The organism is Nostoc sp. GT001, from assembly GCF_030382115.1.
Lineage (GTDB): Bacteria > Cyanobacteriota > Cyanobacteriia > Cyanobacteriales > Nostocaceae > Nostoc.
Genome location: NZ_JAUDRJ010000003.1, coordinates 115343 through 230685, shown reverse-complemented (window position 1 = coordinate 230685; position 115343 = coordinate 115343). Strand labels below are relative to the sequence as shown.

General features: G+C 40.1%; 95 protein-coding genes and 1 pseudogene (2 of these 96 running past the window's edge). 49 read left to right on the top strand and 47 right to left on the bottom strand.

Features of this window, described 5'->3' with window-relative positions; genetic code table 11:
- Positions 1-196: the 3' portion of a polysaccharide biosynthesis/export family protein gene (locus QUD05_RS03605; protein ID WP_289794904.1), read on the top strand. Its footprint begins 1163 nt before the window's first position; 196 of the gene's 1359 nt are visible here — the last part of the coding sequence; the start codon falls outside the window, past its left edge; its stop codon occupies positions 194-196.
- A gap of 252 nt (positions 197-448) precedes the next feature.
- Positions 449-2623 carry a GumC family protein gene (locus tag QUD05_RS03600; RefSeq protein WP_289794903.1) on the top strand — a complete coding sequence of 725 codons (2175 nt, stop codon included), beginning with the start codon at positions 449-451 and terminating at the stop codon, positions 2621-2623.
- Between the two features lie 138 nt (positions 2624-2761).
- Here the strand turns inward: QUD05_RS03600 and QUD05_RS03595 are convergent, their stop codons facing one another.
- Complete coding sequence (locus QUD05_RS03595) at positions 2762-3433, bottom strand: rhomboid family intramembrane serine protease (RefSeq protein ID WP_289799872.1); 672 nt, start codon at positions 3431-3433, stop codon at positions 2762-2764.
- 126 nt (positions 3434-3559) lie between these two features.
- On the bottom strand, positions 3560-4279 hold the full coding sequence (locus QUD05_RS03590; RefSeq protein WP_289794902.1) for a rhomboid family intramembrane serine protease: 720 nt from the start codon (positions 4277-4279) through the stop codon (positions 3560-3562).
- Between the two features lie 251 nt (positions 4280-4530).
- Here QUD05_RS03590 and QUD05_RS03585 point away from each other — a divergent pair, with 251 nt between their 5' ends.
- A complete protein-coding gene (locus QUD05_RS03585) occupies positions 4531-5160 on the top strand; it encodes a tetratricopeptide repeat protein (RefSeq protein ID WP_289794901.1) in 630 nt (209 codons plus the stop codon).
- On the opposite strand, the gene QUD05_RS03580 is transcribed toward QUD05_RS03585, so the two are convergent.
- Positions 5155-5751, bottom strand: coding sequence for a hypothetical protein (locus QUD05_RS03580; protein WP_289794900.1), 597 nt, complete (start codon positions 5749-5751; stop codon positions 5155-5157). The genes QUD05_RS03585 and QUD05_RS03580 overlap by 6 nt on opposite strands.
- A gap of 170 nt (positions 5752-5921) precedes the next feature.
- On the opposite strand from QUD05_RS03580, the gene QUD05_RS03575 reads away from it, so the two are divergent.
- Positions 5922-6170 (top strand): DUF2281 domain-containing protein, encoded by a 249-nt coding sequence (locus tag QUD05_RS03575; protein ID WP_289794899.1) that lies wholly within the window; start codon positions 5922-5924, stop codon positions 6168-6170.
- A complete protein-coding gene (locus tag QUD05_RS03570; RefSeq protein ID WP_289799871.1) occupies positions 6171-6563 on the top strand; it encodes a type II toxin-antitoxin system VapC family toxin in 393 nt (130 codons plus the stop codon).
- Between the two features lie 12 nt (positions 6564-6575).
- On the opposite strand, the gene QUD05_RS03565 is transcribed toward QUD05_RS03570, so the two are convergent.
- The 4 genes from QUD05_RS03565 to QUD05_RS03550 form a co-directional block, all read right to left on the bottom strand.
- Positions 6576-7157, bottom strand: coding sequence for a Uma2 family endonuclease (locus tag QUD05_RS03565; protein WP_289794898.1), 582 nt, complete (start codon positions 7155-7157; stop codon positions 6576-6578).
- Positions 7158-7295: 138 nt separating this feature from the next.
- Positions 7296-9575: a DEAD/DEAH box helicase family protein gene (locus QUD05_RS03560; RefSeq protein ID WP_289794897.1), complete on the bottom strand. Its 2280-nt coding sequence runs from the start codon at positions 9573-9575 to the stop codon at positions 7296-7298.
- A gap of 371 nt (positions 9576-9946) precedes the next feature.
- Positions 9947-10531, bottom strand: a complete 585-nt coding sequence (locus tag QUD05_RS03555; RefSeq protein WP_289794896.1) for a Uma2 family endonuclease — start codon at positions 10529-10531, stop codon at positions 9947-9949.
- A 76-nt stretch (positions 10532-10607) separates the two neighbouring features.
- Positions 10608-10889 carry an ACP S-malonyltransferase gene (locus QUD05_RS03550; protein ID WP_289794895.1) on the bottom strand — a complete coding sequence of 94 codons (282 nt, stop codon included), beginning with the start codon at positions 10887-10889 and terminating at the stop codon, positions 10608-10610.
- A gap of 66 nt (positions 10890-10955) precedes the next feature.
- On the opposite strand from QUD05_RS03550, the gene QUD05_RS03545 reads away from it, so the two are divergent.
- A complete protein-coding gene (locus tag QUD05_RS03545; protein ID WP_289794894.1) occupies positions 10956-11600 on the top strand; it encodes a calcium-binding protein in 645 nt (214 codons plus the stop codon).
- Positions 11601-11974: 374 nt separating this feature from the next.
- On the opposite strand, the gene uvrB is transcribed toward QUD05_RS03545, so the two are convergent.
- Positions 11975-13972 (bottom strand): excinuclease ABC subunit UvrB, encoded by a 1998-nt coding sequence (gene uvrB, locus QUD05_RS03540; protein ID WP_289794893.1) that lies wholly within the window; start codon positions 13970-13972, stop codon positions 11975-11977.
- A 253-nt stretch (positions 13973-14225) separates the two neighbouring features.
- Between uvrB and QUD05_RS03535 the strand changes: the two genes are divergently transcribed.
- The 3 genes from QUD05_RS03535 (at position 14226) to QUD05_RS03525 (ending at position 16318) form a co-directional block, all read left to right on the top strand.
- On the top strand, positions 14226-14690 hold the full coding sequence (locus tag QUD05_RS03535; protein ID WP_289794892.1) for a hypothetical protein: 465 nt from the start codon (positions 14226-14228) through the stop codon (positions 14688-14690).
- Between the two features lie 349 nt (positions 14691-15039).
- Positions 15040-15222 carry a CsbD family protein gene (locus QUD05_RS03530; RefSeq protein ID WP_069070399.1) on the top strand — a complete coding sequence of 61 codons (183 nt, stop codon included), beginning with the start codon at positions 15040-15042 and terminating at the stop codon, positions 15220-15222.
- A gap of 457 nt (positions 15223-15679) precedes the next feature.
- Positions 15680-16318 (top strand): histidine phosphatase family protein, encoded by a 639-nt coding sequence (locus tag QUD05_RS03525; protein ID WP_289794891.1) that lies wholly within the window; start codon positions 15680-15682, stop codon positions 16316-16318.
- 40 nt (positions 16319-16358) lie between these two features.
- On the opposite strand, the gene QUD05_RS03520 is transcribed toward QUD05_RS03525, so the two are convergent.
- Complete coding sequence (locus QUD05_RS03520; RefSeq protein WP_502911425.1) at positions 16359-17444, bottom strand: cytochrome P450; 1086 nt, start codon at positions 17442-17444, stop codon at positions 16359-16361.
- A gap of 553 nt (positions 17445-17997) precedes the next feature.
- Between QUD05_RS03520 and QUD05_RS03515 the strand changes: the two genes are divergently transcribed.
- The gene (locus QUD05_RS03515) at positions 17998-19125 is read left to right on the top strand and encodes a succinylglutamate desuccinylase/aspartoacylase family protein (protein WP_289794889.1); all 1128 of its coding nucleotides are present in this window, start codon (positions 17998-18000) and stop codon (positions 19123-19125) included.
- A gap of 73 nt (positions 19126-19198) precedes the next feature.
- Here QUD05_RS03515 and QUD05_RS03510 read toward each other — a convergent pair whose 3' ends face one another.
- Positions 19199-20281, bottom strand: a complete 1083-nt coding sequence (locus tag QUD05_RS03510) for an ATP-dependent 6-phosphofructokinase (protein WP_289799870.1) — start codon at positions 20279-20281, stop codon at positions 19199-19201.
- 419 nt (positions 20282-20700) lie between these two features.
- Between QUD05_RS03510 and era the strand changes: the two genes are divergently transcribed.
- Together era and QUD05_RS03500 are read left to right on the top strand one after the other, a co-directional pair.
- Positions 20701-21675, top strand: a complete 975-nt coding sequence (era, locus tag QUD05_RS03505; RefSeq protein WP_289794888.1) for a GTPase Era — start codon at positions 20701-20703, stop codon at positions 21673-21675.
- Positions 21676-21935: 260 nt separating this feature from the next.
- Positions 21936-22613 carry a response regulator gene (locus tag QUD05_RS03500; RefSeq protein WP_289794887.1) on the top strand — a complete coding sequence of 226 codons (678 nt, stop codon included), beginning with the start codon at positions 21936-21938 and terminating at the stop codon, positions 22611-22613.
- Between the two features lie 659 nt (positions 22614-23272).
- Here the strand turns inward: QUD05_RS03500 and QUD05_RS03495 are convergent.
- From QUD05_RS03495 to QUD05_RS03475, 5 genes are all read right to left on the bottom strand, one after another.
- The gene (locus QUD05_RS03495) at positions 23273-24013 is read right to left on the bottom strand and encodes a DUF3891 family protein (protein WP_289794886.1); all 741 of its coding nucleotides are present in this window, start codon (positions 24011-24013) and stop codon (positions 23273-23275) included.
- Between the two features lie 477 nt (positions 24014-24490).
- Positions 24491-25183: a manganese catalase family protein gene (locus QUD05_RS03490; RefSeq protein WP_289794885.1), complete on the bottom strand. Its 693-nt coding sequence runs from the start codon at positions 25181-25183 to the stop codon at positions 24491-24493.
- A 165-nt stretch (positions 25184-25348) separates the two neighbouring features.
- Positions 25349-25627, bottom strand: a complete 279-nt coding sequence (locus QUD05_RS03485; protein ID WP_094349864.1) for a GlsB/YeaQ/YmgE family stress response membrane protein — start codon at positions 25625-25627, stop codon at positions 25349-25351.
- An 829-nt stretch (positions 25628-26456) separates the two neighbouring features.
- Entirely contained in the window at positions 26457-27839 is a 1383-nt protein-coding gene (gene hemN / locus QUD05_RS03480) for an oxygen-independent coproporphyrinogen III oxidase (RefSeq protein WP_289794884.1), read from the bottom strand.
- Positions 27840-28060: 221 nt separating this feature from the next.
- Positions 28061-28777, bottom strand: coding sequence for a biliverdin-producing heme oxygenase (locus QUD05_RS03475; protein WP_289794883.1), 717 nt, complete (start codon positions 28775-28777; stop codon positions 28061-28063).
- Positions 28778-29567: 790 nt separating this feature from the next.
- Here QUD05_RS03475 and QUD05_RS03470 point away from each other — a divergent pair.
- A complete protein-coding gene (locus QUD05_RS03470) occupies positions 29568-31832 on the top strand; it encodes a DUF1796 family putative cysteine peptidase (protein WP_289794882.1) in 2265 nt (754 codons plus the stop codon).
- 408 nt (positions 31833-32240) lie between these two features.
- Here the strand turns inward: QUD05_RS03470 and QUD05_RS03465 are convergent, their stop codons facing one another.
- Positions 32241-33719: an amidase gene (locus QUD05_RS03465; protein ID WP_289794881.1), complete on the bottom strand. Its 1479-nt coding sequence runs from the start codon at positions 33717-33719 to the stop codon at positions 32241-32243.
- 725 nt (positions 33720-34444) lie between these two features.
- Between QUD05_RS03465 and QUD05_RS03460 the strand changes: the two genes are divergently transcribed.
- The gene (locus QUD05_RS03460; protein ID WP_289794880.1) at positions 34445-35875 is read left to right on the top strand and encodes an IS110 family RNA-guided transposase; all 1431 of its coding nucleotides are present in this window, start codon (positions 34445-34447) and stop codon (positions 35873-35875) included.
- Between the two features lie 179 nt (positions 35876-36054).
- On the opposite strand, the gene QUD05_RS03455 is transcribed toward QUD05_RS03460, so the two are convergent.
- From QUD05_RS03455 to QUD05_RS03430, 6 genes are all read right to left on the bottom strand, one after another.
- A complete protein-coding gene (locus tag QUD05_RS03455) occupies positions 36055-36735 on the bottom strand; it encodes a hypothetical protein (protein WP_289794879.1) in 681 nt (226 codons plus the stop codon).
- Positions 36736-36938: 203 nt separating this feature from the next.
- Positions 36939-38441, bottom strand: coding sequence for an acyl-CoA synthetase (locus QUD05_RS03450; RefSeq protein ID WP_289794878.1), 1503 nt, complete (start codon positions 38439-38441; stop codon positions 36939-36941).
- Positions 38442-38588: 147 nt separating this feature from the next.
- Positions 38589-39569, bottom strand: coding sequence for a magnesium transporter CorA family protein (locus QUD05_RS03445; protein ID WP_289794877.1), 981 nt, complete (start codon positions 39567-39569; stop codon positions 38589-38591).
- 375 nt (positions 39570-39944) lie between these two features.
- Positions 39945-42005: a tetratricopeptide repeat protein gene (locus tag QUD05_RS03440; RefSeq protein WP_289794876.1), complete on the bottom strand. Its 2061-nt coding sequence runs from the start codon at positions 42003-42005 to the stop codon at positions 39945-39947.
- Positions 42006-42372: 367 nt separating this feature from the next.
- Positions 42373-44214 carry an aspartate kinase gene (locus QUD05_RS03435; RefSeq protein WP_289794875.1) on the bottom strand — a complete coding sequence of 614 codons (1842 nt, stop codon included), beginning with the start codon at positions 44212-44214 and terminating at the stop codon, positions 42373-42375.
- Between the two features lie 119 nt (positions 44215-44333).
- Positions 44334-44903: a Uma2 family endonuclease gene (locus QUD05_RS03430; protein WP_289794874.1), complete on the bottom strand. Its 570-nt coding sequence runs from the start codon at positions 44901-44903 to the stop codon at positions 44334-44336.
- Between the two features lie 110 nt (positions 44904-45013).
- Here QUD05_RS03430 and QUD05_RS03425 point away from each other — a divergent pair, with 110 nt between their 5' ends.
- Entirely contained in the window at positions 45014-45259 is a 246-nt protein-coding gene (locus QUD05_RS03425; protein WP_289794873.1) for an AbrB/MazE/SpoVT family DNA-binding domain-containing protein, read from the top strand.
- Entirely contained in the window at positions 45246-45635 is a 390-nt protein-coding gene (locus tag QUD05_RS03420; protein WP_289794872.1) for a type II toxin-antitoxin system VapC family toxin, read from the top strand. The genes QUD05_RS03425 and QUD05_RS03420 overlap by 14 nt, the downstream gene beginning before the upstream one ends.
- Positions 45636-46107: 472 nt before the next feature.
- Here QUD05_RS03420 and QUD05_RS03415 read toward each other — a convergent pair whose 3' ends face one another.
- The 4 genes from QUD05_RS03415 to QUD05_RS03400 all read right to left on the bottom strand — a co-directional run bounded on the left by QUD05_RS03415 (position 46108) and on the right by QUD05_RS03400 (position 51166).
- A complete protein-coding gene (locus QUD05_RS03415) occupies positions 46108-48480 on the bottom strand; it encodes a tetratricopeptide repeat protein (RefSeq protein WP_289794871.1) in 2373 nt (790 codons plus the stop codon).
- A gap of 4 nt (positions 48481-48484) precedes the next feature.
- Complete coding sequence (locus QUD05_RS03410) at positions 48485-48937, bottom strand: hypothetical protein (RefSeq protein ID WP_289794870.1); 453 nt, start codon at positions 48935-48937, stop codon at positions 48485-48487.
- A gap of 160 nt (positions 48938-49097) precedes the next feature.
- Positions 49098-49487 carry an agenet domain-containing protein gene (locus QUD05_RS03405; RefSeq protein WP_289794869.1) on the bottom strand — a complete coding sequence of 130 codons (390 nt, stop codon included), beginning with the start codon at positions 49485-49487 and terminating at the stop codon, positions 49098-49100.
- Positions 49488-49771: 284 nt separating this feature from the next.
- Positions 49772-51166: an IS4 family transposase gene (locus QUD05_RS03400; protein WP_289794868.1), complete on the bottom strand. Its 1395-nt coding sequence runs from the start codon at positions 51164-51166 to the stop codon at positions 49772-49774.
- A gap of 435 nt (positions 51167-51601) precedes the next feature.
- On the opposite strand from QUD05_RS03400, the gene QUD05_RS03395 reads away from it, so the two are divergent.
- Positions 51602-52930 carry an IS701 family transposase gene (locus QUD05_RS03395; protein ID WP_289794867.1) on the top strand — a complete coding sequence of 443 codons (1329 nt, stop codon included), beginning with the start codon at positions 51602-51604 and terminating at the stop codon, positions 52928-52930.
- Between the two features lie 215 nt (positions 52931-53145).
- Here the strand turns inward: QUD05_RS03395 and QUD05_RS03390 are convergent, their stop codons facing one another.
- Positions 53146-54087, bottom strand: coding sequence for a lysylphosphatidylglycerol synthase domain-containing protein (locus QUD05_RS03390; protein WP_289794866.1), 942 nt, complete (start codon positions 54085-54087; stop codon positions 53146-53148).
- Positions 54088-54229: 142 nt separating this feature from the next.
- On the opposite strand from QUD05_RS03390, the gene QUD05_RS03385 reads away from it, so the two are divergent.
- The 4 genes from QUD05_RS03385 to QUD05_RS03370 all read left to right on the top strand — a co-directional run bounded on the left by QUD05_RS03385 (position 54230) and on the right by QUD05_RS03370 (position 59934).
- Entirely contained in the window at positions 54230-55204 is a 975-nt protein-coding gene (locus tag QUD05_RS03385; protein ID WP_289794865.1) for an alpha/beta hydrolase, read from the top strand.
- 273 nt (positions 55205-55477) lie between these two features.
- Positions 55478-56386, top strand: coding sequence for an alpha/beta hydrolase (locus QUD05_RS03380; protein ID WP_289794864.1), 909 nt, complete (start codon positions 55478-55480; stop codon positions 56384-56386).
- A 58-nt stretch (positions 56387-56444) separates the two neighbouring features.
- Positions 56445-58115, top strand: a complete 1671-nt coding sequence (locus QUD05_RS03375; protein ID WP_289794863.1) for a phosphatidylglycerol lysyltransferase domain-containing protein — start codon at positions 56445-56447, stop codon at positions 58113-58115.
- A 427-nt stretch (positions 58116-58542) separates the two neighbouring features.
- On the top strand, positions 58543-59934 hold the full coding sequence (locus QUD05_RS03370) for a hypothetical protein (protein WP_289794862.1): 1392 nt from the start codon (positions 58543-58545) through the stop codon (positions 59932-59934).
- Between the two features lie 96 nt (positions 59935-60030).
- On the opposite strand, the gene QUD05_RS03365 is transcribed toward QUD05_RS03370, so the two are convergent.
- On the bottom strand, positions 60031-60654 hold the full coding sequence (locus tag QUD05_RS03365) for a site-2 protease family protein (protein ID WP_289799869.1): 624 nt from the start codon (positions 60652-60654) through the stop codon (positions 60031-60033).
- Between the two features lie 799 nt (positions 60655-61453).
- Here QUD05_RS03365 and QUD05_RS03360 point away from each other — a divergent pair.
- Both QUD05_RS03360 and QUD05_RS03355 read left to right on the top strand, forming a co-directional pair.
- Entirely contained in the window at positions 61454-61708 is a 255-nt protein-coding gene (locus QUD05_RS03360) for a DUF4212 domain-containing protein (RefSeq protein ID WP_289794861.1), read from the top strand.
- 9 nt (positions 61709-61717) lie between these two features.
- A complete protein-coding gene (locus tag QUD05_RS03355; protein ID WP_289794860.1) occupies positions 61718-63373 on the top strand; it encodes a sodium:solute symporter family protein in 1656 nt (551 codons plus the stop codon).
- A 130-nt stretch (positions 63374-63503) separates the two neighbouring features.
- Here the strand turns inward: QUD05_RS03355 and QUD05_RS03350 are convergent, their stop codons facing one another.
- Both QUD05_RS03350 and QUD05_RS03345 read right to left on the bottom strand, forming a co-directional pair.
- Complete coding sequence (locus QUD05_RS03350; protein ID WP_289794859.1) at positions 63504-64346, bottom strand: tetratricopeptide repeat protein; 843 nt, start codon at positions 64344-64346, stop codon at positions 63504-63506.
- A 209-nt stretch (positions 64347-64555) separates the two neighbouring features.
- Positions 64556-65476, bottom strand: coding sequence for a ribonuclease D (locus QUD05_RS03345; protein ID WP_289794858.1), 921 nt, complete (start codon positions 65474-65476; stop codon positions 64556-64558).
- Between the two features lie 467 nt (positions 65477-65943).
- On the opposite strand from QUD05_RS03345, the gene QUD05_RS03340 reads away from it, so the two are divergent.
- Positions 65944-66402: a BON domain-containing protein gene (locus tag QUD05_RS03340; RefSeq protein WP_289794857.1), complete on the top strand. Its 459-nt coding sequence runs from the start codon at positions 65944-65946 to the stop codon at positions 66400-66402.
- A 287-nt stretch (positions 66403-66689) separates the two neighbouring features.
- Here the strand turns inward: QUD05_RS03340 and QUD05_RS03335 are convergent, their stop codons facing one another.
- Complete coding sequence (locus QUD05_RS03335) at positions 66690-67511, bottom strand: carbonic anhydrase (protein WP_289794856.1); 822 nt, start codon at positions 67509-67511, stop codon at positions 66690-66692.
- A 528-nt stretch (positions 67512-68039) separates the two neighbouring features.
- Between QUD05_RS03335 and smc the strand changes: the two genes are divergently transcribed.
- Both smc and QUD05_RS03325 read left to right on the top strand, forming a co-directional pair.
- On the top strand, positions 68040-71678 hold the full coding sequence (gene smc / locus QUD05_RS03330) for a chromosome segregation protein SMC (protein WP_289794855.1): 3639 nt from the start codon (positions 68040-68042) through the stop codon (positions 71676-71678).
- 200 nt (positions 71679-71878) lie between these two features.
- Positions 71879-72877 (top strand): PRC-barrel domain-containing protein, encoded by a 999-nt coding sequence (locus tag QUD05_RS03325; RefSeq protein WP_289794854.1) that lies wholly within the window; start codon positions 71879-71881, stop codon positions 72875-72877.
- 191 nt (positions 72878-73068) lie between these two features.
- On the opposite strand, the gene QUD05_RS03320 is transcribed toward QUD05_RS03325, so the two are convergent.
- The gene (locus tag QUD05_RS03320) at positions 73069-73479 is read right to left on the bottom strand and encodes a type II toxin-antitoxin system VapC family toxin (RefSeq protein WP_289794853.1); all 411 of its coding nucleotides are present in this window, start codon (positions 73477-73479) and stop codon (positions 73069-73071) included.
- Positions 73476-73712: a type II toxin-antitoxin system Phd/YefM family antitoxin gene (locus QUD05_RS03315; RefSeq protein ID WP_289794852.1), complete on the bottom strand. Its 237-nt coding sequence runs from the start codon at positions 73710-73712 to the stop codon at positions 73476-73478. The genes QUD05_RS03320 and QUD05_RS03315 overlap by 4 nt, the downstream gene beginning before the upstream one ends.
- 447 nt (positions 73713-74159) lie before the next feature.
- Between QUD05_RS03315 and QUD05_RS03310 the strand changes: the two genes are divergently transcribed.
- The gene (locus QUD05_RS03310; protein WP_289794851.1) at positions 74160-75884 is read left to right on the top strand and encodes an ABC transporter ATP-binding protein; all 1725 of its coding nucleotides are present in this window, start codon (positions 74160-74162) and stop codon (positions 75882-75884) included.
- Between the two features lie 170 nt (positions 75885-76054).
- Here the strand turns inward: QUD05_RS03310 and QUD05_RS03305 are convergent, their stop codons facing one another.
- The 5 genes from QUD05_RS03305 to QUD05_RS03285 form a co-directional block, all read right to left on the bottom strand.
- Positions 76055-77233, bottom strand: a complete 1179-nt coding sequence (locus QUD05_RS03305; protein ID WP_289794850.1) for a toll/interleukin-1 receptor domain-containing protein — start codon at positions 77231-77233, stop codon at positions 76055-76057.
- Positions 77234-77505: 272 nt separating this feature from the next.
- Complete coding sequence (locus tag QUD05_RS03300) at positions 77506-78963, bottom strand: protein adenylyltransferase SelO (RefSeq protein WP_289794849.1); 1458 nt, start codon at positions 78961-78963, stop codon at positions 77506-77508.
- Positions 78964-78974: 11 nt separating this feature from the next.
- Positions 78975-79115, bottom strand: a complete 141-nt coding sequence (locus tag QUD05_RS03295; protein ID WP_289794848.1) for a hypothetical protein — start codon at positions 79113-79115, stop codon at positions 78975-78977.
- Positions 79116-79260: 145 nt separating this feature from the next.
- Complete coding sequence (locus tag QUD05_RS03290) at positions 79261-79716, bottom strand: hypothetical protein (protein ID WP_289794847.1); 456 nt, start codon at positions 79714-79716, stop codon at positions 79261-79263.
- Between the two features lie 197 nt (positions 79717-79913).
- Entirely contained in the window at positions 79914-80486 is a 573-nt protein-coding gene (locus QUD05_RS03285) for a GNAT family N-acetyltransferase (protein WP_289794846.1), read from the bottom strand.
- A gap of 640 nt (positions 80487-81126) precedes the next feature.
- Between QUD05_RS03285 and bioB the strand changes: the two genes are divergently transcribed.
- Positions 81127-82134 (top strand): biotin synthase BioB, encoded by a 1008-nt coding sequence (bioB, locus tag QUD05_RS03280; RefSeq protein WP_289794845.1) that lies wholly within the window; start codon positions 81127-81129, stop codon positions 82132-82134.
- A 201-nt stretch (positions 82135-82335) separates the two neighbouring features.
- Here the strand turns inward: bioB and QUD05_RS03275 are convergent, their stop codons facing one another.
- Positions 82336-83517 (bottom strand): class I SAM-dependent methyltransferase, encoded by a 1182-nt coding sequence (locus QUD05_RS03275; protein ID WP_289794844.1) that lies wholly within the window; start codon positions 83515-83517, stop codon positions 82336-82338.
- 106 nt (positions 83518-83623) lie between these two features.
- Between QUD05_RS03275 and QUD05_RS03270 the strand changes: the two genes are divergently transcribed.
- Positions 83624-83878 carry a tetratricopeptide repeat protein gene (locus QUD05_RS03270; protein ID WP_289794843.1) on the top strand — a complete coding sequence of 85 codons (255 nt, stop codon included), beginning with the start codon at positions 83624-83626 and terminating at the stop codon, positions 83876-83878.
- Positions 83879-83965: 87 nt separating this feature from the next.
- Here the strand turns inward: QUD05_RS03270 and QUD05_RS03265 are convergent, their stop codons facing one another.
- From QUD05_RS03265 to QUD05_RS03255, 3 genes are read right to left on the bottom strand one after another with little or no spacing between them, the layout of a single operon-like run.
- Entirely contained in the window at positions 83966-84160 is a 195-nt protein-coding gene (locus tag QUD05_RS03265; protein ID WP_289794842.1) for a type II toxin-antitoxin system VapC family toxin, read from the bottom strand.
- Positions 84161-84164: 4 nt separating this feature from the next.
- The gene (locus QUD05_RS03260; RefSeq protein WP_289794841.1) at positions 84165-84593 is read right to left on the bottom strand and encodes a type II toxin-antitoxin system VapC family toxin; all 429 of its coding nucleotides are present in this window, start codon (positions 84591-84593) and stop codon (positions 84165-84167) included.
- 5 nt (positions 84594-84598) lie between these two features.
- A complete protein-coding gene (locus QUD05_RS03255; RefSeq protein WP_289794840.1) occupies positions 84599-84940 on the bottom strand; it encodes a type II toxin-antitoxin system HicB family antitoxin in 342 nt (113 codons plus the stop codon).
- Between the two features lie 143 nt (positions 84941-85083).
- Between QUD05_RS03255 and QUD05_RS03250 the strand changes: the two genes are divergently transcribed.
- On the top strand, positions 85084-85866 hold the full coding sequence (locus QUD05_RS03250; RefSeq protein WP_289794839.1) for a 2-phosphosulfolactate phosphatase: 783 nt from the start codon (positions 85084-85086) through the stop codon (positions 85864-85866).
- Between the two features lie 166 nt (positions 85867-86032).
- Here QUD05_RS03250 and galE read toward each other — a convergent pair whose 3' ends face one another.
- Genes galE through QUD05_RS03240 form a run of 3 tightly spaced genes read right to left on the bottom strand, consistent with a single transcriptional unit; the run spans position 86033 to position 88473 of the window.
- The gene (gene galE / locus QUD05_RS03245) at positions 86033-87049 is read right to left on the bottom strand and encodes a UDP-glucose 4-epimerase GalE (RefSeq protein WP_289794838.1); all 1017 of its coding nucleotides are present in this window, start codon (positions 87047-87049) and stop codon (positions 86033-86035) included.
- A gap of 10 nt (positions 87050-87059) precedes the next feature.
- Positions 87060-87563: a sugar transferase gene (locus QUD05_RS33930; RefSeq protein ID WP_354666114.1), complete on the bottom strand. Its 504-nt coding sequence runs from the start codon at positions 87561-87563 to the stop codon at positions 87060-87062.
- A complete protein-coding gene (locus QUD05_RS03240) occupies positions 87544-88473 on the bottom strand; it encodes a nucleoside-diphosphate sugar epimerase/dehydratase (RefSeq protein ID WP_354666113.1) in 930 nt (309 codons plus the stop codon). Before QUD05_RS03240 ends, QUD05_RS33930 begins: the two co-directional genes overlap by 20 nt.
- Before the next feature lie 829 nt (positions 88474-89302).
- On the opposite strand from QUD05_RS03240, the gene QUD05_RS03235 reads away from it, so the two are divergent.
- The 15 genes from QUD05_RS03235 to QUD05_RS03165 all read left to right on the top strand — a co-directional run bounded on the left by QUD05_RS03235 (position 89303) and on the right by QUD05_RS03165 (position 106728).
- A complete protein-coding gene (locus tag QUD05_RS03235; RefSeq protein ID WP_289794837.1) occupies positions 89303-91486 on the top strand; it encodes a GumC family protein in 2184 nt (727 codons plus the stop codon).
- 55 nt (positions 91487-91541) lie between these two features.
- Entirely contained in the window at positions 91542-92384 is an 843-nt protein-coding gene (locus QUD05_RS03230) for an ABC transporter permease (protein ID WP_289799868.1), read from the top strand.
- A gap of 38 nt (positions 92385-92422) precedes the next feature.
- Positions 92423-93748, top strand: coding sequence for an ABC transporter ATP-binding protein (locus QUD05_RS03225; protein ID WP_289794836.1), 1326 nt, complete (start codon positions 92423-92425; stop codon positions 93746-93748).
- A 92-nt stretch (positions 93749-93840) separates the two neighbouring features.
- Positions 93841-95076 (top strand): glycosyltransferase, encoded by a 1236-nt coding sequence (locus QUD05_RS03220; protein WP_289794835.1) that lies wholly within the window; start codon positions 93841-93843, stop codon positions 95074-95076.
- A gap of 92 nt (positions 95077-95168) precedes the next feature.
- Positions 95169-96104, top strand: a complete 936-nt coding sequence (locus QUD05_RS03215; protein WP_289794834.1) for an NAD-dependent epimerase/dehydratase family protein — start codon at positions 95169-95171, stop codon at positions 96102-96104.
- 42 nt (positions 96105-96146) lie between these two features.
- Entirely contained in the window at positions 96147-96875 is a 729-nt protein-coding gene (locus tag QUD05_RS03210) for a methyltransferase domain-containing protein (protein WP_289794833.1), read from the top strand.
- A gap of 4 nt (positions 96876-96879) precedes the next feature.
- Positions 96880-97917, top strand: coding sequence for a polysaccharide deacetylase family protein (locus QUD05_RS03205; protein ID WP_289794832.1), 1038 nt, complete (start codon positions 96880-96882; stop codon positions 97915-97917).
- A complete protein-coding gene (locus QUD05_RS03200; protein ID WP_289794831.1) occupies positions 97910-98848 on the top strand; it encodes a glycosyltransferase family 2 protein in 939 nt (312 codons plus the stop codon). Before QUD05_RS03205 ends, QUD05_RS03200 begins: the two co-directional genes overlap by 8 nt.
- 136 nt (positions 98849-98984) lie before the next feature.
- On the top strand, positions 98985-99998 hold the full coding sequence (locus tag QUD05_RS03195) for a glycosyltransferase family 2 protein (protein ID WP_289794830.1): 1014 nt from the start codon (positions 98985-98987) through the stop codon (positions 99996-99998).
- 382 nt (positions 99999-100380) lie between these two features.
- On the top strand, positions 100381-101073 hold the full coding sequence (locus tag QUD05_RS03190) for a glycosyltransferase family 2 protein (RefSeq protein ID WP_354666112.1): 693 nt from the start codon (positions 100381-100383) through the stop codon (positions 101071-101073).
- 38 nt (positions 101074-101111) lie between these two features.
- Positions 101112-102374 carry a glycosyltransferase family 4 protein gene (locus tag QUD05_RS03185; RefSeq protein ID WP_289794829.1) on the top strand — a complete coding sequence of 421 codons (1263 nt, stop codon included), beginning with the start codon at positions 101112-101114 and terminating at the stop codon, positions 102372-102374.
- A 166-nt stretch (positions 102375-102540) separates the two neighbouring features.
- Positions 102541-103899 (top strand): hypothetical protein, encoded by a 1359-nt coding sequence (locus QUD05_RS03180; RefSeq protein ID WP_289794828.1) that lies wholly within the window; start codon positions 102541-102543, stop codon positions 103897-103899.
- A 25-nt stretch (positions 103900-103924) separates the two neighbouring features.
- Positions 103925-104662 carry a glycosyltransferase family 2 protein gene (locus QUD05_RS03175; protein WP_289794827.1) on the top strand — a complete coding sequence of 246 codons (738 nt, stop codon included), beginning with the start codon at positions 103925-103927 and terminating at the stop codon, positions 104660-104662.
- Positions 104663-104829: 167 nt separating this feature from the next.
- Entirely contained in the window at positions 104830-105810 is a 981-nt protein-coding gene (locus QUD05_RS03170; protein WP_289794826.1) for a glycosyltransferase family protein, read from the top strand.
- A gap of 42 nt (positions 105811-105852) precedes the next feature.
- Positions 105853-106728, top strand: coding sequence for a glycosyltransferase (locus QUD05_RS03165; protein WP_289794825.1), 876 nt, complete (start codon positions 105853-105855; stop codon positions 106726-106728).
- A 495-nt stretch (positions 106729-107223) separates the two neighbouring features.
- On the opposite strand, the gene QUD05_RS03160 is transcribed toward QUD05_RS03165, so the two are convergent.
- Positions 107224-108351, bottom strand: coding sequence for a glycoside hydrolase family 2 TIM barrel-domain containing protein (locus QUD05_RS03160; protein ID WP_289794824.1), 1128 nt, complete (start codon positions 108349-108351; stop codon positions 107224-107226).
- A gap of 1104 nt (positions 108352-109455) precedes the next feature.
- On the opposite strand from QUD05_RS03160, the pseudogene QUD05_RS03155 reads away from it, so the two are divergent.
- The 4 genes and pseudogenes from QUD05_RS03155 to QUD05_RS03140 form a co-directional block, all read left to right on the top strand.
- Positions 109456-112752: pseudogene (locus QUD05_RS03155) on the top strand (phycobilisome rod-core linker polypeptide); the annotation flags it as partial.
- A gap of 398 nt (positions 112753-113150) precedes the next feature.
- A complete protein-coding gene (apcA, locus tag QUD05_RS03150; RefSeq protein ID WP_099100538.1) occupies positions 113151-113639 on the top strand; it encodes an allophycocyanin subunit alpha in 489 nt (162 codons plus the stop codon).
- A 65-nt stretch (positions 113640-113704) separates the two neighbouring features.
- Positions 113705-114193 (top strand): allophycocyanin subunit beta, encoded by a 489-nt coding sequence (apcB, locus tag QUD05_RS03145; protein ID WP_069068902.1) that lies wholly within the window; start codon positions 113705-113707, stop codon positions 114191-114193.
- Positions 114194-114415: 222 nt separating this feature from the next.
- Positions 114416-114622 (top strand): phycobilisome linker polypeptide, encoded by a 207-nt coding sequence (locus QUD05_RS03140; protein ID WP_094349821.1) that lies wholly within the window; start codon positions 114416-114418, stop codon positions 114620-114622.
- Between the two features lie 80 nt (positions 114623-114702).
- Here the strand turns inward: QUD05_RS03140 and QUD05_RS03135 are convergent, their stop codons facing one another.
- Positions 114703-115343, bottom strand: the 3' portion of a protein-coding gene (locus tag QUD05_RS03135; RefSeq protein ID WP_289794822.1) for a hypothetical protein. The gene runs 364 nt beyond the window's last position; the window shows 641 of its 1005 coding nt (coding positions 365-1005); its start codon lies beyond the right edge, outside the window; the stop codon is at positions 114703-114705.

Below are 115343 nucleotides of genomic sequence, written 5' to 3'. Positions count from 1 at the left end.
CCAAAAACTTGATGCTAAAAAAGCTCTAGGCGGTGATGCGTCGCAAAATGTAGCACTTCAAGATAATGATGTTATTGTTGTTGGTCGGAACCTCATTGGTAGAATTACTAATTTCTTGACCACCATTACCCAACCTTTCTTCAATGTTCAATCCTTTCTCCGGTTTTTTGACAATATCGGTGGTGGCTCGAATTAGTAACATTAAAAGAAAGATAAAACCTAGAAATAGTTTGGAGTATAGGAAGCCACATCTCTAACTGATATTTTAATTTATTAATGGAAAAATCTTAAAGATATCAACCGATATATACAGTAGGAAGTTGATAGCATCCTTGTATCAAAGCCACTATCTTTTAGTTTGGTGCTTCCTAAATTTTGAATTTTGTTAGCGCAGCGTTAGCGAGTCTGCGAGCGTCATATTTAAATTTTGAATTGGAGCGAAGCGACCATGACCCCACCAATTGTTAAACGCTATCTTATTGCTTTTGATAAATATAAGTGGATTGGACTAGCTAGTTTTGGTTTAGTTGTTGCCGGATCAACTGTGGTAGCTATGCAACCAGAGCCACCTACTAGCTATATAGCATCTGGGGCACTTACTTATAGTGGACCACCAGTTTCTTTCTCTGCAACTGGTAATGAAATCCAACAGCAAGGGAAGGAACTAAATGAGGAAGTTTTACTATCAAACCAGATAATTGCAAGTGTGGCGGAGAAAGTCGGTGTCAAACCGAAACAACTCGGTGCAAGTCTTGCTCTTGCTCTACCTAAAAAAAATGCTAAGAGTGGAGAATTAGAATCTTCTACCTTTGAACTTAAATATGTAGATAGTGACGCCAAACGAGGCATACAGGTATTGACGGAATTGATGCAAGCAATGATCAAGTTGAGTAGTGACATCAATACTGGGCGATTACAAGCAATTATTCAAAAGATTAACGATCGCACACCACAAGCTAAACGGGAATTGCAAATTGCTGAAAAGAAGTTAGAACAGTACGATCGCGTAGAGCGAACAGCAATCTTAGCAGCAGAGAATGGCAGCTTGTTAAGCGCCATTACTGCCAGCCAAAATCTCCAACGGCAAATTCAATTAACTATTTCAGGGGTTGATGGTCAAGCTCGCAGTTTACAAAATAAGTTAGGCTTAACAGTCGGACAAGCTTATGTTTCTTCTGCTTTGAGTGCCGATCCAATTATTGGGAACTTACGAGCGCAAATTTATCAAAGTGAATCGCAAATCGCTGTACTCAGAAAAGATTTGCGGCCGGAACATCCAACGATGGTGCAGTTAATGCGTCAGAAACAAGCTGCTGAGGAATTACTACAACAACGTGCTGCTGAAGTTTTAGGTGGTGGTGGGACGGCGGCTCCGCTTCAGGGTAGCGTTGCAGGTATTCGCACTCAAAGCAGTTTAGATCCAACACGCCAGCAATTGGCAAACCAAATGGTGTCTTTACAAACCCAACGGGAGACGCTGCAACAACAACTAGCTCAAGAAATCCAACTAGAAGCGCGACTCCGGCGAGAGTATGCTTTGATACCCAATAAGCAATTAGAGCGATCGCGTTTAGAACAGGAGGTTGGACTCAAAAAAGCCATCTATGACCAAATGCAGGTGAAGCTAACCGATGCGAAAACCGCAGAGGCAGAAACTACTAGCAGCCTCAGTATTGCCAGACGCCCCGCAGTCACTGTCGATCCCAAACCTCCGAAGAGTGTGCCTATTACCCTTGCTGTAGGTGGTTTCTTAGGTGTATTGATTGGTGGCGGGGTGATATTTTTGTTGGGAGCGCTGGAAGGGACTTTCAAAACCAGAGAGGATATTCGCGAGAGCCTCAAGCAACGAGAAGTGGCACTGTTGGGAGAATTGCCTTTAATGCCAGTTGATGATTTGGAGCCAGATGCTGTACCAGTAGTATTTTCCCAAGATTCTCCTTATTTAGAATTTTATGAGAAATTCCGTAGTAATATGCGCCGGATTGGTGGTAAAAACTTAAAGGTAGTATTGATTACTAGCACCAGTAGCCTAGAGGGTAAAACAGCAAGTGCTTATAATTTGGGTGTTGCTTCCGCCCGTGCCGGTAAAAGAACCTTAATTATCGAAACAGATTTGCGATCGCCTTCCCGTTGTACATCGTTAAAAGTAATCCCTGACCCGGAAGCCACTATTGAACCCCTACGTTATTACGCTAATTTGAGTGAATGTATTCGTTTAGTTCCTGATATTGAAAATTTATACATTCTTCCCAGCCCTGGACCAGTAAGGCAATCCGCTGCTATTCTTGAATCCAGCGAAATGCGGCGGCTGATAGAAGATGTCCGCGAACGTTTTGATTTAGTCATTTTAGATACTAGTCCCCTCAGCATATCCAATGACCCTTTGTTAATTCAACCCTACAGCGATGGGATCGTACTAGTGGCGCGACCAAACTATACGCAAGAGAATATGCTAGGTGAAGCTATCGATCAATTGGTTGAATCTGAACTGGGGTTATTGGGAGCAATTATTAATGGTGCTGATATCATCGTTTCTGCACGTGAAGAAGTTGCAAAATCATCAACATTTATATCTGAGGTAGAACAGTCAGAAGAAGTTTCAGCGAGTGCCAACAAAAACTAATAGTTTCAAATGTGTAAATTTTAACGCAGACTATCGGATTTGCGTTGGCGTTCGCTTTAGCGTCTCTGAAAAAGAATCGTCTCGCAGAGAATTGAAAGGTAGCAATTTTTTTGCTCAGAGTTTCAGGAAATGCTATATTTAGTCGCGTCGAAACAAGCCAAATAAGGGAGCAAGAATTACCCCAAATACAAAACCACCGATGTGCGCCCAATATGCAACTCCACCAGTTTGCACGGCCATATTAGCGGCTGTTTGAAGGGTAGCAAGACCGGATATCACATTTTGCACGACAAAAATCCCAATGATGACTAGTGCTGGAACTCTGATTGTGGTGATGAAAAACCCCAAAAATATTAAAGTCATGACTTGAGCGTGGGGAAAGCGGATAATGTACGCGCCCAAAATCCCAGAAATTGCACCACTTGCCCCCAAGGAAGGAATCTCAGAATTCATCCCAATAAACCATTGGCACAAGGCAGCTAAAGCACCACACGCCAGATAAAAAATCAGATATTTGGCATGACCCAATCTATCTTCAATATTGTTGCCAAAAACCCAGAGAAACACCATATTTGAGATTAAGTGCCACCAACCACCATGTAAAAATTGCGACGTAAATAACGTTATCCACTCTCCATTTAAATTGGTGGTTAACTGTTGAGGCACTACTGCATACTCACTGAAAAACTGACTCAATTGTGCACGTGACAGGCTCACCTCGTGAATAAAAACTAAAACATTCATGCCAATTAACCCATAGGTGAAATACGGGGTGATTCGCGTCGGATTTTCATCGTAGAGGGGAAACACAGGTGTTTTTCCTAAATTATTGACTAACTGCAATATAGCTTGTCAGGCTAGCAGTTGCGAAGGTTAAACAATTTCACCTATTAAATTAATCAGTATAATTGAGGGTAACAAAGATACTATGAAAAATTACTTATACCAAGATTCTTCCTGGGATTTATCGCTAAATAAACCCAACAGTGGGCCGAGAATTGCCCCGAAGATAAACCCACCAGCATGGGTCCAGTAGGCAATACCACCGCTTTCCATACCGATGTTGGTACGTGCTTCCAAGCTGGTAAGTCCGTAGAAAGCTTGTTCGAGAAACCAGAATCCTAAAAAGAAATATGCGGGGACACGGAAAGTTGGGAAGAAAAAGCCTAAAGGTACGACGCCAAGAACTTCGGCGTTGGGAAAACGGAGAATGTATGCACCCATAACACCTGCGATCGCACCACTCGCACCCAAAGAAGGAATGCTAGAATCTTGAGCGAAGAACCACTGGGTCAAAGATGCCAAAACACCGCAAGATAAATAAAACAGTAAATATTTGGCATGACCTAACTTATCTTCAACATTGTTGCCAAAAATCCAGAGAAACAACATATTGCCGCCTAAGTGCAACAATCCCCCATGCAGAAATTGGGAAGTAATCAAAGTTGCCCATTCTGGAACTGGTTGATGTAAGGAGATACCACCAAAGCTTAAGGTGAGTTCTCGTGGAACTACAGCCGCAAGGTGTAAAAATCCATTTAATGCTTGTGGGGGAAGACTTGCTTCATAAAGAAAAGCGAGGACATTGGCAGCAATCAGTCCATAAGTTACATAAGGCGTGATTTTTGTCGGATTATTATCTCTAATGGGAACCACGAGCGTTTTTTCCTGATTTTAAGACAGCAATTCTACAATACGGAATTTTGTAAGTAGTTTCTTCTACCTCGTGGATGGATCTCAGTTTCATATTTGAGATTTATTGTAAGACTTACCTTTAAGCAGTAAGCATCATGCCATAATTTTCCAGTTAGAGAAGAAAGGAGCTTGACTATAGTGTTATTTTGTTCATCTAAGATGTTCCATAGGATGATATCTGCTAGTTAATTCTCATATAGGCTTGGTTACTCATGTTTTTTTCAAATTCTCTGGAAAATCAACTCCAGCGCTGGAACGAAACCATTCGCAATCAGCCGAAAAATCCCAATGCTTACATTCGCCGAGGCATGGTTAACTTTCAACTAGCCAAGATTGATGAATCTATTCAAGATTTTGATATGGCAGAGCAATTGGATAACCGTATCAAACCGTACCTTTGGCAACGGGGATTATCGTATTATTATGCAGAAAGATTTGCTGAGGGCGCTGAACAATTTGAAATAGATTTGACAGTGAATGCTCAAGATGTAGAAGAAACAGTTTGGCGATATCTCTGCATAGCTCGTTCTTTAGGTGTTGAAGAGGCACGTAATTCTTTACTAACTGTGAAAAATGATCCTCGACGTATTATGCAGCGCGTATATGATTTATATGCGGGTAATTGTACACCAGACGATGTTTTAACTATTGGTCAATCAGAAGGGATAAAGGGAAATTTTTACAGTCATCTTTACTTGGGATTATATTACGAAGCCCACAATAATCTTGATTTGGCTCAGGAGTATATAGTTAAAGCTGCTGATAATTACAAAATTGATGATTATATGTGGTATTTAGCGCAGGTACATAAAAAATTACGAGAGTGGATAGAGTGCTTATAGCGACAGATATGGCCCTCTTCGACGAATCTTTGCTATCCCATGCACAATTCCTAACACTGCACCGATGTAAAGTCCAATATGGATTCCCCAAACCAACATAAACCTGGAAACTTCTGCTGGCTGAACAACTGGCGTAATCTGCTCGGCAAAGAAGGGAAATTGAAAATAATAAAATATGAATCCTGTGATTTGAGCAACTACAATTCCCCAAATAATTGGATACCGTGCCATTTTTAGTAATTGACGATAAGACAAAGGTAACTTTCGTCTCTGATTAACCAAGAGAAATATGCCGTAGCTTAAAAAACCAGCAAAAAACCCTGCCTGAAATCCAACCTCGCTGACTTCCCAGCGAAAACTAGAACCATAAGGAACATTTTTGAAGTAATAAAAGTAAGGGGGTGAGAGAGTACAGGTAATCTGATCGTTAACGATACCAAACCCAGCACCGATTAAACCGGACACGATCAAAAACGAATATTCCCGAAGTTTTGTCGGTTTTGTTGGATTACGCCAGTAGTCTACAGCTACAACCAAACCCATCAGCAAAAACAAAATCAGCAGTCGGTATTGATATGGAATACTTTGCATAAGACAACTGGTTTAATCCAAAATTAGCCTTTCAGGAAGTGTAATTATTTACAATTTCTTCAGAATTTTCACCATTGTATGCGACTTATTTGGGGAGATAGCATCAAATTCAAAAACAGTCGGAAGGTCAGATTGCCAAGATTCTTATAACCTTTATCTGGAATCCTATTATGAACATCGCTGAACAGATTTACGCACTCGTTAAATTCCTTCCCCAAGAGCAAGCTAGGGAGGTCTTGAGTTTTGCTGAATTTATTCGTAATAAGAACCTAAATGATAACCAACCCATCGACATAGCAGACTCAGTTTCTTGGGCAGAACTTGTTTATTCCCTTAGTGGAACTTGGAAAGAAGACTTTCCAAGCCTGGAAGATATTCGGGCTGAAATGGGACAAGACATCATACGGGAAAGTCTTTAGATATACGTTTTAGATACCAACACCCTAATTTACTACTTCAAGGGTCAAGGACAAGTTGCTCATAACTTTGTCAGTATCTCTGCTGAAGAAATTAGTATTCCGACAATCGTTGTTTTTGAGTTACAAGTCGGTATTGAAAAATCCACCTCGCCAGCAAAACGTACCCAGCAACTTCAGCAACTTTTAAGCCGAGTAAACCTGGTTCCCTTCGATTACAATGCTGCTCTTGCTGCTGCTAAAATTCGCACCCAGTTAGACAAGCAAGGAACTCCAATTGTCCCGATGGATATTTTGATTGCAGGAATAGCTATAGCACTTCAAGCGACTCTTGTAACTCACAATGTCAATGAATTTTCTAGAGTTGCGGGACTTGCGATTGTTAACTGGTATTAACTATCTCTGATGTCAATTTTCGGTGGCTTCAGTTTCAAACTGCACTTGTCGATACAAATCAGCGATCGCAATTTCCACATCTACAGATTCCAGTCGCAATCTCTCATCCAAATTATACTCCGACAGCACCCATTTTCCCTGTTCGTTGCGCCGAAACACTTCTACAACTGGTTGAGCTACTTGTACTAAGACATATTCTTGCAAGGTTGGAGATTGGCGATATTTAGCAAACTTTTTCCCCCTATCGGCTGCTTCAGTTGAAGGTGATAGAACTTCGATAATTAAACAGGGAAATTGTACTAATTGTGGATCAGTGTCTCGCTCATCGCAAGTCACCACTACATCTGGATAAAAATACTTTTGCCCCGGTTCTACTTGCACCTTCACATCTACAATGTACACTTCACAGGTGCGATTGGCTAAGGCATCATCTAAGAGCTTAAAGAAATTTCCAGAAACCCGATTATGGTTGCGTGTAGCACCGCTCATCATCACAACTTCGCCATCCCAATACTCGTAACGTTCCTCTTGGGTGGATTCCCAAACCAGATATTCCTCTGCACTCATCAAAATGCGATCGGGTAAAGCAACCATCGGCGCGATCTCTTAATGATTCACTTAATCTAGGATAGCGAAAAAGACGTTCTTTTTATTGCTACCCTGACTAAGCAGTAATATTTCAGGATTTTATATTGCTAATGTTTAATGCGATCGCGCAATTTTGCTGCTTCTTCAAATTCTAGTTTTTAGGTTTTCTAACCGAGTCTTTTCTGTGTGAGCTTTACGAGATAAAACTTGAAGATTATCTAGCGTGGTTAAACCACCTTTTGACATCGGTATGATGTGATCAATTTGGAAATCCCTTCGCATCTGGCTCTTAAACTCACTCATAGCACAGTTAATAAATCCCTTTGTATTTGTATATTTAGCAAACACAGCATCCTTAATATCTCTATACTCGGCTGGATCTCTCTCCCTAATTTCAACGAGTGAGAGACTTTCTAGGGGTACTGTGTCAGGAATTACGATTGGTGGAGTAACTATCACATTAGGGTAAACTCCGAGCAGTTTATTAATTTCGATGTCTACTTGTTTCTTGAAATACACATATTTATATCCAAATAGAACTTGCCAAAAGGATTGAGTGTCATTCCATAGAGAAGTGAGATATTCAGTTACTTGTCTAAGGGTTAAATCATTTTCGTATATATGCCTCGCTACAATTGACAAATCACACTTTCTACGTTCACTAAACGCAATAAATTCTGGCTCCATCTGTTTTTGAGCGTAGAAACGTAGAATGTTCTCAACATCAGCATCTCTATAGCCAAGTAGGAATGAATGATCGGGAAAATAAAGTTTCTTTGTGAGTTGCAGCAGATATTCAAGTTCTTCGTCAGTTAATATCTCTCTGTTTTCGATATCAACGCTCTTAAATACAGCCTCTAAATCATTGACGAAGCTATCATAAGCCTCTTCTGTATCATTATATAGAAGTACATCATAGTTTCTAGATACAGGTTCATCTGATTCAGAAGGTTCAAGAATAGAGAAACAATAAATTCCAACGGGAATTCGTCTCAAAAAATCTAATTTTTCCCAGTCAGTAAGATCGATAGAATCATCCATCATGCGGGTAAATTCTTCAATCTTTTCAATAGAGATAAGTCGAGCAATTCTCTTCATTGTCTCGATATCTTTATCGCCGGGGAATTCTGCCCCCTCTTTTACAATCAACGTCTCAGGATTGACCCAGTTAATCTTGTCTTCCCAATTGTCAATAAAGCTTACAACATAAGCTTTTTCTGTACCACCTGCCTTCTGCCCACGTAAGGCTCTACCTATCATCTGTGTCATTAGAATCGTAGAAGTAGTTGGGCGAGTCAGAAAAACAGTTTGAATATTGGGTAAATCGGTTCCCTCAGTTAACATCTCTACATTAATGAGTACTTCAAGCTCTCCTCTTCTAAATCGCTTGATTTTCTCAGCATTTTCTTTTACAGAAACTGTAGCTCCTGTATTTGCATCTGATATTTTTGACGCTACAAAATCAGAGTTAATCCCTCGTTTCTGAAATAAGCTATTTAATGCGATCGCGTGTTGAATATCAACTGCAAAAACTAATAGTGGTTTATACTTATCTTGATGCTCAACGTAGTGATCAACAATCCGTTTGTTACGGATATTAGACATTGCGATCTTTTCGGCAATTTTTTTGGGAAGCTTGTCAAAATTTTCGATCGCTTTGATGTCTTTATCGGTCAATTCCCGATAAAAATCTAGTTCTGTTTCTAAGTTCTCGAAAATTGGTTCAGCAAGAATTCCTCTAGTAATGAGTGTTCTTAAATGTTCTGAAAAGATAATGTCGTCAGGAAAGACTTTTTTAAGTAGACCTTGTTCACCTTTATCTGTTCTGAATGGAGTCGCTGTCAACCCCAACATTCTAAAACTATCTGCCTTGCCTCTATCTTTAAAGTTTTGCTTGATGTCGTCAATTAGTTTTCGATAAGTTTTTGCTGTTGAGTGGTGTGCTTCATCAACTACCAATAGAACTGCATCAGAATGTTTAACCCAATTGTTTAGGAGGTGGTTTAATCCACTATTTAGACTATCTTTACTAGCAATAATAATATCGTCACTTGGTTGAATATTAACAGGACGATCATGTTTAGGATGACCGGAAATCACACGATATCTAAACTTTTCAACATTATTGAGCAATGAAGGATCGGCACTAAATTTCAACGTCTCAAAGGCTTGGTCAAGTAACTCATGCCGATGAGCAATCCACAAAACTTTTTTTCGCTTATCTATAAAATTACGTAGTAACCAATTAATCGCTATCAAAGTTTTTCCACCACCCGTAGGCAAAACTAGTAAGCCTTCAAATGGAGACTTGTTTTTTTGATCCAGTGCTTTGATTGCCTCGTTCTGGTGAGCGTAAAGTTGTCTAGGATTTTTGCCTGCATTAACTTGGATCTGACCTGAATACTCAACTTCAACTGTTTGCATAGTAGTGGAAACCAAAGATAATTATGGATTTGGGTTTTGTTCAATTGCTCACAACCTTGCAGCACCCTTAATCACAGTGTTCCCGATTTCAAGGCAATCAATAACAATCTCAGTGCAATTGCCCCACGCATAACGTCAAGGTAGATAAATACTTGATACTAATAGATAAGTTTTCGGCTGCGCCGCCTCATCTGGGCACATCTATGCATCTTCATCGCTAGTTCCGGTTTAAAACTGCACTTAGCGGTACAAATCAGCGTAAGGGTAGCCCGTCGTAGACATCGCTATTTCTACATCCACCGAATTGCTACTTTAACCAAGCACTAATGCTCTAGCATTTTATTTCGCAGATGCTTTCTGGCGATCGCCTCCTAGATTTTTCGCAATAATTCCCGAATAGCGATCGCACAATCAGGGAAAGCTAAAGGTGAAATTGTCACGTCCTCTGCAAGTATGCTCTCACTGTGATATCCGTCTGGACTAGGGAGACGATACATATACAACTTGCGTCCATTCACATCTAAAATCCAGTACTCAATAATACCTGAATTAGAGTATGCGATCGCCCTTGGCGTTGGCGAAGCCATCGCTTTCACCTCTCGATCATATTTGAGACTGGAATCAGCTATTTCAATCAGTAAAAACACTTCGGAAGCATTGGGATGGTGATCCTCATAATCTAATGGATTCAGCTTCACCACTGAAATATCTGGTTCTGGTTCCGAATAATCATCAAGTTGCACTGGTGATTGGATTCTTAATAAAACTTTGTCACCCAAACGTTGACCTAATAATCTTTCTGTGCGGGTAATCGCTGATTCGTGAGCAGTACCTTTTGCTGACATTCTGATAATTTGTCCCGCGATTAATTCTAAGCGTTCTTCAGGATGAAAAATACCCATTTCCGCCATTTGGTGATATTCTCGAACACTAATTAGGCGAATATTGGTTAGCATAAGATTCACGTTAACGTCCTAACATTTTATCCCGCAGATGTTTAATGCGATCGCAATGAACGAATAGTTAACCACATTACGGGATGAAGATTCGCCTTGCACCTCGATAACTATCAATATCAAGCACAATTTCAATCAGACTTTCAACACACTGACCTCGATATTCAGAGTCGTTTAGCAGTCGATCGGCATTGCCAATCGTAATTACGGGTAACGATGCTAAGGTATTTTCTTCACGTATGACTTGTTCGAGCGAATCTTTCCCTTTCATGCTGCGATTAGCTGTAAGCAAAATCATCTGATTTTCCTGAGCTAATCGCCAAACAACCCTGTCATCATTGTTGATCGATAAATCCATTTCTGCTAATGTGATAAACTGACTTTTGCCCTGAACATCAATTAGGAAAGTTAGGAAAAAACAAAAATGGCAACTATCTACGGCACCACAGGTTCTGACACAATAAATGGAACTTCGGAAAATGACATATTATATGGATGGGCTAGGGGTGGCAATGCTGATAGCCCGTCTGGTAATGACACCCTGAATGGCAGTTCTGGTGACGATATCTTAAATGGTGGTACTGGTAATGACAGCCTTTTGGGTAGCGCTGGCAATGATAGACTGATTGGCAATAATGGCAACGACGTGCTGACTGGCGGCACCCGTAATGACACCTTAGAAGGTGGGGCGGGTGCTGACAACCTTTTCGGTGGCGCTGGCAATGATAGCCTGATTGGCAATGATGGCAATGACGTGTTACAAGGTAATGTCAGTGATGACGTCCTAGTTGGAGGCTTGGGCAGGGACATACTTACAGGCGGAGACGGTGCCGATAGATTTTACTTTAATTCCCCAGATGAAGGAATTGATACTATCACTGACTTCAGATACTTAACTGATGAGATTTGGATTTCCGCCGAAGGTTTCGGAATAGATATAGACGCTCTCGATGCGATTACGACCAACGTAAGTACAGGCGCACTGTTCGTTGAAGACACTCAGATTGCGACAGTTTCCTCTATTTTCAGCTCATTCGCGGTTTTCAATGGTGCCATCATCATTTTCTAGAAACCGTGTGTGCGGTTATAGCCTGTCACGAATCAGGCGATCGCTAATCAGTCATTTGATTCCTTAGATGAGCTAGAGTCCGTTTTATTTCAACGTTGCAAGCTACTATCTAACGAGCGTGATTTAATTCGTGGTCTAACTTATTACCACTGGTGGTCAGAAACAAATAACAATTTAACGTATCCGCTCAATAAATCGGGGCGAACTACCAGTTCAAGAAAGAGTTTACGCCATTTGAGCCTTGTCACTGAGCGATTTACCCCGGATTATTGAGCGGTTACCTCTTAAAACGTAAATGGCATCTGATCCATTATCGCTTCTTGCTAACAACTTGAACGCTAATTAGGTGAATATTCATGAGCATAAGATTCACGTTAACGTCCTAACATTTTATCCCGCAGATGTTTAATGCGATCGCGCAATTTACCCGCCTCTTCAAATTCCAGTTTCTTCGCCGCTTCTTTCATCTGCGCTTCTAACAGAGTAATCAACCCTGGAATCTGTTCTAATGGCAGTTCATCTAGATGTTCATCTACTACTTTCAAATCAGTTGCATTCAACCGCCGAGATACATCTAAAAAAGCCAAAATCGCATTACTTGATTTTTTCACAATTGGTTGCGGTGTAATTCCATGCAGTCGATTATGTGCCGTTTGAATCCCACGCCGCCTATCTGTTTCATCAATAGCTTTAATCATGCTACCCGTCATATTATCGGCGTACAAAATCGCTTGTCCCTGGACGTGACGCGCAGCTCTACCAATAGTTTGAATTAAAGAACGCTCTGTTCTCAAAAAACCTTCTTTATCTGCATCCATAATTGCCACTAATGAAACTTCGGGTAAATCCAAACCTTCCCGCAGCAAATTCACACCAACCAAAACATCAAATTTACCTTCGCGCAAGTTCTGCAAAATTTCAATGCGCTCAATAGAAGTAATCTCGGAATGTAAATACCGTACCCTGATACCGTGGTCTTGCAAATATTCAGTTAAATCTTCCGCCATCCGTTTAGTTAATGTGGTAATTAACACTCGTTCATGGCGATCGGCTCTATCTTTAATTTCTCCCAATAAATCATCAATTTGTCCTTCTGTAGGACGCACAGAAATTTCTGGATCAACTACCCCAGTTGGTCGAATCACTTGCTCAACTACATGATCTTCAGAAACTTCTATTTCCCAATTTCCGGGAGTTGCGGAAACAAAAATACACTGGTTTACCTTTTGCCAAAATTCTTCAGCTTTCAAAGGACGGTTATCAGCAGCGCTAGGAAGGCGAAATCCATGTTCAATTAAAACTTTTTTTCTCGCTTGATCGCCGTTATACATGCCGCGAATTTGGGGTACAGTAACGTGAGATTCATCGATAATTAATAGCCAATCTTTAGGAAAATAATCAATTAAACATTCTGGTGATTCTCCAGCTTGTCTTCCTGCTAAGTGACGTGAATAGTTCTCGACACCGTTGCAGTAACCTACTTCGCGCAGCATTTCTAGGTCATAGCGTGTACGTTGATCTATGCGTTGGGCTTCTAATAGTTTCCCAGCTTGTTCTAAGTCTAGTTTTTGCTGTTTTAACTCGGCGGCGATGTCGTGACAAGCTCCTTCTAAGCGTTCTTCTGGGGTGACAAAGTGACGTGCAGGGTAAACATTCACCGCTTCCAAACTTTTGAGAATTTCCCCTGTAACTGGGTCAATATAGCGAATCGCGTCTATTTCATCACCAAAAAATTCGACGCGAATAATTCGGTCTTCATAAGCTGGGCCAATTTCTAAAACATCACCTCGGACGCGAAACTTCCCTCGGCCCATTTCTATGTCGTTGCGGCTATATTGAACATTTGCCAAATCCCGTAAAATTTGGCGTTGATTTACTTCCATACCTATCTGAAGAGGGATGGCAGCTTTCAGATATTCTGCTGGCATTCCCAAACCGTAGATGCAACTGATGGAAGCAACGACAATGACATCACGGCGTTCAAAAAGCGATCGCGTCGCTGAATGCCGCAACATATCTATTTCATCATTAATCGCCGCTGTTTTTTCAATATAAGTATCGGTGACGGGAATATACGCTTCTGGCTGATAATAATCGTAGTAGCTGACAAAATACTCGACTGCGTTGTTTGGGAAGAAATCCCGCAACTCGTTACAAAGCTGTGCAGCAAGGGTTTTGTTATGTGCCAGAACTAAAGTCGGCTTGCCAATTTTCTCAATAACTGCTGCTACCGAAAATGTCTTACCAGTTCCAGTGGCTCCTAGTAAAGTTTGGTAACGATTGCCTGATTGGATACTAGCAGAAAGCTTAGCGATCGCTTGTGGTTGATCGCCTGTGGGACTAAAGGGAGCTTGAAGACAAAATTCTGTCATACAGTTTTGCTGTAAATACCCTATCTCATGGTGACGATTCCGCCCTGTATCCATTGTAGCTGGCTTAATAGAACAAATAAATAGTAATAGTTGGTTACAAAAATTATTAATTTAAATTTACTTATGTATCAGTTTTAAAGATACTTATATCTATGTGAGGTTTTTTAAGGTTAAACTCTAATATATATGGGAAAAAATTTCATCTTTCCTTAATTATTGTAAAATTCAATTAACAAACCAGAGGTGTTCGTTTATGACTATTAGCAACGCTGGCAAAGCAATCAGTTCTCGGCAAAAGCCTGCCAAGTCTCCAGGGGAAACCACAGAGGGAGTTGAAAATCAACAAGATCAGAGCTTGAATGCAGATAAAATCGAGGAAGTTAATGAACTGCCAGTAGGAGCTTCTGGAACACTCGCCATTTCTGGAATTCGTCCCATAGGCGCTAGCGACTTAGAAGTTGCTGAACACCTTTCAATTTCTGGGGTGCGTCCCGTTAGCACCAGTACGTTAGAAGTAGTTGAAACCTATAACGCAATGGGTATTCGTCCAATTGGCGCTAATACATTCCAAGTCGTTGAAAGTATCAACCTCTCTGGGATTCGTCCAATTTCTTCAAGTTCATTGGTGATTTCTGACAGCTATTCAACATTCGGTAATCGTCCGATAGCACCAAATGAGATTGACAATTCTGAAACCCTGATGGGTTTTCTAGATTAAATAAAAAACATCCCCATAACTTTATTAACCCAGTTTCGTATAGAAACTGGTTTTTTTATTTAAACAGTCAAAAGCAGGGATTACCATATTGACATTTGTTCTATGTCTTTTAGCATAGGTAACTAAACTCTTCGTATTTTATTTTACATTCAACCAACAGCCAGAATGCTTACTACAACTACCTTTCTTAATTACGAATTACAAATTACGAATTACAAATTATTTAATATGCCTTGTGGTGGAAGGCTTTAGCAAAAACTTTAAGCTACTCTTTATAAGTAATTACAAAAGATTTCAAAGTTATTTTATAGCTTTGAAATTAATTTTTAATAAAATTAGGAGTATCAAAATGAGCATCGAAGATCGCGCAAAGGCTGCTGCTAAAAATGTTGAAGGTAAAGCCCAAGAAGCATTAGGAAATATCACTGGAGATCCAGAAGATAAAGCTAAAGGTAAAGCAAAGCAAGCTGAAAGCGAAGTACGTCACGGAATTGAAGACGTAAAAGATAATGTCAAGAAAAACATTGACTAATAATTCATAATTTTTTTGCAGAAAATCTAGGGATATAAATGGGGTGGATTCCATTTTTGCAGAAAAATTTGAATTGTTAAAGAACCAAGCTAAACTCTTTTGATATCCTCTGGACAGGGGTTAAAGAATAGAGTATAGCTTGATTGGAAGGTGTAGAGACGTGATTAATCACGTCTCTACACCTCCAATTAATTTTATTTATTTTATTTAATTTAAGATTAAGAAATAACTAAACTATATTAATTATTTGAATTAACACATAAATCCAACTGAATGACTGCTGATGATATTAGCAGAGTAGCGTAATATCTAAGACGGGCGTAGCTGTAATAACTTTGTTCAATCTGAAGATTATTCTAAACATCATTAAATTATAGTACTATAGCACGGGCATTAACTATCTTCAGCTACATCTGATTGTTAGCGCTCTTAAATTCACAATCAATGAGAATATACCGTGAGCCTAACTCTTTATTTCCTCCGTCACGGACAGACAGAATGCAGCCGCAATAACTCCTTTTGCGGTTCTATAGACTCAGAGCTTACCCCAGAAGGGTTGGAGATGGCAAAGGCTTTTGCTGATGCATATACTTCTAAGGATTGGACAGCAATATTTTGTAGTCCAATGCAGCGAACTGTATTGACAGCAAAACCGTTGTATGAAGCAATAGGAATAGAACCACAACTCAGAGATGGTTTGAAGGAAATTAACTATGGCTTGTGGGAAGGAAAAACTCCAGAAGTAATTATGCGTGAATATCACGATGATTATATTCGCTGGTCAGCAGATCCGGCTTGGAATGCTCCCAGTGGTGGAGAAATGGCTGTTACAATTGCTTATCGCGCCTTGCAGGTAATTGAAGAAATCAAGCAAAATTACAGTAGTGGCAATGTTTTAGTTGTGTCGCACAAGGCAACTATTAGAATTATTCTGTGTAGTTTACTGGGGATTGATGTGGGACGCTTCCGTTTTCGTTTGGGATGTCCTGTTGCTTCGGTCAGTATTGTAGAATTTACCTCGCACGGGACGCTGTTAAAGGTTCTGGCAGACCGTAGTCATTTGGATGAGCGTTTGCGAAATTTACCAGGAACGTGAGGAGTCACTGACATTGCATTACTCTCACTAGGGGATCATTTTAGGGATTAAAAGCTACAGGCATTGATTTCATACCTCGCAAGGATGGATTTTGATGCCATTCAATTCGATCTGTATCCAAGTGGAGATTACTAAGGCGGCGCACAATGGTATTAATGGCAATTTGTGCTTCAAGTCTGCCAAGAGATGCACCGAGGCAAAAGTGGGTTCCTTTTCCAAATGCCAAGTGTGGGTTTTCAGGGCGTGTAATGTCTAATTTATCGGGGTCTAAAAATTGCTCAGGGTCACGGTTGGCAGCACCAATTACCAGAAATAGGCGTTGCCCTTGGCTAATTTGTTTGCCATCAATTTCGAGATTGGTAACTGCTATGCGGGCTTGACGTTGTACTGGGCTGTCATAGCGCAAAAACTCTTCTACAGTAGTTGTAATTAGTGAGGGGTCATCCTTTAACTTTTGCATTTGACTAGGATTTTTGAGTAAAGCAAGTAAGCCGTTAGCAATCAAGTTGGTGGTAGTTTCATGACCCGCAAAAGTTAAGAAAACGCAATTGGATAAAATTTCGTCGTCATCCAGAGAATTTCCCTTTTCTTGTGCAAAAATGAGGCTACTCATGAGATCATCTTGGGGATTGTAACGACGTTCTTCAAGGATGTGGCGGAAATATTCGGTCATTTCAATAATACTTTGTTGAGCGCTAGTCAAAATTTCTGGCTTCATGCGGAACATGCCAAAAAATCTTGCCAAATCGTCAGACCATTTCTTAAACTGTTCCCAGTCTTCGGACTTTGCGCCCAGCATTTGGGCGATGACGATCGCGGGCATTGGGTAAGCTAAATCATGAATAATATTCATGTTACCCTGCTCATAGACACTATCAATTAGTTCGTCTACTAGCGTCTGAATTCGCTCTGCCATGCTGCTAATGATACTAGGAGTGAATGCCTTGTTAAACAACGCACGCAGACGCGTGTGTTCTGGGGGNTCGCAAAATAGAATCCATTTTGATAGAGTTTCCAGAAGGGGAAGTATATTCTGTTGCTCTGATTCTGGTATTTTACTAATAGGCGGACGCTTGGCCGAAATCCGTTTGTCTTGCATAGCTGCGGCAACATCTTTATAGCGCATTAGATACCAGCCCCCAAAAAAATCACTCCAGTAAACAGGATCTTCTAATAAAATACGGCGGTAAGTAGGATAGGGATTGGCCAGTACTTCTGGGGCAGATAGATTGTATCGGTCTTGTTCTAGATTACTGAGTGACGACATGAGTTAGAAGCGATTAAGGATACAGCACTGACAGCTATTATGCAATACAGACCGCCAGGGAATAGAATTCCCTGTCTAATGGTGCAAGTCCTCTAGAAGAGGACTAGAAAAACTTGGGTTAAAGCACTGACAGCTATTATGCAATACAGTACAGTTTTTCTTTTTGCCCTTTTCTATCATAGCTTTCAGCTTTGAGGATGTACCTCATAGCTGCCGGAAGTGCTGTATAGCTCAATAATTCTATATCTGGTAGTATCCCAGAGCAAAAGCAACATTCAGGTTGCTTCGTCTGTACTGCGACACACTAGCTCAAATAATTGCAACTGCTTCCCTTACGAAAATACTTGGTATGATTTGGGTTTGTGTGGATTTTGATTTAGTACAGATACAGTCATAATTTATTCAAATTTTTATGCAGCCAGTTATTGAAACAATTTTATTACGTCAAATGGCTTCAGGCGAGCGCCTCTACTTACAAATATACAAATTCATTGGCGCTCAACCTGGTAAAAAGGTTTACATTCAATCTAATCTGCACGGTGCAGAAATTGCTGGTAATGCCGTTATTCACCAGCTAATTGAGTTTTTATTAACAATAAATGATACAGATTTAACTGGAGAAATTTGGTTAGTTCCCGTTTGTAATCCAATGGGGACGAATGAACGCGCTCATCATTTTTCCCCTGGGCGTTACTGTATTTACGAAGCCAAAGACTGGAATCGCATATTTTGGGACTACGAGAAACAAGCTAATAATTTAGTCGCTTTTACTAAATCTCAACTTCATCTTGATTTAGAGGTCATTCGACAAAATTATCTAACTATAATTAAGCAAGAATTTGCCAAAATTTTAGAAAAAATTAATTCTCCCAGTAGTGTGCCTTACACTGAGCTTTTTGGCTATAAACTACAAAATCTGAGTTTAGATGCAGACTACTTAATTGATTTACATAGTTCTACAAATCAAGCTTTAGACTACGTTTATTACTTCCGAAATCGAGAAGACAGTGCAAAATACTTCCTACTTGATTTTGGAATATTACTTGATAAATATGATGGTGATGCTTTTGATGAAGCTTTTATCAAACCTTGGTTAGCGCTAGAAGTTTGTTTTAAAGAATTGGGTAGAGATATCAAGTTTGATGTGGAAGCTTGGACACTAGAATTAGGAGCAGGAATGCAAATGAACCCTGATTCAGTCGCCAAAGGTGTACGAGGTGTGAAAAGTTATTTATCACAAAAAAGCGTACTGCAAATGCCTGATTTCTCAGGTGATACAAAAACCCATGAAATGATTTTTGTATCTAGCAGCAATCGGAAAAAATATTATGCGATCGCAGGTGGTATGATTCAATCCAGAATAGAATTAGGCACTTCAGTAAAAGCTGGAGACAAACTCTATCAAATTCTCAGTTTTAATAAAGAAGGTAAGCTACCTACTGTAATCGATGTCTGCGCTCAACATGATGGCTTAGTTTATGATGTCGCAACCAATCAAGCTGTGAATGAAGGCGAGTTTGTTTTAGGAATTGTTAGTTAGTCATTGTTCATCGGGAGTTTAGAGTTTTTTAACTCCTCACTCCTCACTCCTCACTTACCACTCAGCACTCAATTCAGTCTCCCAAATAAATACTCATACCACGAGCAGTTTTAACTAAAGTACCATTGGGATCGACGGCACTATATTGAGCGATCGCTTCTGTAATTGGTACACTTAATACTTGGCGATTTTGCCATGTCACCATGCGATCGTATCGCTCTTCGGCAATTAGATTAACTGCTGCTACGCCAAAGGCTGTTGCAACTAATCTATCTAGTGGTGAAGCAGTTCCACCCCGTTGAATATGTCCTAAAACTGTGACTCGCGTTTCTACACCGATGTGCTGAATAATTTCATCGGCTAAATATTCGCCAATCCCACCGTATCGAGATTGACCTAAGCGATTGGTAATCGTCACATTTTCGCCATCTTGAGTACGAACTGCTTCGGAAACAATAATCAAACAATAGTTTTTGCCTTTCTCTTGGCGTTCTTTGATTTTGTGGCAAATATGCTCAACTGTATAAGGGATTTCGGGAATTAAAATTACATTTGCTCCCCCTGCAATTCCCGCAGCTATTGCTATGTGTCCAGCATCACGCCCCATCACTTCCAAAATCATGACTCGGCTATGACTTGCAGCAGTAAAATGTAATCGATCTAGTGCTTCTGTGGCAATATTTACTGCTGTATCAAAACCAATGGCGTGTTCAGTAACGCCAATATCGTTATCAATGGTTTTAGGAATACCGACTAGATTAATACCACCTTGTTGAGCAAGGCGACGCAAAATTGCCAAGCTACCATCGCCACCGATACCAATCAAAGCGTCTAAACCTAGTTCATGATAACCTGCAATAATTTCTTCGGAGCGATCGCATAAACTTCCATCCGCCATTGGAAAGGCAAAAGGGTCGCCTTTATTGGTCGTCCCCAACATTGTGCCACCCGCAGTTAACAACGAGTCAACTTGATCAACTTCCAGCTTGGTGAATTGTGGCGGACGCGCCATTAATCCTAGAGTCGCTTGACGGATTCCCAAAACCTCCCAGCCGTAAGTATTTACAGCACAATTTACTACAGCCCTAATCACAGCATTTAAGCCAGAACAATCACCTCCACTCGTCAGAATTCCTATGCGTTTGGGTTCTCCCACATTTTTTATTGACATTTTGATCCAAATGTATATATTAATTAGTCGATGAAACTTAAGCCAAAGTTAGTAGTAGATTAAACTTAAGCAAAAGTCTTCCCTATTAATGCCAAAGTAATTTTATGTTTCTTTTGCATCTAAAAACAAAACAAAGTCTAAAAGTTCAGTAAATTCTGAGCTAGAAGTCATAATTTATGTGGGTTTGGTATGATTACTGGTGAAATGAGGTAAACTTAGAGTTTAATTTTTTTAATATTTATTCTGACTACTGAATACTACAGCTAAGGTTATCTCAGCTGTAAAATATAAGTGTAGAGCCAGTAGTAGATTAAACCTCGGCAAAAGCAATCCCTAAAAATGCCAGGGTAATTTTATGCCTATTTTGTGTCTAAGAAAAAATCAAGTTATCCCAGCTAGAAAATATGAGGGTGGAGCCAAAGGTGACTAGTATTGAAAATTACAACTTTTCTTTTCCGGGAGAAGTCACAATCCCCCAGGCTCCTCCTGAATTTAAATCAGGTTTTATCGGCATTGTTGGTCGTCCAAATGTCGGTAAATCTACTTTGATGAATCAGTTAGTAGGACAAAAAATTGCCATTACATCACCAGTAGCACAAACGACACGTAACCGTTTGCGCGGTGTATTAACTACACCAGAAGCGCAGTTAATATTTGTAGATACGCCAGGAATTCATAAGCCCCATCATCAATTGGGCGAAGTATTGGTGCAAAATGCCAAAATTGCCATTGAATCGGTTGATGTAGTGTTATTTGTGGTAGATGGAGCCGTAGCTTGTGGATCGGGCGATCGCTATATTGCCGAATTGCTCAGTCGCAGCAAAACACCAGTAATTCTGGGTGTGAACAAAACCGACCAACAACCGACTGATTCGCAGTTTCTAGATGATAGTTACGCTCAAATGGCCCAGTCTCATGAATGGGAAATCGTGAAATTTTCGGCCAAGACTAGTGCCGGATTACCAGAACTTCAAGAATTATTAATTGCACATTTAGAAATTGGGCCATTATATTATCCTCCAGACTTGGTAACTGACCAGCCAGAACGCTTTATTATGGGTGAATTAATCCGAGAACAAATTTTATTATTGACTCGTGAAGAAGTACCCCATTCAGTAGCGATCGCCATTGATTTAGTAGAAGAAACTCCCAGCATTACCCGTGTACTTGCTACTATCAACGTCGAGCGTGATTCCCAAAAAGGCATACTCATCGGCAAAGGTGGAGCGATGCTCAAAGCAATTGGTAGTGAAGCCCGCGAACAAATTCAAAAATTAATCGCTGGTAAAGTTTACTTAGAATTGTTTGTGAAAGTCCAGCCAAAATGGCGACAGTCGCGGATTAGTTTAGCAGAGTTAGGCTATCGCGTGGAAGAATAAAAAAATTAGAAGTTAGGAGTGAGGAGTGAGGAATTAAAGAGTTATGAATAATTCCTGACTCCCTGGTTTGTTTATGATTGGTAGGTTTTTCAAATTAGACCAATTTATTTAGTTTGAGAATCAATATGATTGCCTGAAAACCCTAAACGTCAGTTGAATAATTGAGAATTTCCTCAACTACTTATTGGAAACCTGAATACCTAACCTTGAAAGCAAATCCTAACTCCTAACTAATAACTCCTAACTAATAACTAATAAAAATGTCTTTAGATGCTCACTATCCCTTAAATTTACCCGTCAATGCTCCGCCCTTGCGCGTGTTAATTGTCGAAGATGATCCGATGATGCAACTGGGATTAGAGCAATCGTTAATGGCTCATCCTCAATTGGAGATTGTTGGCCAAGCTGAAGATGGTTATTTGGGAGTTCAAGCCGCACTGCAACTTAAACCTGATTTGGTGGTTATGGATATTGGGTTGCCGCGATTGGATGGCATTGCCGCAACACAGCAAATTAAAGCGGCGCTACCAGCAACTCATGTAGTAATGCTGACATCTCATCAAACGGAGACAGAAATTATTGCGGCACTGTCTAGCGGTGCAGATGCCTATTGTATCAAAGGTGCAAGTGTGGAACGATTGTTAAGTGCGATCGCAGCCGCAGTTGATGGTGCAGCCTATCTCGATCCCCAAATTGCACGGCGAGTGATTGATAATCTCAAACCACCTTCACCCACCACCAACAATGCCAACTTATCTGGACGCGAGTTAGAAGTATTAAAGCTGATGGTAGATGGATTGAGCAACCCGGAGATTGCCGAAAAACTCTATCTCAGTCCCAACACCATCAAAACTCATGTCCGAGGGATTATGAATAAATTAGCAGTAGACGATCGCGTGCAAGCAGCAGTTGTCGCACTGCGTTCTGGGTTGGTTTAGAACACAAATGCAACCTAATCCCTAATCTCCAGTCCCTTTTACTCCCATTTACAAGTAGAGGCGTACATATATATGTACGCCTCTATCGCTGACTAATTTGTTGCCAAGATGTTTGAAAAATAGTCTACCTCAATGCATTTCAGTTAAAAGAGTTTGAGAATTGATTAGGGTCTATATTAGCAGGAAATAACAAAATTTCCTTGCCTTCTAAACTTGCTTTTTGGTGAAGCAAAATTGCCTTTTCCAAAGAACAATATTTAATTGGAACCCAGCTGTCGCTATAAAAGTAGACAGTTACTCGGCTCATTGCATACTCTTTCAACGGCAGTGGAAGAGACCAGGACGAGTCCACAGTTTGAACCTTACCTGTTGAGTCCATGCTTTGAACCTCAGTTATTAAGTATATTTACTTTCACTGATTGGAATGATTTAGAGGAACTATCATAAGTAGTAACAATCTGTCTTAAAACTACATCTTTAGATAAAAGTTAAAATAATTAAAACTGCTCTCACACCCTTAGCACTAAATGCGATCGCTACTTCTGGTATCTCATCAGCAGTCGTTACNNNGATAGCCATTGTAACAATAATTAGNGGATTTGATAGAAGAGTGCGATCGCATAACCTAGTTTTTTTACTAGCTGTAAGCTTCATAGCATCTAACTCTTAACGAATGTCCACTCTAGTACCTTGATGGGGGCTTGTTGTAGCGCTTGAGTTAATTTGCTGCTGCTCTCAAATTTCACTTGGGAGAGGCTACAGGCTTCGACGTTGACCGTGAATTTATCGTTTTGGAAGGGCCAGGGTTTGACAACAACCAAGTTGTCACTGCGCTGCATGATGTCATAGCGCTCACCTTCAGGGCCCTTGCTAATTTCTAAAAACCGTTCATCGTCAGGTAGTTCTTGCTGACATAAAATGAGAGAAAGGCGATCGCACCATTGCATAAATGCATAGGCTACATCAACTTCCTCCTTTTTGATGCCCAATTCTTTGCGCCAACGTTGCTGATTTTGAAGTTGCTCGTCTAAAAGTTTGTCTAATTTTGAAGACTTACCCCGCCTTGACTCATTTAAACGGCTGATGTGCATGGAAATTAATAGAGCTACCCATCGTCCACGGTAAAGGGCATTCTTTGCCAAATTAGCCAATTTATCGACACCTGCATCTACATCGTCATTTGAGGAGAGCATGAAGTCCTTTGGCGCACCCGCTTCAGTTAGAGTATCTTCTTCCCACTCTTTTTCTAGATCATCATGATGAGAAATTGCAGCTATGGTTTCATATAACCTTACTGGCGCATCTTTGCGTCGCCATTGTCCCGCTAGTTCAGCTGCTAATAAAGCATGGGCACGATGATAAATAACTTCCCAACCATTTGGCGTAGCGTTGACAATCACAAGTTAATCTCCTGATTCTGAGTTTTAATTTTGAGTTGAATTAATTTCTGAAGTCAGAAATGTTGGGGTAGAAATTGAAGCAGCGATCGCTCTAACTTTTTCAGTGTGGCTGAAGATTTAATAGCTATAGCTATTTTAAATTGAGTGTAATACCCAAATACTTAAATAAAAATACCGACTTTTCCAAGAAAAGTCGGTATTTTTTTGCTCGCTAAATATAGCTAAACAGCCCAACATTTTCTAAAGAAGGTAGGTTATATCATGTCCGCTTGATTACTTACTAAACCCCAAGAACCCCACCCCGCCAAAGCTGCGCTTTGTCTCCCCTCACCGCAAGCGGGGAGGGGCTGGGGGTGGGGTGCAATGACTCTGGGAATCATAACTAATTATGCGGACATGATATTATTTGTCCACTAGATTATTGGGAGTTGTTCAGAATCTGCCAAAAACCTCTCTGCTCAAAATCAACCTATGCAATTAAGAGTGGCTTTCTAGCGGGTTAGCAACGTATTTGAATGTTGGCTCAGAATTCCAAGGGCCGCGCTCATCCTTACCATCTCCGTTTGTAGATAGGTTGTAATAAAGAGCAACAGTTTCATCTGGCTTAATATTACCAAAGAATGGATCTGTCAACTTACCTAGTGAATCTAGAGCTTTCATAAACATCTGAGTATGAGAAATTTCTCGTGTTAACAGATGCACTAAAGTCTCTTGGGTTCCTTTGTCGGTTGCCAACTTAATCAATTCTTCGTAAGTTTGACGAGCGCCAGCTTCAGCTGCAACGTTAGCTCTTAAATCACGTACTACATCTCCACCCTCATTCAAGTAACTTGCAGTCCAAGCATTACCTTGGCTATCTAGAAAATGAGGCCCAATTCCTCGGACTGCAAAAAGAGTACTCTTATAAGCCTCTGTTTGATCTACATTTTTAGTATGAGCCTCAATGAGTTTACCAACCATTTCTAAATGGCTGAATTCCTCAATGGCAATGTCTTGGAGCATGTCTTTAATGCCAGCATTTTCGACATGGAATGATTGAACCCAATATTGAAGTGCTGCGCTAAGTTCTCCAGTAGCTCCGCCAAACTGCTCTAAAAGCAACTGAGCAAAACGAGGATTTGGTTCACTAACGTTAACTGCATGAATAGGCTCTTTTTTGTGAAAAAACATAGATTTACACTTCCCAAAATTTGGTTTTACAGAATGAATCAACTTATCTTTTAGTCTTTTTCCAGATAGAGCTAATTTGATGTTTTATAGCTTCTTAAACTGGTGAACTAGAAGATTTAATAAAATACAGTAGTTATCTCATGGTTGATAACTGCCAATCAGCGGTTATACATTGCTGCTTCTTCTGATTAATCCCCACAGATAAATAGCAACAATTGCACCAAGCACAGCCACTAAAATACCAGGAAGAGTTAAACCAGCACCAGCCGCAGTAATTTGCAGAGTTCCTGTTCTTAACAAGGTAAATAAACTTCCACCGACGAAAGCACCAATGATACCCAAAATCATTGTGGAGAGAATTCCGCCGCCTTGATAACCAGGATAAATAGCTTTAGCAATCGCACCTGCCAAAAGTCCTAAAACTATCCAAGCAATAATACTCATAACCGCCTCAACAATCTCACTCACTTAATATCTAAGTTATCAACTCTAATTCCAAATTCTTTCTACCAGATGGGGTAAATGCTAAATCCAAAAGTTATACAAAATAATTTATATCCGTATTGTATAGATTGGATGATAATTTAGCATATTTTACATCTTAGATATCAAACAAAAATTTTGGTATATTTAAGCTATAATTTATTATCATATAAATATAATATAATCAATCACAGTCATGATTTTTGTCTGCAAAACTAAATATTAATTTATTAGTCAATCTCTTATTTTTTATCTCTACCCTAAGACATAAAGTTTGTATCTAACTTATTGGGGATGTATTAAAAATATTTCTTCATTCAATCTTTGAGATTTTTCGTCATAACTCATCATTAATTATCTAGATAAATAATTAATTAACCAAGATTGTTGTTGCACATTTTTATTTAACAACTTTATTCCAATTGCCTTTTGACTACTTACAGCACTGACAGCTATTATGCAATACAGACCGCCAGGGAATAGAATTCCCTGTCTAATGGTGCAAGTCCTCTAGAAGAGGACTAGAAAAACTTGGGTTAAAGCACTGACAGCTATTATGCAATACAGTACAGTTTTTCTTTTTGCCCTTTCCTATCATAGCTTTCAGCTTTGAGGATGTACCTCATAGCTGCCGGAAGTGCTGTATCCCGCTTGCACTGCACTTCATCCACCACACGAAATAAGTTAAAGCATAAAATTGGATTAATATAGTCTTAATAATATCCCCTCAAATTTTATTTTTAAGGTAGATTGAGGGGATAATATGTGGTAAAGACTTGCAGAAGTAATATCAAATAGCGCGGGAGAACTTTGTCTCTCGCGTTTTTGTGTGAGTATCAAATATGACGACAATATTTCTTACTAGCAATCTACCGATGTCGGTAATCTGGATCTGATTTTTTGATAAACTGACTAGACCATCGGCTTCTAGTGGTTTTAACGCCTCTATTTCCTCAGAGAAATATTCATCAAAAATGATATTATATTTGTTTTCAATATCTTGCTTATGAAGCTGAAAATGAGACATAATACCCATAATCACATCCCGTCTAATAATATCATTTTGAGTGAGTTTGATACCTTTACTAACAGGTAAACTACCTGCTGCCAATGTCTGATAATAATCTTTTAACTCCTTGTGGTTTTGAGCATAAGCATCTTCTAACATACTGATGGATGTTGCACCAAAACCAAATAATTCTGTCTCGGCGTGGGTAGTGTAGCCCTGAAAATTGCGTTTGAGAGTACCATTACGTTGAGCGATCGCTAATTCGTCATTAGTTTTAGCAAAGTGATCCATGCCAATAAATAAATATTGGTTATTAGTCAATTCTTCAATGGTCATTTTCAGAATCTCTAACTTTTCCTCCGCTGGGGGTAGCGCCTCTTGAGGAATATTTTTTTGTGTCGGTTTGAGCCAAGGCACATAAGCAAAGTTAAAGACAACAATTCGATCGGGATCTAATTCAATCGTCTTTTTCAGCGTTTCTTGAAATGTTTCACGTGTTTGATAAGGTAAACCATAAATTAAGTCTACGTTCACACTTTCAAACTTAGCTTCTTTGATCCAACTCATGGCATCAAAAAGCATTTCTTCTGGCTGGACACGATTGACAGCTACTTGAACTTGGCGATTAAAATCTTGAATGCCAAAACTAATGCGGTTAAATCCAATCTGTCTCAGAAAGAAAATGTAGTTTTTATCGATATAGCGGGGATTAATCTCAATTGAGATTTCTGCTTGGGGATCGATGTTGAAATAGTGATTAATGTTTTTCCATAAAAATTCTACTTGGTGACGCTCCAAGTAATTAGGAGTACCACCTCCCCAGTGGATTTGCAGCACTTTTCTATCTGAATCGATTAAAGCTGCGGTGTTTTTAATGTCTTGAACCAAAGACTCCACGTAAGGTTTAGCAATATTCTTGTTGTTAGAAATTACTGTGTTACAGCCGCAAAAGTAGCAAGCACTTTGGCAGAAGGGGATATGGAAATACAAAGAAAGAGGGGTTTTGCGTTGATTCGATGCGGCGATCGCGGCCTTAAAATCAGTTTCAGTGAATGTTTCGCTTAACTCTGTAGCAGGCGGGTAACTGGTATATCTAGGTGCGCGAGTGTCGTACTTTTGAATCAGATCCAGATCGAACTTAACACCAGGTAATAGAAAAACCATTGAGTTGCTTTCCAATGAATGAAGGGAGTAGGTAGAGACGCGATTAATGGGGAGCAGCACTTCGACTATGCCCTTCGGCTACGCTCAGGACAGGCTCAGTGACCGAGGAGCAGGGGAGCAAGGGATTTGGGGGAAAATTCCTTTCCTTTGCGCCCTTCCCCCTACACCTCTGCCTCTTTACCCAATGTTCAATGACAAATGACAAATGACCAATGACAAAATTAATTAGCCGCAGCTATTTCAGTGCTACCTGAATTCTGAGAACGAGTGAGGCTATCAAAGAGAACTTGACCAAGTGCTTTAATTAAACTTCCCTCTAACTCTTGAGCCATCTTTAAATTGAACCCAAAGGCAGTATTGGCTTCTGCAACAATCCGTTCTGCTGTTATATCATCAACGGGTAATGCATTTAATGCCTGACGATACTTATCCTTAAATGCCTTTTTGTCAGGAATTTGCTCAAAGTTATAAAAGGATGTGCCTTCATAGCCAGAAAGCTTCAGGGCTGACTGAGCAACTTTTTGTAGCATTTGACCCCCAGAAAGATCGCCCATGTAGCGAGTGTAGGCATGACCTAGCAATAAAGCTGGTTCACTAGCAGAAATTTCCCGAATGCGGTCAATGTAGCTCTGGGCAGCAGGTGAGGGTGTAACTTGCTCTCTCCAATTATCCCCATAATAGAACACCATGTCTTTTTCGAGTGAGGATTGGCGATTAAGTTCAGGAAAGTAAACTGCACTAATCACAGGATGCTTTACATGGCTCTCTAATGCCGCTTCTAGTTCGCTGTAGACGTAATACAAGTTGCTTAAGAATTTAGCGAAGCAGTCTTTATCCACAACTCCTTGCAAAAAACATTTCATGAATGCCACATTTTCCGCTGATGTGTGGGCTTGTTGAGTTCCAGAGCGGAGTTTGATGGCTAAATTGCTACTCATTGTTGCTTCCTTCATGTTCAAGCGCAAGGTTTCTTGGCAGTCACCGACTCATGATGCCTACCAAGACCAGCTAAAAAATTGTTATTCTAGGTTTAGAAAGGATCTGCATCACTCTATCCACAACTGCCGATGCAAATCCCAGCTATTTTTATTTCTCCTAAGATTATTTAACTATTCATTTATATATAGCTATTAAGATATTCATATTTATTTATGTTTTTCTGATGCTCATGTTCAGGCACATCCTAGTTGACTAGTAAACAAAATTGGTTGTGAGATAGGCATTTAAACTCTTCTGAGATGGGCGATCAGCGCTGAACTCGTGACTTATGGTCGTGAGTGTGCAGCTTGTAGAAATAAAATTTGGGCGTTGCATATTTGCGGGATGATTTTGCTAGTTTTGTGGGATGGACCAAAAGCCCGTCCCTTGTATTTCAGGGATCTCGTGTCGCCCACCCTACAAGAATCATCCCTTGATTCAGCAACGTATTTTAGTGCTATAGAAGGAAAAATTTAACTTAATCTTATCCTTGTTTTGATTTGTTCTTAGTTGTACTAAAACTTTTAATACAATATATTCTATTTAATTAGTATTAAATCTTCTATAAAAATTCAATTTAATTTTTGAAAAGCTTGCCTGCTGTAGCTTTGAGTGATGTAAATCAGAACTTCAGTATACTTAATAAGATTAATACCGGATTCTTCAGAGTTCTATGTGATATTCTCAAAACAGATTTAAGGATTCAGCTTGACCGTTTGGTATAGTCCTCACTAAATCAGGATAAACTCTATGTATAGATTCCAGATCAGTGCATACACTCAAACGGGCGAATCCATTGGTCTGGTGGGTTCTACTCCAGAGTTGGGTTTGTGGGATATTAGTAAATGTGTTCATCTGCGTACAAGTGGCGATCGCTATCCTTTATGGTGGACAGATATTGAAATTCAAGAGTCAGGCGGTCAACAGAAATTTGAATACAAGTATGTGCGCTTTGATGCAAACGGTAACGCAACATGGGAGAGCTTACTAGATACAAACCGCTGGATTCCAATTGACTCTAACAATGACGCCAGCAAAATTATTGTGGATGATGGCGCATTCGGTTATTTACAACCTTACCCCTTCGGATACATTGAGGAGTCGCCTGTCCAAATACCTCTGGATGAAGAGTCTGAAGGGTTAAAAATCGTAGTCATTGGCAGTTCCGTTGCATTAGGTCATAAAGCCTGGTTTTTGCAAGGTTGGGTCTGGCTATTGGCACAGGCTTTACAGCAAAAATATGGGCATAAACTCGTGAATGTATCGGAGGTGGGGGCGAATGTCAGCAGAACGATCGCTAGATTCCCCTGGTTTGTCACCCCAGAAAAACCAGATATCGTCATCATTGCCCTATCTCTAGGTAACGAAGGGTTAGCTTACTGTTCCCCTCACGAACGGCGGGCACTACAACGGCGGTTTGAAAGTGGCTTGCAGCAGCTTGTGAAAATGACGCGCGACATCGGAGCAATCCCGATTTTAGGCGGAGTCTATCCCAACGGTGATTATTCCCTAGAACATTACTCGCTGATCCGAGACACACACAAACGAATGCTCAATTGGGGCGTGACTGTATTGGATTGGTTGGCAGCTGTAGATGATGGACAAGGACGATGGAAAGCGGGGACATCCTTCGATCCGGCTCACCCGAATACAGTTGGTCATAGCCTTATGTATCAGCAGATCGATCACCATTTATTCGATATCAACAAAGACGCATTAGCAAAAGAAAAACAACGCTTCCAGCAACCGAATGAATTTCCTATCTACTTTGATAATGGGGGCTTTCATGTCTCTGTGTGTATGGAAGAGAAGCATTTACGGATTGTTAATTCATCGCAGTACAGCTACACGATCGCTCCCTATTGGCAAGAACTACAAACTGCACTGCAAAGTAAGGCTGGATTGATATCAGGTATTTACATTGCGAAGTCTGTCAAGCCGGGGACGCTCCCTTTCTTGGCTGTAGAGGATGGCGCGATCGCAACTACAATAAATATCCCCCCAAATAGCGATTTAGAATATAGCCCCGCCTTCAATCTTTTTTCGCCGAACAACGTTTTATTCTATGACGGACATTTGGGAATTTTGCAAGCGGATGAACGCCACCTCTGGGTAATCAACGAATCAGACAGCGAGTACAACATTCAGCCGATGTGGACGGAAGTTTGCGACGCACTTAAAGCCATGCCATCGGGTGTTTATGAAGATCCGCTTGATCCCGATGTCCCGTTTCGCACGATGATGATTGGTAAAGATGGGTTAGAAAGCCGGGTGAAAGCACCACCTAAGTCTGCGGTGTTATTCCAATACAAATGTGAGTTATCGGATATCAGCCGTGTGGCGATTCTTCCCCTTGGCGATCGCTGTGCCGTCCGCATGATGCTGTATAAGATGGAGTATGATGGCCCCGCCTTTCCCTTCGATCTGACGCGTACCACTAATATTGCAGATGTTGCGGATGCGATCGAACACGGTTTTGATGATATGTGGAACCCTGCTTTTCTGCATTACAGTCCCGATGCAGGCAGGATTTACCACGGTAAATGGTCGGGTTTATCCTTTGCCCATGAAGTTGAAGAGACAGACGACCCAACGAACGATATGTCTCCCGTCCATGAACGGATGCGCGTTCGTTACACAGCACGCTCCCAAAGGTTTTGGTACGCATTGCAACATTGCGACAAAGTGCTTTTTGTCCGCACAGGAATTAGCGATGCCTACGGCGGCAAGCTACGCGATGGTGTGATAGATTTAGTCAACAAGCTGCAAAAACAATGCCAGGGGAAGCCATTTCATCTCTTGCTTCTTTCTCCCCAAAGCGGTGATGAGTTTTTAGACCTTCCCAATGTGCTGCATTACAATGTCGAGTTTAATCCCGATCGCATGTATGACGATTTGGGACACTGGATGTACTGCACAGAAGTGATGCGAGGAATTCTGGAATCTCTTGGTGTGTCTAGCAAAAACCTCTTTTGGTGTCCGCCGAAAATACCGAAGGGGTGGGAAATAGGGTAGAGGCGATGCCTGCGGTGGACTACGCCAACGCATTTGCTATTTCGGAGTACTCATTTGTTATTTCGGCGTACCCATTTGTTATTTCGGCGTACCCATTTGTTATTTCGGAGTACCCATTTGTTATTTCGGCGTACTCAGTTGTTATTTCGGAGTACCCATTTGTTATTTCGGAGTACCCATTTGTTATTTCGGCGTACCCATTTGTTATTTCGGAGTACCCATTTGTTATTTCGGCGTACCCATTTGTTATTTCGGCGTACTCATTTGTTATTTCGGAGTACCCATTTGTTATTTCGGCGTACTCATTTGTTATTTCGGAGTACCCATTTGTTATTTCGGCGTACTCATTCCCATTAGTTCGTAGGGTGTACAAAGGGTATAACGGTGAAGTTTAATTGCTGCCATTCTTCAATACCCCAATGGATGCCGGAAATCACCAACCACTTTGTCAAGTTCTTGAGCGATCGCTAGCAACTCCATCTCGCGCCATCGTTTGCCAATAATTTGGATTCCAATCGGTAAACCATTATGAGTTTGCCCTATAGGAATCACCACCGCCGGATGACCACTGAGATTAAATGGCATAGTGTAAGCTCCGTTTGCCACCGCATGAGGATAGGATTTACCCTCAATATCAATGGCGTTCCAAGCCGGACAATGGGTAAATGCAGGAGTTGCTGTCACAGGAGTGAGCCATATATCCCACGGTTCTAAAGCTTCATCGATTTGGGCAATGAAGCGATCGCGCTCGGTGAGTGTCTCGAAATATCCTCTTAAGCTGGGATTAAAAATTTCTGGCAGAAAGCTGCTGAAATTTCCCAATTTTCGCAATTTTTTGTCGCCTTGAGTTGCCGTGCGAAAAAGTAATTCTAAGCTGCGTAGCACATTGTAGCGATCCTTGGGTTGGGCGTAGTTGTTGATGTATGCTTCCATCCGTCCGCAGAGGTTCCACACTGTCGATAAATCGAAATCTTTGGGAACCCAGCGTTCAATATAAGTACCTGTTTGAGCGAGTTTTTGCACGACTGTCTGTATTGCGGCTCGAATTTGGGCAGCAACGGGAACTTCCACCCATTCATCAATCCAAGCAATTTTAAGATCCTGCAAAGACTTGCCTGATGGAGTATCAAGGGGAATCGGTGGCACATCTGGGCGACGCAAATCCGCACCCGCGATCAGCGAGAAACAAAGGCGAATGTCTTCGAGCGATCGCCCAAAACAGCCAATAGTCAACATTTGTCGCAAGCATAGCGGCATTCCCGGTACTTCAGGGATATTTCCGGCGGTAGAAATACGGCGATCTGTTGGCTTTAAGCCATACACGCCGCAGAAAGTTGCAGGTTGGCGCACGGAACCTGCAATATCGTTACCTATATCTAATGCTGAAAGTCCGGCTGCAACAGCAGCAGCACTACCTCCAGAACTGCCACCTGCTGTATAGTCAAGATTCCAGGGATTATTTACCCGTGGAAACAGAGAATTTGTACTTTGAAAATCACCAGCCAGTTCTGCCATGTTGGTTTTTCCCAGGATAACGGCTCCTGCTTTCCGCAGTCTGGCAACAACGGTGGCATCCTGTTGAGGAATGTAGTCTTTAAGAGGAATGTAACCTGCTGTGGTACGTAGTCCTACTGTTTCAAAAATGTCTTTGATTGTGATTGGGACACCGTGCAGAGCGCCCCAGTGTTCTCCTCTAGCTAGGGCTTCATCTGCAAGCTTTGCTTTAGTACGAGCATTGTCTTCGTCTAAGGTGCAAATTGCATTCAGTTTTGAGTTGTGTTTATAAATCTGCGCCAGGTAAGCATCGAACACTTCGACAGCAGAGACTTGGCGATCGCGAATCATCTGAGCAAGTTGATGAGCGGGTAAAAAAACTAAGTCACTCATAGGTTGATTTCACGTCATTTGTCAGATTCTAAGGCTTGATAAAAATATAGGAGAAAAAGTAAAAACGCTGGGTGTAAACACCCGTAAAACTACCTAAACACAAGCTTTAGGCGAACTAATGCTGTTCAGCTTCCTTCCGAAAGAATAGTTTTTATAATCTTTCTCTTCAAAGAGAGCAAGAAAATTTTTTGTACACTTATTCAGATTTATACCCCTTTTCTGTCACTCTCCGGGAGGGCGATCGCTAGAAGCCTCATGAGGCAATCAATACAAGCTATACTATTAGAAAAAAATAGGACTTGTATTTGTTATTAGAAAATAATCGCGCAATCGCTCGCTATACAAAAGCTCTAGATTATAGAAAAGGTAAATGTTTTCGGAGAGTGACAGAAGCGCCCAAGGAAAGCGATCACATTCCCAATGGATGTAAAGAAACATTTCTGTTTCTTGAAAGCACCGCACTGGCGGCGTTTTCCGCCCGTTATGGATGAAAGAAACAATAAGCATGGGCGCATGGGCGAAATACCAGATACATTTATAAGTATCCTGACAGTTAAAACCGTACCCACAATAGTGTATTAAAAAAAGCCTGATTGAAAGCATGGTTCTGGGTTGAATGGTTATGGCATTGGTGAAGGAAAATTTTCCTATCCCGTTTCAGAGATTATCTACATATAACCAACCCAGGTCAGGACATATTGGAATGATCAAACTGGGGTGCCAAGATGAAATTGCCAATAAACCAAGATCAAAATCCATTTAGTGGTCAAGAACAAAGGCTAGAGTCATCTAATGCTTCACATTTAGCGCAAATAAATGAGAATGCGGCAGGAATTGACTTGGGTAGTGCAGAACATTGGGTGTGTGTTCCGCCTCTGAGAGACGAGAAAAATGTGCGGCGATTTGGATGTTTTACCCCAGATTTGATGGCAATGGCTGATTGGTTGAGTCAATGTGGCGTAACATCTGTAGCAATGGAGGCAACAGGAGTATATTGGATTCCGGTGTTCCAAATTTTGGAAACCAGAGGGTTTGAGGTCAAACTGGTAAATGCTCACCATTTGAAAACAGTGCCAGGACGTAAAACAGATGTCAAAGACTGTCAATGGTTACAACAGTTACACACCTATGGGCTATTGTCTGGCTCTTTCCGCCCAGAAGATCAAGTTTGTATCTTACGTAGTTATATTCGCCAAAGAGAATGCTTGATTAAAAGTGCTGGAACTCATTTGCAAAGAATGCAAAAAGCACTGATTCAAATGAATCTACATTTACATCAAGTGATTAGCGATATTAGTGGTTTAACTGGAATGACAATTATTAAGGCAATTGTCGCTAGTGAACGAGACCCACAAAAGTTAGCTGCCCTCAAAGACCCTAGAATTAAAAGTAGTAAAACAGACATTGCTAAAGCCCTAACTGGAGACTATCGTCCAGAACATTTGTTTGTCCTCAATCAAGAGTTAACCCTTTATGAGGTTTATCAACAACAGATAGCTGCCATAGATAAAGAAATTGAAAAATGTTTAAATACGTTTGAAATTAAAGTACAGGATGAACCACCTCCCAGCAAGCGAAAACGCAGAAAAAAACCCGTAGGCAATAATCCCAATTTTGATTTACGTAAATATCTTTATCACATTTCTGGCGTAGATTTTACCCTGATTGATGGCCTTGATGTTTTGACTGTGCAAACCATTTTCTCAGAAGTTGGATTAGACCCCAAACGATTTCCCACTGTTAAGCACTTTACCTCATGGTTGGGTTTATGCCCTGGTCAAAAAATTACTGGTGGTAAAGTCAAAAGTTCTCAGACTCGTCGAGTTGTTAATCGTGCAGCTTCGGCTTTTCGGATGGCTGCTTTTTCTCTAACTCAAAGCCGTTCTGCTTTGGGTGCTTTTTACAGGCGTTTACGATCGCGCTTGGGTGCTCCAAAAGCCATCACCGCTACTGCCCATAAATTGGCACGCTTGTTTTACCAAATGTGGGCGACTGCTGGGCAATATACCGACCCTGGTATGGACTACTATGAGCAAAAATATCAGGAACTGATTCTCAAAAATCTCAGGAACAAAGCTCATGCTCTTGGTCTTGAAATTGTCCCAATTTCTCCAGAGCAGCAAAATACTCTATCCTCTCCTACCCTTGCTACATAAGCTTTACGCAAAGTGTTTCTTCAGAGAGGGATACAGCGCTTTCGGCTATTATGCAATACAGTTTTTCTTCTTGTCCTCTCCTATCAAAGCTTTCAGATTTGAGGATGTACCTCATAGCTAACGGAAGTGCTGTAAGCCTAACAAGCATCTAGCTCAACGTAGTCTTTGACCACGCATGACTACCCCTTTGCTATCTGTATCATAGACGTCACCGATGGTTCAACTCCGTAATTCGATACTTTCAGGATTTTGATAGGGATAAGATTATAACTAAACAACAGAGATATTTCATTTGGCAATGAGCTTGGGCTTAAAACGCTATCAATGTCTAGCTTTTGCTCGTAGAGTTTGACAGGTTTTTGAGAAGGATTAACATAAGCATATAAAGAAATTTTGTGGAGTCCACACTCATACATAAAATCTAAAGTATCAGGATGGAAAACGTAGTATTTAACAGCACTTTCACCAGGCTTAAGAGATATAATCTCAGGTATTTCTACCTGATTGTAATTAAATTGCTGACCAAAAAGGATGCTTTGCCTCCAAGCATAAAACCTTTCAATCTTATGATTTGAAAGGTTTGTAAGTTCAATGTAAAAAGCATCAATCACTCCAGTTCGACTACCAATGTTTATAATCGCAATCGGAAAATTGATAAGTAAGGTGTGATTTGGTAAACGCCCAAAAGTTATCCATCTTAGTGGAGGACTAACGAACTTTGCACCACGCCAAATATTCCAATAAGCAGTAAAAAGTGAAATTAAAAGGGACGTAGCTGCTATAAAGTCTTTGGCTTCTATCTTTGGCAAAACGATATTCGGTAGAGATAGATAAAACATGACGTTAGTTATAAATTCCATCTAACTACAAACCGTATTGAATGAATTCCTGACACTATTATCAACTTTAAAGCATTACTTTGCCTTCAATGTGATGGCTTGGATACTAAATACCTACCGACAATATTACATTCCGGAACAATCTTAGCTACTGGGTATTCACTTAATTTTAAAGACTTACAAGCTTTAAAACTCCATGTCTAATTGGGCGTTAATGATCGCTATCAGCAAAATAGCTCAACCACCGTCGGCTTAGTAACTTTCCCCATCGCGTTGCGCGGTAATTCTTCAACTATTAAAATTTGAGTTGGCACTTTATAAACAGCCAATCGCTCTTTTGCCCAACTCCTGAAAGCTTGTAATGTTAAAGGTTGTGAACCTTGCAATACTAATGCAGCACAAACCCGTTCACCCCATTCTAAATCGGCAACCCCAACCACTGCACATTCCTGAATATCTGGATGGGTTCTTAGCACTTCTTCAATTTCTAAAGCGGAAACTTTATACCCTCCAGTTTTGATGATATCCACACTCATCCGTCCCAGAATTCGGTAGTTCCCATTCTCGATTACGGCGGTATCTCCAGTACGGAACCAGCCATCTTGGAAGGCTTTGGCAGTTGCTTCGGGGTTTCGCCAATATTCGAGAAACACTCCGAGGCCTTTAACTTGGATCTCTCCTGGTGTTTCGCCTGGAACTAACTCTCCGTTCTCATCTACTAATCTCACTTCAACTTGAGGTAGAGGTTTACCAACATATCCAGACAACCGCTCACCATGTAAAGGGTTTGATAACGCCATGCCGATTTCAGTCATACCATAGCGCTCAAGCAGAAAATGGCCGCTGATGGTTTGCCACTTTTCTAAAACTTGAACTGGTAACGCTGCCGAACCAGAAACCATCAGGCGCATTTTAGCACAGCCTTCTGACATGATTTTTTGGCGTTCCTTAGAGGCAGTTTCCCAAGCCGCAATTAGTTTCACATAAATTGTTGGTACTGCCATAAATAAGGTTAAGTCACCGTCACAAATTCGGTTCCAAACGGTTTCTGCATCAAATTTGCTCAATATATGGCACTCCGCCCCAACCCATAAAGCACAAGTTAGTACGTTAATAATCCCATGAATATGATGTAGTGGCAGGATATGTAAAATGCGATCATTCGATGTCCATTCCCAAGCGGTGTTTAAGCTAGTCACTTGCGCTTGAATATTTTGATGGGTTGTAACTACACCTTTTGGTTTACCTGTTGTACCACTAGTGTAGAGAATTAAGGCGCGTCTAGTGATATCTATTTCTGGGAGGCGACTAATATTATGTGGAAGCGTTTCTGAGGTGAGGATAAATCTCAAATTGTCTTCTTGGGCTAGCGATGCCTGCGGCGGTAAACTACGCAGTATATCCTCAAAATTGGGATGAGCAATAATAATCGATGCTCCAGAATTAGTAATTACATACTCCAATTCTGGGCGTGGATGGGAAACACACAGAGGTACAGCTATGCCACCAGCCCGCCAAATTCCCCATTGAGTGGCTACATACTCAAACCCAGGCGGAATGAGAAAGGCAACTCGCTGCTCTTGTAAATCTTCTGTGTTTTGAAGAAGACTTGTTGCTATTTGACTGGAAGTGTGTAGCAAATCCTGATAGGTAAATGCTCCATCCGTTGTCACAATTGCTGTTTTTTTGTTATGTTCTTCAGCACGAATAATTAATGCTAGATTCATGTTTGTTTACCGATTTAAGGTTGATTGAGTTTACTTACTGAAAATATATATAATAGTAATCCTATTTGATTTCCTTTACACTGACAGACTCAGATCCCCGACTTCTTAAAGAAGTCGGGGATCTTTTTATTCATAACTTTATAGATACTACAACCAACGTTGTTTTTTAGCATAGGCAATACTGCCAATCACAATTAATGCCATCATACAGATCACCACAGGGTAAGCCCAAGGTTGTTCTAATTCCGGCATATATTTGAAATTCATCCCATAGAAACCAGACAGAAAAGTGATTGGTAAAAATATACTTGAAAGGATAGTCAGGCGATTAATTCGTTCGCCTGTTTTGCTAGCAATATTATCGCGTTGAATTTCCATTAATTCTGACATCCAGGCTCTTAGAGCTTGATATTCTTGCCATAGTTTATCAACGTGATGAACCAATTCTTGATTGAATAACTCTTTTACTGGCTGGCCGATCCATTGGAAATCTTCATTATCCATAATAGCCATAAGTAACTTGATACTTTGAAAATTCCGGCGTCCAGAACGAGTAGATTGCCTCATTGTGGCAATTTTTTGGTACGTTGATTCATCACCAGAATTGTCTAAAACTTCATCTTCTAAATCATCAAGTTTTCTAGAAATATAGGTAAATACAGTTTCGTAATTATTCAAAATATCTTTAAATATGAGATAAAAAAGATAGTCGATTCCCAATTGTTGAATATCTAGAGTTCGTTTTTGGAGATTATTAGCTAAAATAGTTAAAATTTTTAGTTCTGTGATTTCAAAAGTTATGATAAAATTATTTCCAACTACAATGTTACCACGCACAACCTCAAACTCATTATTTTTTATTTGAGAACTTAGAATTTCATAGCTATCAAATAAACAATCTTCTACGTCTTCATCAATTCCTACAGGGGAATGGTTGAAAATCATGTTGACACGAGATGGATTGAGTCCAAAGTGCTTGATAATTCTAGCTGTTCCAGTGCGATCGCGGAAGTGAACACAACGCAACCAAATATTGTGAGAACCATCAATTCTTTTCAGTACCGTATCGACATCTCTATGAGTAAATATTTCCAGGTTATCTGGATAAAAAGTCAGGAGAATTAGCATATAGCAATCCTAGTTGAGTCGTAATAAGATGCTGTGACTCATGGAAATTAATCAGGACTTTAGTCCTTGTTTTATAAGCACTAAAGTGCTTACTACAAACCATCAAAACTAGCTTGATAAAGTAATAGTCGTAAATTTGTAAAATAAAACACATTTAAATAGCACAATCACTCTCTAAGAGGATATCTGAGAAGTATTCAATATTTCGCTTGATCCCCCCTAGCCCCCCTTAAAAAGGGGGGAAATAGAATCAAAGTCCCCCTTTTTAAGGGGGATTTAGGGGGATCTACAAGTCTCGAATACAACACCAGAAAGTTTTCAGACATCCTCTAAGAGTTTTGACTGTTGATAGTCAACACTATATTGAGTGGTAACTCAATTTTTTTCTATTTTCCCAGATTTAGGGCGCGTAGTTGGCGCTGGCGCTGAATTATTTTGCAGAATTGCAATTTCCCGCCGTGCATCTTGATAACTATCTTGTTCCCCTTGCTGTTGGAAGAGTTTTGCAGCTTTTTTGAAGTCTGCGATCGCACCCAGTTTATTTTTCTGCTTGGTGCGAATCACGCCCCGGTTATAATAGGCTAAGGCATTGTTAGCATTAATTGCGATCGCTCGTGAATAATCTTGATTTGCAGCTTTTTTATTTCCCATTTCCAGATAAGCGTTACCACGGTTGTTATAAGCTGCTACATTATTAGTATCTAGTTTTAGCGCTGCGGTGTAATCTTCAATCGCGCCTTTATAATCTCCAAAAGAAAAGCGGTGAATCCCTCTGTGAATATAAGCTGCAATGAATTTAGGATCGATCTGTAAAATAGTGTTGTAATCTTCAGTCGCTTCTACTTTATTTCCCAGATCGCTGTAAATATCACCACGATTCAGATAAGCTTCTATATATTTTGGATTGATGTTGATTGCATCTGTGTAATCTTTAATTGCTTCAGATTTTTGTTTATTAATAGAATGAGTTAAACCCCTTTGATAATAAGCTTTAGCATCACTAGGATTAATCTTAATTACTTTATCAAAATCTTGGATTGCTTCAAGTCTTTGTTTGACGCGACGGCGAAGAATACCTCGTTGCAAGTAGGCTTCAGTATACTGGGGTTTAAGAGCGATCGCTTTGCTAAAATCTTCAATTGCACCTTTATTATCCTTCGATTGAGCACGAGCTAATCCTCTTCCATAGTAAGCATAAGCATCTTTAGAATTTAACTTAATTGCTTGAGTATAATCTGCGATCGCTTCTTTGTATTTGCCTAACGCCGAAAAAGCAAATCCTCGGTCAAAATAGGCATTAGCATCTTGAGGATTAAGCACAATAGCTTGGCTAGAGTCTGCTTGTGCTTGCTCGTAGTCTCCTAATCGATAATAAGCATCACCCCGCCTATTATAGGCTAAAGCATTTTGCGGATCTAATTTAATAGCTTGATTGAAATCTTCAACTGCTCCTTCATAGTTTCCTAACTCATATTTATTTACACCCTCTTGATATAATGTCTTTTGAGCATTACTTACAAGTTTTGGCAATCTAAATTGCCAAGCTGCAACACTAAGGGTAATACAGCCAGCTATCCCTGCTAAAACTAGTAATAATTTTTTCTGATGCTGTTTTTGTCGATCGTCATCAACATTTATTAACTTTTTCAGGTCGTCTAAGACTTCCGTTGCATACTGGTAGCGCTTACGGTAGTCAAAACGCACCATTTTATTAATAATTTTTGCTAATTTTCTGTTAACTTTGAGATTTTTATCGCGCCAAACTATTTCACCTGTCAGCTTATTTTTCTGACTTTGTAAATTAGATATTTCCTTTGCAGGTAAACCTTTCAGTGCTGCGATCGCAACAAGACCTAAAGCATATATATCACTGTTGTATTTGAGATTGCCGTTAATTTGCTCTATCGGCATATACTCGGAATTTTCAACAGTATTAGCGATCGCTTCATTAAAAGTACCCAAATTAATCAAAACTAACTTTTTATCTGATTCCCGGCGAATAATATTTGCTGGTGTAATATTCCGATGAATTATGCCATAGCTATGTACAATAACCAAAGTTTCTAATATCTCTGACAAAAGACTAATTACTTGGTCTTCCTTGAGAAGTTGTCCCTGGATAATTTCGTCAGTTAAAGGATTACCAGGTATGAATTCTTGGACTAGATAAAATTCTTCATTTTCTTCAAAAGAACCAATGAGCTTTTGAATTTTATCGTGTTCTTGTCCGAGTTTTTCTAAAGTTGCTGCCTTACTGTCAAACAAGCGACGTAGGATTGTTAAAGCTTGAGGATTGCTATTCGGAAGAGATAATTGCTTTACTATAAATTCTTCACCATTAAGATTAACATCTTCAACTAGATAGGTTTTCTCTTTTTCCCCATCATTGAGAACTTTTAGTATTTGATAATGTCCATCTAGTAAATGACTATTCATCAATATAAAATTATAGTCTAATAAATTGTTCGATTATAGCTTACGTGTTATTATTACTGATTTTAAAATATAAATATTTATTTATTAAGCAACTTCAAATGAGAGCGATGCGTCGAGCTGCTACGGCGTGTATATTTATCTCGTTTATCTCGTTTATCTCGTTTACCTCGTTCCCATGTTCTACATGGGAATGCTCCTCGTGGAGGCTCTGCCTCCAATCATATATTGAGTCAGAGACTCAATGAATGCATTCCCAGCCGGAGACTGGGAACGAGGAAAGTCTTATCAAGCTAGGTTTTTAGGACTTGTGTGTACACCGTAGCAAGCTTGGGAGAGGGATTTAGGGTGAGGGGATTGGATTCAGGTTTTACGCTGGTACGACAAATTTCTCGCTACCAGCCAGTTCAAAGGCTGCATGAATGGCTTGCAAAGCTTTAACACCTTGCTCTTGCGCCACAACACAACTAATTTTAATTTCTGAGGTGGCAATCATTTGAATATTGATTTCTTGTTGGGCTAAAGCTTCAAACATTTTAGCGGCAATACCTGGTTGTCCTACCATCCCTGCACCAACAATACTTACTTTAGCGATCGCACTATCTAAAACAACTTCACCCCATCCTAACTCTGCCGCTACTTGAGTAAGCATTTTTTTGGCATTTTCCCCATCGATCCGTGAGACTGTAAAAGCAATATCTCGTCTGGGAACACCATCAATCACCCGGCAACGCTGAGATTGGATAATCATATCAACACTAATATTATGTTGCGCTAATAATCCAAACAACTTTGCCGCCATCCCTGGACGATCTGGCAATTGGCGAATAGCAAGACGCGCTTGATTCATATCGAGAGCGACACCACGAACGGGAGGTGGGGAGTGAGGAGTTAGGAGTGAGGAGTTAGGAGTGAGGAATTCTCCCCTGCTCCCTGCTCCCTGCTCCCCTGTCTCAATTTCAAAGGCGTTACGGAGTGCTAAGACGGCGCGATCGCATTCTGTGGCATTGACTACGCAACTTACTTTCACTTCGCTGGTGGAAATCATTTGGATATTCACGCCAGCTTCAGCTAATGTGGCAAACATCTTTGCCGCGACACCAGGACGGCCAATCATTCCTGCGCCTGCGATGCTAACTTTGGCAATGTTATGTTCTACCATTACCTCGGCTTCTTCCAACTTGGGGTTAGATTGACTTCTCAGTGCTGGGGCGATCGCTGTTGCTACTGCTTCTGCTCGTTTTAATATTGGTGTGGTGACAGTAAAAGCAATGTCATTACTGTTACCTTCATGAACGGATTGAATAATTAAATCTACGTCTACTTTTTGCCGAGAAATTTCGCCAAATAACCTAGCTGCAACACCTGGTTTGTCGGGAACGCGCAACAAAGCGACCTTTGCTTGGTCAGTGTCAAATTCTACAGCATCCACTGGACGGGCAATTTCTAGATTGATTAGCGATCGCCCTTGGGGTTTGGCTGATGTCACCCAAGTACCTGGTTGATCCGTCCAGCTAGACCTAACTACCAGGGGAACACCATAGTTACGGGCAATTTCCACAGCACGGGGATGCAGCACTTTTGCGCCCAAGCTAGCTAATTCCAACATTTCATCGCAGGTGATGGCATCCATCAACTGGGCTTCAGCAACCAAGCGGGGATCTGTAGTGAGAATACCTGGAACATCTGTATAAATTTCGCAAAAATTCGCTTTTAATGCGGCTGCGATCGCCACTGCTGAAGTGTCGGAACCACCACGCCCCAAAGTCGTAATTTCCATCTCTCCGACGCTGGATGTGCCTTGAAAGCCAGCTACTACAACTACTTTACCTTCATTTATGTGGCGACTGAGGCGAGTAGTTTCAATATGCAAAATCCGAGCGCGGCTGTGTTCAGCTTCGGTAACAATTCCTACCTGAGCGCCAGTCATGGAAATTGCGGGTTGTCCGAGTTCCTGCAAAGCCATGCTGAGTAAGGCAATGGTTACTTGTTCGCCAGTAGAAAGCAACATATCCATTTCCCGGCGGTTAGGATTTGGAGAAATTTCATTAGCTAGTTTGACGAGTCCATCGGTGGTTTTGCCCATAGCCGAAACCACTACTACCAGAGAGTTTCCAGCTTGGACAGTTTTATAAACACGCTGTGCGACAGCTTGAATGCGTTCCACTGAACCGACAGATGTACCACCGTATTTCTGAACTATGAGCGCCATAACTTTTTTTAATCAATTGTGCCTGTTTTCATCAACGCTTCCGCCTAGTTAGGAAGCCTTCAAGGCTTATCAGTTATATAGTTTACTAAATATTGCGTCGAATGCCCTATAATAATTGATTATTCAAAAACTACATCTTCGTAAAGTGTTGCCATTGTTTCCTCAAAATCCACGCTATTGAGTCGAAATGATTGATGCTCTGATGTGTAAGATTGTAAAACCCATAACCCTTGTTCATTGCGTCGAAAACACTCAACTCGCTGACGTTTTGTATTAATTAAAACATACTCTTGCAGACTTTCCAGTGTTTGATAATCAGCGAATTTATCCCCCCGATCAAAAGCTTCGGTAGAATTAGATAAAACTTCCACAATTAAACAGGGAAATCTTTTATAACCTGTCGTTTCTCGATCGCGTGGATCGCAAGTAACCATCACATCGGGATAATAAAAGCGATTCAAAGATTCAATTCTGGCTTTCATGTCAGCGATGTAAACACGACAATCAGAGCCTCGCACATGATTACGGAGGAGAGATGCCAGGTTCAGAGCAATGGTAACGTGTGGATCTAGCGCTCCAGCCATTGCGTAAATATAGCCGTCTATATATTCATGCTTGATATCGCTCTGTTCCTCCATTTGGAGGTATTCTTCAACGGTGACGTAGTTTTGTTGGGGCGAGGCTATCATATTTTAAAGGTTTTATTGTGTTTTATTGTGCCGATTTATTTGTGGCGATGCGTTAGTAGGCGTAGTAGACTTTATAATCAGGTAAGGAACTTATGTAAGGAACCTGGATAATGGCTAGTGCGACCATCACTACTAAAGGGCAAGTAACTATTCCTAAAGAAATTAGGGATTATCTTAACCTTGATACAGGTAGTAAAGTTGATTTTGTCATTGATGAAAATGGAATAGTTAAATTAATTCCCTTGAATATTTCTATCCAAAGTTTATCAGGGATTTTACACCGCCCGGGAATGAAAAGCGCAACTTTAGAAGAAATGGAAGCTGCAATTAAAGAAGGCTCAAGTGATTGGACTTGATACAAATATTTTAGTACGCTACTTGACAAAAGATAATGAAAAGCAGTGGGAGCAAGCTGCTGAAATTATCGAAGGGGGAGAGCAATGTTTTGTTGCTAATATAGTGATTTGTGAATTGGTTTGGGTTTTACGAGGTAATCCTTATCAATTTAGCAGAGAAGAAATTAGTAACACTATAGAATTAATGCTGCAATGTTCGGTATTTGAGTTAGAAAATCGTTCTTTAGTTTATCAAGCATTACAAAGATTTAAGCAGGGAAGTGCAGATTTTTCTGATTATTTAATTGGGGCAATTGCTCAACATTCTGGTTGTAGTTCAACAGTGACTTTTGACAGAAAGTTGAGAAGCGAAAAGGGATTTGATTTATTTGAGTAATGGTTATGTAGCGATGTCTCCGATGGTCACTGAGCGGCTGGTGAACGGAGTCGAAACATGTCGAAGTGCGGGCTACGCCTACGCAGCTTTTGGCTCAAGATATACCAAGATGAATGCGTAAATTACTCTAATGAGTAAGCAAACTGGGGTTCAAGAAAGAAAAAGCTGCTTTTGCTTGCGTAAAACACTAAAATGAGAAAGAAAAAGCTACTTTTGTTTGCGTAAAACACTAAAATGCGAAATTAAAAGCTGCTTTTGAAGAAGAAAAAGCTACTTTTGTTTGTGGAAAACACTAAAATGCGAGATTAAAAGCTGCTTTTGAGAAAGAAAAAGCTGCTTTTGCATAAGTAATCAGGCATTTTTACTTAATTCAATATAAATTTCAGTCTAGGCGATACCTTTCATTCGGAACAGTACACGAACGCGATCGCACTTTTCAGTTTTATCACGGTATGCTTTGCACAAAACTAGCTTATTCTGGATTTTGGGGGAGGCGATCGCGAAGATTTGCTAAACTTCCACGAACAGTAACAGCATTTGGATGATTTATCCCTAACTGTCGCTCAAAAATATCCAAAGCTTGCAGGTACAAGGGTTCAGCTTCGCTGTATCTGCCTTGATCACGGTAGAGTGCCGCTAGGTTGTTAAGGCTTTCTGCAACATCTGGATGTTCTTCTCTCAGTAGCAACCGCCTGAGTGCCAAAGCTTGCAGGTATAAGGGTTCGGCTTCGCTGTATCTGCCTTGGGAGTAGTAGAGTCCTGCTAGGTTGTTGAGGCTAGCGGCAACAAATGGATGTTCTTCTCCCAGCAGCAACCGTCTGAGTGCCAAAGTTTCGATGTACAGGGGTTCGGCTTCTCTATATCTGCCTTGGTCACGATAGAGTCCTGCTAGGTTGTTAAGGCCAGTGGCGACATCTGGATGTTCTTCTCCTAGTAACTGACGCCAAAGTGCCAAAGCTTGGATGTACATGGGTTCGGCTTCGCTGTATCTGCCTTGGGAGTTGTAGAGTCTCGCTAGGTTGTTGAGGCTGAGTGCAACAAGAGGATGTTCTTCTCCCAGCAGGCGTCGCCTTAGTTCTAAAGCTTGCAGGTACAGGGATTCGGCTTCGCTATATCTTCCTTGGGAACGGTAGAATACTGCCAGGTTGTTGAAAGTTTCAGCAACATCCTGGTGTTGCTCTCCTAGGAGGCGTCGCCTTAGTTCCAAAGCTTGCAGGAACAGGGGTTCAGCTTCACTGTATTTTCCTTGGGAGTAGTATAGTACCGCTAGATTGTTGAGGCTTTCTGCAACATCAGGATGTTCCTTACCTAGCAGGCGTCGCCTTAGTTCTAAAGCTTGCAGGTATAATGGTTCGGCTTCGCTGTATTTTCCTTGAGAGTAGTAGAGTACCGCTAGATTGTTGAGGCTAGCGGCAACATCAGGATGTTCTTCTCCCAGACGTTTTTTGGTAACTTCTAGACACTGCTCATACCAGGGTGCTGCTTTGTCATACAATCCCTGACCATCATAAAATCGAGCGTTACTGGTGAATGCCCCAATTAAATCTTTATCGCTGATGTATTGGATGAGATTGTTTGCTACTTCTGCTAGATGAGGTATGGCAGGGGTGACATAGGTAATTTGCTGAAGCGTTGGGGCTTCAGGAATTTCTTTGGCAACAGCTGCTATTACCCGACAAAGCGATCGCTTTAATTCCTCTACTTGATTGAACTCAGCCTGCTTGAGTTGAAAAAATTCCCGAATGAGTTGATGTAGTTGGTAGCTGTCCTCACCTTGAAGCAGATGCAAACTCTCTAACTCAACTCTGCTATCTTCCAACTGTTCAGCATCTTTCCCCGTTTCTACACTTTCTACCAGTTTCCAGGGAATAGGAGCTAAAGCAAATAAACTCAGTAAAACACCTAACTCCTTGGCATCATCATTTAATTCTTCCCAACTTAACTCAAAAGCAGCAGCAACACCCCATTTGACATTCAGCGTCCAAGTGCGGTCTCTTTCATCCCGTGCTAAAGCTTCATGAGTTAACTTTTTTTCTTCTAACCGCCGCAACATTTCTGCTAAAGAGATTTTCCGCTTTTTCACATACCTCCCCACCAAATTCAGCGCTAAAGGCAAACAACCTAAACGCTGACAAATTTCTTTGGCATCTTCTAATTCCCGTGTGACTTTTTCTGCTCCCACCCACTCTTGTAAAAGTTCCAGTGCTGCGGACTCACTTAAAACATCTAGAGTAAATGACTGGGAAAAATCTAACTGTAATCTGGTGGTAATTAGCAGCTTAAACCGGGGTGATTGTGGTGGTAAATATTGTTCTACCTTGGGGTAATCGTTGACATCATCTAGCACTACCAACACATTCCCATCGTGCCAGCGTGACCAACAGAAATCAACTTGCTGTGGTAAATCCCAATCTTCTGGTGGTTTTAGTCCTAACTTAGCTATAGCAAACTGCAATATCTGAAGCCCAATATCTTCATCTCTAGCGCGTAACCAACAGATACCACCAGGGTAAGTGTTGAGTAGCAGGTGAATCAGTGCATACTGAGTTGCTAACTCTGTTTTTCCGACTCCTCCCATACCCTCAATAGCAGCAATCACCACTTGAGAACTGTGTTGTAGCCTTTCGTGCAGACTCACTAAAGTCTCAGCACGTCCGACAAACTTGACTATGCTACCACGAGGAATATTTTGAGGAATTTCCTTTGGTTTGAAAACGTCTGGCTGTTGAATAATAACCAGTAAATTCAGGATTTGGGTAATATCGCCTGTAGTCAGATTGCCGCCTACTTGAACATTTCGGAGAATGCTCTGTAAAATTTCTTCTGGGCTGTGATTTTTGCTCATGATTTTAGGCTTTCATGTCCACATTACCAAGCTCAAGATCGCCACCAAATTCAGAATCAACCACCGCTTCTTGATTCACTGAACCGTCTCTTGTGGCTGACAAATTTATATTGCCGACTTTAGCCTTGCCTTTTACCAGAATTCCTTTTATAACTATTTGATTAATCTGCGTTTGTGCCTCATTGGCTACAGCTTCGACAGCTTGAGCAATTTCAGGATCTTTTTTCGCCGCTTCCTCTACCTGTTGCCCAATAAGATAAGCTTGACCATAATCTAAAGGTTGTGTTTTAGCCTGTTCAATAACCTTTGCCGTGCTAGGTTCCTTGCGTTTCAACAGAACTAACAACTTTTCGCCTTCGCTCCAAGCCTTTTCGCCGATGATTTCCCCAGTTTTTTCAAAGGCTTTGATGATTACCAAAGTTGCGATCGCACCTGCTGTCAGTGATACTGGCTCCATAACTTTGCCAAAGTATACGAGATTTTACTTATGGTTCTCAGTTTAACAGCCTCTAAACACCTAATGAAGAGCAAATAACAGAATAAACTATAAAACAAATTAAAGGGACGACTCCAACAGGTGAAATCGTCCCTTGAAACTTATAAAAGTGAAATATTCTCTATCTGCTTACTCTTGCAGGTTCAACCCACTCATCCCAAGAGCTATCGTAGCCATCATAAGTAATTTTATAAAGATCGTTACTAACTTCTAAAACCTGCCCTGGATACCATTTACCCTTCCACAAAATTCTCACTGCATCTCCAGCTTGAAATGATGCCCGAAAGCGTGCAGTGCCAACCCATTCATTCCAGGAACTATCATAACCATCATAGGTAATATAGCACTTCTCATCATTAACCTGAAGTACCGTTGCTGGATACCATTTTTCTTTCCAAAGAACCTCAGCCTTTTGTCCCACAGAACAAGGTGAAGCAGCAAAAGCACTGGGAATTAATGTTCCTACCCAAGTTGCCATGAATATAGCACCAAACAATACTTTGTTTTTCATGATTATTTCTCTGCTCAAACAGTAAAACCAAATTTTGATGATGATTTCTGTAAATCTACTTCAAAATTTGCAACTAACTGTTACTATTTTTGTGGGATTTGTTTAGCGATCGCCTCAGCAAAAATTAGGAATTTTCACGGCTATTTGTGAAGATATCGCGTTTTAAATTAGCAGTAGTTATTGACTTTACTTAGAGGCTGTTTGAAAAGTGGTTGGCTGTGATTTGAGGCACTAACTGATCCCCCCTAGCCCCCCTTAAAAAGCCTTGTCATTACCAACATCTTTTAAACTGACTGGGTGATAAAATCAGCAGCCCAACACATATCCTGTAATCGCAACCAGCCTCGCCATAAGGTCTGCCAACCAGGTAGACCATCGGATTTGCGGCCAAGAAAACCACCCAAACGAGCGATCGCTAAAAAGAATTCACCCAAAGTCAACTCACAATTTGTCAACCCAAGACGAGCAACTAAGACTTTTAACATAATTGTAGGTATGTACTCGTGTGCCTTCAGTTGGGAATTGCTGCGACTAAGTTGGCGTAACTGTAATAATCTGACTGAAACTATAGCAAAAAAGCCAAGTAACCTTACCAGTGATGAAGCTGACTCCAATTGACGTTTTTCTACAGCACAACCAGTTTTGAGACACTTATGATACTCTTCAATTAACCAACGTGTAGCATACCAATCTAGTTGCATGAGGGCATCCTCACGAGCATTTACAGCAACAGTGGTAAATAGAATCCATTCTAAATCTCCTTCTGGTTCCCAACAACGAATACACCAACCATCTATTAGCTGTTGTTTTCTTTCACAGCCAATTGCTGGGGGTTGAATTGTCAATTGAGACCAAGCTACTTGTAAGTTAACTTGACGTTTGGGTTCTCCGTTGCGCCCACGCAAAACAACAGTTTTCTCCGCCATTGGTTGTAAAGAACGAGCAAATGCCTTGAGATACCCTTTGGTGGCATCAGGTTTAGTAATCACTCGGTTTTGAGTGACTCGTACTAAGCAGTGCCAGTACAAAGCTTTGGCTCGTCGAAGGTAAGAAAAAATATCACTCCCCCTGTCTCCGACACTTACCCAAATTGACCCAGTTTGTGGTGTTGGTGCAGTGCCGATGGATTCCACCATCTCTGCCCAAATTTCCCCTTCACCATCTGTTCTCAATAGTTCTGGTAGCGCTTCCACCAACGTGTTGTCATTGTCCTTTTTTTGACTACGCAGCCAAGGTATTTGTCCTGCCAATCCCAAAATTTGTGGATTCAAAGGTAACGGTACTACTGCTAAACACGTGTGTAGCATCATTCCTCTACCTTTGCCATCTCCAATATGCCCTAATCCCTTAACTTGCCGATGATGAGTATAATCTAGTTCTGTTGTGTCTTGGATGAATAAAACAACATTGGATTTTATTTCAGTTGCGCTTTGTTTCGTCTCCGTGATGTGAGGTTGAATTAATGCCTTATGAGTTACATCGTCTTCCGCAAATAATCGGTACGCAGCACGAATTTCATTCCAGCCTTGCATCATATCTGGTAAACTCCCTTGCGGGTTGGCAGCTATGGCTGCACCGATAGCGATCGCTCTTTGCGTACGACGAGTATCCCCTAATTCGGCATCTCCCCATTGCTCAACTGCCCAAGCATTGAGGTCTGTGAAATTTTTCAACTTCATACTCTGACTCTATTACATCCCTACCTCACTTTAAAAGATGTTGGTAATGACAAGCTTTTTAAGGGGGGAATCGGAATAAAAGTCCCCCTTTTTAAGGGGGATTTAGGGGGATCTAGAACATTTTGTTACCGAGAAAAAAACTTTTCAAACATCCTCTTAGGGCTTTCCAAGAAATAAATTATCCATTTTGTGGGATGGGCATCTTGCCCGTCCCCAATATTAGGACGGGCAAGATGCCCATCCTACAAGAAAATTTGGGATATTTTTTTATTTGGAAGTCCCTTACTTTAAGTTCTTAGATCCCTAACTTCTTCAAGAAGTCAGGGATCTATTAGTGTTCATACTGAAACTAGACTTCATATCCCTCTTCTGTCACTTTCCGGGTATTCTGAATAAAAGAATAAAAAAATAAAACCCTGAAAGGTAAGTAGGTCAATGGATGTAGAATTACAAATCTTGAAACATTTGGCAAGAGATGCTCACCCAACAGTTGCCACCATAGATGAATATTGTGCAGAGTATAAAGACCTGTTTAGAGAAGTAAGAAATTATGAGTGCTTCAAATATTTACATCTGGGAATAATGTCCCAAATTCAAAGAAAATCATTACCAGAGATAGCGAAAGTTGTAAGTATTAACTCAGCTCAGTCATTACATCATTTTCTAGCCAATTCAGATTGGTCAGTAAATAAGTTAAAACAACGAAGATTAAATAGATTGAAGAAAGAATTAGATGGTCAAGCAATTACAGTAGTCATAGATGAAACCGGAGATAGAAAAAAAGGTAAAAAGACTGATTATGTGGCTAGACAATATTTGGGAAGCGTGGGGAAGATAGATAATGGGATAGTTTCAGTTAATGCTTATGGAGTTTACTCTAATATAACTTTTCCATTAATTGTAAAAGTATTTAAACCAAAAGGAACACTAAAGGAGTCAGATAAATACAAAACGAAAATAGAGTTAGCATCAGAAATTATTACAGAGCTAATTGAATCAGGGTTTAATATTGAATTAGTACTGGCTGATAGCTTATATGGTGAAAGTAGTCAATTTATTAGAAAAATAGCTGAATATAATTTAGCTTATGTTGTATCAATTAGAAGTAATCATGGAGTTTGGTTGCCAGCAGGAGAAAGGGTTAGGGCGAATAAATGGTGTAAATTTGAGAGAACATTTAGCAATCAAAAATCAGAAGTTAGATACATTAGGGAAATAATTTATGGTAAAAAAAGAGCCATAACTTACTGGGAAATAACTACTGATCCAGAAACCATGCCAGAAAATTCTACTTCTTTTGTGATGACAAATCTTCAAGGTAATCTCAAGAAAACTTTAGGCGACTTATATGGATTAAGAACCTGGGTAGAATATGGTTTTCGGCAGTGTAAACAGGAACTAGGCTGGACAGATTACCGTTTCACCAATTTCCAACATATTGAGAGGTGGTGGGAGATTATTTTTTGTGTTTACACGATGATTAGTTTAAATTCTCCCGCCTTCTTAGGCTTAAATCAATCTCGTCACATTGAGACTGAGGCAGAAGAAAATAGTGATGTTGATTTTTCTAATCATCCGCAATGGAACCGCGAATACGGATGGAAAAATACTTTAAATAATCTGCGTCTAATTATCCAACCACTCTTACTATTTTGGTTGATTTATCCCTGGTTAAGCATTTTCCCTAATTCACACTTATTGCTAGGATTCAATCATTTAATTGCTGCAATGAATCAATTTAAACCTGGTTATGGTTCTGGATAATTTAACTTATTTACTACTTGCTTATTCCGGAAAGTGACAGAAGAGGGATATAGCCGTAGTCACACAGGTTAGGACATTTTGAAAGCATGAAAGCTAGAAATAGTAATACTTTTACCTCCTGCCTCACTTCTCGTGTCGGAGACGCTGCGCGTAGCTTGCTTCCCCGAAGGGGTATGGCTACGCTCAGTGACCACCTGCCTCCTGCTATAGTTGATTCATTTTTGTAAGTTTCTGGCTCTAAATCTAATTTCATAAATTCCGAGCAAACCTGCTGCTACTAGCAAAGGGAAGAAATAGTAGACTCCCCGATAAGCTAACATTGAACCCAAAACTGCCGCCGCCGAAACTTTTGAGGAGAGAATCAGCAAAATTATAGTTTCAAATACTCCCAAACCACCGGGAACATTACTAACCACACCTGCAAACATCGCTAGTAAATAAATTCCCAAAAAGTCTAAATATGACAAAGATATATTGCTAGGAAGTAAAACATAAAGAACTGCTGCTGCAAGAATCCAGTCAAAACTAGAAATTGCTATTTGAGCCAAGGAGATTTTAAAAGAAGGAAATCTAAATTCATGTCCGCGAATTATTAATGGTTGTTTGATAAAAATACTTCCTAGTAAATAAGCTGCAACTAATAGCAGAAAAATTACGCCGATGGGACGTACAGTAGCAAAAGGTAAATGTAATTGAGTGGGAATCTTCAGGGGGTTGATGATAAATAAGAAACCTGCAACAGCAAACATCCCTAACCAAAAGGTGAAATTGGCGAAAGCAATTACTTGAGCGATCGCAACTGCTGAAACTCCCCAACTAGCATAAAATCGATAACGGATAGCACTGCCAGTCAGTAAGGCAAAACCGATGGTATTACTAAATGCAGAGCTAATAAAGTTAGTGAAAGCTATCTTATTCCAGCTTAAAGAACGATTAATGTAGTTAAAACCTAAGATATCGTACCCAATCATCACTAGATAGCCCAAAGTTGTCAGCCAAATTGCCCAACTTACGCGACTTTTGGGAATAGCAGCTAGAGAGTTGAGGATATCACGATAATTATACTGACGTAATTCGTTTGCGATCGCCAATAGGGAAAGCACCAGCAGCAACAAGCCAAACAAAGAACTGAAATTTAGTTGCAGCTTTTTAAGCATAGTGAAGAAACTTATCCTAACCTTGACTTTTAATTTATAACCAGTCGTAAAGTTTCCATTCTGTTGACACAGCGTTGACATATCACTTGCATAAGATTTTGAAAACAAGCAACGACTACCCCATGCTCAATTTCCTTCAAAGATGAACTACAAACAATCTAAAACTCTCTTGCTATTTTCAGTATTAACTCTAGTTAGCTGTAATTTTTACCAAAGTGTCGTTGCAAAACCACCGCAACAGCAGAATTTACAAACAACGCCTTCCGTTGTTCCAATCCAGCGCAATACTAGCAACTCAGAAACTCCCCTAACCTATAAAATTGAAACTTACGATAGTCAAGCAATGGGTGCAAGTCGCACTTATGGCGTTTCTTTACCTCCTGGCTACGAGCAAAACCCCAAACAAAGGTATCCTGTAATCTTTCTCCTCCACGGTGGACATGGTAATCCCAGTGATTGGTTTATTCAGAATAAGGGACAAGCTCTCAAGACATTAGAACAACTTTATACTACAGGTAAGTTGCCACCCAGTATCATCATTACACCAGATGGCAACGACAAACGTGGCTCTAGTCCGTACCGAGATCCCGAATATATCGATGGCCCTAATGGTAAAGTCTCTACAGCCGTGGGCGATGAGTTAGTAAAAGTTGTGCAAAGCCGTTATCGGACAATAAATAATCCAGATTTTTGGGCGATAGGTGGTTTATCTTCTGGTGGTTGGGGAGCAATGAATGTGGGATTACATAACCTGGATCGTTTCTCGATTTTATTTAGTCATAGTGGTTATTTTCAAGATAAAAGTGGCCCGACGAATAGTCCAATATTTTATATCAAAACCATTCCTATACAAGCTCAAAAAAGGTTAAAAATCTACCTGGATTCGGGTACATCAGATATTGATGAACTCAAGGAAGCCGAGCGATTTAGTAAAGTACTAAATCAACTTAAAATTTATAATTCATTTCGTCAGTTTCCTGGCAGTCACACTTGGCAATACTGGCGGAAGCATTTAGCAGATTCATTAACATTTGTCGGCGAACAATTTCGAGCTTCAGAAACAGCAAATCTGGCTGATAAAACTTTAAGTATTAATCATAAAAAATGCTCAAAATAATTAAAAATCCATAGTACAGTCTCTAAAGTAAGTAAGTAAAAGTTTGTAGTAAGCACTTTAGTGCTTGGAAAATTAAGGACTAAAGTCCTTACTACGAACTTGCTTCCCCATCAATTTCAACTTGAGAGATTACTAGTATAATAAATAATACTATTTTACCAACCATTTAATACTTGAAAACCACATTTTCAAAATTATACTGCTATTTTAAAAATGTTCATTATAGTAAGTTCTAATGGAGGTAATTTTTTAAGTTAAAAGAATATAAAGAATATGAAGATTTCTAAATTTTTAATTGGCTTAGTAGGAGCGATCGCACTCCTCACGAGCGCAGGTTATTATTATGTATTCATCTTAGGTGCGCCACAACTAGACCCACCCAAAAAAGAGGCAAATACTGGGCTAAAGTTTCAATTAGCAACCTTCAACTCCCAAGCGATGGGTGCAGTCCGTAACTACGGCGTGATTTTGCCCCCTAGTTATAATAAAAATCCCCAAAAGCGCTACCCTGTGATATTCTTACTACACGGGGGTCATGATGATGCTCGTGCCTATGCTGATAAATACGCACTTTTAGACGTATTGCATGAACTTTATCAAAGTGGAAAATTACCGCCATCGATTGTGATTACACCTGATGGTAATGATAATCGCGGTTCTAGTCCTTTATACGACCCCGATTACTTTGATGGGCCGAATGGCAAAATAGGGACTTTGATTGGTTCAGAATTAGTACAAGTTGTCAAGTCGCGCTACCGCACTTTGGAAGAACCCCAATTTTGGGCACTAGGAGGTCTATCTTCTGGAGGATGGGGTGCATTTAATATTGGATTGCGCTATCTCAACAACTTTCAGATTTTGTTTAGCCATAGCGGTTACTTTACTGATGATAGCGGTTCACAAAATAGTCCTCAACAAATTGTGCAACAGCTACCAGTTAAAGATAGGAAGCGATTGCGTGTTTACCTAGATGCAGGTGTGAACGATCCTAATTTGTTAGCCTCTACCAAAGCCTTCAACGAAACCTTAAATAAATTAGGCATTGCTCACGTATTTTATGCATTTCCTGGAGGTCATGGTTTGTCTGGTGCTAATGTAGGTTGGAACTACTTTCACAAACATCTTAAAGATTCACTCTCCTATGTAGGGGAACAGTTTAAAAAGTTAGGAGTTAGGAGTTAAGAGTTAAAAATTAAAAACTCCTAACTCCTAACTCCTCACTCCTAACTACTAACGAAAAATGACAAATAATTTAAAAACTCAGATTGGACTTTGGAGTGCAGTTTTCCTAACAGGTTTAGTCGGAGTAGTAAATTTATTATCAGCAGTGACACCTAACCTCTATGGGCGGACTCACTGGTTAAAGGAATTTTTACCATTTGAAATTCGTGCCAGTGGTCATATATTTGCAGCATTGACTGGATTTATTTTATTAACACTTGCTACTAATTTATTACGCCGGAAAAGAATAGCCTGGTTACTGACCATTGCTTTACTAGTAATTTCCATTTGCAGCCACTTGCTGAAGGGACTGGACTATGAAGAAAGTCTACTCTCTGGAGTTTTACTAGTGCAATTAATCTTGATGCGCCATTCTTTCACGGCGCAATCAGACCGTCCTTCCATTGCACGGGGAGTCAGAGTGCTGATAGGCGCTTTATTATTTACCCTGGCATACGGAACGATTGGATTTTACTTGTTAGACGGCAAATTTTCAGAAAATTTTAACTGGCGCGAAGCGATAGTTCAGACTTTGGCGATGTTCTTCACCGAAGATAACTGGGGACTGCAACCAAAGAGCCGATTTGGAGAATTTTTTGCTAATTCTATCTATATTATTGCCGCAGGTACTATTACTTATGCAATAGTAATGCTCTTGCAACCTGTGTTTTGGCGCAATCTAACAACTATAAATGAGCAACGCAGAGTTAAAGAAATTGTCGAGCAATATGGATGTTCTTCTTTAGCAGCGCTCACACTCTTAAATGATAAAAGTTATTATTTCAGTCCTTCGGGTAATAGTGTAATTGCTTATGTTCCCAAAGGACGGGGCGCGATCGCATTAGGAGATCCCATCGGCCCCATTGAAGACCGCAAAGAGACAATTATTGCTTTCTGGCAGTTTTGTCAGCGTAATGACTGGTATCCTGGCTTTTACCAAACTATGCCCGATGATGTAGAGCTTTACAAGTCATTGGGGTTTAAGGTACTCAAGATTGGAGAGGAAGCGATCGTTGACTTAAAAAGTTTTACCTTACAAGGTAAAGCCGGTAAAAACTTTAGACCATCAATCAGTCGTTTAACTAAGTTAGGATACCAAATCGACTTTTACCAACCACCCATCGCCAATGATTTATTGCACCGACTCAAACCTGTGAGTGATGAATGGTTGAAAATGGTACAAGGTTCAGAAAAACAATTTTCTTTGGGTTGGTTTGACGAAGCTTACCTGCGAGAGTGCGAGATTGCTGTGGTGCATAATCCTGAAGGTAATATCAGCGCCTTTGCCAACATTATTCGAGAGTACCAACTTAACGAAGCGACTATTGACATGATGCGACATCGTGCTTCCATTGAAAATGGCACAATGGACTTTCTATTTATTTCCCTGCTCCAGCATTTTAAAGAGAATGGCTACGACAGCTTTAATTTCGGTCTTTCTGCGCTAGCGGGAGTTGGAGATAACCCCGAATCGCGCCGCTTGGAGAAAGTATTGCACTATCTTTACGAGCATTTGAATCGCTTCTACAACTTCAAGGGATTGCACGCCTACAAAGACAAGTTCCGTCCCCGTTGGGAACCGCGTTACTTGGTTTACCCCAGTTTAGCTGCCTTACCAGATGTAGTTGTAGCATTGATTCGTGCAGATTCAGGCGATCGCCTTTTTGATTATTTCAAACCCGGAGCCTAAATGTGCGAAAAAATAATGTGCTGGTTCCTTGCTGTTCCCCTGAATTGGATATTTCAGGCGGTTAGGAACAGATATATCAATCGATGCCTACAGTGGGCTATGCCTACACAACTGGGCATTTATATGATACAATTGTACTATAAGTTATAAATATCGGATAAGTATACAACGCAAAATATAACTTTGCCTAAGTTCGTAGCCAAACTTTGCGTTCCTACCCTACAGGAAGATGAAACGCATAAGCGTTTAAACTTAAACCCTCAATTATCCACGAATTTACAAAACTGTGTACAAAGTTTCGTAATAAAATTCTTGTCTACTTTACCCTTCAAATTTACACATTTGTAACAAATTCTTTGGTCAAAGTAATAGACTTCAGTCACAGTAGTTTGAAAAGATTCTTGACCTTTATCTGGAAGGTGGCAATATGGCAAAAAATCAAATTTGTCTAGTAGAGTTAATCCAAATTTTTGCACAATACCGTAACAATATTATCGTCAATATCAAGCACTTACAAGAACATTATCAAAGAACAGGTGTTAAGCGTATTAGAGGTGTTAGAAACGAAAATGGAGAACTGTTGCAACCTTGGTTAACAACAGAATATATAGATAATGCTGAGTACGTTGACATGGGCGAGTTTAAGTTTAGCCGCAACACTGCTACTATCAATATGCTTGTAAAACGTAGAGTTAAACTTGCCAAATTTGAAGACCAAACTCCTACTATTGAAATAGCAGGCTTGTTAATAAATGACCTCAACACCTTTAATAATTACACGATTGTAAGTGACGGCAAAATCAATGTAAAGTCATTACAAGTCAAAATTAGCAGTAAGAAAGCCTTTGACTTACTCAAACAAAAAGGCATACTGGACGCAGAAGAATTTGACTTTCGGGCAGAATATACCATTCAGTTAGATAACTTGCCACTTGTAGCTGCTAATAGTCGTTACAACAGTATTGATGGACTATTCAATGAACTAGCAGAAATTAAAGTACTGAATAGTATTATTTCTGCTCACTTAAAAAAGGAATCAGATGTATTTATCGAGGCGCAGTTAGATGAGTTTAAAAAGCACTATCTGTCTAAAAATACTTACATCAACTTTCCGACAACCAATGAATATACTGACATCAGCGAAGCTTTAGCTAATGGTACTCTTGAATCAAAGTTGAGTTATAAAATCGATATTGGCAGTCAAGATATACTGAACCTAAGTAAGTTACCTTCTGCTAACAAGTTTCTCAATAGAATGTATCGTTTTTATGACAAAGAAACTGGAGAAATTATCATGAAACCAAGTTTTGAGATGGCATTTCATGAGAATATTGCTGTTAGGCATAGGTTACTTTCATCACGCACCAAGATTACAAAAGTTGACGAATTGATGAAACCAATTTTTGATGATTTTCTTGGGATTGAGCAAAATGGTATTGTTGGAGGTATTCTTCAGAAAGTTGGTGCTGATAGTTTAGCGCAGTTATTGCAGGATAAACATACTGGTAAGCAGATAAATAAAGAAGAAATGGTTGCAGCTTTAACAGTGGCAAATAAAAAGTTAGAACAATATGCAGAAAATATCTACCAATATAAAATATCTCCCTTGGTATTTTATATTGGTTCTACTGGACTATTGCCAGATCAAATGGAAGCCAAAGCCATGACTGCTGATGAAGCTGTTGCTAAATACCCAAATTTGCAATTTTCTAAAGATGAGCAAGAAGGTAGTTTTTTTGCAGTTGGTGATAGTATTATCACCATTTATACCAAGACTGAATATTACAGCAAAAATATGGCTAACCTAAATCATTTGTGATGCAAAAAATCCCCGACTTCTTTGAGAAGTCGGGGATCTATGGCTTATAATTATCACAAATAAAATAGGATTACTATATAAATAATCTATTTTTGCTTAAAAAGCTGCTGACTCTTCTCCAAGCAATGACTGTATAACTAAATCAGCAAAGCTAGCCAGTCCTATCCCAAATTCTGGAATTATGAATATAAGCATCATTGCAAAAAGTCCAAATTGGGTATATTGCAGTGGCTTTAGCTTAGGAAAAATTTCACTAAAAACATGAAATCCATCAAGTGGTGGAATTGGCAAAAGATTAAACAAAAATAATGTCAAATTAATCCGAGCTGCTAAGTAAAAAAAATCTTCACTTAAAAATTCTGAAAGACTTGGATTAGAAAGAAATTTCAGCACCATAATAAATAGAACACCTAAAGCCAGATTTGATAATGGCCTGGCTGCCGATACCAAAATATTGCCTAGCTTACCAGAGCGAAACTTAGATGGGTTGACAGGCATTTGTCCCCAAGCTATACCCATAAGACAGAGAAAGATAATTGATTCTTTGCCCATGTGAACTACAGGATTCAGCGTCAGATGACCAGTCTGCTGTGGAGTGTTATCTCCCTGACTCATCGCAGCCCAGCCGTGAGCAAGTTCATGCAAAGTGATGGAAAATATGACAATGGCAACGATTCTAAAAAAATGAATCGGCTCTGTGATGAGTGTTTCAATAAACATATATTCTGGCTCATGGTATGTTTGAAGCTGAAATCCGCGCTTTTGGAAGACACGCATGAAAAAGTTACCCAATTTCAAAACTACAAGCTTTGAAAATCGAGGTCGTAAATAAATTAGGTAAGTTACTTTTATACGGCTTCCAAGACTGGTTAAAAAATCTCTGGAGACACTGGTTGTTGAAAATGAAGGGAATCAGGTAGTTGAAATCAGCATAGGCGTAACCTTTAGTAAACATCACAAAGCAAGGTATCTGCTTAAAATCAGTTTTTCTTGCCACGATGATATAAGTTCTCATCTATACCGACTGCAATATATCGGAAAGCTGGCTAAGACAGCGCTTGTATCATAAATTACTATATTTCACTAGTGTAGTAATAAACCCGTTATATAAATGTTATTAAAATAACTACGTAAAAGCCTATAGTAATTATTCGTATATTTGGTAAAGAAGATTTAATCATTTTTATGCTCATAAATTGCTTTTATGAATTTAAATAGTCTTTTTTAGCATTTAATGGCATTTATATCATAGTTAAAAACACGTAATGCATATTAAATTTCTAGTATATAAAGCTATCGTATTATTAATCACTTATTAAATATTTCAGCTTCATTAACCAATCTTTGTTCATAACTGACCAGAGAGTAATTCTTAGTCATTTATTGCTTAGTGATATTTAATACCATTGCAATAAATATTATTTACTAAATAATTTAAAAATTAATACAGTCATTAGACAGGATATTAACGGCTTCTTGGTATTATTTTGATGCACTAACGCAATCATAATGAACAACAATGGATGAAGATCAGCGCCGTTCTTATTGGCGTGCTAATACTGCTTTAATTCGTAATCTTTTAATTGTCTGGGCATTGGTTTCCCTAGTTTTCAGTATTTTGTTGGTTCAACCTTTGAATGCAATACGGTTTTTTGGCGTACCCTTTGGCTTTTGGATGGCGCAACAAGGATCAATCCTAGTATTTGTGGCTTTGATTTTTATTTATGCCTTTCAAATGGACAAGCTAGACGCCAAATACAATATCAAGAAGTGAGGAAAAAGCGTGTCAGTTGAAATTTGGACTATTGTATTAGTTGGACTTTCCTTTGTCGTCTACATTTATATTGGTTGGCAATCACGAGTCGAAAATAGTAAAGACTTCTTTATAGCAGGTCAAGGAATACCCTCAATTGCTAATGGTGCAGCCACCGCCGCCGACTGGATGTCCGCAGCCTCATTTATTTCAATGGCGGGGCTAATTTCTTTTTTGGGTTACGACGGTTCTATTTATTTAATGGGGTGGACGGGAGGCTATGTACTACTGGCATTATTGCTAGCTCCCTACTTACGGAAATTTGGTAAGTATACAGTGCCAGATTTCGTAGGCGATCGCTACTACTCTAATATCGCCCGTTTGGTGGCAGTAGTTGCAGCTATTTTCGTCTCTCTCACCTATGTTGCTGGACAAATGCGGGGTGTGGGGATTGTTTTTAGCCGCTTCCTCCAAGTAGATATCAATACAGGTGTGATCATCGGTATGGTGATCGTGGGCTTTTTCTCTGTGTTAGGGGGGATGAAAGGCATTACCTGGACACAAGTAGCACAATACTGTGTGTTGATTTTTGCTTACCTGATTCCAGCGATCGCGATCGCCTGGTTTCTCACTGGTAATCCTATTCCCCAACTAGCATTTACCTTCAGTAATATTGGAGAAAAACTCAATCAAATTCAGGTTGACCTGGGGTTTAAGCAGTATACTGAGCCATTTGTGAACAAGTCGATGCTAGATGTGCTGTTCACTACCATTGCTTTGATGGTAGGCACGGCTGGCTTACCCCATATCATAGTTCGGTTTTACACAGTACCAAGCGTGCGTGCAGCTCGCTTTTCTGCTGGTTGGGCATTGCTATTTATTGCCATTCTTTATACAACCGCTCCAGCCTTGTCGATGTTTGCCCGCTACAACCTGATCGATTCCTTGCATAATCATACGGTTGCAGAAGTGCAACAGCTAGACTGGGCGACCAAGTGGGAAAAAACTAAACTGTTGGCTTTTGATGACATAAATAAGGATGGGCGTTTCCAGTTAACTCCAAATAAGGAGACTAATGAAATAAAGATCGACCCAGATATCATCGTGCTTTCCACCCCAGAGGTAGCTAAACTGCCTCCGTGGGTGATTGGCTTGGTAGCGGCTGGCGGTTTGGCTGCTGCTTTGTCTACAGCATCAGGTTTATTGCTGGTAATTTCCAGTTCCATCGCCCACGATATCTACTACCGGATCATAGATTCATCAGCCTCAGAACAAAAACGGGTGTTTGTCGGGCGGATCATGGTAGGTTTTTCCCTCGTTCTCGTCGGCTATTTTGGGGTGAATCCGCCAGGATTTGTGAGTCAGGTAGTGGCTTTTGCCTTTGGTTTAGCCGCCGCTAGTTTCTTTCCGGTGATTTTCTTGGGAATTTTCGACAAGCGCACCAATTCAGAAGGTGCGATCGCCGGTATGTTGACGGGTTTAATTTTTACGATTATCTACATTGTCGGCGTCAAGTTTGGCGGTATGCAACCTTGGTTTTTTGGGGTTTCTCCAGAAGGAATTGGTACTTTGGGGATGCTAATCAACTTTGCTGTCACCCTAGTAGTTTCGCGCCTAACACCACCTCCTCCAGCAGAAATTCAAGCGATGGTAGAAAACCTGCGCACCCCATTGATTGAAGAATAGAGCATTGGGCATGGGACATGGGGCATGGGGCATTGGGCATGGACAAGAGACAACGTAGACAAGGGAGAGACTTGTTCAATAATTCCCCCTTGTCTCCCCTGCCCCCATGCTCCCCTGCTCCTCAATCCCACTACTGCCCAAGTTCTTTGATGTTATTCATCACTTGTTGGTATAAATCGTTGTTACCTTGACTTTGAAAAATGTTTGCTGCTTGTTGTAAGTCCTTGAGCGCCCCCTGTTTGTCTCCATTGCTGGCGCGGGCATTTCCTCGGTTATTGTAGGCAGGAGCAAAGTTAGGATTTAGGCGAATGGCTTGATTGTAATCTGCGATCGCACCCTTGAAATCTCCATTGGCAGCACGGGCATTTCCTCGGTTATTATAGGCGATCGCATATTTGGGGTTAAGGAGAATCGCTTGATCGAGATCGTCTATTGCCCCTTTTTTGTCTCCATTGCTGGCGCGGGCATTTCCTCGGTTATTATAAGCTTCGGCATAGTTGGGATTCAGGCGAATTGCTTCACTGTAATCTTTAACTGCTTCTCTGTTGTTTCCCAGTGAGGCGCGGGCATTTCCTAAGTTATTGTGGGCTTCGGCGTCGTTAGGGTTGATGCGGAGTGCTTGATTGTAATCTGCGATCGCTTTTTCCTTGTCTCCCAAATCAAAGTAGGCTAGTCCCCGCGCGTTGTAGGCAGCGCCATATTGAGAATTTTGACTAATTGCCTTACCGTAAGAAGCGATCGCAGCTTGCAAGTCGCCGTTTAAATGCTGATTCTTTCCCTGAAGATAAAATTCCCCACCTCTGGATGTTGTAGCTGAACGACGGCTAGGTTGACTAACTCCTATTTCTGTCACCAATACATTGTCATTCTTACTACAAGAAACACTGCTAATTGCAGTCAATGTAGTAAAAATAGCTATGGTAAATAAAGTATTTACCCTGGTTCGCTTTTGCCCAAATAAACGCCGTCTCATAAGTTAATATCAACTGCCATAACACCAGAACGGAATTAGTACCAAAATCTAGATTTTAATTTTTTAACTCACTAACTATTCTAACTTCTGATAGGCCTTTAAATTTTATAGATTTATCAGAGAATAAAGGAGGAAATATTTATTAAATTTCAATACTTATTCTTCACAATAACTCTACCAATTCTGAAATTTGTAGCAACATGAACAATTTACTCATCCTCTGTTTCACTCTCTTGAGTTTTGGAAGTTAGTCGCCAAGAGGTGGTTTTGTCAATATCTACAGATAGTTGTTCCAGATTTTCCCCTAAATCCTTTTGGAGCTTCTGAGTTAGTGTGATTGGAAAATCTAAATTGATATCTTGAGTTTGTGCTAGTCTGGCTAATTCTGTAAATGCAGCTTTGATTGTAGTCCGTTCATAACTAGTCAGCTTATAATTAGAAGTTTCAGATACATTCTGAGCTTGCATAGCTTTTTTCATACGTTCTTGCAAATGCTCAAATTCTGAATTCAACGACTTCCATTGCTGTTCAAGTTCCGAGTATCTAGTACTTAGTGATATTAAGTCTTCCGTTGCAGGTTCGGGGTTGGCTTGGGCTTGTAAGCCTAACAAGTTTAGGTGAATTTGAGCAAGATAAATGCAGTCTAGGTAAGCATACTCTATCTGTTCTTCAGTCAAAGGGCGTTTTCCCCAATCGCTTGTTTGTTCTTGTTTATCGATATTATTAAAGCTACAAAGTGCTGTCGCTATTGTCTTGAGTTGGTAGTTGGGTAATGGTAAAAGATAGTAGGGAATTTTTTTGGCTATTTCCAAAGTGCAAGTAATATTTTTGGCTTTCTTGCTACCGAGAAATTTTAGATCGTAACTCGCGTTGTGAAAAACTTTTTCAATGGCAGAATTTATCATAATTTTATCAATAAATTCAGCTATAATATTAGACTGATCTAAGACATCTAAAAGATAGACGCGATCGCCGCTCATATCTTGAGGATTATCTAATACCTGAATCAGCGATAATCGGGGATTACGACTTTTATAGTCAGCGACTTCTGTATCTATCCACAGTGTTTTAGCATTTGTATATTCAGCAACAATGGCACGAATTTCGCTAGCTGAAGTAAGGTAGGGCATTGGCTAATATTTCCTAATATTTAAGGCATTGTAAGTAAGCCATAGTTTTATAAAGTAACATTTTGTTGGTAAGAATGCTTATACAGGATTGCAAAAAGGCTGAAGTTTGGAATTCGTTATAGACATCGCCAAATTGACTCAAATCTGATAACATCGAGTCACTACTGTGGAGTGGCGTAGTCTACCATCAAAACAGCTACTCAGCATCTACCTTAAAGTCATAGAGAGCCACAGACTGGGTGTAAAAGCATCCTGGTTAGCAGCCGTCAGAAAAATTGAATTGGCATTTCTCAAAACTAGGCGCAAAATCTTAGCTTCAAGAAATCGTCCAAATTTCAATTTTCAGCAACCTGAGCTATTGCTTAAGCACTTTTGCTACTTCACTTTTAATTGTTTTTTTAAATTTGCCCCTCACCATCACACACACCTCAATTAACTGCTTCAAGTACTCAATTCGGAGATAGATAATGAAAAAGCTAATTCTATTAGTAGTTAGTAGCATTTTGGTAGTTGGTACTTTTGGCTGCCAAGAGGCTCCTAAAACTGGTTCAGAAACTCCTAGTACAACTAATGAAGCTGCTCAAGCACCAGCAAAACCAGCTTCAGAGACAAATCAAACTGCCAAAGTTCCAGAAACACAAGCTACTCCTTTAGCAGCTAATACAGGTACGAAAGTTAAAACCGATGCTGAAAAAACGGCAGCAACAAAAGCTAAGAGCGATTTAAAAACTGAAGTTAGCGCAAAGTTGAATAAAGGCTTACCAGGCAACAAGTTACAAGTTGAAAACAAAGAGGGTGAAATTATCCTCAAAGGTACAGCCGCTTCTGTTGAAGAACTCAAGAAAGCTGAAACCTTAGCTAAAGAAGTTCAAGGTGTGAAGACAGTGAAGGTAGAAGCAAAAGTTGATACTGTTAAAAAGCCATAAAAGAATAACTGAAGCTTTGAGTTAATATCTTTGTCTCGTTCCCAGTCTCCGACTGGGAATGCCATCCTAGAGGCTCCGCTTCCCTTGCTGGCGCCAGAGCCGCTTTTGAATTGTATTTCCAGCCCAGAGGCTGGAAACGAGATTTGAAAATGCTTTCACGTTAAGTTGACACCAATGAGCATTGCTGTGTCCCTACCGCGTGGTTTATTTACCTGAAAATAGCTGTAAGGTACAAAAACCCCACCCCAATCCTCTAAGAGATGTTTGAAATTCTATATTTTCATCTTTCAACTTCCATTATTTGAACCTCGATAAATTCGCTCCATCTGCTCTGGAGAAAGTCGTCTCATTGGAAACCACTCAAATGGAGAAACAGACTGTTTCTCATAAGGTTGAACATCATCCTGCGGGTTTTGAGGGGAACGCACTACTACATTGGTATTTAGAACCTGACCCCTGAATGACTCATCTATTTCCGAATCTGCAAGCTGAGTTTGGGGCAAAACATAAGCGTGTTTCTGGGGATCGTATGCGAAAACTTCTCCTGTTTCAATGTGATAAATCCAAGCATAAATGCTGAGTTCCCCCTGATAAAGCTTAGAGTGAATCACTGGATATGTCCGCAAATTCTCAATTTGAGTAAGAACATTTTCGGCAATCATAATCTCTAGCAATTCTTCTTCATCGTAGTGACTGTAATGGTCTATAACTAGCCTTCGAGTTGCCTCTGCATATTTAAGCCAATCATGTACGAGCGGCATTTCATCGCTGAGATTATGTAACTTCATTAATCCTTTCATGGCACCGCAATGAGAGTGACCACAAATAATAATTTGGCGAATATCTAAAGCTTGAACAGCATATTCAATTGTCGCGCCTTCACCGCCATTACTTGCCCCATACGGTGGAATAATGTTACCTGCATTGCGAATGACAAACAATTCACCAACTTGGGCTTGTGTAATTAGATTTGGATCGAGACGCGAATCAGAACAGGTAATAAATAATACTCTGGGCTTTTGACCATGTGAAAGTTGCTCAAACAATTTTTGATGTGTCGAAAAATAGCTAGATTTAAATTCGCGCAGACCTTTAATTAATTTCTTCATTACTAAATTCTAGAAATTTTTGGGGGTTCAGAAACAAATCACAGACAACAGATTAGGGTAGTAAAGATGACTTTCTTTCTACGTTTTTTCAATTGTAAAGATTACTATATTATAAATTAATCTGGTGCTTTTAATACCCTCTACCATTGGGGTGAGTTGCTTTTTTCACTTCCTCCCCCTGTTACTTAGCAACTCACATTACTGTGTCAGAATGCCTTGATCCTATTTAAAATTTTTGAATTACAAGTAATTAGTCGGACATGATATTATCTGCTCTGGGAAAATTTGATGGTCAGTTTGCGGCATCAAATTTTTTGCCGTACACTTAGCGATCGCCTGCGGTAAGGGAACTCCAAGAAATAAATTATCCAATTTGGATATTTTTTGGAAGTCCCTAAGCCTTTTGGGTGAAGCTTGCAGACTCACTGCAACGCGTCTACTATAATTTCCAATTCTTCCCCTTACCCTCTTGCGAATTCTTAATTAGTTGATACACTTGTTCTTCATTAGCCCAGGGAACCAGCGCCTATGGTGCACATCAAGCGCGTGGAACTTACGAACTTCAAATCCTTCGGTGGCACTACTTCTGTCCCTTTGCTACCGGGGTGTACTGTCATATCTGGGCCAAATGGTTCGGGTAAATCGAATATTTTAGATGCGCTGCTATTTTGCCTGGGACTCTCCAGTTCTAAGGGAATGCGAGCCGATCGCCTACCAGATTTGGTAAACAACACCCAAACGTCTAAAGGACGCGCTTCTATTGAAGCTAGTGTCACTGTGACGTTTGATTTGTCAGATGAAATCTCACATAAAGACACAAAAGCGCAAAGGGAGGAAGTAGAGGAGGAAGGGGAGGCAGGGGAGGCGGAGGAAGAACCAAAATCCAAAATCCAAAATCCAAAATTGGGCGAGTGGAGTGTTACTAGAAGGCTGCGAGTCACTCACCAAGGGACTTACACCTCGAATTACTATATCAATGGTGAAGCTTGCACGCTGACACAGTTGCATGAAGAACTAAGTAACCTACGGGTTTATCCTGAAGGCTATAACGTCGTGCTGCAAGGGGATGTCACCAGCATTATCTCGATGAATGGGCGGGAACGACGGGAAATTATTGATGAATTAGCTGGGGTGGCGGCGTTCGATCGCAAAATTGTCCAAGCCAAATCAACTTTAGATGAAGTAAAGGAAAAGGAAGATAGCTGTCGGATTATTGAGACTGAATTAACTGCACAGCGCGATCGCCTTTCTCAAGATCGTGCTAAAGCTGAGAAATATCAAAAACTCCGCACGGAATTTCTGGCTAAACAATCTTGGGAAGCTGTTTTATCATGGCGTTCCTTGCAAACACAACAAGAAAAGTTAGTTCACGAAATTCAAACAGGTGATCGCAATTTTACCGAACTCACTACCCAACTCACCAACTTAAATTCCCAAATCGTTCAAAAAACTGCGGAACTCGAACAACTCAATGCCCACGTGAAAGCATTGGGAGAAGAGGAACTTTTGGCGGTACAATCTACCCTCGCCACCCAAGAAGCAGAACGTAAACAACTCCAGCGTCAGCTAACGGAATTACAAACAGCTTCCCAAGAAACCGCTAAACGTCTAACTCAGACTCAGCAAGAGATTCAAAAACATCGTCATTCCCTAGAAGAAATTGCCGAAACACACATTGTAGAGACACGATTCATCGCGTCTTCCCAACACCAAAGGAATGAAGCCCACCAAGCCTTAGAAACCTCCCGCGAAGCCGCCGCCGAAATCGCCTCGGCTTCGGAAGCGTGGGTGCAGCAACAAACAGCATTCAACCGTCAAATTGAAGCTTTACTGCACACCCTAGAACCGCAACGCACCGAACAAGCACAACTCAGGGAACGCAATAATCAGTTACAGCAGCTTATCCAAGAGCAAACCCAGTTAATTGAACGCGACGAACCCTTGTTAACAGAAAAACAAACTCAGTGTAGTGGAGTTGAAACGGAATTTAACGCCTCTAGCGAACCCATCCAAAATTTAGCTCAAAATCTCTCAGCCACAGAACAAGAACTGCAAATTCAACAGGAAACTCAAAAACGGTTACTGTCTGAACAACGCGAAAAACAACGCCAGTTGGATAAAATCGAGGCGCAAGCCCAAGCACAGCAAGAAGTCCAAGGAACCCAAGCGAGTAAAGTCATTTTACAATCGGGCATACCTGGACTTTGTGGCTTAGTTGTGCAGTTAGGAAAAGTGGAACCCCGCCATCAACTAGCCTTGGAAATGGCTGCTGGGGGGCGCTTGGGACATATTGTGGTGGAAGATGACAGCATCGCCGCAGCGGGTATTGAACTTCTCAAACAGAAACGTGCAGGGAGGGCGACTTTTTTACCGCTGAATAAAATTCACGCTCCCAAATTTACTCAAGATGCAACGCTACGTTTCGCTAGCGGCTTCGTTAATTATGCTGTGAACTTAGTCGATTGCGATCGCCGTTACAAAGATGTATTTAGCTATGTTTTCGGCAACACTGTCGTATTTTCCAGCTTGGAGGCGGCGCGGAAAAATTTAGGACTGTATCGCATCGTCACCTTAGACGGGGAACTCTTAGAAACCAGTGGTGCAATGACTGGTGGTAGTAACAGCAATCGTTCAGCGTTACGGTTTGGTAACGCTGAAGCGGCGGAATCTGATGAAGCGATCGCTTTAAAAACTCGCCTAGTGGATATTGAGCGGGTTTTAGAGCGTTGTACTGAAGCGATCGCTACTTTGTCAGCCAAAACCAAAAAACTCACTCAGGAACTCACCGAAGCGCGTCAGGCGCGGCGCGAACAGCAGTTGCAATTGGAGCAGTTGCAGAAAGACATTAAGAGTTTAACAGCGCAATTAGAGGGGACGCGATCGCAACTCGCCCAAAACAGCGAAAAGTTAGCCACTGCTCAATCTCGATTAGAAATTTTAGAGCGGGAATTACCTGGGCAAGAAAATGAATTGCAACAATTGCGACACGCCTTAGCCGAGTTAGAAGCATCCCAAACCCCCAGTGAATGGCAACAAATCCAGGCAACCATTAAAATCCAAGAGCAACAATTGCAACAACGGGAGACAGCATTACGAGAAGCCGAACAAAGATTAAAAAATTTAGAAAATCAGCAACAACGTTTGCAAGAAAAAATCCAAGAAGCAGAAACGCGAATCACCGAATACGAAACCCAACAAATCTCTTGTAGAGACGCGATTCATCGCGTCTCCACACAAATCACAACGATAGACGACCAAATCAGCCAAACCCGTTTATCGTTGAGTCAAATGGAGCAAAATTTGGGCGAAGAGAAACAAAAACGCGACGCTACAGAACTAGAAGTGCGATCGCACCTTTTACGTCAACAACAATTGGAATGGGAAATCCAAAAACTCCAAGAAACCCAAGAGAAACGGCGCGAGGAACTAATTGCACTGCAAACTCAATTGCGGGATGTGGGAGCAGAATTACCAAATCCCTTGCCAGAAGTTCCAGATCAGGTAGATTTAGAAGAATTGCAGAAAGAATTGCGATCGCTTACCAAACGCTTACAGGCAATGGAACCTGTAAATATGCTGGCGTTGGAAGAATACGAACGCACTCAAAACCGTCTCCAAGAACTCACGCAAAAATTAGAGACACTAGAAGGGGAACGCACCGAACTACTTTTACGGATTGAAAACTTTACCACATTGCGGCAACTTGCCTTTAAAGAAGCTTTCGATGCTGTCAACGAAAACTTTCAATCAATTTTTGCTATTCTTTCCGACGGCGACGGCTTCTTGCAACTAGAAAATCCTGAAGATCCCTTTAGCAGTGGATTGAATTTAGTCGCGCACCCCAAAGGCAAACCCGTACAGCGCCTAGCTTCCATGTCTGGGGGAGAAAAATCACTCACAGCCTTGAGCTTTATCTTTGCCCTGCAACGCTACCGTCCATCGCCATTTTACGCCTTTGACGAAGTAGATATGTTCCTAGATGGAGCAAACGTAGAGCGATTAGCTAGAATGATTAAACAACAGTCACAACAAGCGCAATTTATAGTTGTTAGTTTGCGTCGTCCGATGATAGAATCAGCCGAACGCACAATTGGCGTTACTCAAGCACGAGGAGCTTACACTCAAGTTTTGGGGATTAAGTTACAATCATCCAATACATCTGCTTGAGTTTTTGTTAATAATAGTGTATAGATAAACCACGTAATGTGTGACTTTCTCTCAAACCTAACCCCGAACCCCTTGCCTACCAGGGAAAGAGAGCAAAAATCAAAGCCTCTCGTTCACTGGGATAGAGGAATGGAAGTGGGGTTGCAAGAAGAAGTTGCACGTCGCGTTAAACCGGATTCGAGATCAGGACTCGGTATAGAATGACCTCCGAACAGATAATTAGGCGTTCCGACATATTAAATACCCAGGTGATTACCCGCGACAACGGCAAGCGGCTAGGCATTATCAGTCAAGTCTGGGTTGATATCGATCAAAGAGAGGTTGTGGCTCTTGGTTTGCGAGACAGCCTGATCTCCATTTCGGGCATACCGCGCTATATGTACCTCAACAACATCAGCCAGATTGGTGATGTCATCCTGGTTGATAACGAAGATGTCATTGAAGATATCGAAGTTGAATCTCTCAGTAATTTGATTAACTGGGAAGTAATTACAGAAACAGGTGAAGTCTTAGGCAAAGTTCGGGGCTTCAAGTTCAACGGCGAAACCGGGAAGCTTGAATCTATAGTCATTGCTTCTTTAGGATTGCCCCAAATTCCCGATCAATTTCTGAGTACTTACGAGTTCTCAGTAGATGAAATTGTCAGCACTGGCCCCAATCGGTTGATTGTGTTTGAGGGAGCTGAAGAACGAGTAAACCAGTTGACAGTTGGTTTACTAGAGCGCCTGGGTATCGGCAAAGCACCGTGGGAGCGAGATATAGAAGAAGAATACGGTGGCTATGCTCCACCGCGCCAAGTTGCACCAGGTAATCAACTACCGAGTGGAGTGCCATTACAGCCACCCAGGCAAAAAGTTCGCGCCCCCGAACCCGTAGCGCGGGAAGAAGAATGGAATGAAGACTATGTAGAAGAGGAAAAGCCACAGCGTCAGGTAATGAAGGCGCGGCAGTATGAATCTATTCAATACGAAGAAGACGAGGAAGAAGATAACTGGAGCGAGGCAACAGGCAACGACAGGTATCAACAACCGCAGCCGCTAAAGTATGAAGCCCAACCCTATAGCAAGCCATACGTTGACGAATACGATGATTATGACGACGTAGACGGCGATGCTTGGGAAGATGCACCGAAGCCTGTGAATATTCCTAAGAAAGTTAAGGAAAGACAGCCAGAATACGAAGAAGAAGGCGGATATTAATTCGTAATTCGTAATGACGCTCTCTACGAGACGCTGCGCGTAGCTTGCTTCCCTGTAAGGGTACGTGGACTCGTTACCACTGCGCTAACGTAATTCGTAATTCAATTGGAAAATTAGGAAGTATTTTAAGATTAATTCAGCCTTTTCCTTACTTAACAAGGAGAGGGCTAATTTTTTAGATGTTTCTGATTTTAGTGAGGTTCGAGCCAGTTTTCTACTTTTAAATTAGGAACACGGGAAAATTCACGCATATTGGCGGTAACGAGAGTTAGATCAAGGGTTAAAGAATGGGCAGCAATTAATAAGTCGTTAGCTCCAATCGGTTTACCTTGTTGTTCTAAATAAGTGCGGATTTCTCCATAATATTGCTCTACAGGATGAGTTAGGGGTAGTATTTCAATACTATCCAAAATTATTTCAAGTTTTTCTATGAGCTTTTGGGAGTTCTTATTTTTAGCTCCAAATTTTGATTCACAAGCTACTATAATACTTGTACAAATTTTGTCTTCTCCGACATCTTGAATTTTTGAAAATACCACTCCTCTGGGGTTTTTAATTAGTTCGGAAATGATGTTTGTATCTAACAAGTATAAATAGCTCATTTTGAAAACTCAATATCATCTAATGGTAATAATCCTTCGTCCACATCGGCAAAGTCTTCGTCCAGTGGTTCAAGGGTGGAAAGGGTTTCCAGGAGGGATTTTTTCTTGATGGGGGAAATGATGGCGAAGGGGATACCGTTTTGGGTAATAGTGAGGGGTTCGCCTGTTTTTTGGGCTTGATTGAGTAGGGTTTGGATGATTTCGGGGAGATCGGAAAGGGTGATTTGTGTCATGGTGGGTTCTGGGGTTAGGGATGGGGACTTGACGCACATCTATTTTACTTGTGACGGCGTTAGTGATGAGGGCGGTGCGATATTCAAAACAAGATTAAATCCAGGATTCCACACCCAGAACTGTCACACCGCAATTAAATGGATCTATCTAGTACTCTGTCAAATTCATTTTGAGGGGCTGCTAGATCCCCGACTTCTTAAAGAAGTCGGGGATCTGAACACCACTAACCTCTCAAAACTTTTGGGAGGTTAGAGAGACGCGATAAATCGCCGTCTCTACAAGGAATTTATCCGTCAATTAGTTCTTGACAGCCTACTAGTACTTATGAACTAATTAACTCTAGGATCAACGCTAAAACAGTTTGTAACTAATTAGTTAAGTGTTCAGAAACTCACTAAAAACTGCTAGCGTCAAACAAAGTAAAATATCGCTGTGGACTTTCGAGCTTGAAAACCCGTTCTAATTACTGGCAACTGCTGCCTTATATCCGACTCCAGTGGCAAACCATCGCCAGGGGACTGATTGGTATCTTGGGATACGTGCTGGCGACTTTAGTATTAATTAATCTCGCCGGGAAATTGGCAACTCCCTTTGCCCAAGGTAATGTAGTAGCGATCGCTCAAATAACTGGTAGCTGTGCTTTAATATTTCTTGTCAGAGGCTTGTTTCAGTCTATACAAGATATGTACATGGCGAAAGCTGCTTTAAGAGTTGCTTTTCATCTCCGTCAGCAAGTCTACGCACATCTGCAAAAGCTAAATCTCAGCTATTTTGAAACAGCAAAAGCTGGTGATTTATCTTACCGCCTCACAGAAGATGTTGACCGCGTTGGCGAAGTGGTAAATAAAGTATTTCACGACTTTATCCCCTGTATTTTGCAGCTGTTGGCAATTCCGATTTACATGATTTATCTGAATTGGCAACTGACATTAGCAACAATCATAATTGCGCCGCTGATGGGTATTTTAGTTGGCTGGTTTGGTGAACGTTTACGCAAGTATTCTTTAAAAAGTCAAAATCGCGTGTCGGGTTTATCAGCCATTCTCGCGGAAGTTTTCAACGGGATTCGTTTGGTACAGGCTTTTGCTGCCGAAAATTACGAAATCGCCCGCTTTGGACATGAAGCAGAACGCAGTCTCAAAGCAAAATACTCAACCGAACGCCTGAAAGCAATTCAGATTCCCATCATCGGATTTCTCGAAGCCTTAAGTGCGTTAGCGTTACTGATTGTGGGAGCGTGGCAAATTTCCCAAGGTAACTTAACAGTAGCGAATTTTTTCAGTTATCTGGCGGCGGCGGCGCTATTAATCGATCCCATTGGTCACACTACTAACAACTACAACGAATTTAAACAGGGTGAAGCATCTGTTGACCGCGTTTTTGAATTGATGGCAATTCAGCCGACGGTAATTGAAAAGACAAATGCGATCGCTCTGGCTCCAGTCAATGGCAAGGTAGAATATCGTCATATTTCCTTCGCCTATAAACCAGGTGAACCTGTCTTAAAAGATATCAGTTTATTAGTATCGCCAGGTGAAGCGATCGCGCTTGTGGGTGCTTCTGGTGCTGGTAAAACCACATTTGTGAATCTCTTACCCCGTTTTTACGACCCCGAAGTTGGTCAAATATTCATTGACGATGTTGATATTCGGGATGTGAAGTTGCATAGTCTGCGGCGACAAATTGGGATTGTTCCTCAAGAAACCATTATGTTTTCGGGGACGATTGCTCAAAATATCGCTTTTGGACAATATATTTTTGACATAAAAGCAGTTAAAGAGGCAGCGAAAATTGCTAACGCCCATCAGTTTATTAGCCAACTACCAGAAGGTTATAAGACTTGGGTAGGCGAACGTGGGGTAAACTTATCAGGGGGACAAAGACAAAGAATAGCGATCGCTCGTGCTGTTCTCCTCAATCCCCAAATATTGATTCTTGATGAAGCGACATCAGCCTTAGATTCTGAGTCAGAAGCACTGGTACAGGAAGCGCTGGAAAGATTGATGGAAAAACGGACAGTGTTTATTATTGCTCACCGTTTATCGACAGTTAGAAGGTGCGATCGTATTTTAGTTCTCGAACAGGGGCAAATTGTCGAATCGGGAACCCATGAAGAATTATTAGCTCTAGAGTGTCGCTATGCGCGGTTTTATGCCCAACAGTTTAGTTAGGAGTGGGGAAGCTAACTTTGCGGGTACTCCTTCTCCCTTGGCGTTAGCCTCTCCCTTTGGGAGAAGGGGAGACGCTAGCGTGAAAAGAAAACTCTTAGAATAGCCCCTTTGCGTCTATGCGGTTCTTTAAAAAAATTCATTTTGGATTCTGACTCTTGAATTCTGACCCTTTAGGGATTTAGCATAGTTTTTGCAAAAATAATTTCGTTCACAATATCCATGACATCATTGACCACATCTTCTGCTGTTGATTCATCATTGATATATTGATTAAGTGATTTAAATTTTTCCTGGGAGATATTTCCCATTAATTTAGTATCCCAATTTGTCAGCATTTCATCAAACACTTTTTTGGCATCGCCATTAGTGCATACAATAGGAATCACCGGAATTTTTTCTTGTTTAGCATATACATAAGTATCATAAGTTCCGCCAACACCTCCCAGAAGAATAACCAAATCTGAATGTCGTAAACAATCAAGCCATTCATTAATACCTGACTCGGTGTATTCGATTTTTCCACCCTTAAATACAGGTTGTTTTCCTCGTGGAACAACGTGTGTTAACTTATCGGTTAGGCGGATATTTTGTTGCGTGATTTTTTCGGCAAACTTATCAGCTACAACATAATCTACTCCCTGCCATCCACCTGTGATCAGGTTATAGTTATATTCGGCTATTTTCTCCCCAAGCTTTTGAGCGCACCAATTGATTTCATTAGGAATATTAAAGTCTCCTGTTCCTGCGACCAAAATGCTCTTTTTGCTTCTGAGTTGAACTGCATCATTTCTAATAGTATCAGTAAGTTGATTGATAAATGCATTAAAGTTATGAGATGGATCGATGCTTAATTTATCCGAGATAAAAAACATGAATTCATCAATTTTTTGGGAAATCTCTCTAATTTTTTCAGCAACATCATGCATTGCTGAATCTTCATGAGAAGTTCGTTCTGAACCGATGAGTTGTTTTAGTTTTTCTTTCTGTTGCTTCCAGTATTTTATGTACTCGCTCTTACCTTCTTTGGTATATACATTGGCATCCTGTAAAACAACTGGAAAAACTTTTTGATCATAACCCTTGTGTTTAATGATTTTAACAGCTTCAAACATACAGTATTCCGATCGCAAATATTTGTCGCTGACTACAACAATCACATAGTTACCACGCCCGATTTCCTCCATGAAATTCTGTATACTTTTGCCTAGTGTTAAATAGTTGCGATCGCGAATTAAGTTATAACGTTCAGAAATAAGCGCTGCACAAATTTTATCGACTAATTCTTCACGTTGACTACCCAATTCACTCTTGTTGTCTTTCCATGCATACGATATATATATTTCATTCATTTTTTTAGATGCTATATAGCGCTTCTCGAATGGAAGCAATACATTTTGACCTCTCTCCTTTTAGGAGTTGCTGAATAAAATTTTACTTTTATCTTGGAAAAGAGACCTACGTATTTTCTCGCAATTCAATTCAGATTTTTGTATTTATACAATTCAGCATTATTTTTAGAGACGTTGCATTACAACGTCTCTTATTAAATTATTAGTCGTGTCAATTACGGCAGATATGATATTAATCAGTCTACCGCAATGAAAAAATAGCTTTGATTGTACTATTTTTTAGACTGAATTTGCTGTATCAACTCATAAAAAGGCTGCCAATTATCTTCTTGGGCAATTGCTTCCCAAGTAGCTTCAATCACAGGTCTTAATAATACCGTTTTGGGATTATTAACAGCTAGAGTTTGGGAAATTATATTGGTGCGATCGCTATCAAAATCGTTCAAAATTTGATGGTATAGTATGCACCAATCATCAAATATTCCCGATGCACCGGGTACTGGCACAATATCGGAATTATTCATCACAAAACCTGGTTCATCTCGCCATTTCGATGAAAAAGTACGAGCCATCTCATAAAAAAACTGGTGATAACCAACTTGGCTATCTTTTAAAAATTCAACTGTTAGATTCAACAGTTCCGCAGCTTGTGGATGGGACAACTCCGAAAAACCTAACTTTTTCAACATCAAAGAACTGTATTCAGCTTGATAATGCTCATCAAACATTTCTAATCTAGCTTCCATTTCGCCCTTATCAATAATCGCCTTTAAAGGTTCTTGGAGCATTTGTAAATTCAACTTGCAAATACTTGGTTGATTACCGTAACAGTAGCGCCCATAATAGTCAAAATACGCAGCTATAAAGGATGGGTTATAACTCGGAATAAATGCGTAAGGCCCATAGTCAAAACTCTCTCCAGTAATCGACATATTGTCAGTATTCAGGACTGCATGACAAAAGCCAGCCGCCATCCATTGTGCTACTAGTTCTGCGACCCGTTTAACTAATTCGGCGTAAAACAGGATATATTTATCTTCTTCAGCATTTAAGTGTCGATAATACTGCTCAATTACGTGGTCTAACAGCTTCTTAGTTAAATCTGGACGCTGGAAATAGTGCAGTCGCTCAAAAGTGCCAAAGCGAATATGAGAACTGCTCATTCTAATCATCACAGATGAACGGGTAGGCGAAGGTTCATCGCCCCGCCAGAGTGGTAAACCTGTTTCAATCATGCTCAGACAGCGCGAAGTACGTACACCCAAGTAATGCAGCGCTTCCGCAGCCAGAACTTCCCGCACCCCACCTTTGAGCGTGAGCATACCATCGCCACCACGGGAGTAGGGCGTTCTCCCAGAACCTTTAGTGCCAAAATCGTATAATTCGCCATCATTGGCGCGTACTTGTCCGTAGAGAAAGCCTCTACCATCACCCAACTGTCCGTTATATTCACCAAATTGATAGCCGTGATAACGCAGTGCTAACAACGGTTTGCGCCCCTGAAATTGACCAAAGGCTGCGATGAAATCTTCGTCTTTGACTACTTGGGGGTCTAGACCGAAACGGGGTAATAGTTCATCGTTACGCCAACGCAGGAGGTGTTGAGGAAATTCTGCCGCCGCAACCTCATCGTAGTAGTCGCCTCCTAGAGATTCTAAGGCGGTTTCGTAGTTGAGGGTGAGAAAAGGATTGCTAGAATTCTTGTCGTTTGGAGTTTCAGCCAGAGTCATTACGAGCAAAGCTAATTCATTCTTCCTTTAATACTACCTCTGGCTTCAGCATCATCAGCATAGACGTAAAAAGCGACCCATATCTCAAATATGGCAGCATCGCTATCAAAATCTGCCAGACGCACAAAATACCCAACTGAATTCTGGCTCACCTCGACTGCGCTCGGCGACCACCTGACTCCTGAATTCTGTTTTGATAAAGCTTTGCAAATAAAAAAATAAGACTGGCTCAACCGAAGTTTGGATAAAATCCGCCAGTCTCCCGAAACTTAATCTTAATTAAATAAAACTGATTTTTTATTTTTTAATTGGTTCTGATGGTGGTGCAGCAATTCCTACTGGCTTTGATGTTGTTTGTGATACCTGTGAAGCTAGAATTTTTTTCACTTGCAGGTTATAAGCTTGCAAAATTGATTGAACCTGTTTCTGTTGATCTTGATTCAGATCCAAAGATGTTAGCACTTTTCTGATTCTCTGACGCGATTGCAGTGCTGCCTTAAATTTAGTATCTTGGGACGGGTTTAATAGAGCCTCAATATCTTTATCTCTTTGCTGGCGAGCAATTTGGATTTGTAGCCGCTGTTGCTGTGTGAGTTTGATTGGCTGGTGTGATGCAGCACTAGTCTGAGTTTTTAAGGCTGGTGTGGTGGTAGAATTTGGGCCTGGTGCTGCCAAAACAACTCCGTTTAAGATGGTAGCAAAAGCGAAGATAGTCGAAAATACAGATAAGCACTTTCTAGAATTAATGAGCATTTAAAAAAACTCCTCAACTATTTAATAAAATTCGACACATCGGCTAAAGCTAACCTTAATCACTAAGCATTGTAGTGAACAAATATTACTATTGCATTTGCTTGTGGAGTTGTTGTGTATTTATTATGAATTTACTATGAATTTGTAGATATTCACAATTGATATATTAAATCCATTCTTATCTGGATATAAAAGTATTAATTAGGCGCTTTCCAAAGAGCATTTGTAAGACTTGTCAAAATATGATCTTCCCATTGTCCATTAATTAACAAATAGTCTCTAGCGTATCCTTCAACGACAAAACCGAGTCTTTTGAGTACATTACCACTGCGCCGATTGTGAGGCATATAATTAGCCATGACTCGGTGAAAATTTAACTCTTCAAATAGATATTGAGTTGCAGATTTTAACCCCTCTGTCATATATCCTTTACCTTGTTTATTTTCAGCAAGGCTATATCCCACATAGCAAAAATGAGCGGCTCCTCGGACAAAATTACTAAAATTAACCGTTCCAATAACTACGGTAGGATTTTTTTTGGTAAAAACAAATAGTTTTAACGATTGCCCATTGATAAATTCTAGAAAACTATTCTCTATCTGATATTGCCAATATTCTTCAGTGAAAAAACCATCAGCCCAAAGAGGGTAAAATGGAGTGAGATAAGTTTTGTTATCAATAAAGTATTTGAGAATTTGGGGTATATCTTCATGGATCGCTGCTCGTAATAATAGGCGATCGCTTGCAATTATTGGCAGTTCTGATATCATAAATTGCTTAATCTGCGGGATCTCTTCCAAAACATTCTCTAAATTTTATAAATTCTCTCATAACCTGTGGTTTAGCAGCTAGGGGGAATAGAATTCGCACTCCAGTTACATAAGTCTTGCTAATGTCTAATACAACTCTTGGAGAGGCTGCACTTTGATAAAGCTTTCTTACCACGCCAAGGGCAAAGCGGTAGTTGAATCTCGACTTACCTCGACTTCGCTCGGCACAAGTCGCTCGATTACCGCGCAGCGATGCACTGAGCGTAGTCGTTGTGTCGAAACTCAGTACAAGTGCCTAATGCCCAATGCAATACTTCTCGGTTAGGCATTTTTAATTGGGAATCGGGTTTTGGGAAAAGTCTACTGAGTTTGGATTAAAGGTTTTTTCTTTTCCCTTTCCCTTTTTCCCCTTTACAACAAATAGATAGAGTGAGTATTTTTGCTCTTAATCTGCCATTCAACCAAAATCTTGATAAGCTGATGTCTAATATCTAGAGCGGAAAGATTGAGAGTTAAGGGNTGATAAAGCACAGTGCAGGGCATAATTTCGATAAAATCGCTTTGCCTAAACGTTGTACCGCAGCAGATTCAAGTAAAAAACAGCTCAAGATTTAACCCAGTCTACAAGAAGGATAGTGATGTGGTGGGAATACGCTACGATTGGCAGGAATTAGAGATTCGGGCGATATACAACACGCCATTGCTAGAGCTTATTTATCAAGCTGCTAGCGTGCATCGCCAATATCATGACCCAACAAAAATACAAGTTTGCAAGCTTATATCGATTAAAACGGGGGGTTGTCCAGAAGATTGTAGCTACTGCGCCCAATCTTCCCGCTATAAAACAGAGGTAAAGGCGCAAGCACTCCTAGAAAAGGAAACGATAGTTAACATTGCCCAAAAAGCTAAAGAAACTGGTGTTAGTCGCATTTGTATGGGTGCAGCTTGGCGCGAAGTCCGGGATAACTCACAATTTGAGGAAGTTCTGGAAATGGTCAAGGATGTGACTGCAATGGGTTTAGAGGTGTGCTGCACTCTGGGGATGTTGACGGCAAATCAGGCTAGGAAATTAGAAGAAGCCGGACTTTACGCCTACAACCATAACTTAGATACCTCACAGGAATATTACAGCACAATTATTACCACGAGAACATATAGCGATCGCTTGAACACAATTGAGAATGTCCGTCAGACAAATGTTACTGTCTGTTCTGGCGGTATCCTGGGTTTAGGCGAAACTGTAGATGACCGGGTTGGGATGTTACAAACTCTGGCAAACTTACATCCGCATCCAGAGTCTGTACCGATTAATATTCTTTCACAAGTACCAGGCACTCCCTTAGAAAATCAGCCTGATGTCCCCATTTGGGATATTGTGCGGATGATTGCCACAGCCAGAATTTTAATGCCAGCTTCCGATGTGCGTCTTAGTGTAGGCAGGGCGAGACTTTCTCAAGTTGAGCAAGCTTTCTGCTTTATGGCAGGAGCCAATTCTATCTTTTCTAGCGACGACAACAAGATGTTGACGGTGACAACTCCCTGTCCAGATTACGATACTGACCGAGAAATGCTGAATTTACTTGGTTTGGGAATGCGTCCGCCTTCCCAAAGACAGGAGAAGGTAACAAGTCCGGCTGTTGTAGGGTAAATATCTAATTGTGGGATAACCAAAAGGCCCATCCCACAATAAATAATTAGATATTCTGGCGTTGCATATTTGCGGGATGATTTTGCTAGTTTTGTGGGATGGGCATCTTGCCCGTCCCTTGTATGTCAGGGTTCTCGTGTCGCCCACCCTACAATAATCATCCCTTGATTCAGCAACGCCGATATTCTTTACTTGAATTCCCTAAGCAGGTGTCAATAAAATCAACTGCTGTTGCAAAAGGGTTCTTACCTCATCCAATCCCAGTTCTACATTTGTCAATATCTCTGCAACTGCGGAGTTTTGATCACATCTTTGCATAAACTCAAACTCTGCTACAGATAAATTAACTATCTGGTAATCATAATTAAAGAAACATTGACTGGGAAATCCCTCAAGACAAGGATTCAGTTCGGGAATCGCTGCTAGTAGAGCGTTATCATCTGACCAGTCGGCTTTGATTAAAGGAGGACGACCGAGGAAAAACTCGTAATGAGTTACTTCTGGGTCTAATAATTCTATCAGGCGATAAAGCTGGCGATCGCTCAATTCTTTTGCCCGTTCTACTAACTCTGGTGCTTTGCCCAAAAGTCTCTCTAAATCCCAGAAACTCGGATTCGAGAAACCAATAAATTCCAATCCCGAAGCATCTATTAATTCAAACAGCGTTTCAATGTTGTAGTCAATTTCTTGAGGATGAACGTACATATCAGCAAAGTATTCATCCTTGTTGTTTTCTAGTGACCAACGTTGTTTATCGTATTTGACAATTCGGTTATTTTCTGGTAGAGAAGCGAATATTTGTCGCCCGACTTGGACACCATCGCGGTAGTCGCCTTTTTTATCACCTTGAATAAGTGCGATCGCTTTTTGCATGAGTTGAATTTCCCAGCGTCCCAACTCCCCATACACAAAAATGTGCATCAAGCCGCCTGGAGCTAACTTCTTCGCCAAAGCTTGAATCCCACGAATGGGATCGGGGGTATGATGCAAAACGCCAACACAGTTAATTAAATCAAACTCACCCGGTAACTGTTCCACATCAAACAAACTGAGGTGGTGAAATTCAACGCGGTTAGCCCCTGAACGCTGACAACGTTCTTTGGCTACAGCTAAAGCACCAGTACTGAGGTCAATTCCCACAACAGAAGCTTGAGGATTGAGGTGAACTAAGTACTCTGTACCCACACCAGTACCGCAACCTGCATCTAAAATCCGAATATCTTGCTTTTGGGGTTTTTGACCTGTGCAGAAGTTATGAGCAGCTAGCCAATTCCAGCGCCAGTTGTAGCCTGGAGGTGGTTCATCCAACAAAGCTTCGGGCGGAAAGGGGTAGGTATTGTAGAGTTTGGCAACAGCAGCACTAACAGTTTGGGAATCGGACATGATGAGAAATAACGCAGCATTTCTGAGTTTAGCGGATAGTGGCTGATTAGAGCAAAGATTACTATTGTTTATTTCCTGATATTTATCCAACAGCAAAGTCAGTAAATTGGCGTTTATCAATAATGATAAAGCCTACTTTTTACGTTGTGCAGCACATTTTAAATTGAAAAATTATAGTGAAGCTGTAGATGACTGTAACAAGGCAGTTAAGATAAATCCCAATAATGACGAAGCCTACTTTTTACGAGGCGCTAGTCATAGTATGAATAGGAATATGTATCAAGGAATGGAAGATTTTCGGAAAGCTGCAAGCTTAGAAAACGAAGAAGCTAAGGAAATCCTCAAAAATATTCAACAATAGCCAGGTAATCAGTAATTTAAGCATTTTTATAAATTGCTCTTAAGTTTTTTACTATTAATAAATAAATTTAATTATGCTTGGTATAAATTAAGATGTAATCCAATCTTCTAAACGCAAATTAGGAACTTTCTCAAAATCCTTCCGGTTGCGGGTTACTAAAATACCATTCACCGACAGCGTAATTGCCGCAATGCGTAAATCTTGAGTACCAATGCGGATTCTTTGACGAATTAAGTCTTCGTAACAATTAATAGCATACTCGTCAAATGCTAGCGATCGCACAAAATTAAGATATAGTCCAATCTTCTAAACGTAAATTAGGAACTTTCTCAAAATCCTTGCGGTTGCGGGTTACTAAAATCCCATTCACCGACAACGTAATTGCAGCAATGCGTAAATCTTGAGTACCAACGCGAATTTTCTGCTTAACTAACTCAGCATAAACATTACAGGCTTTAGTATCAAATTCAAGTAATTTTATATTTTTGAAATATTCTATTTCATCCCATAATCCCTTGTATCCCCATATTAATTTGTCATACTTAGACGGTTGATTACTATATTTGTTGATAACATTCAGCCATCCTTTAACTTTCTCCTCAAATGTAATCACTGTTATAGCCAAATTTTCATGATTCTGCTGTCTTATGCGTTGTGTGACTAGTGGATGACTATTTTGAAATAACGACAGATGGTCTGTATCTAATATCCACATAATACTTACTTTGTCTCATTATCCAAATCAATTTGACTCCGTTCAGATTCTATATATTCCAGAGCTTCTGTAAAAAGAGGATTATCTTTGTGCATTCCTGCAAATTTCATCCAAGGATGTTCGGTTTGGGGAGGTTCAATTTCCAAAGTCACTATTTCTGGTTCTCGTTCTTGTAAAAGTTGAATTAGTTTCTCTAGCGCTTCTTCTTTAGTCACACCAAAGCCTTTAAAATCTGGTAAGCCTAGCACTGTCGCACTAATTCCGCCATCTGGTTGATTTTCAATTACCACATCATAATTTAACTTGGGTACAGTATTGTTAGGATAAGTTTTTACAGTTAAATTCATAATATTTTGAACCTTGAAGTTTTATATTGATTATAACTGCTGACCCACTTACTGCTAACTTGAGAGTTTGTACGTGTTAGCGTAGCGTTTCGTAGATGACTACAAACCTTTAAGAATTTACACTGCCTTNACTTATCTATGGTTTGATTTTTATCATATTGTCTTTTGCGATCGCACCAATGATTTACAACCAATCAGAGTTTAATTTACGCTGTGAATGGGGACCACAAGGAGTTGCTCAACTTGCTCCTATCAGTGATGTAGTTGTGATAGTTGATGTTCTCTCTTTTTCTACCTGCGTGGAAATTGCCACCAACAACGGCGCGATAATTTTTCCCTACGCATATAGAGATGAATCAGCCATAGATTATGCCAAGTCAGTACAAGCAGAATTGGCAAGTCATAGACAACGTTGGACTACAACTGGATATTCTCTTTCACCAAAATCGGTAGCTGAAATTCCTGCTGGAACCAGACTAGTTTTACCATCACCTAACGGTTCTTTCCTGACTTTACATACAGGAAATACACCAACTTTGGCTGGCTGCTTGCGAAATTGCCAAGCTGTGGCGCAGTTTGCTCAAAAGTATGGTGGTAAAATCGCTGTGATTCCTGTAGGTGAGAGGTGGAAAGAAGATGGTAGCCTCCGCCCTGCATTTGAAGATTTAATTGGTGCTGGGGCAATTCTCAGTTATTTAGATGGCAGTCTATCACCAGAAGCCGAAGTCGCTGTGACAACATTTCAGGCTTTCCAGCAGGATTTACCAGGGTACTTGAAAAAATGCAGTTCGGGTAAAGAGTTGATTGAAAGAGGTTTTGAGTTAGATGTTGAACTATCCGCCGCCTTTAACATCAGTAATTGCGTGCCTTTATTTAAAGATAATTCCTATGTCAACGTAAGTTCGACGAACCTCTCTCTGCCTTGAATTAAAGTTAAAGTCTGTGCTTATCCGATTCCAAGAGGGACGGTTTTGTGTAGTCAAACCTCTAAGAATTTTTTTGATTGAGTCAATTATAGGGACACTATATCAGCCGTCGAATTCACGTTATCTAAATTCCAGAAACAAGGTTAATTAGGTGTCACAGTTCTAATTATGCATATGCCATATTGATATGCCTTTGACTTGCCAAGTTACTCTTGTGTTTTTCCCAAGCAATGGTTGTGTTGATAATCTCGTCTAAATCATTGTGTTTTGGTTGCCAACCCAAAACCCTATGGATTTTATCAGCACAAGCTGCAACACAGGCAGGATCGCCTGGACGACGTGGTGCGGCAATAACGGGAAAATCTACACCAGAAATAGCCTTGACTCTTTCAATAACTTGTCGCACGCTGTATCCTTGCCCATAACCGCAATTGAAAATTTGGCTTTCCCCTCCTTTTTCTAAGTAATCCAAAGCATCTAAGTGAGCAGTAGCCAAATCTTCAACATGGATATAGTCTCGAATTGCAGTTCCGTCGGGCGTAGGAAAATCAGTACCAAAAATTCGGACTTCTGGCTTGCGCTTGAGTGCTGCATCACAAGCAGCTCGAATCAAATGAGTGGCATTCGGTGACATTTGCCCCAATAGTCCACTCGGTTCGGAACCTGCTACATTAAAGTAACGTAAAATTACGTAGTTTAGTGAAGATACTGCTGCATAGTCCTGGATCAGCCACTCACTCATCAACTTTGAACGTCCGTAAGGATTAATGGGTTGTGTAGGATTCGACTCAGTAACAGGATTGTCTTTTACTTCTCCGTAAACTGCGGCTGTGCTAGAAAAAATGAACTTGTTAACACCCATAACGCTACAGCAGCGCAGCAAATTTAAGGTGTTGCGGGTGTTGTTGGCGTAGTAGTCGAGGGGATGAGCTACTGATTCTGGAACAATCAGACTAGCGGCAAAGTGTAAAACGGCGCTGAATTTATGTTGGGCAAAAACTTGATAAAGATGGCCACTGTCTACTAAATCACCAATAATTAGTTTCCCGTGTAGTACTGATGCTGGTGAACTTGTAGAGCAGTTGTCGTAGACTACGACATCATAACCAGCTTCCCCTAGTTGGCGAACTACATGGGAGCCAATGTAACCAGCACCGCCAGTTACCAATATTTTATTTTTCATTTCTTTTTCCTTATCTACCTTTACCTAACAAAACAACTCGAATCGTTTTGAAGGCGATCGCTAAATCCAACCAAATGGAATAATTTTTGATGTAGTACAGATCGTATGACAGCTTTTCGTAAGCATCTTCTATAGATGCTCCATAGGGATACATAACCTGTGCCCAGCCTGTAATTCCAGGTTTGACCAAATAACGAACTTCATAGTAGGGAATCGCTTCTTTGAGTTTGACATCAAATTCTGGTCGTTCTGGACGAGGCCCAATCAGACTCATTTCACCTCGTAAGACGTTCCATATTTGGGGTAATTCATCAATACGTAACAAACGTAGCCAGTATCCGACTCTGGTGATTCGTGGATCGCGTTGACTAGCCCACTGCGCCCCCAACTTTTCTGCATCCTGATACATGGAGCGAAATTTATAAACTCTAAATGGTTTACCATGTAACCCACTTCGCTGCTGACTGTACAATACTGGACTAGGGCTATCTAGTCTAACTAGTAATGCAACCAACAACAGAAGTGGTGCAACTAATACTAGTAAAAAGAGTATCAAGATGATATCGACATGCTCGCTTCAGTTTCATACTGAAGTAACCAGGCATTAGGTTAAAACCATCACTAAAAGCCAACCATTTGTCTTGTAACAGCGAGGAAGGTAGTTTATACCAAAATGTTTCGTAAACATCTGGCAATGTATAAACCGGAATGCCTCGCAACCGCATCTGCATTAACTGTTGTGCTTGAGACGTAGAAAAGTTTATCTGGGCTGTAACTATAACCCCAGACCAGGATTCTTGACTCCATTGTGACAACTCGCTCAGGCTTCCCTGATAACTCAGATTTCTTTTTGGTAAGTCTATAGTTTTTTGGTTTTCCTCTGCTAGAAGAGTCAATTTCCCTAAAGGATTCAGTCCTAGCAATTTTTGTGCAAATTTGATCGCATTATCCCCGCCTCCTAGTATTAACCAACGGCTTTTCAGAGCGTGCGATCGCACCCATCTTACTGCTAACACGCGCAATATTATTGCCCAGATAGTAAAGATTCCCAAGCTAGGTAAAAAGACACTCCGCCATGTTACCGGATTATTTTGGGCAATACCTGACAAGTAAATTAGGGCAGAAATAAAGAATGCGATCGCAATGCTACAAATAATAATTCGAGCGGGCGCTCTTAAACCTGAAATTTGCCGATCTGGATGGTAAGCATCTGCTAAATAAAATGCTGCAAGTATCATGCAGACAAATGTATAAGGTAACGGATTTAGCCAATGTAAGGGTTGATCTAAACGCAACCATTGTGCGATCGCTAAACAAATTAGCAACCCAAAAATATCCCCTAACAAAAGCAATATCGGTAGGCTACGGACTATATTTGGCAGCCTAGTATTGGTAGGTAAACTAACATAACTTGTGGAAGTCATTGGTTTCTATTATTCTTCAGTATCCTGATATCGATTTCTTCGTTAAAACCAGCAAGAGATTCAAAGAAGGGAATATTAAAGACCGGCCATATTGTGCCAAAACATACAAAAATAAGAAATTTTCGTATGCTCTGTTTTTCAAAGAAATTGGAGATGTAAGTATTACAAACTAGGAGGGGGAACTATCTGTGTGTCGGTATAGCATATCTGTAGGAGATACATCTTAACTGGCATTGGCTGTACGAACTACACTACGGCTTCAAGGTTGTTCTTTTGACATTTGCATTATGCCATGAGTGTAGTCAATCTGAACTTTATATTTCATTTATTAGTTAGCGTATATTTGCTGCTAAAGTAGATGTTCACGAAATAACAAAATAAGGAAAAATCTTATACAAGCTGTTGAAATGCTGTTATTAAATTAATACAAAAGAAGTAAGTGGGTGAAAAAAAACATAACCATGTTAACAAGGATAAATGAGGCTAAAAGCTTGTTATCTTCTATATCTTGCCTTCTACTTCCTGCCCGATCTCAACTACAAATATTTACGTTTTTCTGCTTAATGAGTTGAAATAAATTCTTTTCAATGTAATCTAAAATTCTAAAAAAAAATTAAAAACACCTTGACATTTAGATAATATTTCTGGGATAAATCTAAGGAAATCTAATAAAAAACAAACACTTTAGAGAATACGGTCACTTGTATTATGATTTTTTATACAGATAATTAGTAATTAATCCTAATTATGTCCAAATGACTATACTTGGACTACCAAAATTGTGAAGCAAAATTAGTAAAAACAATTTCAGGTATTCGTAACATACTCCATGCCCTCTAACCAAGAAGACCAAAACTCCTTAGATTTGCAGCAATACTCGCTACTTCTAAAAAGGCGTTGGCTAATTATAGCTGCGGTGACTGCCTCTATTTTTGGACTGTCAGCTTTAAGTGCTATCAAGCAAAAACCAATTTATGAAGCAGAAGGTAAGTTGCTTTTCAGTAAAACTGACCGCGTTTCTTCACTGACAAGTCCCTCGGCACAAGTTGGGGAGTTGAGAAGTGTGACTGAAATCAACAGTCCGTTGGATACAGAAGCAGAGGTTATTCGTTCTAATCCAATAGTTGAGAAAACTATTGCTAGTCTCAGGTTGGTAGATAAGCAAGGAACACCCTTGGAAATAAATGAGTTTCTCGAAAAAGTCAAAATTAAAAGTGTCCGGGGTACAGATATTTTGGCGATTTCGTACAGCAGCAGCAATCCAAAAGAAGCCGCAGATGTTGTGAATTCGCTGATGAAATATTACCTGGAGAACAATATTCAGATTAACCAAGCCCAAGCGACAGTGGCAAAGAAGTTTTTACGCAAGCAACTGCCTGAAGTTGAAGCAAGGGTAGTCAGATCGGAAGCAGCTTTGCGTAGATTTAAAGAAGAAAGTCGGGTAATTGCTTTAGAGCAAGAAGCAACAAAAGGAGTGGACAAACTCGCGGATTTATCAGACCAGATTACCCAAGCCCAGGCAAATTTAACGGATGCTAAGACTCGCTCACAACTTCTGCAACGTCAATTGAGATTGAATTCGCAGCAAGCTGTGGATATGGGTAATTTAAGCCAATCAAAAGCTGTGCAGGAGGTATTAACACAGTACCAACAGGTGCAAAACCAGTTAGCAGTAGAAAAGACTCGCTATACAGACAAACATCCGGCGATCGCTAATTTGTTAGCAAAAGAAGCAGCCCTCAAAAAGCAGCTACAGACGCGAATTTTTGAGAATGCAGGTAGAGAAAAATCTGTACCAGCCCAGAATTTAGGGATGGGAGAACTCAAGCAGACTTTACTGGCCCAACTGGTACAGTCGGATGTAGAACGTTCAGCATTAGCTAACCGAATTACAGTTTTGCAGAATGCATATACACTTTCTCAAAGACGATTGAGTGTTTTACCCCAACTGCAAGAAAAACAGCAACAGCTAGAGCGACAGTTGCAAGTTGCTACATCTACTTATGAAGAACTGCTAAAGCGATCGCAAGAAGTCGATGTAGTAGTAAATCAGAATGTCGGTAATGCCAGGGTAATATCTGCGGCTTTACTTCCTAAAAAAGCTGTTCCTTCTAAAATTGCCTTTCACCTAGCGCTGGGTGGATTTTTGGGAATTTTGCTGGGTGTAGGGGTAGCTTTGATCTTAGAAGCTATGGATCGATCCCTCAAAACTCTTGAGCAAGCCCAGCAGTTCTTAGGTTATTCTTTACTCGGTACGATTCCTCTCTTGGGTCAAAAAGCTAAAAACAGTGGGGAAGGTTTAGTCGAACTACCAGTCAAAGATAATCCATATTCGGGAGCAAGTTCAGCCTTTGAGATGCTTCAGACGAACCTGGATTTGACTATCGACCATCGACCACTAAAAGTAATTGCCGTAGTTAGTTCAGCTCCAGGTGAAGGTAAATCATTTGTGGCTGCAAATTTGGCAGTAGCTCAGGCACATATGGGGCGCAGAATCCTATTAGTAGATGCGGATATGCGTCACTCCTCCCAACAGGAAATCTGGAAACTATCAAATCCAGTCGGACTAAGTAATGTTTTAGTTGGTCAAGCAGAGTTTCGCAACGCCACCCAAGAAGTATTAGTTAACTTGGATTTATTAACGGCTGGGACAATCCTAGCGAAACCCGCAGCATTGCTAGATTCGCAGCCTATGGCTTTGTTAATTCAAGAGGCAGTCAAAGACTATGATTGTGTAATTATTGATACTCCTGCCTTGAGTTTGTTTGGTGATGCACTCATGCTAGGCAAGATGGCAGATGGAATATTGCTAGTTGTACATCCTGGAGTGCTTGACCGTGCTGTTGCTAAGAATACGAAAATGATGCTAGAGCAAGCGCGATCGCGTGTTTTAGGAATGGTGGTAAATGGGGTTACTGCTGAAAAAGCGTCTGGTTACTATCACTCCAGGGGATCTGACGGTGGAAAAAGGTCTGTTTTGAGTCAGATAAATGTGCCTGGGATAAGAGCTTGATGAAGTTTATTTATTGACTGGACTATATAACTCTGGGGATAGGGGTATTTTCATGATGAGAAAACAGACGCTCGAGCCTCGGCAGAAATTAGTGATTAAGGCAGGGCGAATCGAGCAGCAGTATTGGCAGGATATCTGGAAGTATCGAGAATTGTTTTACTTCCTGGCATGGCGAGACATCTTGGTGCGCTATAAGCAAACGGCGATCGGACTGGCTTGGGCATTACTGCGGCCTTTTTTGACAACGATGGTGTTTACGCTGGTATTTGGTGTTTTACTCAAGGCACCGTCGGCGGGTGCGCCTTACCCGATTGTGGTGTTTTCGGCGATGCTACCTTGGCAGTTCTTTTCCAATGCCTTGAGTGAGTGTAGTAATAGCTTAATTAGTAATTCTAATTTAATTTCTAAGGTTTATTTTCCGCGTTTGATTGTGCCAACGAGTGCGGTGATTGTGAGTTTTGTGGATTTTATGATTTCTGCGATCATCTTGTTGGGCTTTATGGCGTGGTATAACTTTGTACCAGATTGGCGGATTTTAACGCTGCCGTTGTTTATTGCGATCGCCTTTGCGGCAGCGATGGGGTCGGGATTATGGCTGGCAGCATTAAACGTAGAATATCGGGATTTCCAATATATTGTGCCGTTTATTGTGCAGTTTGGACTTTATATTTCACCAGTGGGTTTTAGTAGTAGCGTGGTGCCGGAACAGTGGCGACTACTTTACTCGTTAAATCCAATGGTAGGTGTGATTGATGGGTTCCGGTGGGCAATTTTGGGTAAAAATTTTGACATTTATTTACCAGGATTTCTCTTGTCGGTGGCGTTAGTGATATTAGTGCTGATTACCGGAATTTATTATTTTCGCCGGATGGAGCGCAAGTTTGCAGACATTATTTAAGCACATAGGTTCAAAAGTTGTTAGCAGTTGGAGAATATATGGCAGATACGGTGATTAAGGTTGAAAACTTAAGTAAGAGCTATGTGTTGAGCCATCAGCAGGGGGGATATCGCTATAAGGCGTTGCGCGATGTCATGGCGGATGGGGCGAAATCGATCGCAAAGACTTTGAACCCTTTTTATCACAACGCAAAACGCAAAACACAAAACTCGAATCGTGAGGAATTTTGGGCAATCAAGGATCTGTCGTTTGAGATTAAGCGGGGCGATCGGGTTGGAATTCTTGGGCGGAATGGAGCGGGCAAATCGACATTACTGAAGCTTTTGAGCCGGATCACGGAACCTACTCATGGCAGTATTGAGATTACGGGGCGAGTGGCGAGTTTGCTAGAGGTGGGGACAGGTTTTCATCCTGAGTTGACAGGGCGGGAAAATATTTACCTCAATGGCGCGATTTTGGGCATGGAGCGGCAACAGATCAAACGCAAGTTTGATGAAATTGTTGATTTTGCAGAGATTGAAAAATTTTTAGATACGCCTGTTAAACGCTACTCTTCTGGGATGTATGTACGCCTCGCATTTTCGGTTGCAGCACATTTAGAGCCAGATGTTTTGATTGTGGATGAAGTTTTAGCAGTTGGAGATGCAAATTTTCAGAAAAAATGTCTTGGCAAAATGCAGGAAGTATCCAACGATCAAGCTCGAACAGTTATATTTGTAAGTCATAATATTGAAGCAATTCAACGGCTATGTTCTAAATGTTTGTTACTAAATAAGGGGCAGCTAATTAGTTACGAGAATACAAACAGCGTCATAACTCAATATTTATCTAGTAACTCTTATTCTTATCAAGCTTTACCCAACGAGTGGATAAACTTAAGTAATGTAACTCGCAATGGCAATGGACAAGCTCGTTTTATTGCTGCTCAATATAGGAGTTCAAAAAAAGATATTTCTTTTAATGCTTATTCCAATGGTGAACTTGAATTTCTACTGAATATTGAATCAGATTCTTCAAGAAATATTGGAAGTCTTGCAGTTGTTGTGTATAACCATTTTGGCATCAAGTTGGTAAATGCAGATATTGTATCACTTGGACAAATAATATCCCTTCAGCAGGGAGAAAATATAGTTCAATTAAACATTGAAAAACTACATTTAAAATCAGGTAATTATGTCATTGGTCTTTGGCTTTCCGATTCTTCATTTCATACTATCTTTGATTATATTGAGTCGGCATTTGAAATAGAGGTGGTTGAACTTCCATCCGAAGAGTTTGGTATAACATGTGACGGGTTAGTAACCTGTAACTTTCAAGTATTCTCAAAGCCAATCGCCGATTCAAATCTAAATTTAAAAACCTAGAAATAATTCACTGAGAGACTTCTAGAGATAGCCTGATGTTTATTTAATACAAAAAACATCCCTTTTGATACAAGATAGATAAGAGAGAAGGCATGGAAAAGCAAAATGTTCTTTATTTCACAAGTTATCCTTTAGACTCTAATAATGGTTGTGGAATGGCACTTTTAAATGATATTTATCAATTATCTCAGATAGAAGACATCAACCTTTATGTTGCTGTTACTTGTAACGAAAGTAATCAATTAGAAACCAAAATACAATTAGAAAAGCTGAAAGTTAAATATTACTTAACTACTCGATTAACTCCTTCTGAAAAAAAAGAAAATTTCTTAAAAGAAGTAGTAAAAATATATAAAAGATTAGTGTATAAGATACGATCTACTTTTAGCTTTCAGAATGTAACGTACTACAATTTTGATCGAGCAAAATATGTTTCTGAATATTTAACTGAACTCTGCGAACAACTCTCGATTCAAGTTGTTATTGTTGAACAACTATATAGTATTTTATGGTTTAAAAATTTCCTGAAACTTAAACAAAAAAAGATATACCTTGCAACTGATAAAGAGGCAGAATTTTTTAAGGCTCTTGCTCCCCATAATTGGTTCAATTACAAATCTCAATTTAGCATTTTTATTAGTTATTTAAGACTTAAAAGTTTTGAAAAAAAAGTCTGTAAATTGGCTGATAAATGTATATTTATGTCCGAAGCAGATATTCCCAAATATTTACTAGCTAATCAAAAAGTATCGATCAATTCACAAATACTTCCGCCTAAAATCGGCGGCTGGCGTTATACAAATTCAAAGACAGTTTTCTTTGCTGGTAATATTAATTTTTATTTCAATTTTTTAGCTGTAAAATGGTTAATTTATGAATTATCTCCGAGATTATTAAGACTAAATAATACAATAAAAATTGTGATCACTGGTACAGATTTTCATAATATACCCAAAGATTGGACTATAGAAAATAACGTTCATATTCCTGGTTTTATTCCTAAAAAACAGCTTGAGGATTTGTTTGAGACTTCCGATATTTTTATATGTCCTATTGATAATGATTTTTCAGTAAAAATGAAATTAGTCGAATGTGTTTCTTATGGAATGCCTTTCTTTGCAACTGAGCCTTGTCTTAAAGCATTACCATATTTATCTGGCTTACCAATTTTAGATATTAATAGCCCTGACGAAGCAGCAGCTTATATTTGTGATACTTTATCGAGAAAAGAAGTCTTAGAGCAATTAAGTCACCGAATCTTAGAAGATGCTTTTAATTTTGCTAATACTCGAAAAGATTGGTGGACAAAAACTGTTTTAGATATGTAAATATTTAACTTTAAATATTGAGATAATTATCAGAATTCATTTATCTCAATTGACAACAATCATCAAATACTAGTTATTACAACATAACCAAAATGACTACTTTCCATCAATCAGTTTTAGTTACTGGAGTAGCGGGATTTATTGGTCGTTACGTTGCTCGGTATTTCTCAGAGCAAGGTTGGTCGGTAATAGGCGTTGATAATTCGCCTCCTGAAAATGCTCCCCTTCACAACTTAACAGTCTATCATCGTCTCAAATTACCCGACCCCTCTTTAAATAACTTATTAAAGGAATATTCTCCTAAAGTTTGCATTCATTGTGCAGGGCGTGCCTCTGTTGGCTTATCGATTGTAGAACCAGATATTGACTTTCAATCTAACACAGCTTTAACTTTTGCAATTTTAAATGCGTTGCGAATTAATGCGCCTAGATGTCGATTTATTTTTCTTTCTAGTGCAGCTATTTATGGAAATCCAGAGTCATTACCTATTGGAGAAACTCAACGCTGTAACCCCATTTCTCCGTATGGATTTCATAAGTTACAAAGTGAGCAACTATGTTTAGAATTTAGCAAAGTTTATGATTTACCAACTGCAAGTGTCCGAATTTTTTCTGCTTATGGCCCGGGTTTACGCCGTCAAGTCCTTTGGGATATTTGCCGACAAGCAATTTATCAACCCCTAGTTAAGTTACAAGGAACTGGCAAAGAAAGCCGTGATTTTATTCATGTACTCGACATTGCCAAAGCTTTATTAGTAGTAGCAACTTCTGCACCAATGCAAGGAGAAACATATAATTTTGCAAGTGGAAGAGAAGTTACAATTTCAGAACTAGCGGAGATGGTGTTTAAATCCTTAGACTACAAAGGTAGTGTTGAATTTGATGGAATCGTTCCTGTTGGAACCCCCATTAATTGGCAAGCTGATGTTACAAAATTAGGAAGTCTAGGAATAACCGATTTTTTATCTTTAGAACGGGGTGTCCGTGTTTATGCAAATTGGAGTTATGCAGAACTGTTGGGCATATAGTTCTTCTTTAAAAAAGCCATACTCATTAAAATAATTTTTTTCATGAACACAGAACAGTTAAAACTAATCGTCCAAAAGATATTACCATCTCCTATCCACCACTGGCTAAAGTCTCAATATAATAAGGTACGACTGGGTAGTCTGCAAAGCTTAAAACCTATAAATTCAAGTTGGGGTTTTGAACAAGGAAAACCAATTGACCGCTACTATATTGAGAATTTTTTGGGTCGCTATTCAAATGATATTCATGGGCACGTATTAGAAATTGGAGATAACTATTATACTCAGCAATTTGGAGGCGATCGCGTTACTAAAAGCGATGTATTGCACGTTCAAGATAACCCCAATGCAACAATCATCGCAGATTTAACAGATGCAGGACACATACCATCAAATACATTTGACAGCTTTGTTTTGGTTCAGACGCTTCAGCTAATTTACGAAGTGCGACTAGCGCTCTTAACAACCTACAGAATTATGAAACCAGGAGGTGTTGTTCTGGCTACATTTCCGGGAATCACACCACTCAAAGATCAGGAATGGAACAATTGCTGGTGTTGGAATTTTACAGCCCTATCTGCACAGCGGCTATTTGAGGAGGTTTTTCCTAAAGAGAATATTCAAGTCGAAACCCACGGAAATGCTTTGGCAGCCACAGCTTTTCTTCAAGGATTGGTAGTTCAAGATATACCCAAGGGAAAGCTAGATTATCATGACCCTAGGTACGAGGTAACTATCACCGTCAGAGCAGTGAAACCTGATATGAGGTGATGGAATGAAAATACCTGGAAGTGACAAATTGCAGCGAACAATTCGACGACTCCAGAAAAATTTAGCATCCTCTAAGGGGCTGATTTTGATGTACCATCGCGTCGCTGAGGTAAAATTAGACCCCTGGAGTCTGTGCGTAACTCCCCAAAACTTCGCCGAACAACTAGAAGTTTTGCAAAAATATTACCAACCCCTTAGCCTCAAGCAATTCGCGCAAGCGCATCGAGATGGCAATATTCCAGATCGGGCAGTAGTTGTCACATTTGACGATGGTTATGCAGACAATCTCCATTATGCCAAACCAATACTTGAGCGCTATAGCATTCCAGCCACGGTTTTCGTAAGTACTGGCTACATAGGGAAAGAGCGTGAGTTTTGGTGGGACGAGTTAGAAAGGCTACTTTTGCAACCAGGCACATTACCTGAGAAACTTTCTCTGAATATTAATGGTAGCCTTTGTCACTGGGAGCTAGGGCAAGCAGCCAATTACACTGAACAAGACTATCAAAGCGATCGCACTTCTAAAGCTTGGCAAGCTAAACCCGGTTCTCGAATGTCTTTCTATTACTCAATTTGGCAAGTATTACTACCTTTAGCGGAACGGGAATGTTTAAAAGCTCTAAACGAGTTAGTAATTTGGGCTAATGCCGAATCTACGGTACGCAAGACTCACCGCTCCCTTTTACCGGAAGAGGTGTGTGCTTTAGGACAAGAGCAATTAGTAGAAATTGGCGCTCACACAGTTACCCATCCATTTCTTTCAGCACAATCAACAGAATTACAAAGGTATGAAATCCAGCAAAGCAAAGCTGCTTTAGAGGAGATGCTCAATTGTCCCGTGACAAGTTTTTCCTATCCATTTGGTAATTACACTCCAGAAACCCTGGAACTGACTCGAACTATTGGATTTGATTGTGCTTGCACTACAACTGAAGACATTGTATGGCGACAGAGCAACAGTTTTCAATTGCCTCGCTTCGGGATTGAAAACTGGAATGGGGAAGAATTTGCCAAGCAATTAGCGAGGTGGTTTCATGGTTGAACAGATAAATAACAAACCGTTAGTTTCTTGCATCATCATCTTTTTGAACGGTATTGAAAAGTTCTTTATAGAAGCAATAGAAAGCATTTTCGCTCAAACCTATGACAATTGGGAACTTTCGTTAGCAGATGACGGCTCAACCGACGAGAGTACAGCTATTGCGTTGCGATATGCCCAACAACACCCTGACAAAGTGCGCTATTTGGAGCATGAAGGTCATCAAAATCGCGGTATGAGTGCAACGCGCAATCTGGGAATTCGCCATGCAAAAGGTGAATATATTGCTTTACTAGATGCAGATGATATCTGGTTGCCACAAAAACTGGAGAAGCAGGTAGCAATATTAGAAGCTCACCCCGAAGCAGGTATGGTTTATGGCTCCACTCTGATGTGGTTTAGCTGGACGGGTAATCCTGAAGATGCGAAGCGCGATCGCCAACGAACTCTGGGTGTAAAACCTGATACCCTACTAAAACCGCCAACACTGCTCAAGTTGTTTTTGAAAGGCAAAGCCGAAACACCAGGCACCTGTAGCGTCCTCATACGTCGCAAACTCGTTCAAGATGTCGGTGGCTTTGAGGAGTCCTTCCGAGGAATGTTTGAAGATCAAGCTTTCTTTGCCAAAGTCTGTGTCAAAGCATCTGTCTTTGTAGAAAGTGGCTGTTGGGATATGTATCGACAACACCCAAAAAGCTCCTGTTATGTTGCACAAGCTTCAGCACAATACAATCCACTCAAACCAAATTCTACCCACTTAACTTTCTTAACCTGGTTAGAGAAATATTTGTGCGAACAAGGATACCAGGATACTGAGATTTTGCAAGCTTTAAATAAAGCATTATGGCCTTATCAGCACCCACGAATGTTCTACTTGTTGCAATTTTTTCAAGATGTTGCTCAGTCTCTTACGAGGAGGATAAAAAAATTGTGAAATTCATATTTAGACATACTCAGCATAAACCTAGCGCCTGCCAAAACTAATTGACGGATAGTTTTTCACAATGACTTGAAAAAATATTTAATTACAGCAATAAAAAAACAAATTAACTAATGAAAAGCCAATTATTATGAATGACCTATACCCTTTTCGATCTGTTATTCAACCTGTGCCCGATGGAGAACCACGACCTTTATGGTCAGTGATGATTCCCACCTACAACTGTGCAAACTATCTGCGGGAAACATTAGCAAGTGTGTTATCACAAGACCCAGGACCAGAGATAATGCAAATAGAGGTGGTTGATGACCACTCCACCAAGGACGATCCTGAAGCTATTGTTAAAGAATTAGCAGGCGATCGCGTTAGTTTTTATCGCCAGCCAGAAAATGTTGGACATGTTAAGAACTTTACCACCTGTCTACAGCGATCGCGTGGCAAACTCATCCATCTTTTGCATGGTGACGATTGCGTTCGGGAAGGCTTTTATCCCAAGATGCAACAAACATTTGATACCCAGCCAGAAATAGGAGCCGCTTTCTGTCGTCACATCTTTATGGATGAGAAAGGGCACTGGCGACACTTTTCTGAGATATTACAACCTCAAAGCGGCACAATTGATAATTGGTTGGAAAAAATTATAGTCAAACAATATATTCAAACTCCCTCTATTGTCGTTCGCCGACAAGTATATGAAAAGTTAGGTAGTTTTGACCATCGGTTTTGTTTTTATTATGAAGACTGGGAAATGTGGGTGCGAATTGCCGCACAATACCCTGTATGGTACGAAGTTGAGCCACTAGCTATTTATCGGCTACATTCTGTATCTAATACTGGACAAACTGTGCGTACAGGCAAAAATATCCAAGAGGTACGCCGTGGGTTGGAAATTGTACAGTCTTATTTGCCTGCTTATCTGCCACAATCAACAGTCGATCGGCTGATCGATGCCAATAAAAAACACTCGGCAATCTGCGCTCTCAGAACAGCCCAAAATATGCTGATGATTGGCGATTTACCTGCTGCGATCGCACAAATTAAAGAGGCATTTAAATGCAGCATTTCACCAAAGGTTATGGCATATTTTATTTACTTTACTACTCAAGCTGGATTGAAACGTTCCCTGTCATTTTATCGAAGTTAAATAAACTAAATAATACCAATTGTGGAAACTAATGAGATAGTTCCTCCAGTCATTGAAATGCTTCCAGGCTTGTTTATTGTTTTACGACTTTAAGACTTACGCACTGTACAAACGCATTATCTAGTGTATTAACTTTCAGAAAGAAAGGTATTGTCAAAATGCAAACTCCAGTTGCGTTCATCATTTTCAATCGCCCAGATAGAACCGCAAAAGTGTTTGAGGCAATTCGCCAAGCACGTCCACCTATACTCCTAGTTGCAGCGGATGGGCTCGTGTAAATCGAATAGGAGAGACCGAAAAATGTGCTGAAACGCGATCGATAATCGATCGCGTAGACTGGCCCTGCGAAGTCTTAACCAATTATTCTGACATCAATATGGGGATGAAGCAGCGGGAAGCGACTGCTTTTTCTTGGGTATTTGACATCGTTGAAGAAGCTATTCTTCTGGAAGACGACTGTTTACCTCATCCGACATTTTTTCCCTATTGCGAAGAATTATTGAGGTATTACCGTCATGATGAGCGGGTTATGACAATTTCTGGAGATAATACCCCCTTGGGCAATCCTAGAAATCGGCAGATTCAGGATAGCTATTACTTTTCGATTTATACCCGAACATGGGGATGGGCAACCTGGCGTAGGGCATGGCAACATTACGATCTAGAAATGAAAAAGTGGTCAACCATTCGCGACGAGGGTTGGCTAAAAGACATTCTCAGAGATTCCAGAGAAGTCCAATTTTGGCAAAATCAATTTCAATCTACCTATGATGGTTTTGATACTTGGGACTATCAATGGATGCTCTGTTCCTGGTTACAAAATGCCTTGAGTATTATCCCCACAGTTAATTTGATTAGCAATCTGGGATTCGATCTGGATGGAACCAATACAACAGATCGAGGCGATCCACGCTCCAATGTTCCGACACAAGCAGTGCAATTTCCATTACAACATCCCCCTTTCATGATCCCAGATCGCCAAGCCGATCGCTTCACAAGAGAAAATGTTTATATGCCAAGTCTCTTGAAACGTGTGCAGAGAAAGCTCAGAAAAACATTCAAAAATTTAAAATAATTTGTCGATCTATTAATGTTTAACCATTGAATCTACTTATGCAAATTATTCATACTAGTTATTCTGATTTATCTGGAGGTGCTGCTCGTGCAGCTTACCGGATTCATCGTTGTCTGTTACAGGCAGAAATAGACTCTCGGATGCAAGTTTTGTCAAAGACTTCTGACGATCCAACAGTTAGAGGTAATTCATTAAAAATCGGAAGAATAACAACAGAAATTCGCACAGGGATTGGTTTATTAGCCAAAAAAACCATCAAAAGTTCTGATCCAACGCGTTATTCGGCTGGACTTCTTCCTTCTAATTGGGTAAAATCTTTCCATGCCTCTGATGCAGATGTGATAAATCTTCATTGGGTAGGTGCAGAGACTTTATCCATTAGTGAAATTGGTCAGATTCGGAAACCGATAGTGTGGACGTTTCACGATATGTGGGCATTTTGTGGAGCAGAGCACTATACAAACGATGGACTTAATGCTCGCTGGCGTGAGGGTTATCGAGCAGACAACCGTCCACAAGACGAGTCTGGTTTCGATTTAAATCGTTGGACTTGGGAACGCAAGCAACGTAACTGGAAATATCCTTTCCATATTGTTTGTCCTAGTAACTGGCTAGCAGATTGCGTTCGCAATAGTGCATTGATGGCAGATTGTCCCGTCTCAGTAATACCATATCCCTTAGATTTAGATAGCTTTCGTCCGATTGAAAAAACATTAGCACGACAGCTTTTGAATTTACCTCAACAGCGATCGTTAATTTTATTTGGTGCCTTGGGCGGAACAAATGATCCTCGCAAAGGTATTGATTTATTATTACAAGCTACCAGTTTTCTGGAAAATCAAAAGTCAAAAGATATAGAAATTGAAATAGTAATTTTTGGGCAGTCACGTCCGCCACAAGTTCCTAAATTGGGTTTTCCAATTCGATACACAGGACATCTTGCTGATGATATTTCTCTGGCTCTACTCTATTCTGCCGCTGATGTTTTTGTTGCACCTTCTAGACAAGATAATTTACCGAATACAGTTGTTGAAGCAATAGCCTGCGGCACTCCTACTGTTGCCTTCAAAATTGGAGGAATGCCTGATTTAATTCAGCATAGGGTGTCAGGTTATTTGGCACAACCATACGAAGCAGAAGATTTAGCAACAGGAATTCAATGGGTTCTACAACAGCAAAAGGAAAGTAAATCTCTGAGTTTAGCAGCCCGTCGTCATGCAGAATATATGTTTGACCCAGTTCGGATCGCACAGCAGTACGTTGCGGTTTATAAGGAAGCAATGAATAGACAAAAAAAGTAAGTAACTGCTGAAAAATCCCCCACAGTGGATTTAGAATCCACACAGCTTGATAAATACTAGCTTCGTAACCGAGTATCATCAAATTCGTTTAGCAACCTCCCAGAGAAAGTGCAAGGGTTTTGAGTTTATAGACGTGATAATGTTGCACTTATAATATATAAAAATTATGCTTCTTAAATTCATCCCAGAAAAAGATAAAATCCATTCAATACATAAAGTTTTTTCTTTGTTTGGCAATTTTAAAAATTTTATTTTGATATTTGGTCTAGCTATTTGGGCTATTATTCCCTTATTAGGTGTAGTTTTTATACTTGCATATTGCCAAATTAATATTTCCCAAAATCAAATACTAGGAAACCAAAAACGTATACTTAATATATTTCCAATCTTACTAGTTTTATTTACAATTACTACATATATAGCCAGCTTTGAGCCATTTCAAGATACAATTGTATATCTTGATATTTATTCTTGGCTTCAGAAAGAAACAGGGTTGACTATTCCAGATATCGAACTAGAACCAGTCTCTTTCATTTTGCCTAAATATTTGAGTGTATTAATAGGGCCTAGTCAACTAAGTTTTTTATTCTTTCAATCTTTGAGCATGAATACGGCTTTCACCGTTTTTCCTATGCTATTTATGCCCGATTTTTATCCCTTAATCATATTAATTAATGTAACCACTCAAGGATACTATTTTCAACTATTTTGGATGAGACAAATTTATTCATGGATATTTATAATACCTGCTATCTATGTTGATAATTTTTTGATTGCTTGTCTTTGTATATATGTTGGCTATTGGACACACAAATCTTCTTTAATGTATATTTTTGGCATATTACCTGGACTATTCAAATATAAATTGATTAATGTATTAAATCCATTAAAATCGTTTTCTAAATATTTGAATCACAGATTTAGTATTATTATTTGTTTTGGCTCGATACTTTTATTTTCATCAGTAATAATGAAATCACTGCTAGATTTGACAAGTTTATTGTCATCTTTTGATGGTTCTGTATCTCAAAGAATCGATATTTATGGCGGTGGCGGTGATGACTACAGTTTTGGAGATAAGATTAAAAATCAAATACGTCCTATTCTTGATTATATTATTATCTCTATATTTATCTTGAGAACTGATCTAAGCAAAATAAATAGAGTATATAGCAAAACCAATAGAAGATATATAAGATGGATTACAACATTCTTTTTGCTTTTCTTACTTTATTTTGGGTCTTTGACATATGGATTTAACTTGAGAATTACCAGTATGTTTTTTTGCATACCTGGTTTTTTTTATATTATCGCTCTCTCTTCCGACAAACTTGATGATGCCTATAGCTATGATACTCTTATATTTATATTGGCAATTGTTTTCAGGATGATTTACTTTTTTGTTAGTCTCACAGTTCCTCAAAGCTACCTAACTTTTTGGAATGGTGAACCGCTAACTACACCAATCAGTGAATATTTTTACCTTTTTTATCAGTTTGCGTTAAACCTAATTAATCATAACTAATATGAATAATTGCCAAGTATCAATAGTGACGATATCCAAAAATAATTACCAAGGATTAGAAAAAACCTTACAATCAGTTAAAGAACAAGACTATAAAATAATAGAGCATATTGTTATTGACGGAGATTCTGATGATGGAAGTAAAGAGTTTTTAGAGTCATATAACCATTCTAAAAGGTATCTTTATTTATCAGAACTAGATAATGGTATATCTAGTGCATTTAATAAAGGTTTAGAAAAAAGTAATGGGGATTTAATTTTCTTCTTAAACTCTGGAGATGTATTCTTTTCCAAAACAGTGATTTCTGAAGTTGTGCAAAGCTATATGCAACATAAATGGAAATGTGCTATCGGTGTCACTGTCACTACAAGTTTTGCTGGAGAAACTATATTTTATCGTCCGCCGCAACTTTCATCGAAGTTTCTAAAATACTTTATGTTTTTACCGCACCAGGGTTTTTTCTGTGAAACTTCCCTACATAAAAATTACAAATACAATGAGTCTCTTAAAATTTCTATGGATTACGAATTATTTCTGCGAATGCTTAAAAATATAACAATATTTTATTTGCCTACAGTAATATCAATACGCGAACCTGGAGGGATTTCTAGCCAAACTCAAAAGAGAATTATTGAGCATTCACAAATACGTTTTATCTACGCGAATAAAATACATGAAAAATTTATAATTAGTATTTTAAATACATTGATTATGCTAAAGAATTATCTCAAAATTGACTCACCTTTTGCATTCAAAAAATGAATAAATTAAATATTACATTAGCGAATATTTACTAAGACTTCAGTCATATTAAATATTTTTTTAGGATTAACCTTATTTATATCCCGTTGTGAATCATGCATATAATATATCTTTTTAGACCGAAAAATCCTAGAGTGCATCATTGCTCAGAATCTTTTTACAAAGCAATGACACTAAATAATGGTTCTGATATAACTAGTTATTCTGTAAAATACTTGTATTCCGTCACTTTACGAGAAAGTTGGTTATTAATCAAACATTTAGTGAGTCTAAATAAGCAAGAAGAAATATCAGTATTTTTCTTTTTAATCCAGTTAGATTATTTAGTATTAGCTTTAATTTTAAAAACAATTAGTAAACTTTTAAATAAAAACTTAGAAATTTCTTATTTGATGCATGAACCTAAATTTGAAAAAGGAAGGATTAACCCTTTAAAAGCATATATTGTATTTTTATATCATTTCGTTTTTGGCTATATAGGAGATAAGATATTATTGCCTAGCAATGAAGCGTTTTTGAAAGCACAAGACTTCGTTAATAATGATAAACTTTACAAGTTAAATTTATCATTTCTTTCTCTCCCAAAAGATATTTTACAAAATAATTTAGCGCAACTTAAGTTTAGTTGGGATAATGAAAAAAGTTTCTTATTGTTAGGTCGAGCAGATAGAGATAAAAATCCTCAAGGATTTTTATCTCTAGCAAATATAATTAACAAAGATTACCCAAAGCAAGCGAGATTTATTCGGGGTGGAAGTGAGAGAAATATACAAGTAAACTACGACGACAAACTAATAATTAGATTTCCTGGCTTCATTTCAAATAGCGCTAAAAGTTTCCTACTTGGTTTAAGCCACTTTGTTGTGATTCCCTACTCATTCTCAACTCAAAGTGGTGTGGTGACAGAGGCTTTGAGTTATGGAAAGCTTTTAATTATTAATGATATTCCTACTTTCTCATATTTAAAAGGTCTAAGTTTTGTCTTTTTTACTGATTTTAATGACGAAAGCTCAATGTCAAAATGTATCCATGATTTATTTAGTATGGACATAAATGATTATGAAAAACGCTATTGGGAAGCAATAAGATACTTCCAAGAAAATCATTCAGAAGCTTATCTTTCAAAAACCTTGCAAGAAATTTTATAAGTACATTTTTGTCTTTGAAATATATACAGGTGAAATACATCCATGTCGAATACAGTACCTACAGTTTCTAGCAACATACAAGCAAGCATTACAGTGGGTATTCCTTTTTACCAAGGTAGCAATATTGCACATCTTCGTGCTGCTATTGACTCTATCCTATGGCAAAGTGTACCAGCAAAGGAAATTCATTTAATTCAGGATGGTTTGATTCCAAAAAATTTGGAGGAAACTGTTAATGAATATACTGCAACTTATCCCCATATAAAACACCTATTAATTTCTCAAAACATGGGTTTAGCTCATGCGCTTAATATATCCATATTAAACTCGTCATCTAAATACTACGCAAGAATGGACTCTGATGACATTGCACATCCAGAGCGATTCAGTAAACAAATAGGTTTTTTAGAAAGTAATTTAGATATTGATATCTTGGGTACTTGGGCTTTTGTCTTTGAGGATGAATTTCCAAGAGAAAATTGCTCAATTAGGATAATGCCTGTATGTAATCAGGAGATACATGCACTGTTTCATTATCAAAATCCCTTGATACATCCATCTGTGATGTTTAGAAGTAGCGTTTTTGCTAAAACAGGACTTTATAACATGGAATTTCGTTCTGAATGTGATTTAGAATTGTGGGCAAGAGCATTGAAATTGAGAGTTGGTATTTCAAATTTATCTGAACCTTTACTTTATTATAGAAATACAGGCGTTATCAGTAGACGGTCTGCGGCTTTAGGACAGCAAATTAAAGCACGATATCAATACAATACTCTTTCACTAAAATTAAATATTCTCAAAGTAATGTCTTTACTATTTCGCATTCTTCCCTATCAAATGCAAGTTTGGGGATACAAAAAGTTTAAAAAAGAGAGAAATTTTCACCAAGATGCTCGTGAATTTTTAGTTAAATAGAAATCCAAGATTTATAATTAAATATATTCAAAATATTCAAACTACAGGTATTAATTATTATCATAAAAATCGGTGTAATATCATATCTAGTCTAGTTAATCTCCAGCAAAAAAATATTTATCATACTGTATCTCTAAGTGGGACAACGTAATTACAGCACTGACAGCTATTATGCAATACAGACCGCCAGCCAGGGAATAGAATTCCCTGTCTAATGGTGCAAGTCCTCTAGAAGAGGACTAGAAAAACTTGGGTTAAAGCACTGACAGCTATTATGCAATACAGTACAGTTTTTCTTCTTGCCCTTTTCTATCATAGCTTTCAGCTTTGAGGATGTACCTCATAGCTGCCGGAAGTGCTGTAAACATAAGAAAATATACATAACTACGCCACATAGCTCAAACTTCTTTATCCCCACTTCTCGGAGTTAAGAGATATGGGATAAAAAGTTTTGAGAATTTAGAGGTTTTATATTTAATTACTAAGGTCATTAACTTATCTTACTTGATACAACTTTACTTCATAAGGATTTAAACGAGTACTGAAACTTGCATTATGAAATAGGTTATTAATAGTTTTTTCATTCAAAGTAACTATTTTACCAGCTAAACTCTGAGTCAGTTTTACTACGAAGTTTATTTTAGTCGAAGTGTGATTAACAGCTATAATTAAAAACTTTGTAGTATTAGGAATAGGAAATAATTTAACTTCTATATTTGGGTTGTTTACTTGTACTGGATTACTTAAATCTTCTCCTCTAACAATTGCAGGAATGTAATTTCGGAATTCTTTAATAGTAGGATACAAAACTGACTCATTCCAGGAAGGTGAAGAGAGATAGTGTATCCAAAATAACAGCCCATCAGCTCCTGCAAGGACTGATAAATAAAACATATAGCGAAATTCTAACTTTGTTGGTAATCGAAAATCGGTCTGATTTCCTCTATAAGCTTGTATTACGTTCAAAAATTTTTTATTTTTAACATCAGCAAGGGAAATGACTTCGTAGAGTGCTTTTCGGTAAAATGATACCCATTGGAATTCTACAACTCCATCTTTGCAAGGATAACAATCCCACATCAGTATATCCATTGCATCACTGTAAGGTTCAATTTTTTCTATCTTGGTAAAAACTAATGCCACTGGCTTTGATTTATCTTCTTCCTTAATAGCTTTGTATACCTTTTTTAACAAATTTGGAGAAATTGGTCTAGGTTTTTTTATTTCTGGTTCATCATAAAGATACCAAGCATAAACGGAGGGATGGTTTTTATAAGTACGAATAAAGTCTTTTACTCCTGAAATATTTTCTGATTCAATTAAAGTACGAGGAATCTCAAGCAGAATTTTTATTGGTGTTTTTTTAGAAGCATCTAAAAATGCCTGTATTTTTGCCTTGCTCTCTTTTTCAACATAGGGCATTAATAAGTCAATTCCTTTAGAAGATGCTTTTATTGGTACATCCTTATTGTTGATATTGTCATACCAACCTAAAAAAAAGGGTAGACTTCGTTTCCGATTAGTTAAATATTTTTTGGGATTTAAACTCACAAGTATGCTGCTACTACTAGCTAATACAAAACCAGGAATTAAAGCTAGAAATTTACGTCGTTTTATCATCATATTAAATTTAAGAACAAGCTTAATTAAACATCACATTGATTGGTTTGGCAATATTTGGTATTACCTATGAATTATTGCAACTTATTCAAGGACATTATCTGCAATGATGACCCACCTTATACCCCAGTAGCGATATAAGCAAACTTTTCTTTGCGAATAAAACTGGTCACGTCCAACTTCGGTGATATATGCTGGGTCTCTGAAATTATTGGCAAGATTTAGAATTATAAATATTTTGTAACAGTTTTACTGCGTTAGCATTTTTTGTGGTGAATTTTAGGCGATCGCTACCACTAACGGTTATGCTTCCTTTAGTCACTGTCCCTTTTTAAGAAGTGACATCAGCATAAAAGTATAAATTTATATATTTCCCTTTGTGCCCTCGTAGTCGTGGGCTTCACTGTTGTATCTCAGAGTTGGTATTTGAGGTCTAGTCTTTGCCGTAGTGACAGCGAAAATAATTGCGATCGCAGATAGGGTAACATTGAATAAATAGTTAAAATTAAAACTTTTGTGCATAGTATTTACCCTGTATGTAAATACTGACTATTTGCAGATTAAACCACCACAAATTAAGAATTACTTACCGCGCAGTGTCAGTTGTGAATATGAGTTTAACAGTAGCAAAAACAACTTAACATCGATTAAGAAACACTGTTCATTAACTAAGTACAACATTTCATTAATTTGTAGCTAATTCTCTGCGTAGCTCTGCGTCCCTACCCTGCCAGAAGGCGTACCACTTCGTGGAAGCAAGCTACGCGTCGCGTCTCGTGAGAAGCGCTTATGCGTTTAAATAAAAAAGAAATCAGTAGACAGTTCCCAACCTACTACTTAGTTACAAAACTTAGACTTAATCTCAGACAAACTGGAGTATGCACTTTTAAGACTGGAGACATTTAAGATACAGGTTCTACATACTTCTTAATAAATCCGCCTTGAGAACGCAAAACGTTCTAATCTAAAAGCTAACTGGGTTAATTTACTGGCAGTTTTGCAGGCAATACTCTCAAGCTCATAAAGCATAGACACACCGATGTGTCAAGCCTCAAAACAATCCAGACTTAACATATAAACGCTTATGATGGGAGTTTTACAAATCCGATGAGTGTTAAGGCGAGTGGTGGAAGCTCGGTTGCGCGTCCGCAACTATATCAAACCCTAACTGTATCCACGATTACCCAAGCAGAGCAGCAAGACCGCTTCTTGGGAAATGGTGAATTAAATGAACTGGCAAGCTATTTTGCATCTGGTGCCAAGCGTCTAGAAATTTCTCAGACGTTGACAGACAATGCCGAGATTATTGTGTCTCGGGCTGCCAACCGGATTTTTGTCGGTGGTTCGCCAATGGCTTTTTTAGAAAAGCCCAGAGAAGCAGAATTAGTAACAGTCGGTGGTGGTGGTGCTAACGTTCAACAAGGGATGCAACTAGGAACCGTAACCTACGTTGAAAGTCGTGGTGGGTTCCTAGAAAATTTACGTTCAATATTTAACTCATCCCCCAGCGGTCCAACACCCGCAGGTTTTAGACCAATTAACATTGCTCGTTATGGCCCAAGCAACATGGCCAAGAGCTTACGGGATTTATCCTGGTTCTTGCGCTACGCTACTTATGCGATCGTTGCTGGCGACCCCAACATCATAGCGGTGAATACAAGGGGTTTGCGGGAAATCATTGAAAATGCCTGTTCTGGTGAAGCAACGCTAGTAGCTTTGCAGGAAATTAAAGCCGGGGCACTTTCATTTTTCCGTAATGATGCTGAGGCTACAGAAATTGTGTCTCAGTACATGGATGTTTTGTTAACAGAATTCAAAGCAGCCACACCTTCAAACAAAGTCCGCCAACGCCCTTCTATTGACCAGCAAGGGTTACAACTGCCGCAAATTTACTTTAATGCAGCAGAACGGCGTCCCAAGTTTGTGATGAAGACTGGGTTATCAAGTAGCGAAAAAAACGAGGTAATCAAGGCTGCATATCGGCAAATCTTTGAGCGCGACATTACCCGTGCTTATAGCTTATCCATATCTGACCTGGAATCCAAGGTGAAGAATGGCGACATCTCTGTGAAAGAGTTTGTCCGTCGTTTAGCTAAATCTCCCCTTTACCAAAAACAGTTTTACCAGCCTTTTATTAACAGCCGAGTCATCGAACTAGCTTTCCGTCACATTCTAGGACGGGGGCCAAGTAGCCGCGAAGAAGTACAAAAATACTTCTCGATTATTTCTAACGGTGGTCTACCAGCCTTAGTAGATGCCTTAGTAGATTCTGCTGAATACAGCGACTATTTTGGTGAAGAAACAGTACCCTACCTGCGGGGTCTGGGTCAAGAAGCACAAGAATGTCGCAACTGGGGGCCGCAGCAAGACCTGTTTAACTACAGTGCGCCTTTCCGCAAGATACCTCAGTTCATCACCACATTTGCGGCTTATGAGCAACCGCTACCAGATCAACATCCTTACGGTTCTGGTAACGACCCCTTGGAAATTCAGTTTGGGGCGATTTTCCCGAAAGAAACTCGCAACCCCAGTACCAGTCCGGCTCCTTTTAGTAAGGATACCAAACGCATCCTGATTCACCAAGGAGCAGGGATTAATAACCAAAATAGTAATCCCAGAGCGCGAGGTGAAGCTCCTGGTACCCTTGGGCCCAAGGTGTTCAAGTTAGACCAACTGCCTGGTACTAGAGGTAAAAAGGCTCCCAAAAGTTCTAGCGTCAGATACTCCGAAAGCTCCACACAAGCAGTGATTAGAGCTGCTTACCTGCAAGTTTTCGGTCGCGATGTCTACGAAGGTCAGCGCCCGAAGGTATTAGAAATCAAGCTGGAAAATGGCGACATCTCGGTGCGGGAATTTATTCGTGCTTTAGCTAAGTCGGATGTATTCCGCAACCTGTACTGGTCATCGCTGTATGTTTGTAAAGCGATCGAGTATATTCACCGCCGCTTGTTGGGTCGTCCGACTTATGGTCGTCAAGAAATCAACAAGTACTTTGATATCGCTTCAAAACAAGGTTTTTACGCGGTAGTTGATGCCATTATTAACAGCGTAGAATACAGTGAAGCATTTGGTGAAGATACAATTCCTTACGAACGGTATCTGACTCCTGGTGGTGTAGCAGGGCGACAATTACGTGTTGGTAGCATTCGTGATGATATTGCCGCAAAAGTCCAGAAGGAAGTAACACCAAGCTTTGTGACACTGGGTACCGTAACAGAAAAGCGGTCAGAACCAGATATTCAGTTCCGCATTAACCAAGGTGTCAGCAAGCAACGGGAACAAACCAAAATCTTCAAATTGGTTGCGAATACTACTGACAAGGTTGCAGTCAAAACTTTGATCAGCGCTGCCTATCGCCAGATTTTTGAGCGGGATATTGCACCCTACATTGCCAAAAACGAATTTACCAAATGGGAAAGCAAGCTGGGTAATGGCGAAATTAGTGTGAAGGAATTTATTGAAGGTTTGGGTTACTCTAACCTCTACCTGAAAGAGTTCTACACACCTTACCCCAACACCAAAGTGATTGAGTTGGGAACCAAACACTTCTTGGGACGTGCGCCACTAGATCAAGCAGAAATCCGCAAGTATAACCAGATTTTGGCTACTCAAGGTATTCGTGCCTTTATTGGTGCTTTGGTAGATAGTGTGGAATATAACCAGGTGTTTGGTGAAGATACGGTGCCTTACCGCCGCTTCCCGACCCTGCCTGCGGCAAATTTCCCGAATACAGAGAAGCTTTACAACCAGCTGACCAAGCAAAACGATGACGTGGTTGTACCAAGCTTTAAACCAGTACAAGCCCGTGTCGGGGTTAGTAACGATACACCGCTTTTGGTACAAGCGATCGCAGATATCGCAGCCCAAACAAATGGTAAGCCATCCTTTGCTGAACTGGGTCGTTCTTACAACGATGGTAGCGGACAATCAGTGGAACAGGGTGTGCGTAAACATGCACGCATTTACCGTCTAACAGAAAACACCAACCAAGACGAAAAACAACAGGCAATCAACGCCATTTATCGTCAAGTATTGGATGTATTTAGCGGTGAAGTGCCTGAGAATTTCCGTCGCACTGACCTAGATAGCAAACTCCAAAATGGTGAAATTTCCGTGCGGGAGTTTGTGCGTGAACTAGCTAGTTCTCAAATCTATCGCCAGCGCTTCTTATCACCTTATCCTCACACCAAGGTCATTGAGTTCCTCTTCCGTCATCTGTTGGGGCGTACACCCGCAACTCAGGAAGAAATTGGCCAATATAACAAGCTGCTAGTCGATAGTGGTTTGTCAGCTGCTGTAGAAGCAATAGTTGAAAGTCCAGAATATAACCGCTACTTCGGTGAAGATGTTGTACCTTACAACCGCTTCCCATCTTTACCAGTAGGTAACTACCTCGGCAGTGTAGCAGTTGATTAAGGAGTAGGGACTAGGGAATTAGGGAATAGGGTACAGATTATTTACTGTTCCCTATCCCCTGTAACCTGTCCCCTGTCCCCTTCGTAACCTTTCGTAATACCGCTCTCAGATTGCAGTTAAAACAGTAAATTCTGAAAAGCAATATTACAAAGTATTAAGAGCAGTCATAAATGCTCAACAGAATGCCGGAAAATGTTTTGCGGAAGGTAACTGAGTTTGAAAGCTTGTGTACTTATGTTGACTCAGGCAAACTCGTAATTTTTTAGCCGTAGCAGTTGTGAAACTGTTGTGTCTAAAAGGACGAAAAAACAAACTCAGTAAACCAAACTCAAAGTCGCACCAGTTTAATCAAATCCTGGTTTCATTCGTATTGGAGGAATCCATTAATGAGTATTGTCACGAAAGCTATCGTGAATGCTGATGCAGAAGCCCGCTACCTCAGCCCTGGTGAGTTAGATCGGATCAAGTCTTTTGTTGCAAGTGGCGAGCGCCGTGTGCGGATTGCTCAAGTTTTGTCAGAAAATCGCGAACGGCTCGTTAAGCAAGCTGGCGATCAACTGTTCCAAAAGCGTCCTGATGTTGTATCTCCTGGTGGTAACGCTTACGGTCAAGAATTGACTGCTACTTGTCTGCGTGACCTAGATTATTACCTCCGCCTCGTTACCTACGGTATCGTTGCTGGTGATGTCACCCCCATCGAAGAAATTGGTGTTATTGGTGCCCGTGAACTGTACAAGTCCTTGGGAACTCCTATTGATGGTGTTGCTGAAGGTATCCGTGGGCTGAAGAATGGCTCTACATCATTGCTCTCTGGTGATGACGCTAGTGAAGCTGCTGGCTACTTCGACTACCTAGTTGGTGCCCTTCTAGGATAGGGTAAAGCTGTTTACCTACTTAAACAGAAGTATTGCAATACGGTTGGAAATAAGGAATTAACAACATGGCTCAAGACGCAATTACCGCTGTCATTAACTCCGCAGACGTTCAAGGCAAATACCTTGACTCTTCTGCTTTGGAAAAGCTAAAAGGCTACTTCGCTACTGGCGAACTACGGGTACGTGCTGCTAGCACCATCAGCGCTAACGCTGCTGCGATCGTCAAAGAAGCTGTAGCAAAATCTTTGCTATACTCTGACATCACCCGTCCAGGTGGCAACATGTACACCACTCGCCGCTATGCTGCTTGCATCCGCGATTTGGACTATTACCTCCGCTATGCCACCTACGCTATGTTAGCTGGCGATCCTTCTATCCTAGATGAGCGTGTGCTCAATGGCTTGAAGGAAACCTATAACTCCTTGGGCGTTCCCGTCGGTGCTACCGTACAAGCTATCCAAGCAATCAAAGAAGTAACCGCCAGTTTGGTAGGTTCTGATGCTGGTAAGGAAATGGGCGTTTACTTAGACTATATCTCCTCTGGCTTAAGCTAAGAACTAGTTTGCGCTTAAGAATTTAGGTGCGGCTTTATTAAGGTCTGGAAATCAGCCGTGAGTGCTAGAACGTTATATTGCTTATCTTGGTAAATTATCAGTGATGAGTGTTGGTGGTCTAGTATTGATGTTTGATTTCCAGCCTTTGAATGATTAAAAGATTTGCACTCAAGATTTTGAGATAAAAAAGTTTTCACAAGGTATACAGGAGATTTTCAAAATATGTCCCGTTTGTTTAAAATTACTGCTCTAGTTCCCAGCCAAACCCGAATTCGTACCCAACGCGAACTGCAAAATACTTACTTCACTAAGTTAGTTCCTTATGAAAACTGGTTCCGCGAACAGCAACGTATTCAAAAAGCAGGTGGCACAATCATCAAGGTGGAACTGGCAACTGGTAAACAAGGTGCTAATACTGGCTTGTCGTAATTCTGTAAATAGAATATTATTTTAGGGAATTGGTAAGAGGTCGAGAAAGACCTCTTTTTTGTGGCTTAGATTTTTGCAAATCAAAAGTTAAACATATTTAAAAGGCGATACCCACGAGTATAAAGTGGAACTGGAGCGTCAGCATTCTGTCTGTTCTTAGCTTGTTCAATAGTTTCATCAAACACAATTAGCGTTTCTTTCCCAACCTTCAGCCAGTCTTCATAAGGCACACTCATATCTTCTTCAATACCACCAATATTAGGTGCGACCATTGCCCGGTAAGCTTCATTGAATTTCCTGCGGAACCGGAAATCTACTGAAATTCTTAGACCTTCAGTTTTCCTTCTTACTGTTTGATGCAATCCACGGGCATCATTAAAGTACATTGTGCCGTGTTGTAGTTGTGCTTCTGTGTAAGAGACAACCATCGGAATATCCCGACCTTCATCGAAGTCTGACATCACCTGCATAGACTGTAGCTCCATTTCGCGGGGCATTTCACCTGCTTCGATAGTGATATTATCGATGTCGCCAAATAATGGTAGAACCACTACAGTTGCATCAGCAGCAACACCTGCCCAGACATCACTATGGCACTTTGAGCTAGCGAAGGGCAAACCCAACTTCTTGGCGTCAGTCTTACCGTAGACCATGCGGAGATTTACTGGTAAATCCACTGCATCAATCAGGTCATTCGCTCCTAGTTGGTAGAAAGCCTCTG

Bases quoted from the DNA above. Each gene is read 5' to 3' on its own strand.
- era (WP_289794888.1), top strand. From the start codon at position 20,701: ATGAGGGTGGAGCCAAAGGTGACTAGTATTGAAAATTACAACTTTTCT.
- QUD05_RS03305 (WP_289794850.1), bottom strand. From the start codon at position 77,233: ATGAATGAAATATATATATCGTATGCATGGAAAGACAACAAGAGTGAA.
- QUD05_RS03565 (WP_289794898.1), bottom strand. From the start codon at position 7,157: ATGGTTGCTTTACCCGATCGCATTTTGATGAGTGCAGAGGAATATCTG.
- QUD05_RS03285 (WP_289794846.1), bottom strand. From the start codon at position 80,486: ATGATATCAGAACTGCCAATAATTGCAAGCGATCGCCTATTATTACGA.
- QUD05_RS03450 (WP_289794878.1), bottom strand. From the start codon at position 38,441: ATGAATCTAGCATTAATTATTCGTGCTGAAGAACATAACAAAAAAACA.
- QUD05_RS03410 (WP_289794870.1), bottom strand. From the start codon at position 48,937: ATGGAGCCAGTATCACTGACAGCAGGTGCGATCGCAACTTTGGTAATC.
- QUD05_RS03345 (WP_289794858.1), bottom strand. From the start codon at position 65,476: ATGCCCTACCTTACTTCAGCTAGCGAAATTCGTGCCATTGTTGCTGAA.
- QUD05_RS03375 (WP_289794863.1), top strand. From the start codon at position 56,445: ATGACAAATAATTTAAAAACTCAGATTGGACTTTGGAGTGCAGTTTTC.
- QUD05_RS03360 (WP_289794861.1), top strand. From the start codon at position 61,454: ATGGATGAAGATCAGCGCCGTTCTTATTGGCGTGCTAATACTGCTTTA.
- QUD05_RS03165 (WP_289794825.1), top strand. From the start codon at position 105,853: ATGTCGAATACAGTACCTACAGTTTCTAGCAACATACAAGCAAGCATT.
- QUD05_RS03220 (WP_289794835.1), top strand. From the start codon at position 93,841: ATGGAAAAGCAAAATGTTCTTTATTTCACAAGTTATCCTTTAGACTCT.
- QUD05_RS03490 (WP_289794885.1), bottom strand. From the start codon at position 25,183: ATGTTTTTTCACAAAAAAGAGCCTATTCATGCAGTTAACGTTAGTGAA.
- QUD05_RS03385 (WP_289794865.1), top strand. From the start codon at position 54,230: ATGAACTACAAACAATCTAAAACTCTCTTGCTATTTTCAGTATTAACT.
- QUD05_RS03555 (WP_289794896.1), bottom strand. From the start codon at position 10,531: ATGCTAACCAATATTCGCCTAATTAGTGTTCGAGAATATCACCAAATG.
- hemN (WP_289794884.1), bottom strand. From the start codon at position 27,839: ATGGTTTTTCTATTACCTGGTGTTAAGTTCGATCTGGATCTGATTCAA.
- QUD05_RS03255 (WP_289794840.1), bottom strand. From the start codon at position 84,940: ATGAATTTAACTGTAAAAACTTATCCTAACAATACTGTACCCAAGTTA.
- QUD05_RS03140 (WP_094349821.1), top strand. From the start codon at position 114,416: ATGTCCCGTTTGTTTAAAATTACTGCTCTAGTTCCCAGCCAAACCCGA.
- smc (WP_289794855.1), top strand. From the start codon at position 68,040: ATGGTGCACATCAAGCGCGTGGAACTTACGAACTTCAAATCCTTCGGT.
- QUD05_RS03370 (WP_289794862.1), top strand. From the start codon at position 58,543: ATGGCAAAAAATCAAATTTGTCTAGTAGAGTTAATCCAAATTTTTGCA.
- uvrB (WP_289794893.1), bottom strand. From the start codon at position 13,972: ATGACAGAATTTTGTCTTCAAGCTCCCTTTAGTCCCACAGGCGATCAA.
- QUD05_RS03350 (WP_289794859.1), bottom strand. From the start codon at position 64,346: ATGAGACGGCGTTTATTTGGGCAAAAGCGAACCAGGGTAAATACTTTA.
- QUD05_RS03190 (WP_354666112.1), top strand. From the start codon at position 100,381: ATGAAGCAGCGGGAAGCGACTGCTTTTTCTTGGGTATTTGACATCGTT.
- QUD05_RS03415 (WP_289794871.1), bottom strand. From the start codon at position 48,480: ATGAGCAAAAATCACAGCCCAGAAGAAATTTTACAGAGCATTCTCCGA.
- QUD05_RS03215 (WP_289794834.1), top strand. From the start codon at position 95,169: ATGACTACTTTCCATCAATCAGTTTTAGTTACTGGAGTAGCGGGATTT.
- QUD05_RS03430 (WP_289794874.1), bottom strand. From the start codon at position 44,903: ATGATAGCCTCGCCCCAACAAAACTACGTCACCGTTGAAGAATACCTC.
- QUD05_RS03225 (WP_289794836.1), top strand. From the start codon at position 92,423: ATGGCAGATACGGTGATTAAGGTTGAAAACTTAAGTAAGAGCTATGTG.
- QUD05_RS03550 (WP_289794895.1), bottom strand. From the start codon at position 10,889: ATGGATTTATCGATCAACAATGATGACAGGGTTGTTTGGCGATTAGCT.
- QUD05_RS03455 (WP_289794879.1), bottom strand. From the start codon at position 36,735: ATGGAATTTATAACTAACGTCATGTTTTATCTATCTCTACCGAATATC.
- QUD05_RS03435 (WP_289794875.1), bottom strand. From the start codon at position 44,214: ATGGCGCTCATAGTTCAGAAATACGGTGGTACATCTGTCGGTTCAGTG.
- QUD05_RS03585 (WP_289794901.1), top strand. From the start codon at position 4,531: ATGTTTTTTTCAAATTCTCTGGAAAATCAACTCCAGCGCTGGAACGAA.
- QUD05_RS03465 (WP_289794881.1), bottom strand. From the start codon at position 33,719: ATGAGTGACTTAGTTTTTTTACCCGCTCATCAACTTGCTCAGATGATT.
- QUD05_RS03400 (WP_289794868.1), bottom strand. From the start codon at position 51,166: ATGAAGTTGAAAAATTTCACAGACCTCAATGCTTGGGCAGTTGAGCAA.
- QUD05_RS03320 (WP_289794853.1), bottom strand. From the start codon at position 73,479: ATGAGCTATTTATACTTGTTAGATACAAACATCATTTCCGAACTAATT.
- QUD05_RS03380 (WP_289794864.1), top strand. From the start codon at position 55,478: ATGAAGATTTCTAAATTTTTAATTGGCTTAGTAGGAGCGATCGCACTC.
- QUD05_RS03425 (WP_289794873.1), top strand. From the start codon at position 45,014: ATGGCTAGTGCGACCATCACTACTAAAGGGCAAGTAACTATTCCTAAA.
- QUD05_RS03485 (WP_094349864.1), bottom strand. From the start codon at position 25,627: ATGAGTATTATTGCTTGGATAGTTTTAGGACTTTTGGCAGGTGCGATT.
- QUD05_RS03575 (WP_289794899.1), top strand. From the start codon at position 5,922: ATGAACATCGCTGAACAGATTTACGCACTCGTTAAATTCCTTCCCCAA.
- QUD05_RS03160 (WP_289794824.1), bottom strand. From the start codon at position 108,351: ATGATGATAAAACGACGTAAATTTCTAGCTTTAATTCCTGGTTTTGTA.
- QUD05_RS03230 (WP_289799868.1), top strand. From the start codon at position 91,542: ATGAGAAAACAGACGCTCGAGCCTCGGCAGAAATTAGTGATTAAGGCA.
- QUD05_RS03545 (WP_289794894.1), top strand. From the start codon at position 10,956: ATGGCAACTATCTACGGCACCACAGGTTCTGACACAATAAATGGAACT.
- QUD05_RS03170 (WP_289794826.1), top strand. From the start codon at position 104,830: ATGACACTAAATAATGGTTCTGATATAACTAGTTATTCTGTAAAATAC.
- QUD05_RS03180 (WP_289794828.1), top strand. From the start codon at position 102,541: ATGCTTCTTAAATTCATCCCAGAAAAAGATAAAATCCATTCAATACAT.
- QUD05_RS03515 (WP_289794889.1), top strand. From the start codon at position 17,998: ATGCAGCCAGTTATTGAAACAATTTTATTACGTCAAATGGCTTCAGGC.
- QUD05_RS03200 (WP_289794831.1), top strand. From the start codon at position 97,910: ATGGTTGAACAGATAAATAACAAACCGTTAGTTTCTTGCATCATCATC.
- apcA (WP_099100538.1), top strand. From the start codon at position 113,151: ATGAGTATTGTCACGAAAGCTATCGTGAATGCTGATGCAGAAGCCCGC.
- QUD05_RS03460 (WP_289794880.1), top strand. From the start codon at position 34,445: ATGAAATTGCCAATAAACCAAGATCAAAATCCATTTAGTGGTCAAGAA.
- QUD05_RS03185 (WP_289794829.1), top strand. From the start codon at position 101,112: ATGCAAATTATTCATACTAGTTATTCTGATTTATCTGGAGGTGCTGCT.
- QUD05_RS03535 (WP_289794892.1), top strand. From the start codon at position 14,226: ATGACTATTAGCAACGCTGGCAAAGCAATCAGTTCTCGGCAAAAGCCT.
- QUD05_RS03390 (WP_289794866.1), bottom strand. From the start codon at position 54,087: ATGCTTAAAAAGCTGCAACTAAATTTCAGTTCTTTGTTTGGCTTGTTG.
- QUD05_RS03500 (WP_289794887.1), top strand. From the start codon at position 21,936: ATGTCTTTAGATGCTCACTATCCCTTAAATTTACCCGTCAATGCTCCG.
- QUD05_RS03315 (WP_289794852.1), bottom strand. From the start codon at position 73,712: ATGACACAAATCACCCTTTCCGATCTCCCCGAAATCATCCAAACCCTA.
- QUD05_RS03205 (WP_289794832.1), top strand. From the start codon at position 96,880: ATGAAAATACCTGGAAGTGACAAATTGCAGCGAACAATTCGACGACTC.
- QUD05_RS03275 (WP_289794844.1), bottom strand. From the start codon at position 83,517: ATGTCCGATTCCCAAACTGTTAGTGCTGCTGTTGCCAAACTCTACAAT.
- galE (WP_289794838.1), bottom strand. From the start codon at position 87,049: ATGAAAAATAAAATATTGGTAACTGGCGGTGCTGGTTACATTGGCTCC.
- QUD05_RS03340 (WP_289794857.1), top strand. From the start codon at position 65,944: ATGAAAAAGCTAATTCTATTAGTAGTTAGTAGCATTTTGGTAGTTGGT.
- QUD05_RS03560 (WP_289794897.1), bottom strand. From the start codon at position 9,575: ATGCAAACAGTTGAAGTTGAGTATTCAGGTCAGATCCAAGTTAATGCA.
- QUD05_RS03290 (WP_289794847.1), bottom strand. From the start codon at position 79,716: ATGCTCATTAATTCTAGAAAGTGCTTATCTGTATTTTCGACTATCTTC.
- QUD05_RS03335 (WP_289794856.1), bottom strand. From the start codon at position 67,511: ATGAAGAAATTAATTAAAGGTCTGCGCGAATTTAAATCTAGCTATTTT.
- apcB (WP_069068902.1), top strand. From the start codon at position 113,705: ATGGCTCAAGACGCAATTACCGCTGTCATTAACTCCGCAGACGTTCAA.
- QUD05_RS03600 (WP_289794903.1), top strand. From the start codon at position 449: ATGACCCCACCAATTGTTAAACGCTATCTTATTGCTTTTGATAAATAT.
- QUD05_RS03300 (WP_289794849.1), bottom strand. From the start codon at position 78,963: ATGACTCTGGCTGAAACTCCAAACGACAAGAATTCTAGCAATCCTTTT.
- QUD05_RS03240 (WP_354666113.1), bottom strand. From the start codon at position 88,473: ATGACTTCCACAAGTTATGTTAGTTTACCTACCAATACTAGGCTGCCA.
- QUD05_RS03405 (WP_289794869.1), bottom strand. From the start codon at position 49,487: ATGAAAAACAAAGTATTGTTTGGTGCTATATTCATGGCAACTTGGGTA.
- QUD05_RS03260 (WP_289794841.1), bottom strand. From the start codon at position 84,593: ATGTGGATATTAGATACAGACCATCTGTCGTTATTTCAAAATAGTCAT.
- QUD05_RS03235 (WP_289794837.1), top strand. From the start codon at position 89,303: ATGCCCTCTAACCAAGAAGACCAAAACTCCTTAGATTTGCAGCAATAC.
- QUD05_RS03530 (WP_069070399.1), top strand. From the start codon at position 15,040: ATGAGCATCGAAGATCGCGCAAAGGCTGCTGCTAAAAATGTTGAAGGT.
- QUD05_RS03210 (WP_289794833.1), top strand. From the start codon at position 96,147: ATGAACACAGAACAGTTAAAACTAATCGTCCAAAAGATATTACCATCT.
- QUD05_RS03395 (WP_289794867.1), top strand. From the start codon at position 51,602: ATGGATGTAGAATTACAAATCTTGAAACATTTGGCAAGAGATGCTCAC.
- QUD05_RS03440 (WP_289794876.1), bottom strand. From the start codon at position 42,005: ATGAATAGTCATTTACTAGATGGACATTATCAAATACTAAAAGTTCTC.
- QUD05_RS03475 (WP_289794883.1), bottom strand. From the start codon at position 28,777: ATGAGTAGCAATTTAGCCATCAAACTCCGCTCTGGAACTCAACAAGCC.
- QUD05_RS03445 (WP_289794877.1), bottom strand. From the start codon at position 39,569: ATGCTAATTCTCCTGACTTTTTATCCAGATAACCTGGAAATATTTACT.
- QUD05_RS03580 (WP_289794900.1), bottom strand. From the start codon at position 5,751: ATGCAAAGTATTCCATATCAATACCGACTGCTGATTTTGTTTTTGCTG.
- QUD05_RS03365 (WP_289799869.1), bottom strand. From the start codon at position 60,654: ATGTTTATTGAAACACTCATCACAGAGCCGATTCATTTTTTTAGAATC.
- QUD05_RS03470 (WP_289794882.1), top strand. From the start codon at position 29,568: ATGTATAGATTCCAGATCAGTGCATACACTCAAACGGGCGAATCCATT.
- QUD05_RS03195 (WP_289794830.1), top strand. From the start codon at position 98,985: ATGAATGACCTATACCCTTTTCGATCTGTTATTCAACCTGTGCCCGAT.
- QUD05_RS03325 (WP_289794854.1), top strand. From the start codon at position 71,879: ATGACCTCCGAACAGATAATTAGGCGTTCCGACATATTAAATACCCAG.